The organism is Bacillota bacterium (genome assembly GCA_012518215.1).
Classification (GTDB): Bacteria; Bacillota; Dethiobacteria; order DTU022; family PWGO01; genus JAAYSV01.
Window position 1 is genome coordinate 1 of record JAAYSV010000008.1, and the last position, 115,343, is coordinate 115,343.

A 115,343-nucleotide genomic window follows, 5' to 3' on the forward strand; every position below is an offset into this window, starting at 1 on the left:
GTAGCTACGTTCCAAACAAAGAACAGCGGGAATTGAGAGAAGTGGTGCGTTACCGCAAAAACATGATTGATGAACGTTCCAGAGAAATCAACCGTTTAGAAAAGACCCTGGAGGGCGCCAATATAAAGTTGAGCTCATTTGTTTCTGATCTGAACGGTGTAAGCAGCCGCAAGATGCTTGAGCAGGCACTGATTGGTGAAGTCGACGAATCAAATATTGATTCTTTGATTCACCATTCCATGAAAGAAAAAAGGGAAGCGCTTCTTCTTGCTATGGAAGGTGTTTTTTCCCCGACACTCAAGTTTTTAGCAAGAAATATTTTAGAATATATCGATGATTTAACCAGAAGCATCAAAAATCTGGATGATGTCATCGATGAGCAGATTGAAAGCAACGAAAATGCCATCAGAAAAAATGCGGGGATTCAAGATATCACCTAGGAATCAGATTTATCCAAATGGTGGGCACATCACGCTGCTCTGTTCCGGCAGCTGGGGAGAGAGGATCGACCAGGGGATTCTCCGGTCGCAGCAAACACCACCGCTCCCCTGAATGGCAGCATATTGCAAACGGTTCCCCCCTGAATGACAGGTTGTACATCTTATTTCTCTGGTAATAGGGTGGAGGGGATCGAATGGGGGATTCTTCGGCCGCCTGCGGCTCCCTCCCCCCCTGTCATTCCGAGCAAGCGGTGCTTAACAAGAACACCAACATAAAGCTGCAGAGAAAAATGATGCGGAAACGGTAACAACAGGGTGAAAGAATAGCGCCGCGAGGAATCTCGGGCAGGGGCAAGCGGTCGTCTGTTACACCAACATATGGCGGCGGGGAAAAGAAAAAAGCCAGGAACCAGTTTATGCCGATAGCAAGGTGTATTTGAGAAGGGGATTCTTCGGTTGCGGCAGAAAACGCCGCTCCCTCAGAATGACAGTATAGTATAGACGGCTCCCTCCCCCCTGTCATTCCGAGCCAGCGGTGTTTAACAAGAACACCAACATAAAGCTGCAGAGAAAAATGATATGGAAATGGTAACAACAGGGTGAAAGAATAGCGCCGCGAGGAATCTCGGGCAGAGGCAAGCGGTCGCCTGTTACACCAACATATGGCAGAGGGAAAAGATAAAAGCCAGGAACCAGTTTATGCCGATAGCAAGGTGTATTTGAGGAGGGGATTCTTCGGTCACGGCATAAAACGCCGCTCCCTCAGAATGACAGTTCAGTGCAAACAGTTCCCCCCGAGTGACAGTATAGTATAAAAGGTTCCCTCTGAATTTCCACGCGTTACCCGCACCACGATAAATGGAAATCGTTTCTTCCGGGTGCATATTTATGCTGGAGTTCGTTTACTTCCATAGCAAGACAGGTACTATACCCGTGATAGAAGAAAAAGGGCATGCTCCAAACTATTTTTCTACTGGTCAATGATGAAGATACGGTTGGAGGGTAGCTGCAGGCAACAGGTTTCGCCGGCAGGTATGAAGGGGGCCATCATCTTGCAAACTTCGGCCTCAAGGTGGTAATCCTTTTCCGAACCTTCGGCAACTCGAAAGCAGTAGCTATAGGAAGAAACGCCATCCACCGCCTCCACCACCGTCACCCGGAGTGGATTGCCCAGGGATGGCTCCTCGATCTGTATATACTCGGGCCTGATCCCGATCGTGACTTTCTGGTTCCGGCAATATCTATGTGTGGGAGGCAGGCCCACCTCGAACCTTTCATTCCATTCCCCAACCATCACGGTAGCCTGGCCATCTTCAATGTTTTCTATCACGCCCTCGGCCAGGTTCCTGGCACCGGTCAATCGAGCCACGGTCCTGTTTACCGGTGCATTGATCAGGTCATTTTTGGGGGCCAGTTGCAGGATCCGGCCGGCATCGTACACGGCGATCTGCGAACTCAGCCGGTAAGCCTCATCGAGATTGTGAGAAACAAAGATGATGCTGCCCTTGTAGAATTCGTGTATGCTCAACAGTTCCCGTTCCAGTTCTCCCCTGACCTGGGTGTCCAGCGCCGAAAAAGGCTCGTCCAGCAACAATATTTCTGGCTCGGGAGCCAGTGCCCGCGCCAGCGCTACCCGCTGCTGCTGACCTCCGGAAAGTTGGCGCGGATAGCGATGTTTGAAATCACTCAGGTGCATCTTGCCCAGCAGGTAACAGACCCGGTCGTCCATGCGGGCACGGTCCTGCCGGGAGATGCCGAAAGCAACGTTGTCGTAAACGGTCAGATGGGGAAAGAGGGCATAATTCTGGAATACATAGCCGATCTTCCGCTCCTGCGAGGGGATGTCGAGGCCATTTTCGGAATCGTAGAGGACCCTCCCGTTGATATTGATATATCCCTCGTCGGGTTTCATCAGTCCGGAGATACATTGCAGGGTCATGCTCTTGCCGCTGCCGGAAGGCCCCACAATGGAAAGTATCTCCCGATTGATAAAAAAGGAAACCTTCAGGCTGAACCCGGGCAGCGTCTTTTTTATTTTGACCTCGAACAATTGCCTTCCCCCCGGAAAATCATTGTTTTATATATGTATGAACATTGCGCTTCCAGTAATTGAGCAAAAATATGGATGTCATCGAAATGACCAGGATCACGGCTACCCATAGCAGTGCCTTCTCGTTGTTCCCCGCCGCCACCGCAAAATATATCGCCAGGGGAATGGTCTGTGTTTTGCCGGGTATGTTGCCGGCAAGCATCAGGGTTGCCCCGAATTCACCCAGAGATCGGGCAAAGGAGAGTATTATTCCGGCCATTATCCCCGGCCAGGCCATGGGTACGGTCACCCGCCAGAATACACTCCATTCCGAGGCTCCGAGTGTACGGGCTGCATTTTCGATGTTGGGTTCGATCTGTTCGAACGCCCCGCGAGTTGTCTGGTACATCAGCGGGAAAGCCACCACGGTGGAAGCAATGACCGTGGCCCACCAGGAAAAAATGACCGTGGTCCCCATCTTGAGAAAAAGTTTCCCCAGGGGGCCATGCTTTCCAAACAGTAACAGGAGCCCAAAACCGAGCACCGTGGGAGGCAAGACCAGGGGAAGGGTGAACAACCCATCAAGAACATCCCTGAACACTTTGTTTTTCCCCTGGTAGGAAGCCATCCAGCGGGCAGAGGCGATCCCCAGGAAAAAAGCAATAAATGTGGATACGGAAGCGGTTTTTAATGAAATCCATACTGGAACAAAATCAAGCTCGGGCATAAATATCTTCACTTGTCCTGTCAGTAATTTTTCTCTGTCCTTGTTTTGTACCATGCCGGGACGGATCCGGCCACTCCGCCCACCCTGCCCCTCTCCGTGGTGGAGAGGAGCAGTGTTGGCGGTATTTTTTCTACTTGCTCTTCATAACTACTGCAACGTTTTGAAGCCGTACTTTTCAAACACTTTGCCGGCTTCATTTCCAGCCAGATAATCGAGCAGCGCTTTTGCCTCTTCCTCATTCGGGCTATCCTTGATCAGCGCAACCGGGTAAGTCACCGGATCATGAGAATCTTCGGGGGCAACTGCTGCCACATCCACTTTGTCGGAGATCTGGGCATCGGTGCGGTAAACCGCTCCGGCCTGAACCGCTTCGGTTTCCACGTAACCCAGTACCTGGCGGACGTCCTTGCCCAACATGAGTTTTCCGCCACTTTCCAGCTCATCCCAGATACCCAGCGTGGTGAACGCTTCCTGGGCATATTTGCCCGCCGGGACCGATTCGGGGTCACCGATGGCGACGAGTTCGATCTCTTCCTTGGTCAGATCCGTGAATTCGCTGATTGCGGTAAAACCCTTGGGAACCACCAGAACCAGTTCATTCTGCAGCAGGTCAATCCTGGTGTCGTCCAGCAGTAAACCCCCCTCCTGGAGTTCATTCATCTGCTTGGAAGCTGCCGACATGAAAATATCCGCCGGGGCCCCCTGTTCGATCTGCTGCTGCAGAGCACCTGAAGAACCGAAATTGAACTCGATGTTTACATGGGGATTTTCTTCCTTGTAAAGTTCCCCGATTTCTTCCATGGCATCGGTAAGACTGGCGGCCACCGAAAGATTCAATGTGACCGGTTCCATTTCTTCGGCTTCTTCCGGCGCACAGCCGATCGGGGCCATGATCATGGCCAGAATCAGAGCCAGGGCACTGATGGAATACAATATATGACTTTTTTTCATTTGACTGATCCCTCCAATTTATTTTTGATCCCCAATATCGTGTTTTTTCGATCAAGTTTGGTAAAGTCATGACGTTACGTTTTCGCCAGGATATATCTATCCTGAAAATAACCGGGTCGTTTTTTTGACAATCAGCTCCTTTCAATGAAGACGAGGGTGATGACTGCTGATGCAGCACATTCCGGCGATAAACAATATATGTAGGGCAAAAAATGACAGCCCGGGCCCGGATCACACCGATCGGCTCCCTATACTAAAAATAACCGGAGCACTTGTTCAAGTTTTTCCGGTTATTTCAACTCGCATCTTTACACTCCTTTCCAAGAATGGGAGGCGCCGCAGTTTCCTGCCACACCCTACCGGCCAGTACACCTTTGCTACTGAGAGTTTAGGTGTAGGGGCTCAGAGTGATTTACAATACTGTCGACCTTCGTCTTCATTTTTCCAATCGGTTCTGTATTCGACATATGCGCATGAATATCCTGCATGCATCATGCTTCGGAAACATTTTTCCCTTTTCCCGGGGGCTTTGAAATCCGTCTTCAGCAGCCGATATCACCGGATTAGCGCCCTCAATCGTTTTCTCTTTTCATGCTACCGGCAACTCCTGCCGCCTGCTCTACATGCTTTTGGCGCAAAACCTTCTCAATCCCATCAGCGCGGCAGCCCCGGAAATCGTCGTTCCATAAAAAATCACCGGTTTCTCACCGATAAAATTGGTGATGCTCTTGTTGGCAATGGTGCTCCCCGTGGCCACGATCAGATCACACCATTCCAGTACTTCCTCCGTATCCTTTCTACCATCTTCGATTTCTACGCCGTATTTGACTGATCCGATATTATCCTCATCCAGATCCACCACCCTGATGGTGAATTTGCCGGCAAGCGCCTGGATCATACTCGGCTGATAGCCGACAAAGGCAATCCGCGGGGAGCCGAATTCTTCCTCTATCTGCGCAGCCATGCTTGCGGCGCACTCTTCCGGTTCTTCATCCTTGCAGTGAACATTGTTCCTGGAAATGCCCAGGTAGTTGCAAACCGCATTGATACTGGATATCAGAACGGCCCGGTCATAGTTCGTATCCAAAGGCCTGTTAACAATTTCCTGAAGGGTGCCGGAAAAATTTTCCGGCATATCCGTGAAAGCCTGACCCTTGGCACCTTTGAATTCGGCTTCCATCAGCTTTTCCTTTCCTTTCAGCAGGGGGAAATCCTCTCTCGTGGGGGTTCCGATCGCTTCATCGGGTTTCAGGACCCTGCCGCTGACTTCAATGGTCTCATTCTGCAGATCATGTTTGTGGATCAACTCCGTGAATCGAGCGATCAATTCCTCATAAAAATCCTTTTCTTTCATCTTCCTGTTCAACTCCTGATTTAGTCAATATGTTCCTGTTCAGATCTTTAACAATGGCATGACAATTCTACCGCCGGGACCCTTACGGGGCTTCTGGCTTCCTGAAATCTGAAATCAGCCCTGTCAGTATGGGACTGGTGGGATACGAAAATAAAAAGGCCTTGATTTGCCGTTCTGAAGGGAAATTATAGCATCTTGATTCAATGGGTGTCAATGTTGCGCCACATATCATGTAACATCAAATGTTGGCCAGGCCGCAATTGCTTCCCCCTGCCCGAGATTCCTCGCGGCACTATTCTTTCACCCTGTTGTTACCGTTTCTGCATCATTTTTCTCTGCAGCTTCATGTTGGTGTTCTTGTTAAACACCGCTTGCTCGGAATGACAGGGGGGAGGGAGCCGTCTATACTATACTGTCATTCTGAGGGAGCGGCGTTTTCTGCCGCAACCGAAGAATCCCCTTCTCAAGCCCCCCTTACTATCGGCATAAACTGGTTCCTGGTTTTAATCTTTTCCCCGCCCCCATATGTTGGTGTAACAGACGACCAGTTCCCCCTGCCCGAGATTCCTCGCGGCACTATTCTTTCACCCTGTTGTTACCGTTTCTGCATCATTTTTCTCTGCAGCTTCATGTTGGCGTTCTTGTTAAACACCGCTTGCTCGGAATGACAGGGGGGAGGGAGCCGTCTATACTATACTGTCATTCTGAGGGAGCGGCGTTTTCTGCCGCGACCGAAGAATCCCCCCATCAAAACCCCTTTCCCCTTGCTGCCGCGGAAATCCAGTGCCATTACACCGCCATCACTACACATAGCAACATCGCATCGGATTCAGTTGACATCCAGGACAGAGTATTGCTATACTTGCTCCAGAATTTTAACACCTTTGGCTGCCGTGAAAGCACCAAATACAATTTGACCGGGGATAGGCATGGCCACCACGAATCGGTCCGGCAACTGTTCCTTTTCTCGATTACCTGTCCTGCAAGGAGGGAATTATTTGACCGAATCTGCGTTGATACCGCTGGAAACGGCCCGGCAACTGTTCCTTGATTCACTGGCAGTGCTACCTTCAGAACCGATCCCTCTCGAGCAGGCCGGGGGCAGGGTGCTGGCCGAAGATGTTCATGCCCGGAACGATATTCCCCATTTCGATCGTTCTCTCATGGATGGGTATGCTTTCCGGGCAGAAGATACTGTTGAAGCCACCCCGGAACACCCTTGTTGGTTCAGGGTGCTCGAGGAAGTGCGAGCAGGCCACCTCCCCGGGTATCCCCTCTCCCCGGGAACTGCTACCAAAATATTGACCGGGGCCCCCATTCCTGAAGGAGCCGATGCTGTTGTCCGTTTCGAAGATGTTGTGCTGCAAGATAATAATCGGGTAGGGGTAAAACAACCTTGCCTGCCCGGTTTGAATATTGGCCTGGCCGGAGAAGATATTGCAAAGGGTAAGGTGGGCTTGCACAGGGGAAAAGTGATCACCCCCGGGGCAGCAGGCATACTGGCCGCCATGAGCCATGCCAATCCCCGGGTGTTCCGCCAACCCCGGGTGTCCATTGTCAGTACGGGGGATGAATTGGTCGATATCCGCCAACCCCTGAACCCTGCAAAAATCCGCAACAGCAATCTTTATTATCTCGTAGCTGCTGTCGGGGAAACAGGGGGTATTCCGCACAATCCGGTCACGCTGGCCGACAATCCGGCACAGCTGGAAGAAAAGTTGGCAATGGCCCTCGAAGAATCGGATATGATAATCACCACGGGCGGTGCCTCCACGGGTGATTATGATTTCATCAATGATGCCTTCAAAAAAATGGGGGCAGAAATCCTGTTCCGCAAAATTGACATCCGCCCCGGCACGGCGACGGTGGGGGCCATCCGGAAGGGAAAGGGGCTGTTGGGTCTTCCGGGAAATCCTGGTGCAGCATCGATATCTTTCGCGCTCCTGGGGCAACCGCTGATCCGTTATATCGGCGGATGGGGACAGTTCTGTCCACTGGAAATGGAAGGGGTACTTGCCGATCCCTTTCCCAAAACAAATTCCCGGAGACGCTTTTTGAGAGGTATTGCCACCTGGAAGGACGGCAACTGGCATGTTGAACCGTTGACCGGGCAAAATGCGGGCATCTTATGTTCCATGGCTGCCGGCAATGTGCTGATCGAGATACCTGCCGGAACGGGACCTTTGAAATCAGGAAGCAAGGTGAAAATAATCATGCAGGAAGGATGGGATAAAACAAAATGATACCGATTATCTCCGTGGTAGGCAAATCGAATGTGGGAAAAACAACGCTGCTGGTAAAACTGCTACCCGAATTGAAGAAAAGAGGATACAGGATAGCCACTGTCAAACACGATGTGCACGGCTTCAGCATCGACCAGCCCGGAAAAGATACCTGGAAACATGCCCAGGCAGGTGCTGATATCGTGGTCATCTCCTCGCCCCGGAAAATAGCCATCATGGAAAATGTTGAAGAGGAAAAAACGCTGGATGAAATCGCCGCAAAACTGGACCATATCGATCTGATCATCACCGAAGGCTACAAAAGGCAAGATAAACCCAAAATAGAGGTTTTCCGCTCGGTTATATCCGATACGCTTCTCTGCGAAAAGGAAGAGCTGTTTGCTGTCGTTACCGATCAGCCATTGGGCATCGGGGTGCCGGAATTTGATGCGGACGACAGCGTGGGCATCGTCGATCTGATCGAGAAATTGTTCCTGAAAAAAGGGTAGCAGGATTCACGCCGGAAAGACCCCGCCCGATTTGGCATATCCCGCACCGGGCAAGAAGGGCCGTTGCCGCTATCTTTCAAACGAGGAAGCAGCAACGGGGTGCCCTTCAAACATGTTTCATTCCGATGACGCATCACATGGGCCTCTCAACCGCATCTACTTGCTTGATGGAGACAGGTACATGCCGTTCCTTCTTGAACTGCCTGGTTGCCCATCTGGCCAGAAGTGGCCTTTCTATCTTGGAGTTATGGCGGGGATCAAGGGGCAGGCGAGATTTGAACAACAGGTAACGTATGCAAGAGGTTACATCGTTTCTGGCAGCCATGGCAAGAAGTTCCTTGCGGAGGGCATCGAGATTGGCTGATCGATACTCGGGTTTCAATTCAATACAGATCACGGGTATCTGTCCACCCTTCCCCGGTACGCCCACCAGCCCGCTACGCTTCACCTTGGGATGCGTGTCAAAAACCGCCTCGCAGGTCAAGGGGAAAACGGGTCCATCCGCGGTTTTGACCCGATGGCCTACACGGCCACAAACCCACAGGCGGCCTTTTTCATCGATGTAGCCGGTATCGCCAAGGCGATGCCAGAATCCGCCGTCTTTGTCCTGTACCTTGTTTTTCAAGGTGCTCTCGTCCTCGTTGTAGTAGGAAGGGCTGATATGTTTACCCCGAACCAGTATCTCACCGATTTTTCCCACATCCAGCACCTCGGCTTGATCCATGGTTTCTATCACTCCGTCGACGATGGAAACGATACGCAATTCGACCCCGGGAAGTGGGCGCCCCACACAGACACCGCTCCCCTGGTCTGTTTTACTCCAGGTTTCCGCCAGGGTTTCCCTGGCACCCATTTCTGTTGAAGGCATTGCTTCGGTTGCACCGTAATTGGAAAACACCTCTCCCGCGGGATCCATCATTTCAAGTAGCAATTTTTCCACATGGCCCTTGATGATATCCCCGGCGCCGACCACATGTTTCAGTGATGGCGTTTTGATACCGTTTTTTAGTGCATAGCGTCCCATATTTTCAAGAAGGACCGGGGAACCGAACATTGACTTGACACCACAATCATTGATCACCTCGACAAGAGCCCGGGGGTCGACATCTGCCGGCCCCTGGCGCACGAAGTTGATCGGGGGAACGACCATGGTACCGCCGGCACTGATGGGAATGAACAGAAATGCCGGGAAAACAGCAAAATCCACGGGGATTTCCTTCTCCAGGTCAAAACGCCAGCTGTAGTGAGCACCCCGGAATAGATCACAGAAGGTTCTCTGCAGGTAAAGCGTCGGTTTGGCCGGCCCCGTGCTGCCGGTAGTATAGAGAATGGCTACGGGGTCGTCGGGACTCACCGCCGGAGGCGCGGGATTTACCGGGGCTTTCCGACGCAACGATTCGACCGTATGCGCTCCCGGAAAACCTGGCTTGCCGGTAACAACCAGCTTGCGCAGTGAACGTGGTCCCCAGCCGAAGACAATCCGGCCCAGATGTGCTATGGGGAGGCCGAAAAAGGCCTCTATGCCAACCCTTCCCAGGCGCTCCGCGATGTTAAAATACCCCACACCGGTATCGATCCATACCGTCATGGCTCCCACACGGGTCAGGGCCACCCCCATCACACAGGCCTCATAGCTTGGAGGGGCCATGAACACGATACGTGTCCTCTCGGCAATACCCATTTCCCGAAGACCCGGGGCCACAGCTTCAGCATCGGCAGAGAGTTCCCTGTATGTGTAACGTTTGTAACGGCGCTTTCCCCGGGAATCACGACCATCCAGATCGATGACGGCAATGCGTTCCGGATCTTTTCGAGCTACATCAAGTACGATTTCAGCAAGATTGAAGATGTCGTCCGGAAATACCTTCATGACAATACCTCCCCATCGTTTGATGTTCTTTGTGTACCGGGATCAGCACAGCTGACCAAAAAATCCTTGATTATACCGGCAACCTGCTCGGGCTTTTCCAACATGGGCAGATGCCCGCATCCTTTGAGCCATTCTTCCCGTTGCGGTAGAAGTGTTTTATTCAATTTCCGACCGGCTCTTGGTGACAGCACTTTGTTCTGCAACCCCCAGACCGTACATACTGGTGGAAAATCGCGGCCTGGCTCAAGATGATCGAGGAACGAGAAGTTCATCAAATCATCAAAAACCCCTATGAGTGAATCCATCTGGCCATCGCTGGTAAAGCAAGCGCATAGCTCCGGTGTTTTATGTATTTTCCGGGATTTCCCGCAGGTTCCTGTCTGAAAATTAACGACCTGTGCCGCCAGCCAGTTATTCAACCTGACTTTTCTTAGAATGCTGTAAATCATCCTGGCAAACGAAGGCACTATTTTCCGCATGCGCAGCAATGGCCCCATATAGCCGGCCAGGAACGTGGCCTCGGTAAGGGGGTTTATCAATACGATACCCCGCACTTTTTCCGGGTAACGCAAGGCAAATCCAAGAGACATGGAGCTGCCCATGCAGTTTCCAACGAGATTGACCGGTGCCAGTTCATGCTCATCGATGAATGCGGCAAGAAAATCGATATAATTATTCAGGGTATAGCCTGTACCCGGTTTGGCTGATGCCCCATACCCCAGCAAATCGAATGCAAACATTTCATAGTCCCCGGAGAGCCAGGGCATGACCTCGCTCCATATGAAATGAGAAGAACCACCATTGTGAAGCAAGATCAGTGGCTCCCCCCCGCCCATATGCTCATAACTGATCGGCCATCCATTGTAATAAAAGGTATCCAATAGCTATACACCTGCCTCCGTGCCCCTGTTCCCAATATTAGTACTATTCTATAAATTTTGATATTATCCTTTATATTTTTCATTTTTTTCCTTTGGGCAGATCGGGGAATAAACAGTTTTTTTGAAATCGGCACGATCGGTTTCCGAAACGAAACAGTTTTGAGGCGAAATTTCAGCACCGGCAAGCAGTATGGCATCCGGTATCACACGGAAAGATACCCGGGTAGCGGGAACAGTCATGATATCACTTTTTTTAATTTGAAAATCGCCGCAAGCGGCCACCGGCAACCGCGTACGGCGATTTTTTCAACTGCATTGTTATTTCAAGAATTGCCGAACCTATACAATCCCCCTTATCTTCATCGCTTCATAGATGCGTTTGATGGCGATCATGTACGCGGCTTCTTTCATCGTCGTTTTGCAACCTTCCCCCAACTTGTAAACATTCTCGAAAGCTTTGGCCATGATGCATTCCAACTTTGTATTGACCTCTTCTTCATCCCAGTAGAAATTGCTCAGGTTCTGTACCCATTCAAAATAAGAAACGATTACACCCCCGGAATTGGCCAGAATATCGGGTATCACGGTTATATTTCTTCCGGATAATATTTCATCGGCTTCGGGGACAGTCGGCCCGTTGGCGGCCTCGACAATTACCCTGGCATTGGTAATTTCAGCGACCTTCTCGTTGATGCTACCTTGCATGGCAGCGGGTATCAATATATCGATGTCTTTCAAAGCCCAGAATTGCTCCATGCTGATCATTTCTGCATCGGGAAAATTGGCAATGGTACCCTCGCGTTCCCTGTATAGATACAGTTCGGAAATGTCGATACCGTTGCTGTTGTGTAAAGCGAAAGTGCCGATTTCTTTATCCCATTCGGCAACAGCGGTTACGGAAACACCACATTCATGACAGTTCAGGGCCGCATGGCTTCCGACATTTCCAAATCCCTGAACGGCAACCCTCGCTTTTTGAATATCCTTTCCAAGGATTTCGCATACTTTTCTGGTGATTATGGATACTCCAAAGCCTGTCGCCTGGTTTCTGCCGAGGGAACCTCCCATATAGACCGGTTTGCCGGTAACAATACCGGGGACATTGTAACCCTTGATCTTGCTGAATTCGTCCATGATCCAGGCCATGACCTGGGGATTGGTGGCCACATCCGGAGCCGGGATGTCCCTATGAGGCCCGATGAAATCACCGATTTTCCTCACGTAACTGCGGGTGAGCCTCTCCAGTTCCCCGGAAGACAATTCAGTCGGATCACAGCTTATTCCACCTTTTCCCCCGCCGTAAGGAATACAGGCCACGGCACATTTGAAGGTCATCCAGGTGGCCAACGCCTTGATCTCGTCCAAAGAGACATCGGGGTGGTACCTGATACCGCCTTTTGCCGGCCCCATGACCGTATTATGCTGTGCGCGGTAGCCGATAAATGTTCTGGTCTTTCCGTCGTCCATTCGTACGGGGACAGAAACGGTCAAAATCCTTTCCGGCTCTTTGAGCAATTCGTACACCGATTCCCCCAACCCGAGTTTATCGCAGATTTCCTTGATTTTATTTTGTACTGACAAAAAAGGGTTTTCATCACACTGCATTCCGCCACTCCTCCAATCCTTTTCCGGAACATCAAATTTATTGAATTTATTATACATTAGATAATTATATCATGAAATAAGTATATGCAATGTTTTTTTATCAAGTAAAGTAAAGATTTTAACCGATGCGCGCCCATGAAAATTCCCCCCACGGCCTGAAAGCATGGAAATGAATCGCTTGTTTATCGCGATGCGAAAAAGATGTGCAACGTGTCATTCTCCATGCCGGGAGAAAAAGCAGTACCTGTCATCCAGTGGGGGTGGTTTTATTGTACCTGTCATTTTTCTCTGCAGCTTCATGTTGGCGTTCTTGTTAAACACCGCTTGCCCGGAATGACAGGGGGGGAGGGAGCCGTCTATACTATACTGTCATTCTGAGGGAGCGGCGTTTTATACCGCGACCGAAGAATACGCGTCTTGCAGGAAAAAACACCTCTGCTCCCGAATTGTATCAACTGAAAGGCAAATTACAGGATAGCTTCGAAGTTAAAGGGTAATTAACCTGAACAAAATTTACTGCACAATATTTTACCTCGATACAGCGTGAACCCTGGCCCGAAATGGAGGCATCTGCATACCTATGAAGATGAAAAACTCGGAGCGTTTTCTCATTGCCTACACGAAGATTGAAAACGAAATAAAAAAGATGCTCGATCTGAAAGAACACCGACGTTTTTATGATCTGGTTCATATGGCAAGCAAGATTGACCCGGTCATCAGACGCTACAAATTCGATCTGAGGGAATACAGCGATCTGCGCAACGTTCTTGTACATGATCGCGCCGATGGGCGGGTTCTGGCCGAGCCCACAGATGAGGTCGTGGCTGCCCTGGAGGAAATCGCTTCCATGTTGCTGGATCCACCGCGAGTTATGCCCCTTTTCAAAAGAAAGGTGCTGGCCCTCGATATATTTCATTCCGCCTCACGTACCATCAGGGAAATGAGCAGGACCACTTATTCCCAGGTAGCCGTAATCGAAAACCATGTTGTGGTTACGATGCTTACTTCCCATATGATCATCAGCTGGTTGGGAAAAAATTTGGCGGACAGAACGCTCGACCTGGACAATGCCTCCATCCATGATATTCTTGCTTTCACCGGGATGGAGGATAACTTCGTCGTCATCCCGGAAAATGCATCTCTTTTTGAAGCGCTTGATCATTTCTACCACTATCAGGTGGAGAAAAAAAAGCTTGAGGCCGCCTTGATAACCAAAAACGGCCTGGCCGGTGAAACGCTTCTGGGCATCATCACCAACCGCAATCTTCCCCTGCTGCAAAGGAAACTGGAGCAGGCCCGCCGGGGAACCGTTGACAACGGGAAATGACCCCGCACCCGGGAATTCCGGTGTAATCAAGAAAAACGGTAATTGTACATGTTCTTCTGATTGCATGACTGCAAAACAAGTTCAAAATAAAAAATGGGAAGGACCGCTATCAGCCCTTCCCATCACAACAAACAGGCAGCACTAATTCAGTGATATTTGTTTGAACCCGACAAAGACCTCGTCCTTCTCGAGCATCTCCTGATACATTTCCTTGCCAAGCATTGCCTTGTAGATCTCATCTGCTTTTTTGACGGGGTCGATGTCCTCGAACTTGTCGGGATAGATCACCTTTCCGGCATAATAGGCATCGGCTACAGCCGTGTCAATATTGGTCCAGTACCAGTTGTAGGTAACCAGGCTGTAAATCCTTCCACTCTTGACGGCGGAAAGCGACTCGTAATAATCCGGATTCTTCTGGTAGTCGTCTCTTACCAATTGCAGGCCGCCAGCATCGATGAACAGTATTTCCGGGTCCCAGACCACCAACTGTTCCCGATCAATGCTGACAGATCCTTCCTTGCCAACTTCATCAACAACGTTACGAGCATTGACCGCTCTCAGAGGGGGATATTGGACATAGCTGCTTTCTATCCCATGGGCACCCTTCATGCTCAGCCCCCCCACATAAACCGTGGGTTTCTCGTTATCGGGAATATCCTTGGTGCGATCATCCAGATCCTTGTAACACCCCTTCAGAAAATCAACAACTTCCTGTGCCTTCTTCTCCTCGCCGGTCACCTTGCCGATCAATTGCAGGGAATCCATTATCTCCTGGCTGAAGGTGGAATCCGTCCCGTAATCCAGTGCCAGCACGGGTACTCCGGTCTGGTTCTGAAGATCATCAGCCTTGGCCTTGTCCAGAAAAAAACAGGAGAAGATTACATCCGGCTGAATGCTTACAAGCTTCTCTGCGTCGGGAATAGAGTCAGGCCCACCCGGCCCGATGGTGGGAAGATCCTTCAGGGAAGGATTGGCCATGAAATATCCCCTTCCCGTGAGACTGTTCTTTTCCAGTTCTTCAATCCCCACAATTTTTTCCGCTCCATTGACATAACATACCAACCTGAGCGCCCCCGGTCCAATAGCAACCACTTTCTTTGCCGGGGCAACAATTTCCACTTCCCTTCCGGCCAGATCCACTACTGTAATTGTGTCCCCACCCGTAACTTCTTCCTCCTCGGGATTACATCCAACCATCAAGCCGGATATCAACAATACCAGGGACATTGCCAGTACCAAAACCAAAAATTTACTACGCACCATTTTCCCTCCATCTTTTTGATATTGTTTGGTCTTGAACCATTCTCTGAACCTTTTGTTTATCAACCACCTCCAGCATTGCTTTTTCCTGCAATCAGTTTGCCAGAATTTTTGCTGTCTTCCCCGTCCCGTCCTACAATGGAACAACCACGGGGATGGAGTGATACTCTTCCACCGCAACAGGAACAGCATAGACCTCTTCAATATTTTCCGGAGTGATTATCTCGAACCCGCCAGCGGCAAAGATGGTCCCTTTTTTCAAGAAGATGAATTTGTTCGCAAAACGGATCGCCAGGTTCAGGTCATGCATGGTAACGAGAGCCACGATTTGCTGTTCTTTGACTACCGTTCTGATTATCCTGAGCACGTCCAGCTGGTTCTTCAAATCAAGGTTGCTGGTCGGTTCATCCAGCAGCATCACTCTGGGTTCCTGGGCCAACGCTCGCGCGATCACCACTTTCTGCAGCTCCCCCCCGCTCAATTCATCGATATAGCGAAGGGAAAAAGGCTCCAGACCCATCATCTTTATGATCCTGTTCACTATTTCAAGGTCCTGCGAGGTAACATCCCAGGTGATATGTGGTTTTCTACCAAGGATAACCGCATCAAAAACAGTGAATCGGCCACCCTCATGCCGCTGGGGCACATAGCCTATCCTTTTAGCCACTTCCCGCCGGGTCAGCTTGAACACATCATCTCTTTCGATGGTAACCATACCCCGCTGCGGAACCAGAATTTTATTGATGCACTTGATCAGGGTAGATTTCCCGACACCATTTGTACCCATTATGGCCAGGCAATCCCCTCTTTTAACCTCGAATTTGATATTTTTTAGAACCTGGTTACTCGGATAACGGAATTCAATATTGTCAACTGTTAGCATCATTTTCTTTTCATCCCCTTTGCAAGAAGATAGAGAAACAGGGGTGCCCCCATGAACGAGGTGATGGCTCCGACAGGAAGTACAATCGGTTTGATTATCGTTCGCGCAAAGGTATCTGAAACCAGAAGCAGCAGACACCCCATCAGCATGGCCCCCGGAATCAAATAACGGTGGTCGCCGCCGACGATTCTTCTCATCATGTGCGGTGCAACCAGACCAATAAATCCGATGATACCCATGAAAGCAACGGCTACCGAGGTAATCAACGAGGACAACAACATCCCTGCCAATCGGAGCCTATCTACAGCTACACCAAGTCCCTTGGCCGTCTCCTCCCCACCGTCCAGAGCGTTGTAATCCCAGCGGTGCAACATGAAGTAAATAAAAACGACGATCGAGACCAAAAATAAAATTTTTACTTCCCGCCATGATGCCCTGCCCAGATCACCGAAAGTCCAGAACACTATAGCCGCAACTTTGACATCGGTGGCAAAATACTGTATCAATGTGGTCGCCGCCGCAAAAAGTGAGCCCAGTGCCACACCGGCCAGAACCATGGCCTCCGGGCTTATCCCCACAAATCTGGTTAGCAACAGGATGACCAGCGTTGCCCCCATGGAACTGACGAAAGCAGCGATGGTAACCATGTAAGGATTGTTGATAACCACCGCATCGCTGGCCGAACTCTGTATGCTCCCCGCCCCCAGAACGACAATGGCCAACGCCGCCCCGAAAGCCGCTCCCTGGGAAATCCCCAATGTATACGGTGAAGCCAGGGGGTTCCTGAGGATATTCTGCATCACACAACCGGAAACCGCCAACCCGGCCCCGGCGATGATCGCCGCCAGAATACGGGGTAGACGGATGTTCCAGATAACGATCTGCGATGTGCCGCTACCCTTGCCCAGCAAGCTCCTGACCACCTCGCCCACGGTAAGATCGGCGGATCCGGCATTTATGGCGTATATGGCCATAACGATGGTCAGCAAGACCAGGGCAATGATAATTGCCATTTTCCGCCCCGTATATTCCACATATTGACTCGGCAGATTATCTTCCTGAACATTCCTCTGAATCGTCGATATTTCTCTCGGTCCCTTCTTCGGGTAATTTACTTGATCCTGATTCAATATCTGACCGTTGTTTTTGTTGCAAATATTTCCCCGTTTATTCATATCTACAATTGGACGATCCAACCATAGCCTACTTGCCCACGCTCCGGTCAGCCCAACCTGTCGTGGCTTCGGGAATGCTGTCCAGTTTGCCGGAATATGGCTTGACATCTATCAAAGGGGTACCATCTATGGCTTCTACCCCCCGGACATGCAGGACATTGCCTTCCCGTTGCAATAAATCGGCCACGCAAAAAGCGATGGGGTTGGGGCGGGATGGTGAACGGCAGGCAAAAACACCCCTTGGCTCCTCGCCGAAGGGTGTCCTGGTCTGCAGCACGTCTCTCGAGGCCAGGTGAAACCAGTAGAGAACAATCAAGTGTGAAGATCTTTCAACATCTTTGAGCCCCTCGGCATATTCCGGAAAAATCTCCAGTTTGACCTGGAGATCGGAAAGCCGCCCTTGACGGGGAGCATCCGCAGGTACACGATAGGGGCTATGAATGGTTCCGATAGGTAACAAATTCAACGTCCGCCACCTCGCTTTCCCGTATTATTAAATTTATTTTCGTGTTACCACAAAACCTTAAAAAACACCGGGGAGGGTTTCCCAGGTCTTTGTTGCAAAAAGCCATTGTCCTTGACTGTTTCACGTACCGTCTATGCCATCCAGCCACGAGAATATTTATCAGAGCAGGGGATACATGCCGGTTTGCCATCTTTTATACGCGCTCTGGGCTCCATGACTTTCTCCCCACACTGGGAACAGATCACCGAAGAAAAAATACGCGCCTTTTCCGGTGGATTGAAATCTTTCAATTCCTCCACCCGGCAGACCTCTGAAACGGGGCATGACAGGATACGTTCCTGTTTTTCTTTTGTTTTATCACGAAATAATTTTTTTTCTTTCTCATTTGCTTCCCCGCCGAATACTTTCTTGCGGAGAAGATCCATTTCCTCATCCTCTTCTTCTTGCTGATCATCGAAAATGATGCGAATCGCCTTGCCGCTCTTGCGCAATACAAATGTATATACCGGCTTGCCGAAATCATGAAAGATAAGGTTGCCTTTTCCCAGGGTGCATCCGGTGATAAACTGTATGGCATCCACCGCGCAGCTGTCATTCTCAACGATAGCCAGTATTTCCTCGTCAATGTCGCGGTCAGCCTCCAGGTTTTTCAGGGCAGCCTCCGCAACCTTGAAACCCCACGCCAGCCCTATACATTCATGCCCATGGAAAGCAACCGCTTTTTCCCACAGAGCCCGATCATATGCCATTTGATTACCCTCCTCCCGTGTTACCAAGTTTAATTTCGTGTTACTTTCATTATACAATATTCTTTGTTATTGTTGAATATCCTGCCAGAATAAAAATTATTTTTTTAATTGACGGAATTTGTCGATTTCAATTCTTGAAAAACTGCATGGCTACAACTGTTTATTTTTTTTCCGTGGATTCTTGTTGTGGAGGATCAACCGGGTTTGCAGTATTGGTGCCGCCATTTTCTGCTTCAGCGAGGATTTTCCGTACCACGGTTCGGTTTATTCTCTCTCTATTCAAACCCATCGGCGTCTCTGTCAGGCCAGAGAAGCCTTGCCTCGAGGCTTTTTTCCTATCTTCGTGCAGGATCGCCCGCAGAACGTTCCTGCAAATCCGGCGCGATAGCTTCCGGGGGTCTTTCCCCTGCCTGACTTCTCCCTCAAAATATATTCTCAATCGGGGATCTGCGATCAGTATTTCAATCTCGTCTTCATCCAGCAAGTATTTAACATGGAATCTTTCACGGCAAGTTTCCGGCAATTCGGGGATCATCTTTTTCATTTTTTTGATCCACTCTTTTTCAAGGTGGATAGGCGGGAGATCGGGGTCGGGAATAGAAAAATAGTTGGGATGGGCAGCTGCCCTTTCCAGGAGGCGGGTTTTGCCTGCCGCCTCATCCCAAGAATATGTTTCCACAATTCCTTCCCCTTCCGTTCCGCCCCTGTCGCAAGCCCGGTGCTGCAATTCATATGCAAGCGCTTTCCCCACGTGGTCGATAGAGGTGATGTTTTTGATTTTCAGCACTTCACCCTGCCGACCGCCGATATCGGGTTTTGAAAAGATGTCTATATCATAAAATAAAGATCCTTTTTCACCGATGCTGCCCGATACGCCGATATAGGTCAGCAATAACCGTATTTCTTCCAGGTAAAGCTGTGCTTCCCCGGGCGTGAAGAGGTCGGGATCGGATACAATCTTGATCATGGCAACTCCCGCCCGGTTGAAATCGATTCCTCCCGCACAGCCGCTCCCGGGCATCCGTTCATGGACTGTTTCTGCCGGGGCTTCTTCGAGTTCAACCCGTGCTATCCTTGCCATCCCCTTCCCCCGGAAAGATTTCATTTTCAAATAGCCGTTCGAACCCAGGGGAGAAAAATGCTGGCAGATCAGGTACCCCCTGGGCAAAAGGGGGTTGGCGTAGTGTTTGCGGTCAAAACAGAGGTGTCCGGCCGGTGAGCAGTTCAGGGTTAAAGCGGTGACAACAGCGAGTTCCAGGGCCCGCCCATTCAGCACGGGCAAGCTACCGGGCAACCCAAGACAAACCGGGCAGCAACGACTATTTGGCGGAGCAGCTTCGGAAGATGCACTGCAGGAACAGAAAAGTTTGGTGCGGGTTTTTATCCGGGCATGAACCGTGAGCCTGGTCATAGTTTCATGTTCTTTCAAGGTCTTTTTTCTCCTCCCGCCGAAGTTATTTTGGTTCAGGCGGCGTCAACGGTGGATACAATTTTTCCACGGCCGTGGCAACCTGGAAAAGAAGCTCCTCTTTCATGGGCGGAGCCGTGAACTGCATGCCCACCGGCAGATTGCCTTCGGAGAGGCCGGCAAATACCGATACAGCCGGAAACCCGGCCAGGGACGCCATGATCGTGCATATGTCCGAAGCATACATCTGCAAGGGGTCATGAACCTTCTCTCCTATTTTGAATGCCGTGGTTGGTGCCGTGGGCTCCAGTAACAGATCGCAGTGCCTGAAAGCACACCGCATTTCATCCCTTATCAATGCCCGAACTTTGAGTGCTGCCGAGTAGAAGTTCTCTTTCTGTTCGTTCCGGAGAAGGTATGTTCCGAGAATGATCCGGCGCTTGACTTCCATTCCCGGGCCTTTGTAGCCTGAAGAGGGTACCCCTTTGCTGAAATGGCTGCCGTTCCCGGAATCAATTCCGTAACGCAAAACATGATGTCCCAGGTTTGAAGATGCTTCCACCGTGTTGATCAGATAGTATACTGCCAGGGCATAATCAGCATGGGAAAATGATACCTCCGTTATCTCTGCCCCCAGGTCCTGCAGATATGTTGCTGTCTGGTCAAGCCTGCCTGCAACCTCTTCGTCGAAATAAGCATCCTTCTGGCCCCTGATTACCCCCACGGTCATATCGGAGATTTTTTTCTCGATTGTTCCCGGTCGACAGCCCCCCGCCGTGTGGTAAACAAGAGTGGTGGAATCGTGGGGATCATATCCGGCCAGGAGATGAAAAAGAGCCGCCCCGTCTGCAACATTCGCACCGAGAATGCCAACCTGATCCATGGATGAAGATAGGGGTAGAAGGCCATAACGCGAGATGCACCCGTACGTGGGACGTAGCCCGAAAAGACCACAGAAGGCGGCCGGCTGGCGCACGGAACCTCCCGTGTCCGATCCCAGGGCCAACGGTGCTTCATGAGCAGCCACCGCAGCGGCCGATCCGCCGCTGGAACCGCCGGGGGCCTTCTCCACGTCCCATGGATTGTGTGTGGGAAAGAAAGCCGAGTTCTCGGTGGATGAACCCATCGCGAATTCATCCATATTGGTCTTGCCGAGAATCGGCAATCCCGCTTCACGGAGTTTTTTTACTACCGTGGCATCATAGGGAGGGATATATTTTTTCAGTACATTGGAAGCACAGGTCGTGCTGATTCCCCGGGTGCAGATATTGTCTTTAACAGCCACGGGCACACCGGCCAGCGGGTGCAGTTCCTCCCCCGCCACTCGTCTGGAATCCACCTGACGGGCCGTTTCCAGGGCATCATCCGGGGAGAGGGAGATGAATGCCTTGATTTTCTTCTCCATTCTCTCGATGCGTACCAGGAAACTGTTGACCACATCGACAGCGGAAATTTCTTTTCTCTTCATCAGGCGGGATAGTTCCAGGGCATTGTACTCGCATAATTTCATGTTTGTCCGTTCTCCTCGATTCTTCCGCAAACAAATTGAAGCTCTCGTATCCTGCCAGGGAAAGGGCATGCAATTTCTTGAAAAATTTATTTTGGCGGATTGCATGCAGCAAATATCCACAATATTATGGCAAGTTATTTTTATTTTTTTCCGGGAGCAGAAGAACGCTTTCCAGTATTTCCTCGCAAGCAAGAGAAGGGCCGACCCTGTCATCCCTCAGCACGTCAGGGCCAATGGAAAGATGCAGGGCAGATCCGGTTGTTGCGACATCGAGCTGGCGCAATTTGACCATGATGTCGAGCATCAAATTCAACTGCCCCAGAAGATATTTTTCTTCTTTGTGACTCAGTTCAAGACGCACGCATGCTGCCAGTTCCTTGATCGTGGCAAGTGTACCTTTCATGCAAAACGCCCCTTCCCTTCCGGCCCATCTTCCCTGATCCGGCTTGAAGCAAACCTGATCCCGGCAATCATGAGGATATTTCAGCTATTGCAAACTCCTTCATCACCGGCAAGTTCCTTCAGTGACCCGGCAATACCCGGGCCACCATTGCCCGGATGGTACTTCCATCATGAAATGTAGAATACTCTTTGTTAAGAAATGCGGTCCTTCTGCCACCCATGATCGGGCAAAGATACACCCGCACTTCTGCCAATCTGTGCAGATTGAAATTACCATCCGTTTTTTGGCGATAGGAAAATAGGTCGATGTAATTCTATTTTTCTGTTTCCAGCAAAAGTTTTTCCAGTTCCAGGGGCTCGATACAGGTGCCGTCCTTGCGATAGGCCCTCATGCATCCCCCCGATATTTCATCGATCAAGGTGATCTGCCTGTCTTTACCCACCCTGCCGAACTCAAGCTTGATGTCATACAATTCGGCATCTTTCCGGGCAAGTTCTTCCTTGATGATGCCGGCAATTTCCCTGGTCATCTCTTTCAATGTTCGGTATTCATCCGGGGAGAGTATTCCCAACATCTCCAGAGCATCGGCGCTGATCGGCGGATCGCCGCGTTTGTCATCCTTGAGGGTGATTTCCACAAAAGCATCGAGGGGCTCTCCTTCCTCGACATACAGACCGTAGCGGCGCAAAAAACTGCCCACGGCCCTGTAACGGCAAATCACCTCGATCCCTTTGCCGAAAATTTCCGCGGGTTTGACGATCATCGATGCCTTTTCTATATCGGCATCGATATAATGAGTCGGTATTCCCCTCTCTTCCAGAATCTCAAAAAACAACTTGCTAATTCCCAGGCCGGCCCTGCCGGCTCCCTCCACCGATAAACCGATGGTGTTTGCACCCGGATCAAACTTGCCGTCTGTTCCGGTCAGGTCATCTTTGAATTTAAGCAGATAATTTCCGTCTTTCAGAACATAGATATCCTTGGTCTTGCCCGTCAATAGTAGTTTCATCGTTTTTCCCCCATACAGTCATGTCAAAAAGATTATATATTATAAGATTTGTAGAAACAACAAGCCCGGCACAGGTTCAAACCGATTATCAAAAAATGACTGCGAAGTTCCCCTTGCCGTGAATCGCAGACAAATTCAATCCATTCTTTCTACCTGTTCATTGCCGGTCAGGGCCATGTCTTGTCAAAGACAATATTCAGGGATTTTGGCATGGATCAGCATTATCCCCCTGCGCCATTTCCCCGTGAATAATTGAACAGGAATGGAAATATAAATCTAGTAAGGAACCGAGCCATCTTTCCATATATTTTTGGATACTTATTACATTTGACAGACATTGCAGAATTGTGCTATTATTTTCACGATTCTATGATTATACATATTTCCGGCCTTTCAAAATTGTCTTGAAAAACAAAAGCTTGGATCAGGGAGGGGATATCATGACTCAGTTCAAGGAAAACAACATCGCTGCCGTCTTTCAAAACAAAGCAGCCAGGTACAGGGAAAAGGCTTACGCCATGTACAGAAAAGGAGGGGAAGGAGGGCCTTACACCGACATTTCATGGAGCGAAATGAATGAAATGGTCAAAGGGCTTTCTTACTACCTTCTTTCCCGGGGTGTAGAAAAGGGCGACCGGATCGCGATATTTTCCGATAATCGTTACGAATGGCACGTAGCCGCTCTGGCCATAAATTCAATTGGGGCAGTCGATGTGCCTATCTATGCCACCAATTCAACCGAAGAAGCAGAATTTATACTGGCCGATTCCAGTGCAACAATTTGCCTCTGCGGTAGCGTAGACCAGCTGGAACGTGTTCTGAAAGTCAGGGACAATCTGACCGATTTGAAGGAATACATCGTCTTCGATGATTATAGCGGCGGCGCAGAAGGGGTCAAAACCTTTACCCAGTCCCTGGCCGAGGGAAAAGCCAATCCAGCAGAGGATGAGTTTGTGAATCGATTGAATTCCATCCAATCCGATGATCTTTCAACCCTGCTTTACACTTCCGGAACAACAGGAGATCCCAAAGGTGTCATGCTGACTCACAATAACCTGTATTCCAATGTCGAAAACACCCTCCATGACATGGTCGACAAAAAGACGGGGAAACCCCTGCTCACGGAAGATGATCTTTTTCTTTCGTTCCTGCCTCTGTCCCATTCACTGGAAAGGACAGCGGGATTCCATGGCGCCCTTACCAGGGGAGCCAAAACAGCCTTTGCCGTCAACATCAACACATTGCTGGATGATTTTGTTGAAGTCAGGCCTACCATCATCATCAGCGTGCCGCGCATATACGAGAAGGTACATGCCGGAATCCTGGCCAATATAGCCGGGTCCTCGGCCCTGAAAAAAGTTTTCTTCAACTTTGCCACCAAACAGGCCCGGCTCAATATTGACAAGGTCTGCAAAGACCAGGAAATCAACAGTTTCAAGTACAAACTTGCTGATAAACTTGTTTTTTCCACCCTGAAAGAAACTTTGGGAATGGACCGTCTCAGGTTTGCAATATCTGGCGGGGCGCCTCTCTCCCAGGATGATTGTGAATTCTTTGTCGGCATGGGCTTCAAAATCCTGGAAGGTTTCGGGTTGACGGAAACATCCCCCATCACCCATTTCAATCGTCCGTGGCATATGAAACCTGGCACCGTGGGCTTGCCTATCAAAAATACCGAAGCCAGAATATCGGCCGACGGTGAGCTTCTGATCAAAGGGCCCCAGGTTATGGCCGGATATTACAAAAATAAGGAAGCAACAGAAGAAGTCATGACCCCGGATGGTTTTTTCAAAACGGGGGACATGGGGGAAATCGATGAAGAAGGTTTCTTGAAGATTACCGGGCGGATCAAAGACATCATCGTCACTGCCGGTGGGAAAAATATCTCCCCACAGAACATCGAGAATAGCGTCAAGGGTTCCCGTTTCGTCGAGCAGATAGCAATTATCGGTGATAGGCGCCGTTTCCTCTCGGCCCTCATCGTTCCGGCATTTCCGGAACTGGAAGCCTGGGCCAAACAACAAGGGATTTCTTTTACAGATTCCTCCGCCTTGCTTACCAATCCGCAGGTACTGGATCTGTATCGGAAAGAAATCGATGAGCACACGACTCAATTTGCCAGGGTGGAACAGATCAGGCAGTTTACACTGATCAAGGCGGAATGGTCCCAGGAAACGGGCGAACTTACCCCCACCCAGAAGATAAAGAGGAAAGTGGTCAGTGAAAAATATGCTCCCCAGATCGATGCCATGTACGATGTGGAGAATACCGGATGAGATGGTGAAAAAATGTGGGCTCCGAAGCCCATCTATAACGATTTGAATGGTGCAGCAAGGCGGCAGGTTCGGTTGAACCTGCCGCCGAAATTTTGAAATAAATATCAGCCAGGACGTTTCAACCAACAAGTTCTTTCAGTTTCATCAATTCGCAAGGCCTGTGTTTGTCCGCACATATCAGCAACCAATCCCCACCCATGCTCCGGATATCTTTTTCTATGGAGGGGGCAACCTCGATACCGTATCGATCCGTAATTATAACACCGAGATCCTGTAAACCGGGATGAAAATCTCCATACTGACCATGCTCCGGAAACAATTGCTCGATGATGCCGGAATATAATTCATTTTCATCGGCATATTTTTCATAGTAATTCCTGACAGTCGCAAGAATATCGTTCTCCTTGACCATGGAATTGGGGTGAATGATCTCGTTGTTGGAATTGTTGAGAAAAAACGTGGCATAGTTCTTTTTCCTGGTTCCAATCCGGCCGACGATGTCCCTTATTATTTCCGCTGTCAAATCAAGATCCACCAGATTGGAAAGTTTGAAATAAAAAATACCACTGCGGAAACTCCGACATTCCCCACCTTCTCCCCCCGACAACGCAATATTTTCCGCGGAATCTTCATCCTTCCCTTTCAGGGATAAAATTAACCGCTCCAGATTCTCCTTCCAGGATGATAATCTTGACTCTTGCATTTTACATGCCAGTCCTTTCTTTATTTGATTTGAAATATTAAAATATCGGTGATAATTCAAAGCTGTAGAGTTTCGGTAAACCTGGGTGACAGAAATTGTGATAATTTGATTTTACCTGAAAAAGTCGTAAATTGGAAGACTTCCAGGAATGATCACTGACAACATGTTTTCATGAAAGAATTGAATTGGAAGGTATTTTGAGTGTAAATTTGTGAAATATCCTGTTTTTGCCTATTTATCAGAATCCATATTCCGGTCGGGCTTTACAAAATCATCTGGCAGACATTCGGCCAGATTTTTCCTGCAAATGGGACAACTGATACTTCTCCTGTGGAAATCATCAAGGCTGATGAATAAACGTCCGTCATAAAACAAGTAATGCCCGCAATAACATCTAACATAATACTCATACAAGATAATCAATTCCTTCCGACTGTCAATTTGCATATACAGATCTTCACCAAACAACAGCAATGCCAGACGACCCGATGTTAGCCGGAATAATTTGATGTTTGCCGAGTCTCTATCCAAGAGGATGATTTTCAATTATGTCGATGCCCGATCATTATCCCTTTTCTAGTTGTTGCGGTACAATTGAAACTTGTAAAATTACTTTCAGGTTTCATTATTATACTATTAAAAGTTTATTTTTGTCCAGACCTTCCAAATTTTTTTTGTCAAAGTAAAGCAGTACCCCGGAATAATTTCCTCCCGAGCTACCCTTGCATGCCAAACAATGATATAAATAACATAGAGGGAGTATCGGTTTTTTGTGAGGCAGTAGCATCACCTGTTGCTTTTCACTGCGCGGATAATTTCAGGTTGACTCTTTTTTGAAATGTAACATATATTTTCATGAGATGATTTTGAGGGGGGATTGAAATGCCGGGCACAGACATGATTTTGGCCATACTCGTTACGGCAGCCGTCGTAATTGCATTGTTTGTAGCCAGGGATTTGTTTTCAAAAAAGAGAATGATCGGAAGGGGTTCGGCCGATGATCTGCTTGGTATATCTGAACGTATTTCTTTTGATGCCCAGCAGTTGATCTGGCTTATCAACGCTTACAATCTCCAGATCGCAACCCTGGTAAATATCGTGGACAACGTGGCTGTGTCTTCTGAAGGAAATGCCGCCAAAATAGAGGAAATTTCCGCGGGTATTCAACAGCTATCTTCACTTTCCCGTGACATATCCAAACGGACCGGGCGTATCAAGACAGTATTTGAAGATATTCTGGCCGGATCTCTGGAAAACCGAGGATGGATAGATAAATCTGGAAAAACACTCCTGGACATCTCGGAAACGATAAAAGAATCGGCCAAGGCCATGGATGATCTGGAAAATGTAGTGGGAAAAGTCAATGATTTGCTAGGAAACATTCAGAACGTCACCGAAGAAATCAATCTTCTGGCTCTCAATGCGTCAATCGAAGCTGCAAGGGCCGGTGAATACGGATTGGGATTTACCGTCGTGGCCGATGAAGTCAAAAAGCTATCCGAAAAAACTGACAGGATGACACAGGAAGTACAGTATACAATCGGTGAAGTCAACGATCAACTGCGCATAACCGGCGATACCATCGACACCGGTGTGGAAAAGATATCCGTGGTAGAAAACATTTCCCGCAAGTCGGTCCAATCATTTGACAAGACCGTCCAACAATTGCAAGAAGTCAAAGATTTTATCTGTGAACTGGCCACCAATACAGAAGACCAGGTTGAAGTTACCCAGAACAGTGCCGGGGCTATACAGTCCATATCGGATGAATCCACGGAGGTCTCCAATAACATCTATGATATGAGCAAAATATTCGGCGAACAACGCAAGGATAGCGAAAAAATACTCGATTACTCCAAAAATTTGAACAAGGTCGGTTATGATTTGCATACAACTTCTGTCCTCCACAAGAAACGAAATGTACTGATCTTCGGGGTAAACCCATTCACCGTACCCGAGAATATCAGGGAACAGTATCTGCCGATTATCGATGAGATCGGCAGACTGGTGGGGCGAAAAACGAGGACGGTGATTGTTCCGGATTACGAGGCTCTGACCAACTACATCAAGGACGGATTGATCGATCTGGGCTGGTTTTCCCCCAAAGCTTACGTGAATGCCAAAAAAGAAATCAATCTACAGCCCCTTATAACACCGATCAAAAACGGGAGTGCATTCTACAAAGGCCAGATTATTACCAGTAGAGATACAAACTATTACAAGCTTTCCGATTTGAAAGGGAGCAGTTTCTGTTTTGTGGATCCTCTCTCCACGTCCGGTTACATTTATCCCTTGCAACTGTTAAAAAATGCAGGATTGAACATCGACAAAGATTTCAAAAGCATCGCCTTCCTGGGCAATCATGACAATGTTATCAATGCGGTTATAGACAGAAGAATTGATGCCGGCGCTACCTTCACTGAAGCGATCAACATGGCCGGTAAAGTCGGTGTGAAGGTAGATCAACTGAGGGTTATAGCTGAAACGGAACCCATCCCCAACGATGCCATATCGGCCAGCCCCAACCTTTCCCTGCTACTTTCCCAAAAGATCAAAAAAGAATTCCTGTCCATCGATAAAAATGAAAACGTCAAGAAGGTTATGAAAGAGGCAGGGATAGATGGTTTCCAGGAGGCGCTGGACTCGTCCTACGATGTGGTCCGGAAACAGCAGTAGCCCGGTAAAATCATGATCCAACCGGAGGGATAAAAAAGAGGAGATTGAAAAATCTATCTCCTCTTTACATTTGCCCTGTACGGCCTTGAAATAAAAACTGCTTCTAGGCAACTTCCTCGTCTTTCATTTTCAGGTAATTCAGGCAGATATGCAATACTTGCTGCAACACTTTGGGGTCCACCTTGTCAGGTGTATCACGAACAGTATGATAGTGGTTGAAATACCCCTTTCCCTCGATGACCTTGCCCAGATCCAGGCCAATAATACATGATGTCTCGATCCCCGCGCGGGCAAAAGCAGCCGAATCACTTGATCCGCCGCCCAGGGGCATGCCCATCGTTTTTACTTTGTAGCCCAATTTATGGGCAACTTTTTTCAGATCATCAACCACCCTTTTTGACAACTTCACCGTCCCGTTGAGGTCCGAGGTCATGAAAAACAGATCATCTTCCTCCACGAGGGTTTCCACGTTGATGAGAATGGTATTCTCGGCTTTCAATCTGTCGTGGTGGGCTTTGACGTAAGCCATCGCTCCCCGCAGGAAAGCTTCTTCTGCGCCAAAAGCCATCGTTACAACCCGGGTATGTTTGGGGAAAAATCCTCCTTTTTCTTTCAAGTTGTTGAGAGCGCGCCCCACCCCGAGGGCCACGGAAACACCAGAAAGATTATCCGCGCAGCCGGGAGTTTCTATCCAGGTCGTGAAGAAAAAAAACAGAATGGCAAGGGGGACCAGGCAGATGATTACTATCCAGATTATATGAAAAACTTCGTTGACTATCCCCGGCACCTCGAACAAAATACTGTAATTGTTCATTACAACCAGGATACCATTGGCGATACTTGTAAGCCCAAAAACCAGAAAGGTAACCAGTACCAGAAATACCAGAACGGTGTAGGCTCTACCCCCCCACCACTTGATCAGGTTGAATTGAAATGCCGAATCTATATGCCCGGCAAAAATGATCGTTTGTTTGGCTTCACCGGAAGGGTTTATGACCCCATATGTATTGCAAGATGTTTTTTGTGGGTAGAAAGGATCGATAATCTGTTTGTAAAAAACAAACTGGCCGATAACGATAAAAAAGTTGAAGATCATGATCAGGGCGCTGATTATCGGTTCGATTTTGAAAAGTGCCAGGGCTACCAGGAAAAGGGGTATGACAAATTTGATCCATCCCAGTGCCGCCTTGGGAGCCAGTTGAAAATCCTCGATCTTTACCTCATGTGCAAATTCTTTCATGGCGTCTGCGGCCATCTCTGCACCCTTCCGTTCTCCCGGTGAACCCGGAGAACGGGTAAAGGAACCTACCCTGCTCACAAAATCATGCATGTATTTCCCATCTTCATCTGTAACTTTTATCGACATGAAGACCACACCTCCCGGGAATATTTTCTATTATTCGTTACAATATTTATTCCACATCGATGAATTAATTCCTCCAAATGCATGTTTGGAAAGCCGGTCTCTCCTGACTTTCGTGAAGGGGGTTTTACGTTGTCATTCGAAGCTGGCATGCTTTCAAAAATACACAAACGTTCCGCTTCCTCGCCTTCATCGGCCATGGCAGCCATTCGCTCCGTGTCGCTTACGCCAACATGTCCGTACGGGGAAAAGCCAGGAACCAGTTTATGGCGATGGCAAGGTCTGATCGAGGAGGGGATTCTTCGGTCGCGGCAAAAAACGCCGCTCCCTCAAAATGACAGGTAGTGCGCTTTTACTCGGTAAGCTTGGGAATGCTTTTTCGTTATCATTGCTATGGAAGTAAATGAACTCCGGCAGAAATATGCACCCGGAAGAAATAATTTCCGTTTATCGTGGTGCGGGTAACGCATGGAAATTCAGAGCAAGCGGTGTTTCGTTGGAAAGCTATCATTTTTCAAGGGAAAATTGACAGTGCATTGTTTTTCCTTGCAAGAAACAATCGGGAAGAAGGATATCAAATGCATAAAATCGAATATTAGATCAATTGAAAAATATAATGAGGAAATTGGATCAAATGCCACCTACCAACAAACAGAAGCAACCTTACCCTGCCAACCCCGGAAATGATGAGGCCGGCCCCGGCAAGTTCAAACCCGATCTGGACAGTGGAATCAGAATTGGCAAAAAGGTATTTGTCTCCTCGATGGTCATACTGTTAACATTGATGCTTGTGGCCGGGATCCTCACATACGTGATCCCGAGCGGGTCATATGACAGAACTATCCAGGATGGCCGTGAAATCATCGTGGCCGATTCTTTCAAATTCATGGAGAGGCCGGATTATTCTCCCTGGAGATGGCTGATCGCCCCCATCGAAGTTATCGGCAGTGAGGATTCATTGATGATCCTGGGTATCATCCTCTTCATAATTATCATCGGTGGCGCCTTTTCGGTCATGGATCGTGCCGGGGTGATGAAGGCCGTGATCAACAGAACCGTGGGCAGATTCGGCCAGCGCAGGTATCTACTCATGGCCTTGATTGTATTTTTCCTTATGTCTCTCGGTGCATTTTTGGGTATTTTCGAGGAAGTTATACCGCTGGTCCCCATCATCGTGGCCCTCTCTTACAGGCTTGGCTGGGACTCCCTGACCGGGCTGGGGATGAGTCTGATGGCCTCGGCGTTCGGCTTTTCAGCGGCGGTCTCCAACCCCTTCACGGTAGGTATTGCGCAACGATTGGCCGGATTGCCCGCTTTCTCGGGTTTTGCTTTCCGCATCATTGTCTTTCTTGTTATCTATGTTATCCTGGTTACTTTCCTGTACAGACACATACGCAAGATTGAAAAGGACCCCCGTTCTTCTCCGGTATATCGGGAGGATCTGGCCGAAAAAGAAAAATACAGCGGTGTTGAGGAGGCTCTGTCCCCGGAAGAACAGATCAGGATGAGCAAGGCTATCAGGTTTTTCGCATTCATGATTTTGCTGTTGCTGGCCATGCTCGTGGTTTCTTCATTTGTTCCCCTGGTAGCGGATCTTTCCTTTCCCCTTATCGCCCTGTTGTTCCTGATCGGGGGATTGGGAGCATCGGTCATTGCAGGAATAAAATTTAAAGAGATATTGCTTACCTTCGGATGGGGTATCGCCAAGATCTCACCGGGAATCATCCTCATTCTCATGGCTGTAAGCGTAAAATTCATCATTACCCAGGGCGGGATCATGGATTCCATCCTTTACTACGCCTCGGAAGGAATTTCAAGAAGCACCCCTTATCAGGCGGTGATCATGATCTACGGGCTGGTTCTGGCCCTGAATTTCTTCATTGCTTCGGGATCGGCCAAAGCTTTCCTGGTCATGCCCATCATCGCCCCCCTGGCCGACCTGATGAACGTAACCCGGCAGACCTCCGTCCTGGCTTTTGTCTTCGGCGACGGTTTCAGCAACGTCATCTATCCCAGCAACCCCGGCCTGCTCATTGTCCTGGGTTTGACGGTGGTGAGCTACGTGAGGTGGTTCAAATGGTCTGTCGGCCTGCAACTTCTGATCCTTGCCGTAACCTCTTCCCTGCTTCTTCTTGCCGTGAAGATCGGGCTGGGACCTTTCTAGAACCAGTGCGGCTTTCCTCAACAACTGCATTCTTTACCCCGGGGACGACTTTTCTGGCAAAGCCCATCCACAACCGGGGGGATTTGCAAGACAAGGGGCCTTTTTTCAAGCCGTAGCCGTCTTCTTCTTTCGCCGATGCCGACGAATGAGCAATATCGCCGTTACCAACAATACAATGGCAAGGAGGGGCCATAACAGCAAGGGAATTGTCCATACCGTATTGATTCTTTCTGCGGTGTCCTCGTAATAAGAAGATATACCGGGTATCCCATCCTCGCCGATCGGTTGTATGGCAGCATATTCCACCAATGCTTGCCAGGCTTTCAGTTCATTTCCCTGATCGTCATGGATGATGGCTTCCTTGGAAATGTCACCATCCGGAGTCATGTATGACAAGGGATTCCCATCCTCGTCTCTGGGAACGATTCTGGCCTTCGGCAACAGGTGGACAACTTTATCCACGGTGGGCAGATGATACAGGATGTAGGATTCTGTAACCACCCTGTAAAGTTTTTCGTCTCCCCATTCAATCGGCAAGTAATCCACGTCATCCATACTCTGCCGCCCGTTCCCGGTGAATCTATCGGCTCCTGTCACCGCCCTGAAAGTGGGTACAGGCGTGCGATCCCCCAGAAAATCCACCACTTTGAACGGCAAGTCGAGAAGGACAACACGGCGGGGATCATAATCAAGCCTTAAACCTGATATCTGGGGATATTCATCCTTTCCCCTGAGCTCGGGAAGGAAAAAGAATATTTCCAGAATACGACGTACTTCTTCTCCAGTGAGAAAAAAAGAAACCAGCGGATGGCCGGGTTTCAGATCCTGTCCCGTGCCCATGAGGGGTATATCGGCAATATCCCTGAAAGTTATAGCCCCGGGACCCAGTTCTCCCCAGCACATCCCGGATGGAACCAGGGCGAAGTCCACCTTCTCTCCAATCTTCTGACCGGCAATGATCCTGTAAGCATCGGCAGCAAAGTTACCCAAGGGCATCTCCTGCATCTTCATGCTTTTCAATGGGAATTGTGCATGAGCGACAACATCATCTGCCCCTCTGTATTTCCCACCGGTAAGTTGCCTTACACCGCGGTCCAGTTTGTCTTCAAAATCAACCACCAGGGCTGCGATGGTAGTATCTTCCTCTGCAGAATCATCCAATGGAATTTGATAGGGTAGCCCGGACTCCTCGTTCCTGAGCCGCAACTTGCCGCTATCAGGATCATATGCCAATTCAATCATGCAGAGGTGTTCCAGAAATGAAGATGTCTGCATGATGATGGTCCCGTTTTCCATCAGCGGTTTTTCTTCGGCCCGATGCTCATGTGCCGCCAGAATGATATCGATACCGGAAACATCACGCGCCAGATCCCTGTTGCTTCCCGTATTGGCATGGGACAGAGCAATGATGATGTCCGCGCCTTCCTTCTGCAAAATGTTTATCGCTTCGCGGGCAGCCTCATGGGGATCGGAAAAAGTAACCGGCCCATTCTTGAATATGTACGGAGGAAGTGTATCCCTGCCGATAATGCCAAAAAAACCAACGGACAACCCGTTATCCAGTTTCTTCAAATATGTACGCTCAAAGAGCCCGGGTTCGTTCAAGGGGTGATTGTCCGGCGGAACGATGTTTGTTCCCAGCAACGTGGTTACGGCATTCTTCTCCGGGTATCCGGCATTTTTCAACAACTTCGCCAGCCCGAGGTGGCCGGGGTCAAATTCATGGTTGCCAAATGTAACCACATCGTAGCCGATTTCCTGCATGATCGTCAGCTCGGGGGCGAAACCCATGAAATTAAGCCAGGTATTCATGATCGGGCTGACAAAGTCCCCCCCATCGGTCAACAAAACCGGTTCCCCCAGAGCCTCCTTGCGGGCTCTGATCTCATTGGCCACCCCGGCCATACGGGGGAAACCTTGTATGCGGGCGTGGATATCGCCAGTATGCAGTATAGTCAGATATTTTTCTGTCCCCTCCGGATTCTTGTCCCCGTCGGCCGATCCCCCCTCGTCGGTCAGCGTGACCGCCAAAACTGTTCCCGTCACCGGGAATATCATCAAGGAAGACAACAACAATGCAACAACGGCAACAATCAAATTTTTGCCCATTTCCAATCCCCTTCTCCCCTTGAAATTGATCGTATATTGATTTTGATTTTGGGGTCTCTTTGATTATTACATTCTGTCAATATTATGAATATCCTCCATATTCCATTTTGATGCCATACCCGGGCTTTGATGATGCATTATTCACGGGAAAAAGGCAATCGCTGCTGTTGGAGAAAATAGCGTCGCGGAGCTCCCTTGCCCCATGGCAGCGCTCAAGTTTCCCTGGCCGCCCGCGGCTCCCTTTTTCAAGTGGTATCCGGGGAGGGTATTCTTCGGTAGCCCTGAAACGCAGGGCGACCTTTGAATGACAGGTAGGCCACTTTTTTACTCCCGTTGGTAGGAGGGCTTTTACGTTGTCATTCGGAGCAAGCGGTGTTCAGCACTACGCAGGCGTTCTGTTCCCGGGTAAAATTGATTGCAAGAACGCTGGCCCGGGTTCAAAAAATGATTGTAATGTCATGGTAAATAGAGGATAATAGGAATAAAATGAGGGGGTGCTGATATGCATTCTAAAATCAAACAGGATCCTTATCGGTCCGAAAGAAAGAAGGAAGCAAAATCAGGATACAAGCTTCTCATTGTTTTGATATTGATCGCAGTTGTAATATTGGGCCATGTCAGGCTCGATATTCCCGTGGAAACTTTGGCACAGGAATACGCCAACGAACAGTCCCGCTTTCTGGAAGTTGATGGGCTCGATGTTCATTATCGAGACGAAGGCGAAGGCGAACCGCTGGTATTGCTTCATGGCTGGTCGGCCTCGCTCCATACATGGGATGCCTGGGCTGAAATACTGAAAGAGGATTTCAGGGTTATAAGGTTGGATCTTCCCGCCTTCGGCCTTACGGGACCGGCCACCGATGCCGATTATTCCATTGATTACTACGTCGATTTCCTGGATCACTTCCTTGCAGCCCTGGATGTGAAGGAAAGCTACATAGCCGGTAACTCGCTGGGGGGCGGAATCACCTGGTTGTACGCCGCCAAACATCCTGAAAAAGTAAAAAAAATAATTTTGCTGGACGCTGCCGGGTACAAGATGGAGATGCCTTCAATAACCAGGCTGGCCGCACCGGAATTTGTCCGCTCTGCTATCAAGTATATAACTCCCCGCTATGCCATCCGTTTTCTGGTCGGACAGGTTTACGGGGAAAAAGAAAAAATAACCAACGAGACGGTCAAGCGCTATCACCGCTTGTTGTTGAGGGAAGGAAATCGGGAAGTTCTTTTCGGGGTTCTGGACAGGATCCAGGATCGTTCAAACGAGGAAGTGGCACAATTGCTGGGCAGCGTCGAGATTCCTGCCCTGATCATGTGGGGCGAGAAAGATGCCTGGATTGCTCCGGAACTGGCAGATAGATTTGAACAAGATCTTCCCGATGCCCGCCTGATAACTTACGAAAACGCCGGGCATATACCCATGGAGGAGGTTCCCGAAGACACAGCACATGATGCCAGGAGTTTCCTGCTGGAGTAGTGAACGCGAATCGCCCGAGAGGTATCGGGACAAGTGGGCACGGATTCCCGGTGTTTTATCGGGGCAGAACTCTGCGCCCACTTTTCATTCTTTTTGCTTTTTCAACATTTCTTCCATACCATACTTTTCCGTGCCACCTCTGGTAATTCCAGGCGACGGCAGGAATCGGGCCACGGGCATGAAGCCAATATTTTCGAGGAATATCCCTCAACGGTTTCGTTCGCCCAATTCCAATATCTCCGACAAGGATGCCTTGCCCCGCATGGCGGCTGCACACAGCAACCGTACCTCCCTGACTATCCACGATCATGGAACCGCCTTCGTAATGCCCTCTGTATCTCATCGGCAACCATGGAAGCGAGCATTCAACCTGGCCCACGTGAGCAGCATGAATGATAGGGGCACCTACATAAGTGGCAAATGAGCGTACAGATTCAAGCGCAGTTTCCTCATTTTTTTCTTCCCAGCGGCCTGTCACCAGTCCTGGTGCCCATGACGGAACGCTCCACCAGCAACTGCCACCGACAACGGCATCAACTTTTCCACGCAGTCTTCTTGCCGTTCGTGAACGCATGAATTCCCAGCAAAGCGCTACCCCGATATATTTTTCTTCCACCTTCATGATGCCATCATCTGTTCCACCCACGTAAAAGCAATTCTCCCACATCGTGGGGATGTCTTTGTTGTGCCTGCCGACAATCCCTTCCGGTGAAACAAGAAAGAAAGCATTGCGTACAATGCTGTCTTCATCACGCATGATGAATGATCCCCCGACGTACGCCCGATGCCGCCTGGCCACGTTGAGCAACATTTTCAGCGCCGGACTGTCCGGCCCCTGGATCGCATCAGCAATGCTTGGATTGAAGGCCATACCCGTGGTGAAAAATTCCGGAAGGAGTATCCACTTTGCACCTTTTTCACCGGCTTCATTGGCCATATTTTCGCATGCAGTCAGATTTGCCTGAAGGTCACCGATTTCGGCTTCCAATTGAATCGCGGCAACCCTTGTTTTGCCAGTCATGATCGTTGCCACCCTGATTTTATGAGTTCTCATACCCCTGCAGCATGGCAGATAAAACCGGTATGCCAGTACATCTTTCAATCTCATGCAGGTTGAAAGACGGGGGCAGCGCCCCCGTCCTGTACCAACTCCTGCCGGGAAATCGGACTCTGATCAGGAGCCGCCCTTCGGGAGGAGAAGCCCCGAATCGCAGGGGTAGGGATACTATTTATATTTCCTGGGCATCGCCCATGAGAAATTCGGCAACTACATGCTTGACTGCACCGGATTTGTACGGCTTTTTGAGCCCTTTTCCGGCAGCCGCAAACGGACTGCTGTCCTGCGGGGCGGAATCCAGGACCCGGCGGTAGATTTCCATGGCCTGGCTTCTCTGCCCAAGAATATCATGGCAACGTCCTTGCCAGAGCCAGACAAGGGCGCGGCGATAACTGCTGTTGAACGGTTTGTCAGCTTTGTAAAATAATTCCAAAGCAGCCTCGGTTCTGCCTCTTTTGAGATAAAACAGGCCCAGCATGAAAGCATATATGGGTTCCTCCGGGTGAAGCTGACAGGCCTTCTCGAGGTGATCCACAACTTTATCTTCATTCAGATCATCAAAGGCCTGGTAAGCAAGTGTATACTGGCGCAGAGCCGGGTATTCGGAACTATGGAAAAAAGCATTTCCGGGAATGGTTCCCAGATCTCCATCCTCGCCCCTCCGCAGGGCATCGATGTCAAAGCCGACGTAGGCAGAAGTGGTGTTGGCCGGGGCCGGGCCCTCGGCCACCCAGACCCTCTGTTTGTCAGGCTCTATCACGGCACTCGTGACATTGTGAACTGCCGAAACGATATTTCCCATCGGGCGTTCCATCCGGGAGATAGGATCGTAGTGGTCTCCCAACATGGCTGCCATGGTTTCAGGTGTAATTTCGCCGGCGCTGTCCTCCAACAGGTGGTTCATCCTGTGCAAGCGGGCATGGTTGTGTTCCAGCAGGCCATGCCCCGGAATATATTCCTTCTCTATCATCCGGGGATGAAGATAATTGTTGGCATAGCAGAGCCAGGGCTTGTCGGGTTCGGAGGAAATAACCTCGTAACCTTCGGCATTGGTTTCGATTATTACAGCATTGCCTTCGGCGGCACTTCCAATCACGATGGTCCAGCCAGACGTTGCCTGGCTACTGCTTATTATCTTGATGGCATCGGAAATACTTCGTGCGCAGACGGCGATCTCGTTGGTAAGAGAAATGATACTGCGTCCCCTGGTGTTGATGGATTTGCTGAAATTCTGATGGGTGGATACGGTCAGCCCCTCGGCATTGAAAGCCGTAATACCTTCAATGGGGATGCCGGCACTGGTGATCGAGGTAAAGGGTATCTCCCCCGGCCCGGGTTCGGCAACAAGGACAACGGCCTGATCTATCCATTTGTCGCCTGTAAAAAAGTCCAGATTGCGACCAAAGATCATACCCCCATCTGCCGTGGCTTTCCCCCAGGCGACAAGGCTTGAACAACCGAGCCCGTTCCCCGGTATGGGCGGCGGTGCCGGTAATCTGGCACCGAGGGTTCTGAAAAGCCAGCCCAGGCAGTAGTTGTAGGCATCGGGAGCCGCAGCGGCGCGTTTCAAATCCTCGTAGCTTACGGCGTGATCGATGCCTTCGGAATAACCTTTGAGCAACTCCCGATCACGTAGCGGAAGCCGCCGATCAATAGTACCGGGCCTTACAACCAGTTTATTGATCAAGGAAACCAGGGTGCGCTGTATTATTTTGGGCATTCCGGGAACCATGTGTGCAATCTGGATATCCCAGAAATTACGGTAGAAGTCCATGCTTCCCGCAAGAGCCTCGCGCCCCAGTTCCTGAGCATGCTGGAAAGAACGTTGATAGGGGGTACCGGACACCTTGACTACTCGAATTTTCCGCGGATTTGACATTGTCTTCAACAACCTCCCTTGCAGAATGTACAGGTAGATACTTTATCCTATATTTATATTCTGAATCACGGAAGGAATACCTTTTATTGTTGACAGATTTTTGTTACGCGCCTCACAGTTTTTGCATCAAGGTCTCGACAGCCTGCAAAGCGGGTGTGGTCGGCAGATCCAGAAAGGATTTTCCGTTGATATCGTAGTCCCTGACCATGCCATCTTCAGGAAGCCAGCCGATGACGGGAAGACTGGTGGATCTTTGAGCATTCATGACTTCTTCCTCGTTTTTGGCCCGGTTGATCAGCAGCCCTGCCTTGTGCTCACCGATAGCCCGTGCCGCAACTTTTTCAATAGTTTCGGCCACGTTCAATCCCTTGGCAGACAGGTCGGAAACCAGAAGTAAAAAATTCACATCTTCCATCACACGGCGATTTACCTGTTCAACACCGGCCTCCGCATCAATGATGGTGAAATCAAATTGTGAGGCCAGCATCTGAATGGATTCGCGCAGGAATGAATTGATCTGGCAGTAGCACCCCTCTTCCTCGGGCCTTCCTACTGCCAGGAAGGCAAGGTTTTTGTATTCCGAAAGGGACTCCAGAAGTTGAAAGTCGATGGAAGCGGCCAGATTCAATTTGTCGGCACTGTGTTCCCGGGCAGCGGCAATTATGGATTCACGCAAATCGTTTACCGTTTTCTTGACAGGCAGGGAGAGAGCCATTGATAACCCTGCACTGGGATCGGCATCGATCACCAACCCGCGTTGCTTTTCCTGCTCCACGATCAACCTGGATAGAAGTGCAGCGACGGTTGTCTTTCCCACGCCACCTTTTCCACAGATAGAAATAACCTTTTTCAACTCAGTCCCCTCTCTTTCCGCAGGCGGTCCCGTATCTCTCTCAAACCTGCCACTTCGCTGCAAACATCAATGTATTCGCAGCTATCGCAATCAAAATTCATTTCTTCGTACATCCTGATAAGCGCCTCCAGGGTATCCCGAACACGCTCGGAAGTGGATGAAAGTCCCTTGAGAGCCCCGGTCGATTCCGTTATAAAGATGACCTCGCAACCCTTGATGTTTTTGTTGCGAACTATTTTTTTTATAAGGGTGGAACCGTAGCGGACCAGGCTGAAACCTTTTTTCAAGGCATCACTGCTGACCCGGCACCAGATTTTCTGCCTGTCGGGCCTGATCCTGATCGAAATCCCTTCCGGTTTAACATCGAACACTACATCCCTGATATCCTTGTAGGTGTCGTAGTCATCTGAAAAATGTCCGTGAACCAGAACGATCTGGGCAAAAGGAAGTCTATCTGGCGCCTCCGTTTCCGTCAGATCTTGACCGACGAGAGATATCCGATTGGGCTTGACCATTTCGGCACGGGTGGTCCACATGATCAGAAATAGCGAATGATTTGCACTGCCAAGTTCCACGGCCATGTCTTCTTGCAGAACGAGAGACCTTTTCTCGGGCCAGGCCGAAAAAATGTTAAACTCATTTTCAGTGAGGACACCCCGCAAACGGGCATCGGCGAGGTAATCGGTCAGATTTTTGAACGGCTCGTCAAACAGCATCTTCTCCCTCACTCTGCCCTATAAGCGCAGCTCCATAAGCAACGGCCAGTTGTGGATCGATCGGAAAGGATTGATATTTCCCTTTGAGGCGTTCCTCCAGAACACGGATTATACTGTTTACCCGGGCCACCCCCCCCGTGACGGTAAAACTATCTACAGGGCCGACACGCATTGCCTGGGAAACTATTATTCTGGCCATGGCATCGCATACGCCAGCCAGTATGTTGGGTACGGCCTCTCCCTGGTTAACATAAGAGATGATTTCGCTTTCGGCAAAAACTGCACACTGTGTACTGACCGATATCCTCTTCGTTGCCTCGCCGATGGTGCTGTCAAGGTCATCCATATTTACCCTCAACGCAGAGCTTATCACCTCTACAAAACGCCCCGATCCCGAAGCACATTTGTCGTTGCGCATGAAGTTCAAGATATCACCATCGGGATCGGTAAGAATGGTGCTTATGTTCTGCCCCCCGATATCTATGGTCAGTTCCGTTTCGGGAAGCAGGTGCCTGCTTGCCACGGCAATACAGGCCACATCGTCTTCCATAAAATCCGCATCTTTTACCAGATCTTCCCCTTGCCCGGAACTGACGCATATATTTATATCCTTACGTGTTATATTTGCTTTCCCGGCCACCTCATCAATAATTGAATCAATTTCTCCGGCGATGTTGCCGGTCGTCTCCCTGATTGTGCTGGCGATTATTTCGCCATCTTTCATCAGAACTGCCTTGGTAAAAAGACTGCCGACGTCCATACCCAGTGTAATCATCCGGCTTTCTCCTCCCTGATTTTCCTTGCATGCAAAGCGGCCCCCAGAGCTCCCACAATTTGTGAGTCAATATTGTACGGTAACAATCGCACATTCATCATTTTTTCCAATTCCTTGCAGACAGCCGGGTTTTTGGCTACCCCGCCGGTTATGGTAATGTCCTTTTCCACTCCCACTCTGCGTACCAGGGCCATCACCCTTCCGGCCATGGTCTTGTTGATACCGGCAGCAACATCTGCCATGTCAGCCCCCCGCTGCAGATAATGATGAACTTCGGTTTCACAAAAAATACTGCACCTGTTGCTCATCTCTATGACCTCTTTTGCCTTGAATGACAATGGCCCGAGTTCCTCGATGCCGATACCCAGGGTTTTGCTCATGACTTCGAGAAAGCGTCCCGTTCCGGCGGCACACTTGTCGTTCATGACAAAATTGACCAGCTCACCTTTATCGTCCACCTTGATCACCTTGGCATCCTGGCCCCCTATATCAATGATTGTCCTCACTGAAGGCAGAATCCACTGGGCTCCTTTCCCATGGCAAGATATTTCACTGATGTTATCCCCGGCAAGGCCCTCCTTCTGGATCTGTTCCCGTCCGTACCCGGTACTCACGCACATGGCCAGGTCCTTGTAGGTCAACCCTTTTTTCTTGAGAGCTTCTTCCATTGCCGAGGAAGCGGAATCTACCGGGTTCGGTTTTACCTTTATACTATGGTAACTGTAGATAGAATTGTTGGTGATAACAACGGCCTGTGCCGTCAATGAACCGACATCTATTCCTCCAAACAACATTTTCTCACCCTCCGTATCTTTTTCGATGCTTTGATTTACCACCCCTCCACCCTACCCTCTCATCCAATCAACGTGCGACCCTCCGGCGACGGCGCTTGGACAGAACCACGTTGTTGATGAACTGCTCGATTTCCTCCTGGATGGCACCGATAGGAGTCATCGTCCTGATCCATGAGTCACCATGCAATCCGAGGGTGGGAACACCCGTTCTCTTGAGCACCTCGTTACGGGTCAAGGAAAAAACACTCCAGGTCTGCTTGCAGGAATGATGCCCGCAGTAGATACATCCATCCAATCCCCATTCGTTGACCACGTACACGATATCATCGGCCCATTTTGCGGACATGGATACTCCACCCATCTGCCTGGTCATGACATTGTTCCAGGCACTTTCTATCATACCCTCCAACATGGTTTCCTTTGATGTAAGGTCAAGCGTTTCCGGGAAAGCTAACTGAAGGGCGTCCCCCATGTTGCTTATCCTCATCTCTTCCATCCAGTCATAAAAGTTCAGAAAATCATAGTAATAGCTCAGATAGACCCACACCACCCGCGCTATTTCACCACGGGCCCTGTACTCTTCGTCAGCCAGGTTGCGCCGTGCCACCTCCACACATTTTTCGAGCACCCGGATTCCTTCGTCACGCCCCCACATGGCAAACCTTGTGGCACAAACAAACAATGAAAAAACACCCGGAACAGGGCAAGGGACCTCTTTTTTCAGTTCCCAGATGTCATCATAGAGTTCCGTGCAGCGGTTAACCTTTTCCGCCACCCGACGCACTTTTTCTTCCGTCAGTTCCTCCCCCGCCAGTTCTTCCAGATGTCTGATCATCTTGTAATAATTGTTCTTGAAAAACTCGAAACCCCTCTTGGTGTTGTCCGGTGCCTTTTCCAGCGGGATCTGGGGCAATCCCACCAGCAAGGAAACAAACTCATGCGTCTTGGCGTTAACATCACAAGTTCCCACACAGCCGGAAATAATGGCATCGGGTTTAAAATCCAAGCCGGTAAGCGTTGATCCCAGGTCGATGGTGTTGGCTGAACAGAGATGGTCGGGAAGCCCCAGCCCCATGGCATAATCCCAGTACCTTTCTCCCTGGCCTTCCAGAGTAACCACCCCCATGGTGGTCAGAACTTCCGTAGTAATGGGAACCAGGTTATCAAATGCATGGATGATCTCCGGAGGGAAATTGAAAGGGGCCAGAACAACTTTTTTCCCCTCCTCTCTGGCCCTTTTTGTTTCTTCAAGGGCCGTTCCCAGCATGCGTACGAATTCGTATGTTGCATCCTGGATGGATGGTTTGAAAAGACTTTTCAACGAATTGGCGCTATCATCCGGAATAACCCCGGCCAGCCCTTCGAGTTCCTCGGCACTTATTTTCGGTGGCAGTCTCTGCAACAGACTGAACAGAGAATAGACCCGATCATACAATCCCTTCTTTACCGCGCCCGTTTTGTTTTCCATGAAATCACCTCTCTATCCTTTCCAGGAAAGCCTGGACCCTGGTTTTTAGCCGCCCGATATCGGCGGTGGCACCATATTCCTTCTCCAGAATCAACACCGGAATGCCCTTTTTTTCCAGATCAAGGCGCAGCTTGACATTTTCTATACCGTGCAGATCACAGAATTTATTGTGAAACAGGATAGCCCCCTCGGATCGAGATTTTTCGATCATCTCCATGATGTAATTCTCACGTGCATAAAAATCGAGAAACATGCGGGGACAGAGCAGATTCAGAAGATATGTTTCAGCCAACCTTCTCAGGGGAACATCGGAAACAGCCTCCCGGCGAAAGAGACGGGTCCCGAAACAGAACGAATCGGCAACCATGATCCCCCCCAGATCCTCAAGTTCAGAAATAAGACCAATTTCATCGGTAGCAGCACCCCCCATAAAAAGGCGGGCACGGCATTCAAGCGGTTTGCGATGAGGTAGTTTTTCCATGAAATCATCGATCAACTGTTCAAATTCATCTGCCGGCAGTGATCCTTCCGCCACCGACAAAGACATCACCTCACTGCCCGGAATCTTCACCTCGCTGTTCCAGCGGCTCATGTAGATTTTGCGCATTTTGTCCGCGATTCTGTCTTGCTGTTCGATGGCTGACATGATCTCTTGCTCACCGATGGCAACGTTGAAATGATCTTGCAGCGCAACAACAAGAAGTTCCAACTCGCCGGTAAGCCACTCCAGCGAATCTTCATCTTTCTGATGCGGGACGCGCAAGTAATAAAAAAATTCCCGTGGCGATACATGCTGCCAGTTTTCGAACATGCCACGCAAATGATCGCAACCGTTGGTTTCGATGATTCCATCCAGGAATTCGTATGTGCCATCCATTCCAAGCTGCAGGCAAGCACGGCAGAAGCCACAGTTGAACCGTGAAAGATATGCATCGGCCATATCCGTCTCGCCACTTGCCAGGGCCTTGATGCGATAGGGGATGATTCCGGCTGCATCCAGAATTTCACGGGGGGTGGCCAGGCAGGTATAACCGACAATTTTCCGGCCTTCTTCCCGCGCTTTTTTTATCCGGCTATTCTCGATTACCGTTACCAACTCATGTAGAATGTCCACCAGACACTGTACCTCCTTTCACTTTTTTGCCGCTGTTTTTGCGCAACGTTCCTTTGATCAACCCGCGTACCAGTGCATACAGGGATTTCATGATTGATTTGGACAACGGCGGGTTTGCAGAAAGAGCAACGGATATCTGGTTGGAGGTGTTCAATATGGCATCCGATACCTCTTGCTGGTCGATCTGTGCCGCGAATATCGCCAGCGCTTCTTGTGAATTTTCCGTGTACATTCTGGGATTTCGGTTGTAAGCCCTCAGTATAGAATTGACCATCTTGCCCGCTTCTTCGGGCGACAATAGATCCCAGATGCTTTCTTTCTCCAGAAAGGCAACAGATTGGGCTACCATTGTCTGGGCAAGGGTTCCAAGTTCCTTCTTGTCCACCGTCCGGTAAACAGATGATAAAGTTTTTTCGATAATGTCAGGATGTGGTACAAGCACCTGATTTACAAGGCGTATAACAGCGGTAACCAGCAGTCCCGTTTCCTTGAAATCCAGGTTTTTCGTCCATTCCAGATAGATCTGTTGGTAAAAATCTTCGGGTAATTGCCCCAGCTTGGCGACCAGATAACCGGATCCCTGCATCAGCGCATTGAAAGCGGAAATCAGAACCGGAGCACCTTTCTGCAGCAGTTCCGGCCTTTCCAGTATTGCATCGGTAATAACCGGGATCATGATTTCCAGATCCTCGGACAGGGCTGTAAATGCATCCATGATCTGCGTCTCATCAATTTCTCTGACAATTTCCTGTACAAGGTTTTGAAAGACTGCCCGGAAACGTGGTTCATCCCCGCCCAGTACCGAGCTACCTTCATGCAAGCCGTTGATAAAACGTGAAAGACCATTCACCAGTTTCCCGATTTCCTTGACCTCAAGATTGTCGATCAAATTGAAAATGGCACTGGCGAGGATCTCCGGGGGGAAATCGATCTCCGCAATACCGTGAGCGATCCCTTTCAGGAGGTTATTGATGACGGGTGGCAAGGCGGTTAAAACATTGGCAAAGATGACAGGATCGGTAACGATGGTTCCTATGGCGCTTTCAATAACCGGATAATTTGTCTTTGCCCGCCGGGTCAAGGTGTCACGGATGACCCCGAAATCCATCGTCTGCATGGTTTCCTGCAATACATCGGTCGTTTTTTCCTGCCAGGCGGAGATACTTGCCTCATCCTTGCCCGCCGCCGCCCCCATCCATCTGAACAGAGACGTGATACCCGCAGCAAGGGCCTGCGGGTCTGGATGAAAACCTTCCGGAGACAATTCTTGCATTTCTTCCCGTCTCATGGAGGCAGCGTTCAAAAAATCGGCCAGCATGTACATCAAGGCATTCAGTGCCTCGAAACCACCCGTTTTTATATTTTGCCTTCTTTCCGCATCCTCCCAGATCAAAGTTTTCAACAGCGGCGCATAGGTCTCGGGAAGGGCCTTCAGCGCCTCCCTGTCAATTTTCGCCGCCATCTCGGTAACAAATTGTTGCAGCAACTCGGGCGGAACATGGTGCAATTGAATCCCTATTTCATCCAGAAAAGCAAGTAAAATATTTATGTCCTGGGGCAGTCCTCCCAGCATGCCGAATGAAAAGGCAGCGTCTTCCCAGAGAAGGGTTCTGGCCAATTCCCGTGCCGATTCCGGATCCTTTGCATCAACAGACAATGCAGCCAGATCCTTGAACATGGGCGTCCGGAGCAATTGTCTCATTATCCGGGGGCCAGCACTTATTTCACCGGTTTTTCCCGGTTTGAACCTTTTTTCTTCCATAAACATGTCTCCTCCTTTCCCTTACATCAATTTATTGTCAATTGTCCACCGCATGGCGGAAAGCTTCTACCAATGGCTTGCATACATGTTCCACAAAATCCGGGTTTTTCTTCAAGGATGCTTCGATCATCGACGAGAGCCCATCCACAAGTTTGCGAGTTTCGGAATCCTTTTTTTTGGCTTCTTTGCCCAGAAAATGTATCTGCTCGTATAGAAAAGGTTCGACCAGGTTGAATAAAAAAAATATGGCACTTTCGCCTTTTCGCCCCATCTCTCCACCTACCCGGGAAAAAAGAGCCGAAACTGATCTTTTCAGCAACCCATCAGGAAGGCTGCAAACATTGCGTACCAACTCGAAAGTTGAATCCATGGCCAGACCCAAAGTCTGGCCATCAATACGTTCCAGCAGCCCGGACAAAAACCTGTCCAGCAGCAATGGCGGATATTTCCCCAGCTGCTCCATTATCTCCTTGCTGCCCAGAATGGCGATGTTGACCAGATCCGGAACTGTCCCCAGAACTGACATGGATAACTCCGTATCTTCCCACATCAAGGTTCGCACCAGCCGGGGGACTGAACCCGTGTCGATGGAATTGATGATGATTTTCAACGCCGCCTTGAAGCGCGGTGTTTTTAACAACTCCTCCAATACCCTGTTCAAAGCTTCGATCAAGCCTGATTGTAATTTTTTTTCATCAGCATCTTTCATCCAGATTACCAACCTTTGTCTTCAAAGTGTTTTACTGTTGAAAAACAGCCGCGCCGTTTCCATCTGGCAGAGCTGTTTCCCCCCCATCCATAGCTGGACAATCTTCAGGTCCCTCCAGTGCTTTTCGATATCCCAGTTACGATCACTTCCATACGATTCCATCAGATTCATGGCCTTGCCTACACTCTCCATGGCACGATCACAGGCAAAATATTTGTAGGCACGCCCCTTGGCTACTACTTCATCATCCCAGCGTGCCCCGTACAGATCGGGACGATCAAGCATGCGGGCATATTGATATCCAATGATCCTGATAATTTCTATATCCCTGGCTATGTCCGCCAGAACACCGGCGATAGCATCATGCTCTTTCAGGGGCAGCCCTTTGAAATAATGCGAATTGGAGAATTCATACAGTCTTTCGTAAACATTCATCATGGCACCACTGACAAATGAAATGCTGCCCATGTTTCCGAAAGAGATAACTTCTTTAAAATAAAGGTAATCATCTCCCGGCCCACAAGCCCGGTAATAAGCCGGAACACGGACATCCTCGAACCAGATGTCCCCGTTCATATCGGCGGCCATACCTGCCTTCTGGTAAGGCCCCCCCTGGGTAACCCCCGGGGTGTCAGCCGGCACGAAGATAAAAGCAAAATCCTTCAGGTCGGTTGATCCGGTATTGGTACTGCAGACCACCCCGAACAGATTTGCTATACCCCCGCTGTTGGTTGGCCATAACTTGTGCCCGTTGATAACCCATTCATCACCTTCCAGCACGGCTGAAGTCTCGATGGTGCTGCCCTTGATTATGTCCATGTTTTCTATATCAGCGCCCCCTTGCGGTTCAGTCATGGCATTGGCAGCAAAAACAGCTTTGTCGGTTTCACAGAACAGAGGTGCAAATTCCTCGCAAAGCCGACGGTTTACATGGGGTTCATTGCAGATCATGGTCAACGGCCAGTACACTACACCAAGGGCCACCGCCATGGCAGAATCTGCACGGGCCACCTCTTCAAACAAGCGGTAAGAGGCAGTTGCAGTATACTGGGAATGTCCCAAACCCCATCCCCCCAGATCTTCCGGGAACAATACCCGTTGTACACCCAGCACACCCATCAGCCGATCAAATGCGGGTCCTATTATTTTATGCTCCTCCCAATCCTCATCGAATTTACGCCGATAGGGGATCACTTCATTTTCCGCCCAATCCCTGACAACCTTCCCCAGCAGCTCATCAAGGGGGGAAAGGTACTCGAGCGGCCTGGTAAAAATGTCAGTGAGATTCATCTTTGATCTCTCCCTCTTATAAAGTTTTGCAGTTGTAAAAGTAGCGGGCCAGATCCATCTTCAGTAATTCCCAGTTGCCAAGATACACCTGCATGGTCTTTACATCCCGCCAGTAACGTTCAAGGTTCCACTCGGTAGCATATCCTGCAGAGCCCATCAATTCCATGATGTTGTTGATGGATTTCTCTGCAGAGCTGCTGACATGGGCAAAAATACCAAGCGCGGTTGCAAACAAGCTTTCGTCCGTGGTGTAACGAGTATCATCCGGTTGGGCAAGCAAATTTGCCAGTTGATGAACCAGGAGGCGGCTTAACAATATCTGGTGACCTATTTCAGCCATGAGGGAAGCTGTCAAGGGGTTTTCCTTGAATATGCAGCCCCGCCCTTTGATCACCCGTGTGTCCCCCCATTCTCTTATAATCTCGAAAGCAGACAGTAGAGATCCCACCGTAACCGCCCCCGCCCCCATATAAAGCCAGGAAAGCATCTTTAAATAGGGGGCTTCACCACGAAAAACGAGGTTATCCGTTTCCACCTCAACATCTTCAAAATCTATATCAGCATTCACGCTTGCCGCCAGGCCAGTCTTCAAAAATGGTTGGCCCCTTTTGATCCCCTTGCAATCAGCCGGGACAATAAAAAATGCCGGTTTCTCCCCTCCCTCTCCCTCCACCGCACACAGTATTCCAAAAATATGGGCATCCGCTCCCGAGTTGAGAGGCCTCATTCCATTGCCAGAAATTATCCATCGGTCCCCCTCCTTTCGGGCGGAAGCCTGCAAGCACCTGCCCCGGAAATTGAAAGGTGTTTGCTCTTTTTCTTCCCTCCCGTAAGCCGGAAGTATCAGGGATCCCAAAACTACCCGATCGCCCTGACAACATGAAGACGCAAGTTTCTTGCAGAGTGGATCATTCAATGTTGATTGAAAAGCAAAAGTACTGTAAATGGCAAAAGTAGAAGCGGTAACGAACCCTATACCGGTGTCCGCACTGCCTATTTTTTCCAACGACAGGGCAAGCGTAGGGGCGATTTGCGAACTGTTATGTCCAGCGCCACCGTATTTTTCTTCCCATACCATTTTCTGCATTTCTATATCCAGATACAGTTTTTTCATCGCCGGCCTCAACAGCTTTTCTACGTTTTCTTTCAGTTCCAACCTCTTGCCCATAACCTCCGCATTTGCCCACTTCTCAAGGCTTCTGGCCAGAGAAAGGTCAGCGTCTTCGGCCTTTTCTATTGGAAACAACATCGTTTCTTGGGCACTCATCTGGTCCCTCCCCCATTGATAAATATGTTATGAATGAATCTCGATAGTGCAAAACATACGGTTCAATTTTTCCTGTCTCCTGGACAGGAAATGTAAAAGACAACCCTCCCTGTTTCCGAATATTATATATTTTCTGACAATTGTGTATATTCGATAATTCTACATATTGCCATAATTTCCTTCTTTTTAATAAAATATATTATTATTTAATAACCTATTTGTGATTTCAGCAGGTTATGACTGATTTTAGGTTTTAATTCTTTCTTTTACCGCTGTCTGTAAGGGTTTTATGAAGACTTTGTGCGTATTGTTTCTGGAGTTACTTGCAGAGGTCCGAAACAGATTTTATGTTGCAAAGGGATGTTGCAGAACGTACCGCTCGTAAAATTGATATTTCCACGGCACGAACCGCCAGCAAGCCCACGGTATCGGGATTCGCATCGATCTTACAGGTAGACAGGGCAAAGATGGTATCGCCATCGTACAGTGTATGCGCCGGGCGGACCACGCGCCCAATACCATTTTGCGCCACCATCGCCAACCTGTTGGCCCCCGATTTGGAAAGGTTGGCATTGGTGATTACCGCACCGATAATGGTGTTTCCATTCGCCATTCGAGGTCCACGATCACACAATTCAACAAACATCCGCTCGGTGTCAGCAAAAGTTAACCCGTCATCATCAAGGGCACCGGCTACAATCTTGCCCGTGGCAGGATCAACAACATCCCCCAGGCAATTGACAGCCATGATCGCTCCCACATCGAGTTCACCCGCCCTGAAACAACAGGTTCCGATCCCACCCTTCATGGCCTGTTTCATTCCCAAAAATTTGCCGACCGTGGCACCTGTCCCCGCCCCAACATTGCCTTCCCGGCATTCATTGTCCGATGCATTCTTGCATGCCTGGTACCCCATTTCTTTCCCCGGCCTGATACGGAAGTCGCCGATATGCAGATCAAAAAGCACGGCACCAACCACGATGGGAACCGTGGTCACACCCACATTATATCCACAATTTCGTTCCTCAAGATAGCTCATCACCCCCGCGGAAGCATCAAGGCCAAAGGCACTGCCGCCAGCAAGCAGAATGCCATGTGTCTCGCCAACCAGATTCATGGGATTCAGAAGATCGGTCTCCCTCGTACCCGGGGATCCCCCCCGGACATCGACCCCACCACACCCACCCTTTTCGCAGAGAATAACAGTGCAACCTGTAGCTGCTTCCACATCCTGGGCATGTCCAATTTTTATACCCTCTATATCCACCAGTTTTATTATTTCCATCACATATCTCCCGAAACCTTGTTTGTTTTTTACGAAACAGCTGCTTTTTTTATAATAATGTACCATGCAGCTGCATCGCAAGCCCGAAATTGAATTTTAATTTTTGCTGTTTCAAAGCTTTACAAATTATGTTATTATATTATCAGCCAGTTTATCAGGCATAGTTGATCATGTACATAACTGTGGTGAGGTGAAAGATAGTGTCGATAATCATGTTTCCCAGGGAGTTCATATGGATGGTCGATCTGAAGATGGACCCAAGACAGGGCTTGATCACAAGAACCAGAGAAAACATCGAAGCTTCCAACACCATGCTTGAAAGAAACACCGCTGCGCGTCGTAGCCGTTACAAGATTGATGCCAGGGCTTGAAATTTCCATTTCCAGATCTCTTTGAAAATTGGGGGTTTGCTTCAACATGCAAATCAGGGTTGAAGGGAAATGATGCCCTCATCGTGGAACCGCAATTCCTTCCCCCGACACGCTCATTCATGTCCAAAGCGGAGCAAAATTTGCCGCCCGGCAGAAAGAGACTGGCTGACCGCAGTTTTTTCGTTGCAGGAATCAAAATTTACCCTATTTCTTTTTTTGAGTCAAATATTTCCCATCTGTATATTCAAGAACCTTGCCGGGATCGAATGCCCCGGCTGCGGCATTTTACCCTCTGACGAACCGAGGATTATTTCCCGGGCAAGCGCATATTGCGACATCTTGATACAAGATGCTGATCAAACCCCGTAACGAAAGGCTTTCAAGGTCTGGTTCTCGTCATGTTGATGCATGAACCCGGTTGCCTGCCTGAATTTCTTGTCGTCGATGATGACCGAATATTTGATATGATTGATTGAATTGGCAAATATCCTGGAATATCCAAAGCGTTCCAGGAACGAGGGATACCACCTCTGGGGAATGGGTATTGCTATTTTTCCGGCCCTGTCAATCAGGGCCGAAAGGGGTAGCGGTTGTGGCCCCGCTATGTTGTAAACCCCGTGCAGTTCTGCCTCCATGGCTGTCATGATAGCGCGGGTGTGGTCATCCTCATGCATGAACTGGAACAGCGGATCGAAACCCAGTACGGTCGGCACACCCGGCCCCTTCAAAAATCGCGATAATACCCCCCTTCGTGAGGGGCCAAGCGTATATACCATACGCAGCAGAATGATATCGAGGTCCGGATAACGCCACAAAGCTTGCGAAGCATAAAGATCGGCCATAAAAAGATCATTCAATCTGGGAAAGGTAAGTCCACCGAAGGGAGGGTCATCCTCGCTACAGTACATGGATGTATCGGGTGCAGCACCATAAACCATATGATTGCTGACAAAAACAACCTGCTTCGCATTGTAATTGTTGCTGTATTCAAAAACAGCCCGGGTGCTTTCCAGATTGACCCTGTATCTCCGGTCATAATCCTGGGAGGATCTGGCTGCCGAGGCAATGTATATTACAGTATCCGGACGACCGGTACGGAATACTTCTTCCGCCGACCTTCTGCGTATATCGGCACGGGTGATTTCTATCCCTTCCGGAACGTCTGGCCAGGACCGGACATCCAGGCCAAGAACATCATAACCCTGGTTCAACATTTTTTCCGCAAGCCTGCGGCCCACGGCCGTGGAAATCCCGACAATCAGCGCTTTCATGGTTGTTCCATCTCCTCCACCCTGTTCTTTAGCCCCGTTGCAATCAAATCCTCGACCCTTTCTTTTACCGATTCCACTTTTTTTTCAATGTCTTCATTGTCCCCTACCCCCTCGAAATACATGGGCTCCCCGAAATATATCTGGCAAGGCACGGGTAAGGGAAGAGGGAGTATATAAGGCGTGATGGGAAAATAGGGTGCTCCCAGCAAATTCCCCAGTTTCCTGGCATGCATTATGGTGGGAATCGCTTCTTCCCCGCCGATAAAGGCAAAGGGTACCACCGGGGCTCCGGTTTTCAGGGCAAGGCGCATGAAGCCGCTGGTGAAATTCACCAGATTGTAACGGTCTTTGTACAATTTGCCTATGCCGCGGATACCTTCGGGGAAAATCAACAATACCCGGCCTTCGTTCAACAGGCGTTCTGCCTGCTCACGAACTCCTGTAACCTGGCCCAAACGTATGAGCAGCGGTGAAACAATGGGCATCTTCTGGGCAAACCTATCGACCATACCTACGGGATAACGCGGCGGATCATGGTCAACGATCATGGACATCACGGTCATCGCCCCATCCACGGGGATACCCCCCGAATGATTCCCCACCAGCATCACGGGCCCCTCGTCGGGAACATTTTCTATGCCAATGGCCTTGACCCTGAAATAGTGCCTGTACAGCCATTTCATGGCGGGGTACAGCATTTTAAGGTAATTGCGCGACACACCGTAGGGATCGATGCCATCCTTGTTCAGGGAAAGATCAACCTTCTCGAGCAAATCATTGCATTCCTGAATATCATCATAGACGCCGGCCACTATCCCTCTGATCAGATTTAGCAATTCACCCAGCGTGTCTTCCATCGTTGTTCTCTCTCCTGTTGATGAAATTTGTACCATGCTTGTACGGGTATGTTCTTCTTTTTTTCGCAGCCGTTTCACTGTATTGATCCAATTTGTTTGCCCCGTCATCATACATGGAAAGTGTCATGCTGTCTGCCAGGCTTGATTCATGTATGATTTATTTCGGGCGGGCTGCAGTTCAAAGAATGTCAAGATGTTTTTCCGTCTGTCAACCTTTATTATATCTCAATACATGCCAGTTACCAATAGGCGAAAATGAACATGATGGCGTGAACCAATCATGAGCAAAAATGGGAGAACCTCGCAAGTTTCAATTCACTTTTTTGTCTATCCAATCGTTGGTAGTTTCTCTGGTGAAAACCGAAGCCTCCCTGTAGTAACGGCATATTCCCCCTGCATTCATCGCCGTATCACCGGGTGTAACTTCTGTGCCATCTCCGGATAAAAATAAGCGGCAGACAGTGAACGTGCACTGCCTGCCGTTTGTAGTTCGGAATCAGCTTTCAAGGTATACATCGATCCTTGTCATGCTGCCTGCCAATGGCATTGTCAATTGTCTCACACCGGAAAAACAGCCAATGCCAATCCGGCATTCGCTGGAAAGAGCACCCCCGGCACCGTCCGGCTCTTCACCGGAAAGCGCAAATCCTTCCGCCTGTTTGTTCCCGTTCCAGGCCGGCATCCCCAACCCTTATTTCATGGGCTGCAGGTCAGCATCAAGCCAGTTGGCCTCGTCATCAATGGGCCGCAGGAACAGCGCATCAGATTCATCCACGTTCTTGCTCTGATGACGCCTGAATACAAATTGTGTGTCGGTTTTGCCCACCACCTCGATCTTGCCTTCCACATGGGCCATCGCGTAACGGAAACCTTTGGCGATACCATTCAGTCTTTTACGAGCCCGTGTCAATATTTCAATTCCTCTGGCCAGGGGCACCTGGAAGTGTTTGCAATGTTTGACGGGTCGGCATTGAAAAATGTAATAGGGATGCACACCGCAAGCCACCAGGCCATCCAGAAGTTCCACCAGTGTATCCGGATCGTCATTGACACCTTGCAGCAATACCCCTTGATTTCTGAGGGTACTGCCACTTTGTTTCAGTGCAGAAATAGCCCTTTTCGCTTCTTCCGTCAATTCCCGGGGGTGATTGAACTGGGTGACAACTACTATTTCCCTGGTCTGGCCGTAATTCTTGAGAATGGTCAGAAATTCTTGATCGAGGTATATGCGCTGGGGAAAAACCACGGGAACCCTGGAACCAAATCGGATGAATTTCAAATGTTCAATAGCACCCAGACGACGCAGATAATCTTCAATAACCTCGTTACTCAAGGTAAAGGGATCGCCGCCGGAAATGAGTACGTTTTTTATTTCTTCATGTTCGCGGATATACTCAACCGCATCTTCCATTCTTCTGTTAATCTCATCTTCCGAATATCCCACCATTCTTTTGCGGAAACAATGGCGGCAATAGGCGTAACAAATATTTGTGGACAATACCAACGCCGTGGGCCCGTACTTGTGTTGCAACCCGGGTATTTTGGTGTTGTAACTTTCTCCGCTGGTGTCGTATTCCCCCGCTTCATTCAGTTCCTGTTCATCGGGAATACATAGTTTTCTAACAGGATCGCCCTCGTCCGACCAATCGATCAGGTCCAGGTAATATCTTGTCACCCGCATGGGATGCCGTGCACAGACCAACATCAACCTTTCTTTCTGTTCAGGCGGAAGATGAAATTCCTTTTCCAATTCTTCCACACTGGCCACACTTTCTTTCAGCAATTCACTCCAAACAGCCATACCGATCACTCCACATATTTTAAGGACCCTGCGCCTTGATGTGATCAAGTAAAAGCATTATACCGGTTGGCTCTTCCGACAGAGAAAAAATAGAAGTACGATGATCCTTGCCTTTGATAGTCAGATCTACTGAAAAACAGCCCTCGCCTTTCAACGGGGGGTTTGAAAATGACAACGTGCCCGGGATGTCACTCGAATTGGTTCCTGCGGTATCAACCGGTATACGCTTCTATTGTTCTTTATTCAAAAATAAATTTGCGACGCAAAACAATCCCTTTTTTCCCCGCTACATGATATAGTTCAACAAAACTGACCCAAACCCTGCAAAAATACGACCATTTTCTGTTGGGCAAATTCTGGCATGCCATCCATAAATCGCTTCATGTCCCCGAAAAGCTTGAAGAAACCGATGAGAAGATTGCAGTTTATGCTTGTGAATTTACCCCGGCCGGGACCGCGGGCGTACCGGTAAAACCTGTAGCTTCACCGGAAACAGGCCTGTTTTTTCAGGCACTCCGGGAGTATGTACAGGAATTTATACAGCCCCCGGCATCGGCAAGGGCGAAATTGTTATTCCCGGTCCTGGATACGACGCCAGGGCTGTGCCGCCTCGAGCTCGAAGGCAAGTTCAAGCAAAGTACGTTCGTCGCCCTCCCTGGCCGCCAGCTGGATACCGATAGGCAGATCGCCTGCCGAATGCCCCAGGGGCAGCGAGATGGCCGGCGAACCCGAAGCATTGTTGGGCGGAGTGAAATTCATGAAATTGATGACGCGCACGATCAGTTCCTCGTAAGGGACACCGGGATTCAACCACCCCAGGGGCGGTGGCACAGTGCCGACGGTAGGTGATATCACCACGTCATGATCATCAAAAAAGTGGGCATAGCTCTCACGGGAGCGCCGCAGACGAAGCGCAGCGCCGGGTAATTTACCCAAGCGAGCAAGCCCCATTTTCGCAAGGCTCTTCGACATATCATTCAGACGGTTGGCATCGAATCCCCGCCCGAAGAGTACAGGCCCCAGCTTTGCGATACCGAGAGCCAACCCCCCGTAATAGGTCAGGAAATCGGAAATGAATTCCTCATCCAGGGGGATGGTAGCATGCTCCACGCGGTGGCCGAGACTCTCCAGCAGTTCTGCTGCCTTTTCCACGGCAGCGCGGGTTTCCCTGTCCGTGGGCTCTTCGGTGATGGAATCAACGATCATACCGATACGCAGGCGCCGCTTGCCCGGGCCTTCCACTTTCCCCACAGGCTTCAGCTTGGTGTTGCGGTAGTAACGCTCCGCCTCCGCGAGGAAGAAAGCCGTGTCGCGCACGCTGCGCGTGAGCACCCCTTCGTATACGATATTCACGGGCAGGAAGCGCCCGACCTCGGCATTCACCAGGCGATTGCGAGTTACTTTCAAGCCCACCACACCACAGCAGGCGGCAGGAATGCGTATGGAACCACCGCCGTCCTCGCCGTGAGCCAGGGGTAAAGCCCCCGTGGCCACCAGTACGGCAGAGCCGGCCGAGGAGCCTCCGGAAGAAAAACCGGGATTCCAGGGATTGTGCACCGCCGGTTCGTTCTGGAATTCTCCTGAAGGTATGAGCCCGAACTCGGGCAGGCGGCTCTTGCCCAGGATGATAGGGCCCTGAGCCAGCAACTGGCGGGTGAAAGCACTGTGTTTCCTGGCAGGTGCCACGTTTTGCAGCGCCTCGGAGCCGTTCCGGGTAGGCAATCCAGCCACATCGATATCGTCCTTTATCATGGTGGGCACACCGCCGAAAGGCCCCTTCGGCGGCCGCTGAGCCTCTTTCCGTGCCCGCTCGTAATCCCTTGTAGCCACTACATTCAGCAGTGGATCGATACTTTCAATGCGGGCGATTGCCGCATCCACTGCTTCTGCAGCACTGATTTCACCTTTCGCAATGCATTCTGCCACTCCCGTGGCATCCATCTCGCCCAGAGCATCATCGCGGAAAGCATGCACCCTGGCATTGTCTTTAACTACCCCAGACATAACCTTCACCCCCAAGGCAAATGTTCTTCATTCTACGGGATAATTATAGCAATACCTGGTAATGAACGTCAAACCCCCAACCCGGGGAGACGGTTTCAACCTACTTCAGGAAAAAAGAAAGAACCCCGCAATTTTCAACACACTTTTTTATCTATTGTATTTTGATAGCTTCCCTGATGGGGGTACACGGGAGGTATGAATTGAAACCTCGAATCGATGCCAGTCGCTTCCGAAAACCATCCCGGTATAATTGATTTCAACCGGGAAAATAATAATAAGGTATATGATGAACATCAGAAACAAATTCAGATATGAAACAAATTCAATCCAGCCTGGCCAGCTGGCTGACATCGTCCCCGGCCTGGACAAAGTGCAGAACCTGCTTGGCACTACCCTGTGCTCCAGGGTTCCATCACTGCAAAAGGCCCTCTCCCATAGCCGGCAAGTTCCGGGCAAGATGATCCGCCCGGCTCTGGTGATTCTTTCTTCCCTGCTTTTTTCCGGAAATGAAACCAGGCCCGTTTTCAATGAGTCCGATGTGGTGATCGAGGTGGCAACCGCCGCGGAACTTATCCATTCCGCCTCCCTTATCCATGACGATATCATTGACAATGCGTCTCTCCGCAGGGGAATCCCCGCCGTTCATGTGGTCTTCGGTAAAACACCGGCAGTACAGGTCGGCAATTTCTACCTGGCCAAAGCATTTCATCTCTTGCAAAAAAACAAAAAAGCCAATATCCTGACGTTGATGAATAAAGCCGTTTCCCTGATGTGCCAGGGTGAATCCGAACAGCTTGAAAAATGCTTTGACTGCAACCTGAGCGAGAAGGAATACCGGGCCCGGAATTTTAAAAAGACTTCCATCCTGCTGGCCGCTTGCTGCGAGGCGGGCGCACTTGCTGTGGGTATCAAGGATGAAAAACAACTTGGGCATCTCCGTTCCTTTGGTAAATGTCTGGGCCATGCCTTTCAGATCGTTGATGATATATTGGACTTCATAGCTCACCCCCGTGATCTGGGAAAACCGGTAACCAACGACTTCAAACAAGGGAATGTGACCCTGCCCCTTATTTACATGCTCAGGAAAAAACATTACCGAAAAATTATTGCTACGATGATAGATTCGGGCGATGTGTCTTCAAAAAGAAATATTCTCAGAAAAATGGTTATCGGAAGCGGTGCTTTGAAATACTCTCTTGATGAAGCAGACAGGGCAATTGCTGCCGCATACTTGAATTTGAACAGTTTTGCTCCTTCAATTTACAAAGATTGTTTGCAGTTGATAATGGAAAAAATCCCTGAAAAGATAAAAACCTTTATGTTGTCAAACCAGGGAAGATAGAAAGGTTTCAAAGATGATCGATATGGGAATATTTCCAATATTCCATATTGACAAAATTTTGTAATTAAATTATAATCGCCTTTGGGAAATATTTTAATTGCTTAAGTAATCAATTATCCGTGATTGATTGCTTGAGTAAATATTCTAAAAGGAGGTTTGCCTATATGACTTATGAAGAAATCCTTGTTGACATCAAGAAACAAGTGGGGGAAGCCGACCCGGCAAAGATCAAGGGTGTTGATGCGGTATTCCAATTTGAACTTACCGGTGACAACGGCGGAACTTTCCATGCCGTGGTGGCGGAAGGCAAAGCGGATATCGTAGATGCTGTTCATGACAGCCCCAACGTCACCATCATCCTGTCAACGGACGTCCTGGCAGATTTGATGGATGGAAAACTTAACCCCACATCCGCTTTCATGGCCGGAAAACTGAAAGTAAAAGGTGATATGGCCCTGGCCATGAAACTGCAGGCCCTCATCGGCTCTGCCAGATAGCTGTTTTTGAATATGATTTGTGTGCAAAAAGGAAACCCTGTCACAGGGTTTCCTTTTTTATCTTCCACCCCCATGTTTATCATTTATCCTTCCATCATGGAAAAAATGTCATTTCCCGCTTTCAGGTTTGTATCTGTTTTGGGAAAAACCGGGTAGAGGGGAAGGTATTACCCGGTGGCATTTTTTCTTCAGGCCCAACTCTTTATGTACAATTATTTGAATGTCTTCAGTTTCTAGGATATAATTTCCCCTGTGAAAGGATCCTACGAACGTGGAAAAACTACTTCATCTCGACCGGGACAAAATATACCAGGATCTGTGGCGTCTGTCATGGCCGGTTATGACTTTTATGGTGTTCCAGACCACCCTGGAACTGGTAGATCTGTACTGGGTTGGTTACCTGGGCACGGATGCCGTAGCGGCACTTTCCCTTTCCAACGGCCTTTTCTGGATGTTGTTTACCTTCTCGGATATAATAACTATCTCGACCCTCGCTCTGGTCGCACGCTACCGCGGCGCCGATGATGCTGGCAACGTGGCTGTGGTAGCGCGTCACAGTTTCTGGCTGGCCACCTTCATCTCGGTAGCAGTAACCGTACTGATTCTTGCTCTGGGCAATACCTTCATTTCCCTTTACAGGGTCGATATGGAAGTACACGGAATGGCTGTAACTTACCTCGATGTTATCGGCATCAGCATGCTCTTTGCTTATCCCGGCATGGCCATGGGTGCTACCTTGCAAGGAGTCGGCGATACCCGCACCCCCATGGTTATCCTGGTGATAACCAATATCGTCAATATCATCCTCGATCCCATCCTGATCTTCGGATTGGCCGGAGCGCCCGAAATGGGCATTCTGGGTGCCGCTCTTGCTACATTGCTGGCCCGGGTTGTCGGCTTCCTGTTGATGTTCTATATCTTGCTTAGCGGCAAGATCTCTTCCAGCAGGCTCAGGGTAGCAGGGCTTTTGAAATGGAAATTTCAGCTTTCCTATTTCAAGAGAATCATCGAGATCGGACTGCCGGCCTTCACCCAAACCCTCACCCGTCCCCTCACCGGCCTGATCCTGATGTGGCTGGTCGCTTTTTTCGGAACTTCGGCTATAGCCGCCTACGGCATCGGGCTGCGGCTGCTGGGTTTTGCCTTTATTCTTCTTTCGGGCCTGACGGTGGGTACCTCCACCATGATCGGTCAGAGCCTCGGCGCAAATTTGCACTCCCTCACCAGGGAAATCATCCGCAAGGCCATGCTGCTTAGCCTGATCGTTCAGGCGGTCATAACCTGCCTTTTCTTCTTTGCCGCCCCGGCCGTGGTGGGGCTCTTTACCAAAGATCCCGAAGCCTTTCAGCTTGGAGTCAGTTATCTGAGAATAATCTCCGCATGCATGATACCGATGGGCCCCTTTCATATTATTGACGCCGTATTCAAGGGTTCCGGTTATACGGTGCCCCCGATGGTCAGCGCCCTGGTATCCAATTTTGTGATCAAACTGCCCGCCGCATATATCATGGCCTTGCCGCTCAACCTGGGTATCGATGGTATCTGGTGGGCGATCAGCATATCAGTGGTCACCGAACTTTTTATCCTGTGGCCCTGGTATCGCCAAGGCGGTTGGTCCCGTCGCGAAATACGGGTCGGCACCCTCGGTACAGCGGAATAAAGCCCACTTCCTGCATCCCTGTCGATGACCCGTTCAGACCTTGGCTTCCTCGATGGATTCAACCATGTAATTGAACTATCTGCAGATATTATCGATTTTTGTTGTTGACAAAAAATTATGAATCTATTATAATTTCGATTGGAACTAATTAAACAGGTTAAGTAATTGATGAATTATATTGATTGCTTGGCCAAAAAATTTTAAAGGAGGTTTTGTTTAATGGCTTTTGCAGATATCCTGAGCGCCATCAAGCAAAAAGTAGGAGAAGCGGATCCGGCAAAAATCAAGGGCGTTGACGCTGTATTCCAATTTGATCTTTCCGGTGACAACGGCGGTGTTTTTCATGCCGTGGTGGCAGAAGGGGAAGCTGAAATCGTGGACGCTCCCCATGACAGCCCCAACGTGACCATTATTTTGTCCGCAGAAGATTTTGAAAAAATGATGGAAGGGCAACTCAATGCCACTTCCGCCTTCATGGCTGGCAAACTGAAAGTCAAAGGCGACATGTCTCTGGCCATGAAGCTGCAAGCACTCATTGGCTAGGTTGTAGTTACATAATGTGCCAAACCTGATAATACCCCCTTCTACACAAAAACCGTGGGCGTTTGTCAGGATGTGGAAAGAGAAATGATACGAAACGGCAGATAGTGGGAATCCATTGTCTGCCGTTTGTTGTTCATCGTTCTGCGCAAAAAATATTCCAGACAGAAAAGTCGCAAAGGATCGGAAAGAAAACCGGCAGCGGGAAATGTAAAGTCCTGCCGCCATTTTTTGTATGTACCGGTTTTGCTGCGCTCTCCACGGGGACAAGCCATATAACCCTGAAATGTTATGGAGTGGAGGAAAACGAAAAGAAATTGTGTATCCACCGATCAAAAGCAAAAAGCCCGCTCTTGCGAGTGGGCTTCCGCTGCTTGCCAGATAATTTGTTTGTACGAAATGTTGCCCAAGGCAATGGTGTCGGGAGGGGGACTTGAACCCCCACGGTATAAACCACACGCCCCTCAAACGTGCGCGTCTGCCGATTCCGCCACCCCGACATGTAATATAACGCCTGCACGCTTATAATAACAAATATGGCCGCTTTTTTCAAGGACAATTCATGTACAACTTGCTTCATCGTTTGTCAAAGGAGGCCCGCCCGCAGGAGGCAGGCCCATCCTTCTCGTTCATTGCTTCAACATGATCACTGCTATTTCCATATCATGACAGTGTCATCATTTTCAGTGCTTGCTCGACGATATTGTCAACGGTGAAGCCCATCGTCTCGAGCAGCAACCCGCCCGGAGCGGATTGACCGAAATCGTTCATGCCGATAACACGCCCCTCGTCGCCGACAAAAGGTTCCCATCCAAGGGGCAGAGCTGCCTCGATGGCCAGGCGTTTTTTTGCCTCTTCCGGAAGTACAAATTCCCGGTATTCCTCGGTTTGCATGGCAAACAATTCAAAGCTCATCATGCTTACCACCCGTGCATCAATATTCTTTCCTGCCAGTATCTCTCGGGCCTCGAGGGCCAGGTGCAGCTCCGAACCGCTGGCAATCAGTACAAGATCCGGGGTTTCCCCTTTCTCCTTTTTCAATATATAGGCACCTTTCAAGGCTTCTTCTCCTGTACCGGAAAGCTGTGGCAGTCCCTGACGTGAGAGTATCAATGCGCAGGGGCCATCCTTTTTTTCTACCGCCAGGAGCCAGGCCATGGCCGTCTCCCGGCCATCAGCCGGCCTCAAAACGGTGAGATTGGGTATGGAACGTAAATTCGAGAGTTGCTCGATCGGCTGATGGGTAGGGCCATCTTCACCCACGGCGATACTATCATGCGAAAAGACATAGGTTAGCGGAATGCCCATCAGGGCCGCCAGCCTGATCGAGGGTTTCATGTAGTCACAAAAAACCATGAACGTAGAACCGAAGGCCCGCAGGCCGCCATGAAGTACCAGACCGGACAGTATTCCCGCCATGGCATGCTCTCTGATACCAAAATAAATGTTATTTCCTTCCGGGCTTTCAGGTTGAAATACGCCCCGGTCATGGAGAAATGTCTGAACCGAAGCATTGAGATCGGCGGAGCCGCCCATCAAATTGGGAAGATGACCGGCCAGAACTTGCATGATCCGGCCCGAAGCGGCGCGGGTGGCCGCCGGTTCGTCAAAATTCATCTGCTTCAATTCTACTTCCATTTCGGCAGGAAACTCTCCCGAAAACCAGTCGTCGAGTTGCGCGGCGAGTTCCGGAAAATCGTGACGATACGCTTTTTCAAGTTTGTCCCAATCTGCTTTTTCCGCGGAGAGCTTGCGGGCCAGCCCCCTGAAATGTTCCCGCACTTCATCGGGAACAAGGAAAGAAGGCTCCGCCGGCCAGCCCAGATTTTCCTTGGTCAAACGGACTTCTTCTTCGCCCAGGGGAGCACCGTGAGCAGCGGATTTTCCCTGTTTGTTTGGACTTCCAAAACCGATTTCCGTGCGTATTTTAATCAACGAGGGGCGATCCCGGTCCTTTTTACATTCATCGATAGCCGCTGCCACCGCATCGATATCGTTTCCGTCCTTGACGTTGACCACCTGCCAACCGCATGCTTTGAAACGGCCTTCAATGTCTTCCGTGAAAGACAGGTCGGTGGAACCATCGATGGTGATTTTGTTGTCATCATACAGGCAGATCAATTTGCCCAACTTCAGGTGCCCGGCCAGTGAAGCGGCTTCATAGGCGATTCCTTCCATCAGGCAACCATCACCAACATAGCAGTATGTGTAATGGTCCATGATCGGGAATCCGGGACGATTGAATTCCGCCGCCAGCCTTTTCTCCGCCATGGCCATGCCCACAGCGTTGGCAAACCCCTGGCCCAGCGGGCCGGTGGTCGTCTCTACACCGACGGTGTGACCATATTCCGGGTGGCCGGGGGTCTTGCTGCCCAGCTGCCTGAAATCCTTGATGTCTTCCAGTGAAAGATCATATTCAAAAAGATGCAGCAAGGCATAGAGCAGGGCCGAACCATGGCCGGCGGATAAAACAAAACGGTCTCGATTTATCCAGCGGTCGTCCTGTGGACTGTGTTTCAAAAAACGGGACCAGAGCGTGTAGGCCATGGGTGCACCACCCATGGGCAACCCGGGATGCCCCGAGCGGGCCTTTTCAATGGCATCGACAGCCAGAAAACGAATTGTGTTGACAGCAAGTTCCTCGATATTTTTTGTCATATCTACACCCCTTATTGTTATGTTATCGGTAGTTTTATCTGTTTTATTCTATCATACTGTTTTGCATTGCGCCCGGGCATGTCCTTCCGTGATGGCCCGGGGAACCCGCGGGGAACCGATTGAAAAACTTTTGTGGCCTGGTCAGCTTCTCACTGCAGTTCCAAAGCATCCTTGAAACAGGATATCACCCTGTCCTGCTGCTCGTCGGTCAAGCCCGATCCCGATGGCAGGCAGAGCCCCCTGGCAAAAAGTTGGTCGGCAACGTAATTTCCGGATTCGTGGGGATAGGATCGACATTCTTTGAATATCGGTTGCCGATGCATGGGTTTCCAAACGGGGCGTATTTCAATGTTATGCCGATCCATATGATCGATAATTTGTGAACGCCTGGATGCCGATGTTCCGGGTTCTAGCAGGAGGGCAGTCAGCCATCTTGTGGAACGTCCCGATGAAGCTTCGGGCATGAATTCTATGCCTTTCATGCCCGAGAGGGCCCGGCAATATCGCTCGAAAATGGCACGCCTCCTGTCCACTCTTTCTTCCAGAACTCCAAGTTGGCCTCTTCCCACCCCGGCAAGGATATTGCTCAGTCGATAATTGTACCCCATCTCCCGATGCTGGTAATGCTCGGCCGGTTCCCGGGCCTGGCTGGCAAGGAAACGCGCTTTTTCCAACGCCTCGAGATCATCGGAGATGAGCATCCCCCCACCCGAGGTTGTAATTATTTTGTTTCCATTGAATGAAAACACACCGAACTTGCCGTATGTTCCGCTAGCTTTACCTCGATAGGTGGCGCCCAATGATTCGGCCGCATCCTCGATAACCGGGATCCCGTACCGATCGCATATCTCCATGATCGACTTCATGTCCGCGCTCTGCCCGTACAGATGAACGACAATCACTGCACGGGGCAAGACCCCCGTTTTTTTGGCTTCGTCAAAAGCTTTTTCCAGCGCCCGGGGGGACATGTTCCATGTCTGTTTCTCGGAATCTATGAATACCGGTTCAGCGTTCATGTAAAGAATGGGGTTCGTGCTACCGATGAAGGTCAAGGACGAACAAAAAACTGTATCACCGGGCTCGACCCCGGCCAGAATCAAGGCCAGGTGCAAGGCTGCGGTCCCCGATACGAGGGCCACAGCCCCCTCAACACCGACAGCCGCAGCAACTTCCCGTTCGAATGCATCCACGTTGGGCCCCAGTGGGGCAATCCAGTTCGATGCGAACGCTTCGTCGATAAATTTCTGCTCTTCCCCGCTCATATGGGGCGGCGAAAGAAAAATGCGGCTCTCCGTCAATTGACAATTCCTCGTTATTATCCTGATTGTTATTCTGCTCCAACCGGGGCAATTATCCGGTTGCTGCACCGTGTACTGTTTGAAATCCGATCGGTTGATCAGTCTTCCGTCCTCAACAAAGAGGTGACCCGGGGAACGGTTTCCATCGCGTTACCCCAGAGGGTGATAACATTCTTTTCTTTGTACAGGGTGTTGTCCACTCCCGAATAACCGGGCTTCTCATCGAGGTTGCAGACAATAATATTTTTGGCCTGATGGACATCCAGCACGGGCATGCCATAGATAGGGGTCCCCTCCGCCGTATTGGCAGCCGGGTTTACCACATCACAGGCACCCACGATAACGACCAGATCTGCTCCCTTGAATTCGGGATTGATCGCTTCCATGTCATAGAGTTGCTCGTAAGGTACTCCCACCTCGGCCAGAAGAACATGCATGTGCCCCGGCATCCTTCCCGCGACGGGGTGGATACCGATCTTGATTTCCTTGCCCTGCCTTTCAAGAGTTTGGATCAATTCCGCAACCTGATGCTGGGCCTGCGCAAGGGCCATCCCGTAGCCGGGAACAATGATAACTTTTCCCAGGTCTTTGGCCATGGCCGAGATCTTCTCTTCCGGGGTTAGTTTTGTTTCCTCCGGTTCTTCTTCCTCCTGTACATCCGCACCTGCATCGGAAATCGGTTCATCGGTTGTGATTGAAACACTGCTCTTGAATCCTCCCAGCACAGAAGCCAGACTCCTGTTCATGGCCCGGCACATTATCTGCGTCAATATCAGACCCGCCATGCCGACCAGTGAACCAACCCCCACCAGAACCAGGTCTCCAACCGTCATCCCGCAGATGGCCGCAGCCACACCGGACAAAGAATTGAAAAAAGATATTATGATGGGCATGTCGGCTCCCCCGACACGTACAGCCATCATGACCCCATATACTATGAATATTGCCATCAGCAACAGGAGCAAGTAGATAAAAGCATCCTGGGGAATATAAAGGCCGGCGAAGATAAGCAATGCCCCCGCAACAAGAAGAAATATCAGATAGAAGCGCTGGCCCGAAAACAGAACCGGTTTCTGATTTATCCATCCCTGAAGCTTCAGCGCTGCGATCATGCTGCCTACAAAAGTCAATGTTCCCAGGGAGAGAGCCAGCAGGCCTGTAAAGCGGGAAACATAGAATTCCACTCCCGCGATTCCTTCCGTATGTATCATGATGGTGCTTGCCGCAATGATAGCCGACGCCCCCCCGCCAAACCCGTTTAGGAGCGCAACCATCTGGGGCATCTGGATCATCTTGACCAGTTGCCCCATGATAACTCCCAGAATACCCCCTGTCAGAATGACCAACCATATGGAATAATCTGCAAGCGTTCCTTCACTGTAAAGAACCAGAATGATTATCGAAAACATGCATAATGCCCCGAGGCGGTTGCCCCAGAGAGCAGTTTCCGGGCGTTGCATCAGGCGTATTCCGACAATGAAACCGATAATGATAATCGCCGCAATTATTATTTTCAATTCTACCATAGCAATTTCTCCTTAATCAGTTACTTTTTCCTCTTTACCTTTGAACATCTGCAACATTCGTTCCGTGACCCAGTAACCTCCGGCTACATTTATCATTGCCAGTACCAATGCTATCGATGCCCAGATCTTCAATCCGGCAGGCGCAGCAACAAAGACAATAATCGCACCAAGAACCGTTATCCCCGAAAGGGCATTCATACCGGACATCAAGGGTGTGTGCAAAAGAGGCGGTACCCCGGAAATAACCTTGTAACCAACCAGGGATGCTACGACCAGAACCGCAATCATTGCCAGGATCATTTCTTTCCCTCCCGTTTAATTTGTATCCTTGTTCATGGCCAGCAATGCCCCTTTGTGCACTATCTGGCCAGCTTTTGTAACCAGGGTTCCCGAAATAATCTCATCATCGGGGTCATCCCTGGTCTTGCCCTCTTCGACAATATATTTCATGTAATTCAGGATATTTCTGGCAAACATGTGGGTAGAGTCGATCGGCAGGGTAGCTGGAACATTCTTGAGAGCACTGATGAAGACACCTTCAAAATTGTATTCCTCGCCGCTCCGGCTCATTTCACAGTTCCCACCCTGGTCTATGGCTATATCGATAACGACAGAACCTTTTTTCATCCCCTTGATCATCGGTTCATCGATCAGAACCGGGGCTATTTCCCCGGGGATAAGCGCGGTCAGAATAACTGCATCGCTTTCCTGCACATGTGGGGAAAGTACCTCCTTCTCCCTGGCATGCCATTCCGCGCTGAGCCTCCTGGCATAACCCCCTTCTCCTACAGCCAATTCCGGAGGCAGATCAAAAGAAATGATTTCGGCACCAAGGCTCTGGGCCTGTTCGTTGGCATCGGGCCTGATGTCCAGCACCTTGACTTTGGCCCCGAGCCGTTTTGCCGTGGCGATTGCCTGCAGCCCCGCCACACCGGCACCGATGATCAGAAACTGGGCCGGATGAATGATGCCCGATGATGTGGGCATCATCGGTATAAAAGAACCCAGGTGGTAGGCGGCAAAGATAGCAGCCTTGTATCCTGCCACGGTACTCATGGCCGTCAGGGTATCCATCTGCTGGGCCCTGGAGATCCTGGGTATACCATCGAGTGTGAAAGCAGTTATATTCCTCCTGGCAAGCATCCTGACCATCTCATGATTCGCCTTGTTTGCCGGATGCAAGAAGGTTACCAGAATGCTGTTTTCCGGAAATAACTCCACTTCATGCCGCTGCAGTTCTTCATTGAACTGTGGTTCTTTAACTTTCAATACGATGTCGGCTTCACTGTAAAGTTTCCTTACGTCCTGAACTACCTCGGCACCGGCTTCCTGATAAAGAATGTCACCAAGAAAAGAGCCTTCCCCTGCACCCTTCTCGAAGAGCATCCGAGCACCCAGTTCCGTGAATTGTTTCACGGTTTCCGGTGTTACGGCCACTCTTTTTTCGCCGGGCATGATTTCTTTGGGCACGCTTATTGTCAACCCTTTGAAGTTCATCATGGATCCTCCTTTGACTGATCTTGGACTTGTAACATAATGGACATTTCTTCTCCATAATGATTTATTATGGACACTTTTTCATATTTTATATTTTACATCATAAAATCAAAAAGGACAAATTGAACATTGCGGCAACACGATGGATAAAATTGTGATATAATAGTAGAGGAAATGAATACCCCGATGTCGAATGTTTACATGATCGACATATTGATTGATTCTGTGGTTCAAATATGCCAAGAGGGAGTGATGTTAGTGGAAGCAGCGCAAGAAATGGTTCTAGCTCGCCTGCATTTGAGGGCGGTTCTTCCCCTTCTGGAAGAAATCGCCACCTTCGACAAGGATCTTCAGCAGATGATTCAAGGTTGGAACGCCGTCATCCAGTTTCAACTGCCCGGCGGCAACCCGGGAACAGCATTGATCTTTGAACAGGGTAAACTCAGGGTAGAAACTGATAATTATGCCGGTCCAAAAGCTACACTTACTTTCAAGAATGCCCGCGAATTGAACGAGGTATTCCAGGGCAAGAGCAACAAAAATCCACGGCCCAACGCGGTGGCTCTCCTTCATCTGAAAAAGTTATCAATAATAGACAAGGTACTGGGGCGTCTTGAGTATTATCTTCAGCCCAGCGATGAATTGTTGAAAGACCCTGACGCCTTTGCCTTCTGCGTAAAAATGTCTCTCTATGTGATGACGTATGGTATCCGCGAAATTGGGGAATATGACCCTGTCCTCAAGGTGATTTCGCCCAGCATTCCCAATGGGGTGCTGGCCATCAGGGTTATTGACGGGCCTTCTTCCAACCTGACGGTTAAAGATGGAAGATTTTATCCGGCCAAAGGGTCGGTGGAAAACCCCACGGCTGTACTTCAGATCGCGGATCTCAAAACTGCCTGGAGCATGATTCAGGGAGATCTTGATCTTTTTGCAGCCATCGGTCTGCAACAGATCAAGATCAGAGGATTTATACCTCTGATTGATGGTATCAACCCCCTGTTGGATCGCCTTACCTACTATCTGTAGCCATGTAAAGTAAGGCTTATCATAGATCATCAATAAAATAAGGAGGACAATATTATGTGTGCAAAGATATTGGGTAAAGAGTTGGTAGGTGAAAAGACAGACACCAAAGAAAAAACCTACACCTACGAGAAATCTGCCAAGTTATTTTCACGAGCCACGGAAATAATCCCGGGTGGCATTTACGGCCATTTTTCCCCTACCTTGACCGTTCCCGGAGCTTTTCCTTTCTACACCACCAAAGCCAAGGGGTGCCGCTACACAGATCTGGATGGCAATGAGTTTATCGACTACATGTGCAGTTTCGGGCCCATGATACTCGGCCACAACCACCCCGTTGTGGACAAAGCCGCCGATGAACAGAGAAAGATGGCCAACTGCACCAACCACCCCGGGCCAATCATGGTGGAGCTTGCTGAATATATGGTGGATCTGATCACATTTGCGGATTGGGTCCTTTTCGGAAAGAATGGTGGTGATATGACCACTTTCGCCATCCTCGCTGCCCGGGCACATACAAACCTGAAAAAAATCATCACGGTGCGCGATCATTATCACGGGGTAGGAGCATGGTGCACATCCCTCGGCCATGGAGGCATAATACCCGAGGACCACGAAAATATTTTGAAAGTCGAATGGAATGATATCGACAGTTTCCGCAAGGTGGTCCGGGAACATCGCGGGGAAATCGCCGGTTTCATAGCCACTCCCTACCATCATCCTACTTTTACGGAACAGATCATGCCCTTGCCCGGATACTGGCAAGAGATTGAAAAAATCTGCCGTGAAGAAGGAATCGTCATCATACTTGATGATGTTAGAGCAGGTTTCCGGCTCAACATACATGGTTCCAACGAGTATTTCGATTTTACTCCGGATCTCAGTTGTTATTGCAAGGCAATGGGCAATGGCTATCCCATCTCGGCATGCATGGGTAGAAAAGAGCTGATGAACGCAGCAGCCAAGGTTTTCGTCACCGGATCCTACTGGACATCCAGTGAACCCATGGCGGCATCCCTGGCCACACTCAAGGAACTGAAAGAAACCAATGCCATCGACAAGATGTTCAAAACGGGCACCATGCTCATGGAAGGTTTGAAGGAGATAGCCGAGCGTCATGGCCTGGAACTGATCACCTCGGGACCGCCTACCATTCCGTTCATCAATTTTACCGGAAAAGACGGACCTTACCTCAACCAGATCTTCTGTTCAGAAGCTACCAAAAGGGGTTCTTATTTGAACCCGCAACACAACTGGTTCATTTCCGCGGCGCATGAAGAGAAGGATATCAATGAAACACTGAACCATGCCGAGGCGGCCATGAAAATAACCAAGGATAGGGTCGACAGGAAGGCGCTTGTCTACTAAAACACGGCCGGGCCCCGGTTCCCGGGATGGATACCGGTCCGATCAGAAAAATCAAGGCTCTCCATTCCATGTGGAGAGCCTTCTTTTCACAAATATCACCTGCCCGGCGGTGGTTTCAATTTGCCGCCGGCCTGATCACACCGGACAGAAAAGCCTACCATCTTTTTTTCCTTTTAACCGGTGGGGTCGGCCCTCTGTCCCTGTGTTCCAGCATGTTTTCGCGATTGTTCCAGAAAAAAGTAATGGCATAGCCCCCGAATATGATGGCTACAAGGTTGATAAATGATTCTATGCCCATCGCCAGGCCCAATCTGGCATAAACCCCTTGCATGAAGTTGAAATGAACCTGGATCAGCCCCATGACCACAAGTGATCCTCCCGCCAGAATACCATATACAAGAGCATCCTCTTTACGCAACAGCAACTGTATGCCTGCAGCCAGGGAAATGATTATCAACCAGATGCTTCCCAGAAGAAAAGGATTTTTGAAGTCCCCGAACGTCTCCACATCCTTTACCAGAAGAACGGACGTCGTGTGAAATATTATCCAGTATATTATTGCAAATGCGGCCATGATGATCAGCAGCCAGGACATGATGTTCAATGCTCTGGCAGGCCCTTCATCGAAGGTAACCGCGCGGCGGGCCTTTTTTCTTGAATTCTTTGCTTGGTTTCTCCTGTCCATGAAACACCTCTCCTTTGCAATATTGACGATACCATCATTATATATCACCAATTGAACAATTGAAAATATTTATATGATGAACGGGTGGGTCAAAGACAGGGAAGATTTCCGGAATGGGGCCTGAAGGTTCCCGGGGTTGGTTGTGATTCCCTTCTCGATTTCATCCGGTAGCATGGTCTTTCAATAACCCTGTCCTCCTCTGCTCCCCGACAACCATTCGATGGCTCACAAAAAATTGTTTTTTTGGCCATGGAGAAAGGATGCGGGAACATGGAATACTCACAGTTCACGGGAAAAAGCCATTTCAAAAAAAGAGCTATCCTGCAATACGCATGCGATAGCTCTCTTTCGTTCAAGAAGGTTGCCCGTTCATCCTTCGACTATTCATGCCCGACTCCAACATCTTTCCGGGCAAAAAGATGATAAGCATTGTAGGCTGCGATTATCAATCCCAGAAGGAAATTGTTCCAGGCCAGGGTTGTGGGAGAAAGAACATCCGTGAAGTTGACCAGAGCGATCCAGAGACCAATGACGATATGAATGATGTGAAACGTGGTGAGCATCTTTTCTTCCCTCCTTTCTGTCAGGTTTGCCATCTTCCTGTTCCTGTCCTAGAATAGCCCCTGTATAAAAGGAAAAACGTGTCGGGAAATAAAATACAGGACGATGATCAAACCTATCAACCATGCACCATATTTGACCACGGAATGGGTCAGTGTCAATACCGTTGCGTTTTCACTTTCTCTTTCTTCCATATGCTTGCTTCCTTTCCACTTTCGGTTTGAAATCACTACCTTTATATTTTCCAGATTCCGATTAATTATAATCAAAAATTCAACCGGCCCCTGTCAATGGATAAGAAACAAATAAGAGTAAACACTAAATAAAGAAACACCGGAACTTCATGTAGAAGGGAGGTTGAAACAATTGGCCAAAAAATTTAACAAGGGTAGAAAACAGAAGAGGAATATCGATATCAACAAACTTGAAAAATACCGCGAAGAGATTTCAAGGGAACTGGGAATAAACTTGCCCCCCCTTGACAGTTTCAAAAAGAGCAAGAAGAATGAGGCATTCCTTCCGGATACCGATGATGATAGCTACCATTTGCCCTAGTACATCCTTGAAAAAAGACCGGGAAATCTATTCCCGGTCTTTCATTTTTCTGATGATCGCATCAGCCATCTCCGAAGTCCTCGCCGTCCCACCGAGATCATAGGTGACTTCCTTGCCCTCGGCGATGACCGCCGCCAGTGAACTTTCTACCAGATCGGCCGCCTTGCTTTCCCCCAGATGTCTCAGCATGAGCACAGCAGAAAGCAACATGGCACTGGGATTTACCTTGTCCATACCCGCATATTTGGGAGCGCTTCCATGGACCGGTTCAAAAACTGCCATCTCTTTTCCGATATTTGCCCCCGGTGCCAATCCCACCCCTCCGGCCAGGCCGGCACAGAGGTCGGAAATGAAGTCACCGTAAAAGTTGGGCATCACCATAACGTCATAGAGATGGGGTTTTTGGACCAGTTGCATGCACATATTGTCCACGATCCGATCTTCAAATTCAATAGTCGGATATTCCCTGGCCACATACCGGGCCACTTCAAGGAAAAGACCATCACTCAGCTTGAGGATATTGGCCTTGTGCACTGCCGTAACTTTTTTCCTTTTGTTTTTGACGGCATGATCAAATGCAAAACGCACTATATTTTCCGAAGCTTTGCGAGTGATTATTTTTATACTCTCCGCTGCATCTTCACCGACCCTGTGTTCCACCCCGGAATAAAGGCCTTCTGTATTTTCCCTGACAACGACCAGGTCGATGTCCCGGTAATGTGATTTTACACCGGGATAACTCCTGGATGGCCTCAGGTTGGCGTAAAGGTCAAGTTTCTGCCGCAGGGCTACATTCACGCTGCGAAAGCCGACTCCCACCGGAGTTGTAAGCGGCCCCTTCAGGGCAACCTTGTTTCTCCTGATCGAGGAAATTACTTCGTCGGGCAAAGGGGTCCCGCATTTCTTCAAAGCCTCCTCCCCGGCAACAACCTCTTCCCACTCTATCTTGACCCCGGTTCCGTCCAGTACCTTTAAAACCGCTGCGGCAATGTCGGGCCCTGAACCGTCGCCGCGTATCAAAGTGATTTTGTACATATACCATGCTCCCTCCGTTTCCACAAGCGCTGCTTCCGCTATATTTTATATCAAGAATGTTCATTGATCAAAATACTATTCGTAGATATTCCGGTATTGATTGTAGGTATTCAATACTTTCTGTACATATTCACGCGTTTCCAGCAGGGGAATATCGGCGATATTTTCAGCCCGTCCATCCCAGATTCCTTCGGAGAGCCATCGCCTGACCCGGTTCCTTCCCCCGTTGTAAGCTGCCAGAGCTACAGCCAGATCGTCATCACAGAATTGTACCATCAAACCTGATAGATACCATGAGCCGATCTTGACATTGCAATCCGGTTCAAACAACAAGTCTTGATTGTATGCCTCAAAACCCATTATACCGGCCGCCCATTCCGCCGTTTCGGGCATGATCTGCATCAGTCCCGCCGCCCCTTTGGCAGATACCGCTGCCGGATCAAACCCGCTTTCTACATGGATAATCGCTGCCAGCAGATTGGGATCGAGATCATGTTCCAGGGCAGAGTGGTGTATTTCTTCCCTGTAAGGAAAGGGGTAGAGAAATCTTCCCCAGAAAGGTGCGTAGAGAAAATGCAAGACCAGCAACACCAGGAGAAATATCAATATATAATATATATTGCTTTTTTTCAATCTTCCCAGCCACTCTTTCAGGAACCGTTGTTTTTTGTTTCCATACCGCGTCCTCTTTTTTTGTCCAGGAGAACAGGTACTATATCCCAGAATTCCTCTACCTGCGCGCGGGTTTTGTCAAGGCCACCGCTATTGTTGATGGTAAAATCGACATACTGTTTTTTCTTTTCTGCGCTCATCTGGGATGAAAAGCGGTCTTCCATCTCCCTGTCTGTCAAACCGTCGCGATTTTCAAGCCTTTTTTTCTGAATATCAACAGGTAGATCAACCAGAACCACAACATCGACGAAGCCATGCATACCACTTTCGATCAGGAGCGGCACGTCCAGTACAATCACCTCGGGCCCGGCAGAATTACTCTTTCTCAGGGCATCGATACCTTCAACCATTTTTTCCACTACCCGGGGGTGAACGATGGCATTCAGTCTGTTCCTGGCCGCATCATCGCTGAAGACAATATGACCCAGTTTCTCCCGATCTATATCCCCGCTTTTCAAAAGTATACCCGTACCGAAGTGATCAACGATCTCTTCCCAGGCAGGCTCCCCGACCCCCACAACATCCCTGGCCATCACGTCAGCATCAAACACCACGGCACCCTTTTTTTCAAACATTCTGGCCACTGTACTCTTGCCGGAAGCTATCCCGCCCGTCAATCCCACGATCAACATTGTTCATGTCTCCCTGCCCCGCAGCTTTTTTCCCATTCTCAGATAAAATAAATCACACTGATGACAATCAAGGTGAGTCCCGCCAGTATCGATGCATATCTGGAAAAATGGCCGACGGAGGCAATTTTTTTTCCTATCAGCATGCCAGCCGACACCATCAAAAAATTTGTAAGGCCAACGGCACCAACCGTAGCCACCGGGTTCAAGCCGATCATGACCGCTCCAAAGCCTGCGCCGAAGGCATCGGTGCCAAGAGCGATCCCCAGAATAATCGATTCTCCGGCACTGAGGGTCCCGGAGTGATCCACATCCGCTTTTTCTGGCCGGTAGGTTATGTCCAGTATCCCTCTGAATCCATTCAGACTTCCCGGCGTATCATGTGCGCCCTCGCTTCCAGGCTCTGCCTTTTCTCTATAAATTGTATATATGTTTTGTATTATAAAGTATACCCCCAATAACAGCAATATCAACCCACCAGCTATCGATGCGGTTTTTACCGGTATGTACCGCGTCAGGGTCTGCCCCATCAGCATGGAAACGGCTACGGCTACGGAGGAAAATATGCATATAACAAGAAGCGATGAAGGCAAAATTGCAAGTCTGCGGACACCGCAGGCCATCCCGACACCAAAACCATCAAAACTGACCGCTATAGCCAGCAAAATGGTGGCCAACTTCAAGAACAATCCCCATCCTCTCCATGAATCTTCACTTAATATAATATGGAAGCGGTTGGGGAATGTGAAAGGAAGGAGATAGAGAGAAAGGGGCTAGCCGGGCTCGACCTGGCACCCCGGGCAAAAATAGGTGCCCCGTCCCCCGACAACTATTCTCTGAATGACGTTATTGCATTCGGGGCATCGTTCATCTTTTCGCCGGTAAACCATGAGCATATTCTGGAATGTACCAGGTTCACCACCGGTACGCCGATAATCGCTGATACTGGTTCCTCCGCTCTTGATGGCCATGGACAGAACCTGCCTTACCGTTTTGAACAGCCGGCTGACTTCGGTTTCATGCAAACACCCGACCCTGGTCAACGGATGGATACCTGCCAGGAAAAGGCTTTCGTCAGTATATATATTTCCCAGTCCGGAGAAAAATTTCTGGTCCAGGAGAAGGCCCTTGATCCGTGATCTGCACCGGGTAGCCAGGCGTTCCTTGAACTGTTGCTCGGATGCCTCTGCCCACCAGTCAGGCCCCAGCCTGTCCAGGCCGGCAATATGGTCTTCCCCTTTTTCCAGTAGCCATGCACGGCCAAATTTACGCGGATCGGAAAAATAAAACCCGCCGCCACTCTTCAGGCCAAAGATCATGCGTACATGTTCTGCACGAACAGAAGCGGCATCTTCAACAAAATAAATAAGGCGGCCCGTCATCCGTAGATGAAAAACCAGCCTTGAAGAACCGTGCAGTTTCATGATCAGAAACTTGCCTTTCCGGAACAAACCTTCAACGGTGAGACCCCCGAGAAGCCGTGAAAATTCTTCTTCTTCCGGGTATCCTACCGTTCCGGGAAAGATTACTCTGACGGACTCTATCGTCTCACCCCTTACCAACGCATCCAGATCCTTGCGGATTGTTTCTACTTCGGGCAACTCCGGCATGATTCTCCTCCATCAACGATGTTTGCTTTCTATTGCCCCCGGATAAAGAGATGCAAATTCATAGCCCCGCGCCAGTAGCTGATTGATTATCTCGGGCAGTACCTCGACCGTGGCCTCGCAATCTTTTCGATCATGAAATAAAACCACTATATCTTCCTGCAGTTCATCGACAATGCCCAGTACGTTGTTCAGTATATCCTCGGGAGCAAGTGAAGCAATCCCATCACCGGAATCCACGTTCCAATCGAAATAATCATAGCCTTCTTCTATCACTACACCTGTCAGTTCTGCAATGATGTCATACCCTGCTATCCTGCGGGCTCTGCTGATCGATGAACCGCCGGGAAACCGCATTATTTCCGTTTTAATCCCTGCCTTTTCCAGGATCAGATCTTCCATCCTCCGCAAATCATTCATGAACGAATCCCTGGAACGATAGATGTGGTTGTAATCATGCGAATATGTATGGTTTCCAAGAACATGGCCCTCGTCAACAATACGCCGATAGATACCCTCTTCGACCTGGTTGTCTTTACCGATAACAAAAAAAGTGGCCGGCACCTCGTAAGTACCCAGAACATCGAGAATGGTCCCCGTGTTGATGCTGGGTCCATCATCAAAGGTGAGGTAAGCCAGCGGTCCGCTACCGCCGACCGCATACAGGTCGTTTTCTTCCTGTCGTGACCCGGTTCCTGTTTGATCTCCACCCTGGTTCGGGCCGGCAGCTTCCTCGTCCGGAATGGAGTCATTGAAAGAATCGCCTTCAAGGTTACTTTCATCCAGCAAGGTCAGGGCGTGAGCGATTATTGCTTCTCTATGTATGGAATAGATTATAAAAATACCGCCAATTGTCAATAAAATCAACACAAGAGTCAGCAATTTCAGAAAATCATGTTTTTCCATGGACATCATCCCCGGCCATTTTATTTTATACGAATTTTTGCAATTACAGGCTACTTACAGTCTATTCTGTTTATCGGATGAAATAGCCCGGTTGAAAAATTTTATCCCATATCATACCAGGTCTTGCCCGAGGCCAGATCCACTTTCAACGGAACGGCCAGGTCGGCAGCATTCTCCATCTCCTTTTTTATTACCCGGGATACTTCTTCCTTTTCGTCTTCCGGTAACTCGAAAATCAGTTCATCATGAACCTGGAGAAGCAATCTGGCTGCATAATCACGTTCGCGCAGGCTCCCGTCCACCCTCAGCATGGCCACCTTGATTATGTCGGCAGCCGATCCCTGAATGGGCGTGTTGCGTGCTGTTCGTTCCGCAAAACCCCGCCTGCTGAAATTGCGGTCATTAATTCCGGGCAGATAGCGCCGACGATTGAAATAGGTGGTCACATAACCCTCACTTCGGGCCTGACGGACGATATCATCCATGTAGCGTTTTACGCCGTGGTAACGTTCAAAATACCGGTCTATATATTCCTGCGCCTCCCGACGCGAAACTTTCAGATCCTGGGCCAGGCCGTAATCGCTCATGCCGTAAACAATACCGAAATTCACCGTCTTGGCCCGATGACGCATCTCCGGCGTTACCTCCTCCAGTGCCACCCCGAATATTTCCGCGGCAGTGCGGCGGTGAATGTCCTCGTCTTTGCGGAAGGCATCGATCAGCGTGGGATCCCGGGAAAGGTGTGCCAGTACCCTCAGTTCGATCTGGGAATAATCGGCAGCCAGGAGTATGCAATCTCTCCCTGAAGGTATGAAAGCAATACGGATACGCCGCCCCTCGGGCATCCGCACGGGAATGTTCTGAAGGTTGGGCTCGCTGCTACTCAGGCGGCCGGTGGCCGTAACCGTCTGATTGAAGGTAGTATAGATCTTTCCCGATGATTCCTCTATATACGGGATCAGGCCCGTCAGATATGTTCCTTCAAGCTTGACCAGATGCCGATAGTACAGTATCTTGGTGGCGATTTCATGTTCCTGCGCCAATTCTTCCAGAACACCGGCGTCAGTTGAATAGCCGGTTTTGGTTCTTTTGATTACCGGCATTTTCAATTTCTCGAACAATATGCAAGACAGTTGACGTGGTGAATTGAGGTTGAATTTTTCTCCGGCAAGCACAAATATTTCTTCCTGCAGGTTTTCTATCTGCGCCTTTATTTCTTTTGATATAGCGTCTATTTTCTCCCGGTTCACGCTGATGCCTTGCAATTCCATCCGCGACAAAACCGGCAGAAGGGGCAGTTCCACATCCCGGTAAAGCTCCGCAAGCATATACCCGGCCAGTTTGTCTTCCAGTACCCCCCTGAGTTTGAACAAATGGGGCACCTCTTCGGCCAGAAGACGGGCTTGCAGCTCGTCATCATTGACCGCCTCCTTGCCCGACGGGGGTTCGCCCAGGTTGACATCGAGATACTCATTTATAATGGCCCTGGTGCTTAAATCTGCCCGGCCCGGATCAAGGAGGTATGCTGCCAGCATGGAGTCGAATTCAGGACGGGTAATGGTCACACCGAGGGCTGACAAGATATTCAGCAACGGTTTGGTATGATGCCCCAGCAACTTGACTGGACGGCCATCGCCCAGAAGTTCCTTCAGAAAAACCCCCCACGATCCCGAAGAAAACAGCGAGGGTTCAAAATAATATCCGCGTGACTCATCCATGGCAAAGGCAATGGCCCGGGGGGTGCCTTTCCAGCAGGGGTAATGTTCGCCGGTCTTTACAAGCAAGGCAACGGATGAATTTTCTGATGATGCGATGATCTCGCGCAGTTGTTTGATCGTTGTTACCGGGACCTGGCCGGAAATAGTTGTCTGTTTTTGTTCTGATGTTGCCTCGACGGCCGGCAGCCTGTTCAGGAGGCTTTTGAATTCCAGATCATTGAAAACATTTCTCAATCGTTCATAATCCGGTATGCCCAGTAAACATTGATCCCAGTTGAAATCCAATTCTTCGATCCGGCATCTGATCGTAGCCAGATCCCGGCTAAGCAATGCCTGATCACGATACAACTCCAGGTTCTTCCTCAATTTGCCTTTCATCTCCGAGGTGGAAGCCAGCACACGATTCAGGTTTCCGTACTCATGCAATAACTTCAATGCGGTCTTCTCCCCGACACCGGGAACACCTGGAATGTTGTCGGATGGATCTCCCTTGAGCGCCATAAAATCGACCATCTGCTCCGGTTTCAAGGTATACCGCTCCCATAACCTGGCAGAATCATACTCATGAAGGATGGAGATTCCCTTGCGCACGATGATCACTTTGGTGTAATCGGAGATAAGCTGAAAAAGGTCGGTATCGCCGGTGAAAATCAATGATTCGATTTTTCTTTTTTCCGCTTTTTTTACCAGAGTGCCGATGATGTCATCGGCCTCGTATTCATCCAGTTCATATATGGGAAAACGATAGGCCTCGACAATTTCTTTGATACGGTTGATCTGTTCATTGAGTTCTTCCGGTGCACTTTCACGATGCACCTTGTAATCTGCAAAGAGAGCGTGGCGAAAAGTTGGCCCGGGCCTGTCAAACACAACCGCCCCGAAGTCAGGACTGGTTTTTTCAAAGATACCGGTCAACATGCTGGTAAAGCCATAGACAGCATTGGTCTGCTCTCCCCTTTTGTTTTGTAGCAAAGGCAGTGCATAAAAAGCACGATAAACGATGCTACTGCCGTCTATTATGAGAAATTTTGCCGTGGACAAAATTGATCAACCCCTGACCTGAATTCAAGTCAATCATACCACAATTGTAGCTGCGGTGTAAGCAGAGCCATAAAAAAACAACCGGCCAGGGAAAATCAACATGATGCCGGTCAGAAGGCAGAATGGTGTTAATTTGTTCGTAGTGGGGAAAAATATTTTTGTAAATTGCATATCACTGTGCCGTCAAGGAGGCCACATGTTTGAAAACACGCATACAGCACCTGCTTGATTCAAGATTTGAATCAGGGAAAAATTTTCTCATTTCGCGGCCGGCGCTTCTGGATGAGCTGGTCTGCACTTTTCAAAAAGAGTTGCATGAACAGATCAGGTCCCAATCATTTTTCCAGCGGGGGAACAAACTGGCTATCCCGGCCGACCCCGATTTGAGTCAAGCTATCGGCCGTCAGGTCATCCTGACCTGGGGCCTCGCTTTCGCCATCGGCATGACCAGCCATGTTCCTTCCCCAAAAATGAATGAACATGATTGACCTTTTCCCATTTCCATCGACGCTGTACCTGCTTTTTTTACCCGCACCCGTGTACAAACAAAAACCCCGGGCATGGCTCTTCCCGGGGCTGGAAGTGACCGGTTGAATCAGGCTCGGCTGGATTTATCCAGTTGACGGTTAAGATCGGCCATCTCGATAGCATTGATAGCCGCCTCCGCCCCCTTGTTTCCGGCCTTGCTGCCGGCTCTCTCGATGGCCTGTTCCAGGGTATCACTGGTGATGATCCCGAATATGACCGGCAGTCCGGTATCCAGTGCCACCTTGGCAACGCCTTTGGCTGCCTCGGCAGCGACATATTCAAAATGGGGAGTTGCACCGCGGATCACAGCACCAAGACAGACAACCGCATCGTATTTGCCCCCAAGCGCCATCTTCTGCGCTACCAGAGGGATTTCCAGGGCACCCGGCACCCAGGCAATCTCTATGTTTTTTTTCTGCACATCATGGCGATGGAAGGCGTCAAGAGCTCCCGAAAGCAATTTCCCCGAAATAAACTCGTTGAAACGACTGATGACGATCCCGAAACGGTAATCATGGGCAATGATCTTTCCTTCGTACTGGTTATACACTTTACTCCTCCTCTTTTCAGATTATTTGAGATGCAGATAATGGCCCAATTTATCCCTCTTCGTGGCCAGGTAGTTGCAATTGTATGGTGTAGGGGCACTCTCCAGGGCTACCCTCTCCTCGATTGAAAGCCCGTAGCCCTCCAGGCCTTTTATTTTGCGAGGGTTGTTGGTAAGAAGGCGGATTTTCTTGATGTTCAGATCAACAAGAATCTGCGCTCCTATCCCGTAGTCCCGCAAATCCGGGGCAAAACCCAGAACCTCGTTGGCTTCGACGGTATCCTTGCCCTGATCCTGCAGATGATAAGCCTTTATCTTGTTCAGAAGGCCGATACCTCTCCCTTCCTGGCGCATATAAACCAGAACCCCCCGCCCCTCTTCTGCAATCTGTTTCATGGCCTGTTTCAGCTGTTTGCCACAATCACATCGCAATGAACCAAGGACATCGCCGGTGAAACATTCGGAGTGAACCCTTACCAGCGTTGGTTTCTCCGGATCCATCTCGCCCATGACCAGGGCAACATGGTCGTGTTCATCCAGTGAGTTTTTGTATATGATCAGTTTGAAATTTCCAAATTGGGTGGGAATTTCAGTTTCTGCGGCTCTTTTGACCAGCTTTTCTTCTTTCATGCGATGATTGATAAGATCGGCAATGGTAATTATCTTCAACCGGTGTTGCCGGGCGAACTCCGTCAACTGCGGAACCCTGGCCATGCTCCCGTCATCATTCATTATCTCGCAGATCACACCCCCCGGGTAAAGGCCGGCCATCCGGCAGAGATCCACCGTGGCCTCGGTATGGCCCGCGCGCCTCAATACGCCCCCCTCTTTTGCCTGCAAGGGGAAGACATGCCCTGGGCGCACCAGCTCTTCAGGACGGGTGGTTGGTTCTATCAACGTTCTAACTGTCAAAGCCCGCTCCGATGCGGATATTCCCGTCGTCACCTTTCTGGAATCAACCGATACAGTGAATGCCGTCTCGTGTTTGTCGGTATTCCTTTCCACCATCAAGGGAATTTCCAGTTCTTCTATCCTGGAAGCAGTCAAGGGAACGCAGACCAGACCCCTGGCATGGCGGATCATGAAATTTATTGATTCCGTCGATGCTTTTTCCGCAGCAATTACCAGATCTCCTTCATTTTCCCTATCTTCATCGTCGACAACAATGATCATACGCCCCGCCCTGAGTTCATCCAGAGCTTCTTCGATTGTGCTGAATTTCACTCTTTGTACCTCCTCTATCAAAAACCCTGCTCCATCAAATAATCCAGCGTCAACCCTTTTCCGGTGGCCAGGGTTTTATTTTCTATCAGGCGATGGAGATGTTTTTCCACATATTTACCGACAACATCCACTTCCAGATTGAACCTGTCACCAATCTGTTTGAGTCCCAGCGTTGTGGCTGCAAGGGTGTGGGGAACCAGGGAAACACTGAAATCTTTTTCGGTAACATCGGCTACCGTGAGGCTTGTTCCATCTACAGCCACGGATCCCTTTTTTATGATATAAGCGGTCAGATCCGGGGGAACTGCAAAACACATCACCACGGCGTTGCCTTCATGTTTGCGCGATAAAAGGGTGGCTGTACCATCCACATGTCCACTAACCAGATGCCCGCCCAATCTTCCATCTGCAGGCATGGCACGTTCCAGATTGACAGGGCTTCCGGAAGAAAGTTCCGCAAGGTTTGTATTCCTCATCGTTTCGGGCATCACATCGGCCTCGAATACGGTTCTACCCTTGAGGCCTGCAACGGTAAGGCAAACACCGTTGACAGCGATGCTATCCCCGATAGCCACCCCGTCAAGAATTTTTGAAGCTCGGATAGAAATCCTGTTTCCGTCCGGAGCGGTACGACTCGATTCCACCATCCCGACCTCTTCAACAATTCCCGTGAACATCTGCCCTCGCCTCTTCTTCCAGATGGCGATGAGGATAGCCGATCAAAAGCAAATCCTCATCGTACTGTTTCAACTCCAGGCCGGATACCATCCAGGCTTTTTTGAGCACATCGATCCCTTCTCCGGCAAAAGGTGTCGGTGCGGATTGGCCACCGAAGATGATAGGAGCCAGAAACAGGTATATTTTATCGATAAGGTTTTCTTCCAGAAAACTGTAGTTGACCGTACCGCCGCCTTCGACAAGCAATGAACTATACTTGCGTTTCCCAAGTTCTATCATCAATGCCTCCAGGGAAACCCTGCCCCTCTCCGATGGCAGGAGAAGGATTTCAACACCCCTTTCCCTGAGTTTCTCGCAGCGTTCCGGCGGAGCCGCCTCCGTGGCCGCCACCATTGTCGTTGCTCTGGAGGAGGGGTTGATCACCTTGGCGTCCAACGGCAACCGGGCCCTGCTGTCCAGTATTACACGATCAGCATCCCGGCCCTCCCGGTCAGTCAGGCGCGTGGTCAGCACGGGGTCATCCCTCAGAATCGTGTTGATCCCCACGATGATGGCGTCGGCACGATTGCGCAACTGGTGTGCCATCTGGCGTGATTTCTTTCCCGTTATCCAACGTGAATCACCTTCCCTGGTAGCTATCTTGCCATCAAAGCTCATCGCTGCCTTGACAATCACAAAAGGACGGCGAGTAGTAATATATTTGATAAAAACCTCATTGAGGCGCCGTGCTTTGTCTTCCAGCACCCCCACCTTGACCTCGATTCCTTTTTCCCGCAACCAATCGATACCCTTGCCGTTGACGATGGGGTTGGGATCTTTCATGGCCACGACCACCTTGGATATTCCCGCGGCATGGATACTCTCCACACAGGGGGGGGTTTTACCCCGGTGACAGCAAGGCTCAAGGTTGGCATACAATGTGGCACCCCTGGCCTTTTCTCCCGCTTTCTGCAAAGCAATATATTCGGCATGGGGCCCACCGGCATATCCATGATATCCCGTACTGACAACTTCCCCGTTCTTGACCACTACCGCCCCAACCATCGGGTTCGGATTGGTAAGCCCCCTGCCTTTACGAGCCAGATCGAGGACCGTCCACATGATACGTTCATCAGCATCCAAATAGTTCTCACCTCTCTGTTAACCGCATATGATCTTGATCAAAAAAAACCCCTGAAAGCTTCGGGGTCAGATAACAGTGGCATACGACAGGCATGCGCATTTTTGTTTTCCTTCTCCCTTCCAGACTATACTGTCGGCCCCGGATTTTCACCGGATCAGCTTCAGGCTCGCGGGCTTTCCACAGGTGGATCACCGCCGGTTCGGAATTGGAAGTCCATCGATAGAACCCCTCACCGTACCCCGAAGGAACTTCAATACTGCATTGTAAATTGAATTCTGGCTACCAATATTGAAAAGACTTTCCGTTGCCACCGCCTTCTTCAACAATGTGATCGGTAAGTCATTATATCATATTATTTTTTATTTTTAAACACCGCGTTTTTCCCCGGGCAACATTTTGATAGCCTGAATAATGCGGCCATCCCTTTCCCCGCCGAAGACAGCCGACCCCATGACCAGGACCGATGCCCCGGCTTCGACAACAGATGCGGCAGTCTCCCTGTTCACCCCTCCGTCAACCTGCAATTCTATGTCTTTTCCAAGACTTTTTATCTTCCGGGCAATGGTTCTTATCTTGGGCAGTACTGCGGGAATAAATTTCTGTCCCCCGAATCCGGGATTGACACTCATCACCAGAACCAGGTCAAGCAGATCCCACAGGTAATCCAGGACATGCTCCGTCGTTGCAGGATTCAGGGCAAGCCCGGCCCGAAGGCCGCATTCCTTGATCGAATACAGAAGCCGATGAAGATGATCGGATGATTCCGCATGGACGGTGATCAGGTCGGCTCCCGCCCGGCTGAATTCCGCGATGTGCTTTTCCGGTTCCACGATCATGAGGTGGACATCCATCAGTAGCCCGGTCCTTGACCGGAGTGATTCGACCATCTGGCTCCCGATGGTAATATTGGGCACGAATCTTCCATCCATCACATCTATATGGAGCCAATCTGCTCCATTCCGTTCTGCCCAGACAACATCCCGCTCCAGATTTGCAAAGTCTGCCGATAGTATTGATGGTGCAATTTTAATCACTTGATCATTCCTCTTTCCGGTTATTGATCGGTTTCTTTCAGGAAAACAAGATAATGATTGTAGCGCAACTCGCTGATTGCACCGTCTTTCACCGCCGCTTTCACCGCGCAGCCCGGTTCATCCCTGTGCAGGCAGTCTCTGAATTGACATCGTTCGCGGTATCCTTCCATCTCCGGAAAATAACTATCCATGGGTTTGTCGGCGCCAACCGAGAGGTCAGCTTTGGTGAATCCCGGTGTATCAACAACCATGCTTCCATCGTCAAGAAAAAATATTTCTACATGGCGCGTGGTATGCCTGCCACGTAGCCCTTTCATGCTGACCTCGGCGGTTTTCAAATTTATCCCCGGCTGGACAGCATTTATCAAGGATGTTTTCCCCACGCCCGATGGGCCCGTAAAAACGGAAATATTGCCCTTCAAATATCGGGCCAGGGTTTCGATGCCTTTTTTCTGCAAAGCATCGGTGTGAATATGTTCATAGGGAAATAGACTCAATTTCCGATCTATCTCCTGCCGTTCCTTTTCATCCACCAGATCAACCTTGTTCATGCAGATCAGCGATCCTATCTCTCTGCTTTCCGCCGCCACAAGCTGGCGGCTGAGCAGGTTCCAATCGGGGCTGGGCCTGCGAGAAGACAGAACCATGACCATCCGACTTACATTTGCAACCAGCGGACGCCTGAAATAGTTTTTCCGTGGCAACACTTTTTCAATAACGCAGCCATCCCTATCATGGGCCGAAAATTCAACAAGGTCTCCGGCCATGATGTATCTTGCCCGGCCCTTGTATCTGCCCCGCAAATAACAGCGGTGAGAGACTCCTGACTTCGTGATAACATCATAAAAACCACCGGCAGCCCGCAGCACACGCCCTTTTTTGAAATCCATTAATGGGGTTCACCAACCTCGATATGTTCACCTTCCTCGGACGGCCACTCCACATCTGCCATGCCGGGGTCCTGCCCCTTGCTCCAGACGATATCGACAAGATCACCCGGTTTCACGTCTGTGCCCGCCGGCGGATATTGTTCGACAACCGTGCCGGGCGGTAGATCTGAAAACTCATCTTTCTCTTTGTTGATGATCAGTCCCTCCCGGCTAAGATACATCTTGACATCAACTTCCCTTTCCCCCACCAGGTTGCGGATGGGAAAGGAACGTTCCCCCTTGCTGATATACAGAATCACCTCGTCCCCCTGGTACAACTGCACCCCCGGGCGAGGATCCTGTCTGATGACATAACCTGCTTCCACCTTGGAATTGAATTCCTCTTCGATCTGGAATTCCAGTTTGCTCTGCCCCAGGAGAAGGGAGGCCTCTCTTTGGGGCATATTTGTTACTTCCGGTACTTTTATCAGTTCCCTGCCCTTGCTAACCTCCAGCACGACCTCCCTGCTTTTCTTGACCTTGCTCCCACCGGCCGGGTCCTGTGAAATGACATGGTCCTCCTCGACTATTTCATGGTACTTGAAAACTTTGCTGAAATTGAGGCCGGCTTCATCAAGTTCCTTCTCCGCTTCTTCCAGTACAAGGCCTTCCACCTCCGGCACCTCGACATCGGGCACGGCAAGCAGATTTTTTAGCAGATAGTAACCGCCAAACAACAGGATCGGAAGCAGGATAACACCCATTACCACCAGGGCCACCCTGTTCTTCCAGAAAGATTTCCCGGGTTTTTCTTCCCTGTTTTCATCCTCGCTCAGTTGTTTTTCCTGAAGGGGGGGCAGAATCCGGGTGTTCTCCACCTCTTGTTCCTCGCTGTTCTGCACGGCAGCATTTGTTTTTCGTTCCCGCTGCCACAAACGGATATCCCCCAGAAGTTCATGGGTACTGGCATATCTCCGGGAAGGGCTTTTCTGGACCGCTTTCAGAATCATCCTCTCCAGGGGTTCCGGAATATCGCTGAATAAAGTACGCGGTGGTGTTATCTCTTCGTTCAGATGTTTCAACGCCACGGAGATGGGGCTATCGCCCATGTAGGGAACCTGGCCCGTTAACATCTCGTAGAGAACTATGCCCAGAGAATAGATGTCGGATTGTTCACCTGTAAAATTGCCCTTGGCCTGTTCCGGGGAAAAATAATGGACGGATCCCATGACCTGTTCGTTGTAGGTCACCGTGGCTGCATTGACGGCCAGGGCGATACCAAAATCAGTTACCTTTACCTGCCCGTTCCGTGAGATCAAAATGTTCTGCGGTTTTATATCCCGGTGGATAACTTTGTTGAAATGGGCATGCAGGATCGCTTCTGTAATCTGGCGGAATATCTCCATGGCCTCATCGGCCGCAAGCCTTTGTTTTTCACGGATAAGATCTTTCAGCGTCTTGCCCTGAACATATTCCATGACGATATAATGGATATCGCCTTCCTCGCCAACATCATGGATGTTGATGATATGGGGGTGGGAAAGGACGGCGGCAGCCTGCGCTTCCCTGCGAAAGCGGCGTACAAAATCCTGGTCGCTGACCAGATAGTCTTTCAATATTTTCACGGTAACCGTTCTGTTGAGAAGATTGTCACGGGCGGAGTATACATTGGCCATGCCACCCTCACCGATTTTTACCAACAATTCATAGCGCCCTTTAAGCTGCTTTCCGATCATCCGGCATTCTGCCCCCCCGGTTCAACCACAAGAACCAAAGTAATATTGTCGTGGCCACCCCGCTCATTGGCCAATGAAATGAGATCATCGATTGCCCTGTCAGGCTGATCCCGATGTTTCAAGATAACTTCCCCTATTTCCCCTTCCTCGATCAGGGAGGTCAACCCGTCAGTACAAAAAAGAAGAACGTCTCCTTCATGCACATCAACGCCGAGGATGTCGACCTCAACCTTCAAAGACGTTCCCAGGGCCCTGGTCAGAACATGCCGACGAGGATGGCTGCCTGCTTCTTCCCTGGTGATGCGCCCGTCCTTGATCATCGCCTCGACAACGGTATGGTCCTCCGTCATCCTTCTCATGACCTTGCCTGAAAGATGATAGGCACGGCTATCACCAACATGCCCGATGGTCAAACATTTGCCGGAAATAAACCCCATGGTAAAGGTGGTTCCCATTCCCTTTTTGCCGGGGTCATCCCGGGCCTGGTTGAATATTTCATCATTGATTGTGTTGATCAAGTCCCTGATATATTCAGGGGTATCCTTTTTGAAGCTCCCGGGCGCTTCTTCCGCAAGGGCAAAACGCGACAGAACGTCAACGGCGATAAAACTCGCCACCTCTCCCGCCGCATGCCCTCCCATTCCATCGGCCACGGCCAGGATGGCCGTTTCATCGTCATAAACCTTGAAATAATAGTTGTCTTCGTTGCTCTGACGTTCTTTACCGGGATCGGAACGCCCAAATACCTTCAACTTGTGATCCCCTCCGGGATTTTTATCTTCATGAAATTGATGTCCGATTTTTCGCCCTGTTGTATGCTTATTCGTCAAAAAGTATAGCAAAAATAAATATAAAAGGCAATGTATCAGGGTCTATACTCCGCTTCCAAAATTTTGTTTTTATCCATCCCATTCTGGATTTGTTTCGGTTATTATAATATTAATTATTTATCTTGAAAAACCTTTTATTGATATATTATAATCTCATAATCTCTGTAAAAGAGCGATAAAAAAACCGTCTCTGCCGTGTATATGGGGGTAAAATTCCACCACCCCCCGTTCGGTTTCCTCCGGTGACACCCCATCAAGTCTGGCAGTAACAACGGCAGGTTTCAATGAAGGATTCTCCTTCATCAGGAAGTCGACAACCTCGCCTGTTTCTTCCGGTTCATTGCTACAGACACTGTAGAGCAGTTTCCCCCCCCTTCTTACTACCCGTGAAGCCGCCAGTAGCAATTCTTTTTGAAGCCGGCTCAGGGCAGAAATCATCTCCTCGCTCTTCTGCCATTTCAGATCCGGCCTGCGATCGAGTACACCGAGCCCCGAGCAGGGCGCGTCACAGAGGACATAGTCGGCTTCCCTTTCGAATTCATGCACATCGCGGGCATCCCACACCCTGGTCCGGATAATCTCTATGCCCAGCCTTCTTGCCGCCTCCTCGACCAATCTCAAACGGGACCGATGTTGATCCCCGGCCACGATTATTCCTTCATTACCCATCAGTTCTGCCAGATGAGTCGTCTTCCCGCCGGGGGCGCTGCAAAGATCGATCAATGATTTTCCACTTGCGGGATGCAGGACGCGAGCTGCCAGCATTGACGATTCGCCCTGGATCGTATACAACCCTTCCGTGAAAGAATCCCGCCGGTTCATGGGCAATCCCGGCCGCGGCTCTATCCGCAAAGCTTCGGGGATATCGTTCACCTCGTGGCATGTAACTCCTTCACCAAGAAAAATTTCCTTCAATTCTCCACGGGTAATTTTCAAAAAGTTGGTTCTGACAGATAACGATGGTATACGATTATATGCTGCAACCAACTTCGTGGCCTCTTCCATTCCAAGGCGGTTTAGCCAGCGCCTGACCATCCATGGCGGAAAACTATGGGTCAGCGCCAGATACCGGACAGGATCCTCCCTGACATCCGGCCAGGGCAGATCCTCAAGGCTGGAGGAGAGGCGCCGCAATGCCGCATTGACAAGCCGTGCCACTCCCTTGTGCCCGTAGCGATAACTCAGTTTAACAGCTTCATCGACGGCAACCGGCCGTGGAACGTTGTCCAGATACATGATCTGGTACGCTGCCTGACGCAGCAGATTGCGTATATGAGGTGTAAGTGTTTCCAGGGCTCTGTTCAAAATCAGGCCCAGGGCCCAGTCGATGGTATTGAGGCGCTGGATCGTGCCATAGGCCATGGTTGTAGCCAGGGGTTTTTCATGATCGGGAAGCTTTTTGAGAAATGCGGGTAGGGCAAGGTTGATGTAAGATTTCCGGGTTTCAGTTTTCACCAGAGCCATCAGAGCTGCTTCCCTGGCTGTTGAAATCCCCGTTGTTCTCTCCCTGGAGACCTGTTTCCGTCGCGTAAAATCTTTGTCATCGTGGCTTTTTCTGCCCATCGCTTTAACCAAGTATCATTCCCTTTTTCAATCGATAACCCCGCCAAAAATCGGACGAGTGCACACGCTTCTTGCCCTCCGCCTGGATCTCCCGGATATTGATAAGGCCATCCCCGGTCTTTACCTTGATTCCATCATTGGTAAGGGAGATCACCGTCCCCGGTTTCACATACGGGATACTGTTTTCCTCCCGGGCGATGATTTCCGTCTTCCAGATCTTGAGCCTGTTTCCGCCCTGCAACGTATATGCTCCCGGGGAAGGAGCAAGGCCTCTTACCTGGTTGTGTATCTTCAACGCGGAGTCTTTCCAGCATATCAACTCTTCCCCGGGAGTTATCGGTGGCGCATAGGATATTTTACCGGGATCCTGAGGAAAACTCTGCACACCGCCGGCTGCAATCAGCCCGATGGCCTCCAACAGCAAGCGTGCCCCTTTGCGGGCAAGCCTTTCCAGCAATTGACCCGCGTTCAACGAAAGAGGAATGGGTTCTTCTTCCTGCAAGATGATGTCTCCTGCATCCAGCTCCTCTTCCATGTACAGTACCGTGACACCGGTATGTTTCTCACCATTGAATATGGCATGCTGTACAGGAGCAGCCCCCCGGTAAGCAGGCAGCAGGGAGGGGTGAAGATTGATGCTGCCGTGGGTAGGCAATTCAAGCATTTTTTGCGGTACGATTCTCCCGAAAGCGACGTTGACGATGAGATCGGGAGCCAGTACCTGCATCTGTGTCAGGAAATCGGTATCGGTGAGACGAATGGGCTGATAGACGTAATATCCCCGCGATGCGGCCCATTCCTTGACCGGAGTAGGAGCCATACGGTAACCGCGCCCCTGCGGACGGTCCGGGCGAGTAACGATCCCCAGCACCGTGTGCTCACTCCCGGCCAGCATCTCGATCGAAGGCAAGGCAAATTCGGGGGAACCCATGAAGATAATTTTCAACCGCCTCAAAGATCTTCCCCTTTCTCGCCCAATTCATCCGGATCAACAATGCGCCGGGCTCTTTCCACAAAGAGAATCCCGTGCAGATGGTCTATCTCGTGCTGCAAGATTCTGGCCAGAAGACCCGAGGCTTTCAACCTGACCGGAACATCCTTCTCGTTCAGTGCCTCCACTACCACATGTTCTGCCCGTTTCACTTCGCCGTAGACCCCCGGCACACTCAGGCACCCTTCTATTCCGACCTCACCGCCTTCCGCTTCCACGATGACGGGATTGATCAATTTGTAAAGTTCTCCGTCACCGGCATCCACAACGATGATCTGTTTGGAAATCCCGACCTGGGGAGCAGCCAGGCCCACCCCCTTGTGATGATACATGGTTTCTATCATATCGCGGATGAGGTTGCCAATCGGAGCCGTGACTTTTTTTATGGGAAAAGCTTTTTCTCTCAATGCTTCATGGTTGATTTTAACCAATTTCCTGATACCCATCAGGCCACCCCCATGCAATTATAACATTGACTGTGGGTTGAAATCCACCACCAGCCTTACATCCTGTGCCCTCCATTTATTTCTGAACGCGGAGATAAGGGGCTTTATGGCCGCTGACATTTGAACCATATTTTTCCCCTTTAAAATCAACTGATACCTGAAATGCTTCTTGATACGAAAAAGAGGTGCGGGGGCGGGTCCCAGCATCTCCATTTCTTCACCAGCCTTCACTCTATCCAGATTTCCCAGAAGGCTGGCCATGTACAGCGACGCGTCGTCACCTTTTTTCTCCGAGACAGATACAAAGAGAAAGCGGAGCAATTCCGTGAACGGTGGGTAAGACAGTTCCCGCCGCCGCTCTATCTCTTCACGGAAAAAAGACCTGTAATCATGTTCGCGAGCATAGACGATGCTGTGGTGTCCCGGATGATAGGTCTGCACCACCACTTCCCCTTTCCGATCTCCCCGTCCAGCCCTTCCCGAAACCTGCGTGACCAGCTGGAAGGTTCTCTCTGCCGCCCGGAAATCAGGTAGATGCATACCGGTATCAGCGGCAACCACCCCCACCAGCGTAACCCCCGGAAAATCCAGGCCTTTGGCCACCATCTGGGTGCCAACCATTATCTGGGCCTTCCCGGCGCGAAAATCTTTCCATATTCTTTGATAAGCCCCTTTTCGGGACGTGCTGTCTCGGTCCATGCGCAACACCTCCGGGCCGGGAAACAACTTTCTGATCTCCTCTTCCACTCGCTGGGTCCCTGCACCGAAGAATCGGATATTGTTCCCCCTGCAATCCGGACAGACCGTCGGGGGAGCGGCAATATATGAACAATAATGGCAGACCATCATTTTTTTGGCATGGTGGTAGGTCAACGAAACCGAACAGTGCGGACAACGCATGACATAACCGCATTCCCGGCAGAGAACAAAATTGGAAAAACCGCGGCGATTGATAAAAAGCAGCGCCTGCTCCCCGCCAAACAATACCCTTTCCAGCTTCTTCATCATGGATCGGCTGAAAATACTTCGATTGCCCGCACGCAGTTCCTGCCGCATATCCACTACTTCGATCTCCGGAAGTTCGAAAGGGGTAGCCCTCTCTTTCATCTCCAGAAGTCCGATGCGCTTGTTGTCCGCCTCCCAGTAAGATTCTATGGATGGCGTGGCGCTGCCCAGAAGCAGCAATGCATCATGGTAATCCGCTCTCCACCGGGCAACCTCGCGCGCATGGTAACGTGGTGAATCTTCCTGTTTGTAGCTGTTTTCCTGTTCCTCATCGATGATGATCAACCCTATGTTTTTGAGGGGAGCAAATACTGCAGAACGGGTGCCCAGAACAACCCTGAGGGAGCCTTCCCGTATCTTGAACCACTGGTCGTATCTTTCCCTCAGCGGAAGCCTGCTGTGCAGGAGTGCAATTTCCCGGGGCAGTTTGTTTTTAAAATAGGACACCATCTGGGGCGTGAGCGCTATCTCCGGAACGAGGAGGAGAGCATTTTTGTCCCGTTTCAAGCACTCCTTGATCGCCCGAAGGTATACCTCGGTCTTCCCGCTGCCCGTCACCCCGTGGACAAGCAGTTCCATGTCCCTTCTGGCATCCCAGGCCTTCATGATCTGATGCAGCACCGCTTGCTGTTCATCGGTGAGAACGATCAGCTCCTCATCGATCACGAAATGTCCCCGTGCTCCGGTTTGCCTGAATCGCAGGTGTTTTTCTTCAATCTTCACCAGGCCCTTTTCAACGAGTCTCTGGATAACCGGGGAACTGACCCCTGTTTTCCGTAACAACTCTTGCCGTTGCAGCGGCCTTTTTTCGGAGAGCAACAGCCGCAAGACGCTCTCCTGTTTGGGAGCCCTCCGATGTAGCTTCTGCAAGAATTCCTCGTCAATGAAGTTGGCATTCCCGGGCATCAACCGAACGTATGATTCCTTGATGGCACCGATTCGTTCGTACCCCGGGGGTAGCAGGAGGTTGATCACCTCTATCATGCGGCAGTAATTCCTCTGGCAGAACCAGGGGATCATTTTCATGAACTCATCGCTCAGGGTTACTTCCCCGTCTTCCACCGCCATTATGTCCCTGGTTTTTTCCACGTTCGGTTTATCTATCAATGCCCACACATAGCCGGCGATCCTCCGGTTACCGAAAGGCACCCTTACCCTGCGGCCCGGGTATATTTCCCCCCGGAGTTTCTCCGGAATGCGATAATCAAAAAATCGGTCCGTGGAATCGGTGGCAATGTCCACGATGATTTCCGCATATTTCATGATTCCAGGCCCCTGCCTTTCGATGACTGTTTTGCATAACGATGAAAGATGTTTATAATATATCTGTATATCTGTGATATGATTCAACATGAACAAGACAAATCAGGAGTATTGAATGCGCCATCTGCCTGTTGCCCGCGTGTTGAAAGACAATAAAAAATGGATTGTACTGTCTGCCATCATCTTTGCCATCGGTTTTTTCACCATCTTTGTTGGCCAGGAAATTTCCGGAACTGACCCGCTGGAGGACACGAACCGGGAGTTGCTCGGCCAGTTGGAAGAGCTGGTCGAAATCATCAGCAACAGTTCCCCCATCGTCGGTGTATGGCTGATCTTCATCAACAATGCTATTTCCTCGTTACAGATGTTGGCCCTCGGTATTTTTTTGGGGTTATCTCCGCTCCTGACCCTCCTGGTCAATGGCGCCCTGCTGGGCGCATTGAGTGCCCAGGTTATCCAGGAAGGATCCTCCGTCTGGTTTCTGGTGGCCGGCATCCTGCCACATGGGCTGCCCGAGCTCGCCGCGGTCTTCCTGTGTGCGGCACTGGGTCTGAAGATCGGCATCCATGCCACCATATCCCCCTTGCCCGGCATGACCAGGTTGGAAAGTATAAAGTATATCTGGAAGGAAATAATGGCCATAATACCTCTGGTCATAATACTGCTGTTGCTGGCTGCACTGATAGAGATCTTCGTGACCCAGACCCTGATCTTCAAACTGCTGAATTAAAGCCATGTTTCCGCGATGATATCCAGCAGGCGATGTGCCACTTCATACTTGCTCATCAACGGAATTTCACGGATTTTCCCGTCGTGAGTGATCACCGTCACCTTGTTGGTGTCCGTGGCAAAGCCCGCGCCTTCGATGGTCAGGTCATTGGCAACAATCATATCCAGATTTTTGGCCCGCAGTTTCTGCATGGCATGCTTTATCAGTTTCTCCGTCTCGGCTGCAAAACCGACCAGAACCTGTTTTTCCTTCCTGGCCCCCAGCATGGCCAGAATGTCGGGATTGGGAACAAGCTCCAGGGTGATCCTGTCGCCCTTCTTTATCTTCCGGTCCTGACATTCCGCCGGACGGTAATCAGCCACCGCCGCCGCTTTGACGACGATGTCTGTCCGGTCGAAACGTTTTTCCACCTCTCCCAGCATCTCCATGGCTGTGTTTACCCTGATGGCCTCGACCCCGGCAGGCGGTAAAATTGCCGTGTCGCCATGGACCAGGCATACTTCAGCACCCCTCTCCCTGAAAGCCCTGGCCAGGGCAAACCCCATTTTTCCCGTCGAATAATTGCCCAGGTAGCGAGCCGGATCAAGGGGTTCCCTGGTCGGCCCGGCAGTGACCAGTACTTTTTTGCTAACATAATCTTTTTTTATTTTCAGGATATCCAGCACAAATCTGGCAATCTTTTCGGGTTCAGGCATGCGGCCCCGTCCTTCCACCCCGCAGGCCAGCTCCCCTTCATCCGGTTCCATGATCAGATACCCGCAATCTTTCAAACGCCCAAGATTGTCCTGCACCCGGGGATGATTGTACATATCCACATTCATGGAAGGCACCAGCAAAACGGGAACGGAAGCTGCAAGAACGACGGTGGTCAGAAGGTTGTCGGCAATACCCGAAGCAATCTTGCCCAGAGTATTTGCCGTGGCCGGTGCAATGACAATCATGGAGGGGCGCCGGGCCAGTTCTATATGCCTGATTTTCCCCGCACCCTGTTTGAAAAGATCAACATGTACAGGGTTACCGCTCAACGATTCAAAGGTCAGAGGAGCGACCAGATTCGTGGCTGCAGCGGTCATGATCACGCTGGTATCAAATCCATCCTTGACAAATAGACGAACGAGTTCAGCGGCCTTGTAGGCCGCGATCCCCCCGGTTACTCCCAATAAAATCTTTTTTCTTTCCAAAAGAGTGTCTCCTTGATTGATCTGTAAATTTTGTATCATCCTATTTGATCCCGTCGCGCACCCGTTCATACATGATCTTGTCATCGGCGATCTCCGCCAGAGCGATGGAGACCTCTTTCAAGGAACTGGTTTTTACCTGCGGCCTGCTTCCTTCCCTGATCTGGCGGGCACGTTTGGCCGCAGTGATGGCCAACGTGTATTTTGAATCAACTTTTTCAACCAAAGAATCCACTGAAGGGTAAATCATCTTTCATTCCTCCTGTTTCAACCAGATTCCGGCATGCCTGCCAACTTTACATTTTTCAGCCATGATAACGGCCTTTATATTGAGCACTGCCTCTTCCAGATTGTTGTTGATAACCAGATAATCATAATCCCTGTACATTTTTAATTCTTTCAGGGCAATTTCCATTCTTTTTCTGATATGTTCCGGTTTTTCGGTACCCCTTCCGGTTATCCTTCTTTGCAATTCTTTCATGGAGGGTGGTGCAATGAAAATGAAAACCGCGCCGGGAATATTTTTTTTTACCTGCATGGCTCCCTGAACATCAAGTTCCAGGAGTATGTCCTTTCCCTGGTCAACGATGTCCTTGACAGGGGCTGCAGGCGTTCCATAGTAATCATCGTACAGTCTGGCCCACTCGAGAAAAAAATCCTCGTTTATCTTCTGTTTGAATTCACGTTCGGTCAAGAAAAAATAACTCTTGCCTTCTTCCTCGCCCCGCCTCGGGGCCCTGGTAGTTGCCGAGATCGATACTTCCAGTTCAGGCAGGTGCTCGGATATTTTGTGGCACAGGGTCCCCTTGCCTACCCCGGATGGGCCAGATATGACCACGATCAAGCCGGATTCCATGGACAGTTCCCTTTCTCGTTTCAATTATCTTCATCGGAAGACGAATCTTTGGCTTGCAAGCGATGTTTCACCGTCTCCGGCTGGACAGCGGAAAGAATAACATGCCCGCTGTCAGCAATGATAACAGCCCTGGTTCGGCGGCCATAGGTGGCATCTATAAGTACGCCCCTGTCCCGGGCTTCGTTTATTACTCTTTTTATCGGGGCAGATTCCGGACTGACAATGGCAATTATCCTCGCTGCTGAAACAATATTTCCAAATCCGATGTTGATCAGTTTGATTGAACCCAAAAATAATCCCCCCTTGTTCTTTTCCTTTTCAAGTATCTGCTATGGTAAATCCAATATGTATGCTATTCGATATTTTGCGCCTGTTCCCGCATTTTTTCCAGTTCGGTTTTGACTTCAACAACAATTTCGGCCATCCCGATATCGCTGCTTTTCGAGCCTATTGTATTTATTTCACGGAACATTTCCTGCAAGATAAAATCAAGTTTGCGCCCGATGGGGCCATGCACTTTCAACGTTTCCACGAATGCCTGCAGGTGGCTTTCCAGACGAACAATCTCCTCGTTAACGTCACTGCGTTCGGCGAAAATTGCACATTCGGTGAGCAGGCGGCCCTCTTCAAAGTAACCTCCTTCCAGATTTTTAAGTTTCTGCTGCAGATTTTTGCGGTATTGTTCCATGACCGCTGGTGCCCTCTCCCGGGCGGTCTGAAAAAGTTTCTCCAGGTTCGAGCACCTTTCAAGCAAGTCTTCCTTCAGGTTTTTCCCCTCTTTTTTCCTCCGGGCAATCAGTTTTTCAAGCGCTCCCTCCAGAACACTTTCAGCCAGCAAGGAAATTTTTTCATCTTCCCCCAGGCGATTCTGAACAACCAGAAGATCGGGCAACTGGATGAAATGTTCCAGCCGGGCCTCCCCTTTCAGGGAAAGATAGGCTCGTATATCCCCAAAGGCTTCGTGATAAGCAATGAGCAGTGGTTCATTCACCTTTATATCATACACATCGTCGGGGACGCCATCAACCACGATGTTGACTTCAACCCGTCCGCGGCTGATCTTCTTTTTTATCTGTGTACGGAACCTGTCTTCCCAGGCCATCATTTCCCTGGGCAGGCGGAAAAATATATCGAGATATCGATGATTGAGGGTTCGTAACTCCACACTCAACCCCAGGCCAGACTTTGACCCGGAATCATACCCGTAACCGGTCATGCTACATACCAATCATTTTCTCTCCCCGGCATAGTACATTGCAGTACAGAATTTCAGGTGCCAAACAACCTTCAGGCTTAATATTACCATTATTTATAGCAGTTAACAAGGGATTGGTTTTCTTGGATATGCAGGAAAAATATGCTTTCAATTTCTCCCGGACCTCAATTTGCTTCCCAGCCACATCACCGGATAGGGAAGGAGCGAAACCAGAGCTATCAATGCCCATGACTCCGGCGCGAGGGGAAGGGTCTGGAAAATGTTCCGTATTGCCGGAATATGGATCACCGGGTACAGAAGAGCAAGAGAGCAGAGAACCGCTGCATACAGATAGTAATTCGGCTTCGTCCCGGCCGTCCAGAAGGGCACTTTTTCTGTGCGGCATTCAAAGACGATGATAAGTTGCGTCAGGATAAGTGTAACCAGGGTCGCTGTCTGCGCCTGCAGCAGGTTGTTGCTTCTGTTCAGAACAATCACGAATACAGTCACCGCGGAGATAGCAATGACGATCCCCCTGAGCACAATCCATCCCCACAGTGCACCGCTGAAAATCCCCCTTTCACTTCTTTGCGGAGGAGATTGCATTATTTCTTCATCGGGCGGTTCCACGCCCAGAGCCAGAGCGGGAAAACCATCCGTGATCAGGTTGATCCACAGAATCTGAAGTGGACGAAGGGGCAACGGCAAACCAATGAGGATAGCGATGAACATGGTCAGTATTTCGCCGGTATTGCAACCCAGAAGGAAACGGATGAACTTCCTGACATTGGCATGGATGTTGCGGCCTTCTTCCACCGCGGCCACGATTGATGCAAAATTGTCATCCTCGAGAACCAGCGAGGCTGCCTCCCTGGTGACCTCCGTACCGGTGATGCCCATGGCCACGCCTATATCAGCTTCTTTCACCGCCGGGGCATCGTTGACCCCATCCCCGGTCATGGCCACGACATGCCCCCTTTTTTTCAAGGCCCGGACCACACGTAATTTGTGGGCAGGATTCACCCTGGTAAATATCTCAACCTGTTCTATTATCCTGTAAAGAGCTTGCTCGCTGAGTTGATCCAGTTCCTCGCCGCTTAGAACCAGCCCATCTTTCAAAATGTTCAGCCGTCGGCCTATCGCTTCCGCCGTGGAGCGGTGATCCCCCGTGACCATGACCACCTTTATCCCCGCCTTGTGGCAAGTTCTTATGGCCGAGAATACCTCAGCACGGGGAGGATCTTCCAGCCCCAACAATCCTACCCACACCAGATTCTTCTCGATCCTTTCCCTGTCGTTCAGTTCCGGTTCGGTCAAGTCCCGGCAAGCAACCGCCAGGGTCCTCAGTGCGGTACTGGCCATCTTTTCCACCCTGACCAGTATTCTCTCCTTTTCCCCGGCGGCAAACGATCTGATTTTTTTGCCATCCATGATGAAGGCACAGCGCTGCAGGATGACCTCCGGCGCCCCTTTGACCATGGCCTTCAAGCCCCGATCCTTCACGACCACCGTCATCATCTTGCGTTCGGCAGTAAAAGGAATCTCCAGCAAGCGCCTGGATACCGACCTTATTCCTGCAAAACCTGCCGCCTCCACCAGAGCCATTTCGGTGGGATCCCCCCCCCATCCACCGACCTCCCCTTCTTTCTGCAGAAACACATTGCTACATAACAGACCTATCTTCAAGGCCATGGCCAGGGGTGCTTCCCCCGCCGCAATTACAGGTTCGCCCCCCTTCTTCCAGGGCCCCCCTTCCTCCCTGATGTATCCTGTTCCCCGGGTGTAGATTTCCCTGAGGACCATACAATTTTGTGTCAGCGTACCGGTTTTGTCGGAACAGATCACCGTGGCCGAGCCGAGTGTTTCAACCGCCGGCAATCGCCTCACTATCGCTTTCCGGCGAGCCATACGCTGAACCCCCAGAGCTAGGGAAACGGTCACAATTGCCGGCAATCCTTCCGGGATGGCAGCCACCGCCAGGCTGACACCGGCCATGAACATGCCATAGATCGGTTCCCCTCTCAGGACACCCAGAAGAACCACCACGCTGCAGATGCACAGGCAGATCATTACCAGGATACGCCCCAGGCTGCCCAATCGTTTTTGCAGGGGGGTCAATTCTTTCCCGGCATGTTCAATCAGATGAGCGATCTCCCCCAGTTGGGTGTTCATGCCCGTGGCCACAACCACACCCCGGCCACGGCCACCCGCTACCAGGGTTCCACTGAAAATCATGTTGTTGACATCCCCGAGTGAGGGAGGTATGCTCCCGAGTGGCCGCACAGATTTGTTTACAGGCACCGATTCACCCGTCAGCGAAGCCTCGTTCATGACCAGCGATTGAGTGTTCAGAAGGCGGATGTCGGCACAGACCCGGTCACCTGCTTCAAAGGCCAGGATATCCCCGGGTACGATCTCCTCGGCACTGATCACCTGCATTGATCCATCCCGCAGAACACTGGCATGTGGGGCAGCAAGGTCACGCAAAGCTTTCAGGGAACGTTCCGCCCTGTACTCCTGCACCGTCCCCAGAATGGCATTCAGAAGCACGATGATGATGATCGCCAGGGCATCGGCGTACTCCCCCAGCAATCCTGAAATCAACGTTGCAGCCAGAAGAACAAGCACCAGGAAGTCACCACACTGGGATATGAACAAACCCAGCAGGGAAGGGGAACGGCCTTTTATCAACAAGTTTCTGCCCCATTCGTTTCTTCTGGCAGAGATCTCGTGCCCGTGGAGCCCCTTTTCCGGATTGACCCGGAGTTGCTCGCATACCTGCGTGGCGCTCATAAGCGGCCACTGTTGCATGCTCTCGTCCCCCCCTGCTTCAGGAATTATCATTCTTCACTTTCAAATATTCGCGTTCGAACAATCTATCAAAAAGGGAAAAACGGTTGCAGGGCTCCTCCTCTTCAAGCAATTCATCAAAGTTCCTGACTTCTCCCTTTTGCGGAGACATGATCAAGCAGAGTCCAAAATCCATCTCTGGAGGGTAATGCTCGTACTTGTTTTCCAGTTCCGGATCGGCAAGGATTGATTCGTAAATCAGGTGAAACCTGGTTATCTCTCCCCTTTTTTCGTCCAGGGACTCCCCGGCAAATGCAAACAACCGCTGCCGGCATGTTGCATCTTCGCCTCCGTTTTTCCCTTCACCCTCCCCGGCCCGCCTTTTCTCGTTGATCAGGGATACCGCTTTGACATAGAATCCTTCTTCCTGCAAAGATTTCACCGTTTCTATATCAGCTATGATTCCGTCAACAGCTCCTGATTTCAGGAAATTGTCGCGGCCGGCCTCATCTTCGAAATGAACGATATGCATATCGATACCTTCATTGGCAAAAATTCTTTCATCAATGCCGACGAGAACGGGTACAGATGCCGGCTCGGGCAATGAAGCAATTCTGAGGACTGACTTTCCCGTTTCAGGTCCATTTTTTTTTAAAGCCGGGGCAAGAAAATAACCGCCGATCAGGGCTACCACTACCACCGTTGATAGAATGAGATAATGGAGTCTTTTCATGTTTTATCCGGGCTCTCTTCCTCTTTGGATGATTGTCCTAGATATTTCTATGATTCCTTGCATGTCAATATGAAAGTATCCGGCCGGGTATATTTGATTTGCTTCTCCGGTCTTTCATCCCGATATGTTTTCTCTTGTCTTGCCAGTGTCATCCGGGCTATACTTTACGGGGAGGCCTCGAAATGATTGATGCTATCTTCTTCTCTGCCGTGGCAAGTGAGTTACGGGATATACTCGTCGGTGAAATCGTGAGAAAGATTTACCAGCCTTTTCCGTACGAAATAATGCTATCTTTCAACCGTTCTTCGAGTTACGGTTTTCTGTTGCTGTCATGTACCCCCTCGTCCCCACGTTTCCATCTTACGGTTCAAAAATACACCTCGCCTCCCGTTCCCCCACCGTTTTGCATGCTTCTGCGCAAGTACCTGGAAGGGGCAAAACTGGCAAGGATCAAACAACAGGCATGGGAAAGGGTGGCGGAGATATATTTTGAAAGAAGGTCGGATCGTTACCGGTTGATCGTGGAGATCATGGGGCGCCGTAGCAACATCATCCTTGTCGGTGATGATCATAAAATCAAGGGAGCGCTGAGAATCATGCCCCCGAAAATCGGTAACCGCCGCATCATCATGCCGGGAGCGGATTACCTGCCCCCTCCCGTCCCCGAAAAAATCTTGTTGACAGATCTGGACCGGGAGGCCTTCATGGAAAAAGCCTCCTCCATTATGGGGGAAGGCCTGCCCTGGAAGCAAGCCCTCCTCGACTCTTTCCATGGAATAAGCCCCCTCTGGGCCGAAGAAATTGAATATGCTGCCCGGGCAGAAATTGAAGCAGGCGATACAGCCGGAACATTGAACAGGATGTGGGAAGCTTTGCAGGTGATCATGGAAAGGTACAACCGTAAAGATTTCCAGCCGGTTGTCATCAAACCGGATGGGGGACGGACTTTCTTTGCCGCTTTCAAACCAGATATTTACCAATCATGCCCCCACAGGCAGTATGACAATGCCAACCAACTCCTGGCCGATCATTATGCCCGGAGGCAGGTTGCCGAACAGAGAGACCAATTGTACAAACAGTTGCGGCAGGTCACGGAGAGGGAACTGAAAAAAACCAGGCAGAAGGAAAAAAGGCAGAGGGAAGATCTTTTACGGGCCAGGAAAGCGGAACAATACCGACTTTATGGCGAATTGATCCTGGCCCATCTCCACAGGATTGAAAAAAGATGTTCTGCGGTAGAATTGCCGAATATCTACGACACCGGCCCGGAACCGGAACGGATCCACATAGCGCTTGATCCCCGCTATTCGGCCGTGGAGAACGCTCAGCAATTCTTCAAAAATTACCGCAAGCTATCGAAAAGCAAATCGATCATCAGGGAGCGCCTGTCCAGAACGGATGCCGAGAAAAAATACCTGGAAAATGTGCTCTTCTCTCTTGAAAAAGCCGACATTCCACTTTTGAAAGAAATCAAGGAGGAGTTGATTCAAAACCGCTATATCGGGAAACAATCCCCTTCCCCTGCAAAAGAACGGCCCGTGAAAACTGGCCCGCTTTCTTTTTTATCATCATCCGGCTTGCAAATTTTTGTGGGGCAGAGCAACTTTCAGAATGAGAAACTTGCTTTCGAAAATTCTTCCCGTGATGACGTCTGGCTCCATGTCCGGGATCTCCCTGGCGCCCATGTGGTGATAAAGGATTCCCCTTTTCCACCCGGCAAACAAACCCTGCTGGAGGCAGCGGCACTGGCTGCTTTTTTCAGCAAAGGGAGCAGGCTTCCAGCTGTTACCGTTGATTATACCAGAATAAAAAATTTGAAACGCGCCCCGGGAAAAAGACCGGGGATGGCCATATACAACAATTTCAAGAGCATTTCCGTCTCGCCGGACCATCCGGCCTTGCAGCGCTTCAAGATCTGGAAAGAAGAGGAATGATTTCAAGGTTCACAGATGAGAACTTCATCAACACCGTCGATCTCCCGGATTTTGACTTCTATAACTTCCCGACGGTTGGTAGGAACATTTTTGCCCACGTAATCGGCCCTGATCGGAAGTTCCCGATGCCCCCTGTCAATGAGCACGGCCAGCTGAATCTGCAGGGGGCGCCCCCCGGAATAGATCACTGCATCCATGGCCGCCCTTACCGACCGGCCGGTATAAAGAACATCATCGACAAGAACCACCCGCCTGTTTTTCACCTTGAAGGTCAATATCTTTTCTTCTCCCGGGCTCCAGATCAATGTTTCCCGGTCGTCCCTGTACGACGAGATGTCCAGTTCGGCCGCGGGCAGTTCGATGCCTTCGATCCCGGCAATGATCTGTGAAATACGTTCGGCCAACGGGCCGCCACGTCTCTGAATTCCCAGCAGGACCAGGTCGCTCCCACCGGTATTTTTCTCGATAATTTCATAGGCGATCCGCGTAAGGGCACGTCGGATACCTTCTTCGTCCAGTATTTTCCGTTTTATTCTCATTTTTTCCGCTCCTTTTAAAGCTGGCTCTCGTCGCGCAAAAAACTCAACAATCTTTTGAATTCAGGCGGCAAGGGGGCAACAAATTTTATCTTCTCCCCCGTGCGGGGATGAACCAGCTCCAGCAATCTTGCATGCAGGGCCTGCCCTTTCCACCCGATAAGATCCAGTTTTTTGTTTTTCCCCCCGTAAAGGGGATCTCCAACGAGGGGGTATCCCAGATGTGACATATGGGCTCTTATCTGATGTGTCCTTCCCGTTTTCAATTCGACCCTGATCAGCGAGGAATCATGGAAATTGCATAGTGGGTATACATGGCTGATCGCCTCCCGCCCCCCTTCCTGCACGGCAATCTTTTTCCGATTGCGAGGATCACGTCCCAGCGGGGCTGAAATTATCATCTGCCCGGGGGCAACTTTGCCCCAGACTGCAGCCAGATATACCCTTCTGACCGTTCTTGCCTTGAATTGCCTTGCCAGATTCCGATGCACCTCGTCATTTTTGGCAATCATCAGAAGACCTGATGTATCCTTGTCCAGACGGTGTACGATCCCGGGGCGGAATGCCCCCCCCACGCTCGAGAGCCTGTCATACCTGTAGAGCAGGGCATTGACCAGTGTACCGCCGGCATGGCCGGGCGCAGGATGAACAACCATTCCTTTGGGTTTGTTCACCACGGCCAGGTTCTCATCTTCGTACAGCAGTTCAATCCGCAAGGGCTCGGGGTATACCCCCGGATCCTTGACCGCCCCCATCTTCACCTTGATCCGTTCTCCGGCCTGGACAGGGTAGCTCTTCCTGGGCTTGGCATCTTCAATGGTGACCATGCCATCTCTTATCAACTTCTGTACTTCGGCCCTCGTAACACCCTCCATGCTCCGGGTCAGGAAATGGTCAAGGCGCTCCCCGGAGTTGGCAACATCCAGTATGATAATTCTTTTCATTTTGTTTCGATTCAACTTTTCCCAGCTTTCCGTCTCTTTTTGAACCACAGGAGCAGTGCCATTGCAACGACCAGCCCCATGCTGAAGATCTGGGCAAAGGATAGTCCCAACCATGATATTACATCTTCCCTGAAGAAGCCCGTCGTGAATCTCAGCAGCCCGTAAGTCAGGATCACGAGTGTAAAATTGTAACCTTCAAAGAACTTGTATTTCCTCAGGTAGAGGACCAGAAAGAATAGCGCCAGGGCCCCCAGACTGGCGTAAAGTTGAACCGGATGGCGGGGAAATATCTCCGCAAGTTGGGAGCCCTTGAATAAATCCGTTATTTTTCCGTAACAACAACCATTGAGGAAACACCCCACCCTGCCGAAGGCATACCCCAGCAACATGTATGGGGCCAGGAAATCGGCCAGTTTCAAAAAATGCAGCTTGCGCCAGCGGCTCCATAGCAGCAGCCCTATGATGGCCAGAATGATTGCACCGTAAAAAGAAAGGCCACCCGATCGAAAATGCAGGATACGTATGGGATCGTCCCGGTAATAACTCCAGTTAAGAATGACAAAGAGGATCCTTGAGCCAACAAGGCCGGAGATGCCCACGATTATGATTGCTTCCAGGATATGATCGGGATGGTACCCCTGCCTGGGGGCTTCCCGCAAAACAAGTATCGAGGAAATCAGTATTCCCAGAGAAATCATGAGGCCATATGCATAGATGGAAAAATACGGCGTTTCCCACAAAACAGGGTACATGCAACCACCTCTTCATCAAGTTTTCCAACCGCTAATTTATGGATATAGTAACATACCGCCCCGGAAGTAACAAGAAAATCGGTTCCCCGCTGAAGGCCTACCCTGGAGTCAGGCCGGGAGCAGGCTTGGCGGAAAGGGGCGGATTTACAGCCATTTTTTCCGGAGAATGGAATGCAACGAACAGATCATGGGTTGGTAAGCCGTGTTCTTCTGCTCTCTTTCCACAGGGAGAAGATAAAAATGATTCCCCCGATCACGATGGCTGCATCTGCAAGATTGAAAATGGGCGGATAAAAAGAAATTTTCAGGAAATCGATCACATGGCCAACCCTGATCCGGTCAACCAGGTTACCGATAGCCCCGCCAAGTTGAAAGGCGAGGCCGATTCTTGTAAATTTGTAGCAAGCGGGCAGGCAGTGATTGTAATACAGGATGACCAGGGCAACAATCAGGGTGATAACCACAAAAAAGGTGGTCCTGTGGGCAAGAATACCCCAGGCCGCACCCGGGTTCAAAACATAGGTTATCGATACAGTTTCGCCCAGCACGGGTACCGATTGCCCCAGCTCCAAAAAAGATACAACGAGGTGCTTGGCCAGCTGATCCAGAAAGAGAACCAGCAAGACAATTGTAAAAAAAAGCATCCGACCCCTTTCCCGTTTCTCCCCGACTACCAAATATATCCTCCCACTGCAATCGTGGCAAACCCGGCCACCTGTTTCTCACCTTTTTCTTTCATCTTCCCCGTCTTCGAAACCATCCTCGAAAATCCCGGAGCGCTCGTTGTAACGCCCCACTTCCTGCCAGACATCTTCCGCATCCCGGCCGGAAGATCGGGGCACGGTTTCATTTTTGCAAGGGGGCTCGAGCACCTCTTCCTCGACAGGGCGCCCACTTTCGAGTTGTTTTTCTTCTTCCCCCTGGCAGCGGATACACAGTTTCGCGTGGGGCAGGGCCTCGAGCCTTTCCGCCGTGATTTCCCGCCCACATCTCTCGCAGATACCATAACGGCCTGTCTCAAGTTTGGCAAGGGCCAGTTCAATATCATTCAGAAGGTTTGTCTGTGTTTCTTTCACGGACAGTTCCTTGCTCCTTTCAAACAATTCCGAGCCAAGGTCCGCGGGATGGTTGTCGGCCAGCGACAGTTCATCCACGCTATCACGCAGAGAGGTATTCGCGGCATGCAGTTGATCCAGGAGCCTTTCTTTCTCTTCGATGAGATATTTTTTTATGTTTTTTCTGTCCATCATCTCTCGTCGTTTCTTTCTATACATGCATGGTTACAAATGTTCCTGGACAATTTTTACCAGTTCAGCGATAAAATCCCCGATCAGGGGCAGGTTCAGCACCATGATATGTTGCAAGATGTATATGAGCAGGGCAGCAAAAAAGGTAGCCCCGAGGGCAAACCCCAATCCCCTGGCCAGACCGGCTGCAAAGTTGATCTTCATGAACCTTCGAGGATCATTTATCATGTTGATATATTCAGCCATGTTCAGTCTTTCCATATCATGGGAAAGTTTCTGCATACGCTCGATCAATGTATGCTGTACCGATAACTCTACATTTTCTTTTTCTTCCATGCCTGACCGCGTCTCGTTCATAATACGCCGATCTCCTTAATATTTTGTACAAAACATCGAAAACAATACTATTTTTCTTCCACCAATTTCGCCACCACCGCTTCGCAGCGGGAACAGATTCCTTTTTCCCCGATATGGTCACGGAAAGCCCAGCAACGCGTACACTTCCTGTTGCTGCTCCTTGCTACCTGCACAGCCAGGGGCAACCTGTCACTGCGCCAGGCTTCTTCCGGGATTGCTTCCAAACCCTCCCTCAAATCGAGTTCCGATATGATCAGAAGATTGGCCAGGTCATCCCGGAAGGGTTGGAGACTGGCGTATATCTCTTCTCCCCCCCACAATATTACCTCCGCTTCGAGGGTGTCTCCGATCTCCTTCCGGTTGCGGGCCAGTTCCAGCGCACGCAGAACCTCATCCCTTGTTTCAAGCAGATGCTCCCATTTTTCGAGAAGCTCCTCGTCGCAGTACCGATCCACCACGGAAGGCCATTCTGCCAGCTGGATACTTTTCTCTGCCTGCTCCGGCATACACTGCCACAGTTCCTCGGCCGTGAATGTAAGGATGGGAGATATCATCAAACTCAACTGTTTCAGGATGTAGAACATCACCGCCTGTGTAGCCCTCCTGGAAACGGAACGGGGATGGGAACAGTACAGTTTGTCTTTATTTATATTCAGGTAAAAATTGCTCATATCAACCACGCAGAAATTATGGATGGCGTGAAATACCTGGTGGTACTCGTGATCATCATAAGCTCGGGTCACCTTCTGGATCAGAATCTGCATCCTGGCCAGCACCCAACGGTCAAGTTCATCAATCCGGTCATAGGGAATACCCTCCGCGGTCGGCTCGTAGTCGAACAGATTCCCCAGCAGGAACCGGGAAGTATTTCGGATCTTGCGATACACTTCCACCAACTGTTTGAGTATATTTTCTGATAGGTGAATATCCCTGGTGAAATCGGCCGAGGAGACCCACAACCTCAGGATATCGGCACCATAATCCTTGATGATCTCATCGGGTGAAATCACGTTGCCCAGCGACTTGGACATCTTTTTCCCCTCGCCGTCAACAACCCACCCATGGCTGATAACTGACCGGTAAGGCGGCTCCCCTTTTACAGCCACCGATGTGAGCAATGAGGATTGAAACCAGCCGCGGTACTGGTCGCTTCCTTCCAGGTAAAGGTCGGCCGGCCAACGCAGGTCCTCGTGGTTTTCACAGACAGCTATATGGCTGGAACCGGAATCAAACCATACATCCATGATATCTTCTTCCTTGCGGAATTCGTTTTTTCCACATTTCTCACATACGGTGCCCGGAGGCAGGATCTGCCCGGCATCATACTTGAACCAGGCATCCGAGCCCTCCCTGGCAAACAATGATTGCACCGCGTCGATGGTCCGGTCGTTGATGATCGGTTCGTCGCACGACCGGCAATAAAAAATGGGTATGGGAACTCCCCAGATTCGCTGGCGGGAGATACACCAATCCTGGCGATCATTGACCATGTTGTAAATCCGTTCCCCACCCCATCGTGGATACCAGTTGACTTCACGTATGGCCTGGAGAGCTTCCTCCCGGAAACCTTTGATGGAAGCAAACCACTGTTCGGTAGCCCGGAAGATGACCGGTTTCTTGCATCGCCAGCAATGGGGGTACTGGTGTTGTATCGCATCCGATTTCAACAGGGAACCCTCCCGCGCCAGGGCATGCAAGACCTCCTCGTTCCCCCGGTCATAACGGAGCCCTGCCAGTTCTCCCGCTTCCTCGGTAAAGTAACCACGCCCGTCGATGGGGCTGAGGATCCCCAGTCCGTAGCTTGTACCTACCTCGTAGTCTTCCAACCCGTGCCCGGGGGCAATATGAACCAGGCCGGTACCCTGTTCAAGGGTGACAAATTCGGCCGACATCACCACGGGGGATTCCCGCTGGTAAAGGGGGTGAGCACATTTTATCCCTTCAAGTTCCGATCCCTTGAACCTTTTTGATACAGTCCATTCCTGTTCCACAACCTGCATCACGTTCATCCACAGCCCCTCGGCCAGGATATAAAGTTCGTCACCGGCATCGACGAGCACATAATCAAACTCGGGATTGAGTGCAATGGCCAGGTTGGCCGGGATTGTCCATGGGGTCGTGGTCCAGATCATACAAAATACCGGCCGGGTATCGTCAGTTATTCTGCCCGCGGATGCAACTGTAACCGGGAATTTTACATATATGGAATGGGATTCGATATCTTCATACTCTATCTCCGCCTCGGCCAGGGCTGTCTCGCAATCCGGACACCAGTAGACGGGTTTCAGCCCCTTGTAAATGAAACCTTTTCTGGCCATGGTACCGAATACCTCGATCTGTTTGGCTTCAAAGGAAGGATCAAGAGTGATGTAGGGGTTTTCCCAATCTCCCCTGACTCCCAGACGGTAAAATTGTTCCCGTTGAATATCCAGGTATTTCAGAGCATAATCCCGGCAAAGTTTTCTGAACTCGAGGGGGGGGAAGTCATCCCTCTTTACCTTTTTATGCCTGATAACCTGAAGTTCGATCGGCAATCCATGGGTATCCCATCCGGGAACATAGGGAGCATCCATCCCTTTCATCGTCGAATATTTTATGACGATGTCTTTCAAAACCTTGTTGAGCGCGGTCCCCATGTGTATCTTCCCGTTGGCATATGGGGGGCCATCGTGTAAAATAAATAGCGGTGCCCCCTTCCTGTGTTCACGTACCAGCCTGTAAATATCTATATCTTCCCAAAACTTCAGAATGCCGGGTTCTTTGCGCGGCAGATCGGCGCGCATGGCAAAATCCGTCCGTGGCAAGTTCAGGGTTTTATTGTAGTTCATCGTTCAATCTCCTTTATATTTCATGATTATCAATTATACCATAAAAAAATCTCGTCCCTTTGAATCAGGGACGAGATTGTATCCCGCGGTACCACCCTCGTAGACGTTAACAAACGACCTCTCTGGATAACCTTTAACGGGATCAACCGCCAGGCACTACTTTCTCTCCGCAGAAAAGTTTCGCACCTGGAGCTCCCGGGAGATTTTCAAGAAGCAGGGTTTCAACGGTTTTCACCCGTCCCGTTTCTCTGTACAAACCGATGCCTTCTACTGACCCGTTCATCGCCATTCAAATCATATCTATTATTGACCATGCCCCCGCACGTTTATTCGTCGCCCTGCCGGGCAGGTAAAGAATCGGACCAATCTTCCATTTCCAGTGAAGATAGCTGCGCTTCGATAAAAGAGCGAAAACGCATCTTGAAGACCTGGACCTGTTTATGCAAATCTTCATGTTCGGCCAATATACGGCTGGCCTGATAACGGGAATCCTCGATAATTCGTTGCGCCTCCCTCTCCGCCTCCTTGCGGATCAGTTCCGATTCCCTCTTGGCGTTCTGCTTGACATCATCCGCCGCTTCCTGCGCCACCAGAATGGCATTATGAACTGTTTGTTCCAGCTTCTCGTAATTTTTTATTTTGTCGGATAGCTGCACGATTTCATCCTGCAACTGGCTGTTTTCCTGCAGCAATACTTCATATTCGTCGTTTATCCGTTGCGCCTCCATTTCTGTTCTCTGTTTGATTTCTTCCGCTTCCCGCCTGTTTTTCTCTGCACCAAGCCGGATCGATTCTGCCTCCTGCCTTGCCTCTGTCAGGATCCTTTCTGCAGCTTCCTGTGACCGCGACACGGCAATCTGGATCATCTCCTCGACTTTGTCGAACCCCTCGCTCTCCCTGGTAAGGTTGTTGACCTGCGTGCGCAATTCCTCGTTTTTGCGTTGCAATGCCGCATTTTCCTGGTTGAGGCGTTCGGACTTTCTTTCTCCCTCTTCGCGGATCGAGCGGATTTCTTCCCTGGAGCTCAATTTGTATTTTTCTGCGTTTTTCCTGGCTTCAGCCATATCTTTTTTGGCGTTCTCTTCCGCCCGCTTGCAGCGTTCGCATTCCTCGCTCAATTTATTGGCCTTCTCGCGAAGAGCATTGTTTTCTTTCAGAAGGCCGCCATATTCCAGGGCTATGGTTTCCAGGAACTCATCAACTTCATCCACGCTGTACCCTCTGAATGTTCTTTCGAATTCCCGGTTGTGGATATCGTTCACATTTAGAACCATTTCATACCCCGTCCTTTCCCCTTTCCTGAATTGATTAGAAAGTTCGACATGCCGGAATTCTAATCCTTCCATCATTTATAAAATTTCTTGATAATAATATAACTTCTCCCTTTCCGGCTTTTCCCCGGTAAAGATTCGATGATAAACGTCCCTTTCGATGTAGCAATCACATCCTTCTCTTTCAATCGGCAGGAAGGACTCGTTGCAGCTTTCCGGTTGACCTGAACCAGATTCTCTTTGATGATGCTTGCCGCCCGCGATCTGGAGATCCTCAGGGCCAGACTGATCACCGCATCCAGCCTTGCTGAAGCTACGGTGCCCTTTATCATCTTGAAATCGGTACGGTCATCGGTGTGTGCAGGAAGGGATCGGGAGATTTTCTCCACCCGGGCTTCTGCCGGATCGATCCTGTTCAGTTGATCCCTCAGCATCGATGAAATATTGTCAGCAACAAACACTCTGATTCCCCGTTTTTCCCCATCCCGTATCAAGTCACCGATCATATCCTCTTCCGCCCCTGCATCATAAAGATATTGCAGGAGTTCGTACTCGAATTCGGTATCCGGAAAGGAAGCCCCATTCAGGAAAATCAGATCAACCGGGGGCAACCCGGCATCCTTTTCACCGGCCACCCATGCCTTTATACGTACCCTCCGAGCTTCGGCATGGCCGCCATATGCGCTGTAACGTATGTCCGGATATTTCCCGAAAACTTCCTCCGTTATCTGCCTCCGGTAAGGAGACAGGAAGCCGGAAACCCACTCTTTCTTGCCCTCGTGAAGCTGCCCGATTTCTTCCATCAGGTACTTGATCCATCTCCGGTCACTTTCCTCGCTGTAGCGCAGAAAAAGTTGATCAGGTGACAAAATCCATCGCTCCTTGTTTCCGTTAACTTTTTCCCGGGGCAGCTGTTATACCGCAGTACAATTTGCAATCCTGAAGCTGTGTCACGCCACATCGCTATATGCGAACCCAGGTTTCAATGATATAGCGCAGCAAATGAAGTAACAGGAATGCTATTACCGGAGAGAAGTCCAGTTGAATTCCACCGCCTGACCGCATGGAAGGGATCAATCCCCTGAGGGGTTTCAATAGCGGCTCGGTGATTTGCCACAAAAACCGGTACAAATTTCCGATGAACGCGTTATCTCCCGGATCCTGGCCAGTCATCATAAAGGAAAGGATTATCCGCCCCAGAATAATGTAAGCATACGTATTGACCAGCAGAACAAGAATGTTTCTAACCGGAATCGCAAAAACCTCCTCCAGGTATGTTCAACGGGCCCCGAACAGGGCCGTGCCGACCCGCACCATGTTGGCTCCTTCCTCGACGGCGATATGATAATCATTGGTCATTCCCATGGAAAGATACTCCAACTCAACCCCCGGAATTTTGATCCTTTCTTTCAGCTCCCGCACCTGCCGGAAGATCGGCCGGGCTTCCTCGGCATTATCGAAATAGGGAGCCATGGTCATCAGGCCCCTGATCTTTATTCTTCCTCCCCTGATCTCCATGATGAAATCTTCGACTTCCCCGGGATGAAAACCGTACTTGCTCTCCTCACCGGAAGCGTTGACCTGGATCAATACCGGTACATCCACATCCATTTGCATGGCTCTCTTTTCCATGGCCCGGGCCAGGCGCAAGCTGTCAAGGGAATGTATCAGGGAAAACAGATTGATTACCGATTTCACCTTGTTGGTCTGAAGGTGGCCAAGAAAATGCCACCTGATTTCACCGGGAAGCTGTTTTATTTTTGGCTCGGCCTCCTGAAGGCGATTTTCCCCGCAACTGGTGATACCCAGTTCCAGGGCTTCTGCTATCCTTTCCACCGCTACATTTTTGGTCACAGCGACAATTTTCACTCCATCCGGATCGTAACCACCTTTCAAGGCTGACGACCTGATTCTGGATCTTACCTCTTCCAACCTTCTGTTCAACATGTAAAACCTCCTTGATCTACTCCCACAACAAGAATATGAACCCCGGACAGGACATACCGATGATATTACTCCATCCTTTGACCCTCCTTGACCAGTTCAGGACGGATAATGACGATGCTGTTCGGAGGAATGCCGTCCACGATAACATCATAATCAGCCTCATGGACAATATCTACCGGATAATAGGCCACGATTCCTTTATCGTTGAGATAAACCCCGGTCACCCCCTCCTCATCGATTATGGCACTGCGGGGAATCTTGACTCCTTCATGAGTATAATAATTGATTTCCGCTTCGGCCCGGCGGTAGCGGGTAAATCCGGGAATCTGCCGGGAAATCCTGTAGGTAAAATAAATATTCCGGGTTTCGGGATCTTCCATCCTGTCCACCAGTACAGCCTGGATGGGCTCGTTGGGAAAAAATGAAAAAGTAATATTTACATTTTTCCTCCTGGCCATGAGTTCCCCTTCCTTGCCTCCCAGAACTACACTGAAAAACCATTCCCAGTTATTGACCAGCTTGAAAAGGGGTTCCCCCTCGGCCACGAACTCCTTTTTTGGGGGAATATCCTGCCCCGTCCATTCATTTTCTCCTCCCAGCAAATCATAGGGATAACCGGACAGATACTCTTCCTCCAGGCCATCGATGCTATAAGAAACAACCCCGGCCATGGGGGATCTGACAGAATGGCTTTCATGTCCCCCGGAACCGGAAAGAGTTTCAATGTCCTCGCCTTCTTCTTTTTTTGACCGTTCCCTGGATGTGAACGGGCTCATCAACCATGTTTTCAATTTCTGGAAATAGAATTTGAAACCGCGCCGGTCGTTCCCCGCCTCGTCCCCGTTGTCCGGTTCGTAAAGATCGGGTATAACCGTTACCACCTCTCCCCCTACAGGGACACGCTCGCCTTCGGGAATCTTCCCCAGAATGAAACCCGTTACCGGTGAAGGAACAACGGTCTCATCCCGGGTGATGATGCCGGTAACACTGACGCAGGAATCCATGGCCCCTTCCTCGGCAACCGCGATCTGAACACGCCGGAAGTAGAGCCATGAATCCATCCACTGATAACCGACGAGAGCGAAGAGAAGGAGCAACAAACCCAGAATAACAAAATATGCTATCTTGCCCCGGAGCGGTTTTTTGCTTTTTCCTTCACCTTCAATAACACTGAAATTACGGGCTTGTTTTCGGGCCATTTCATCTGATCCTTCTCTTCCATGGCAAAATATTTTCCTCAAAAAGTATACTTTCACGCCCCGGCCGGTGCAACTGCAATCACGGTGGCGGAGCGGTCACCGGGGGCCAACCCGCCTCTGGTATACACCCCTCATTCCATCAAAGAAACAAAACCCATCATCCTGCCTGTTTTTTTTCCCTCGCGCCGGTAGGAGTAGAACAGATCGGGACGGCATGATGTACAGATTTCTGCCATCTCGATATTCCCTGTCGGCAGCCCGCTCGTGACAAGCTGCTTCCGCACGATTTCCCTCAGATCCAGAAAATATTTTCCGGCAGTTTCGTCCCCATCACAAAATAAAGGATCATCCCAGCCCCGATCCAGAAACAGGACGGCAACCTCCTGTGATACTTCGAAACAACGTCGGCAGATACATGGACTGCCCCAGGCCATCAATTCCCGGGGGTGTCCCCCGTATTCGCTCACCAGGGCATCGACCACTTTCCCGACCACACCGTTCAACACCCCGCGCCAACCGGCATGGGCCAGGGCAGCTACCCTTCTTTGCGGATTGACCAGGTAGACGATCATGCAGTCGGCGGAGAAAGCAGCCAGAACAACGCCAGCTACCCCGGTGACAAGCGCATCGCACCGGGGTATGGCCGTCCCCTTGCGGTCTCCCCTGCCGCGGTCACCCTCTTCAACCCGATGTATACCTGTCCCGTGAACCTGTTCCCCCGTTACAAGGTGTTGGGGGGAAAGGCCCCATATGGAAAGGAAACGACGGCGATTTTCCCGGACAGCCAGAACCCTATCCCCGGTATGATAGGCCAGGTTGAGGGAAGCATAGGATCCGCGGCTTGCACCCCCACATCGAGTTGAATAACCGACCTCGACCGTATTCATTCCCGATCTCCAGGAAGGTTGAAGAAAACAGAGTTCACCATGACGATTCAGGATATAGCTGCCGATATATGATCACACCCCCGGGAGGAGAAAAGAGGGAGAAAAAGAAAGATAACGGGCTACAATTCCGACATGACCACCGCTTTTTTCAACTTCATCGAGGGTTTGACATCGATGATCCTCTGGTTTTTTGATCCCCGGAAAGCCAGTTCAAGATCTTTCTGTTCCTCGATATAGGGGCCATCTATCAGTATGTCCGTAACCTCCAACAATTTTTGACAATCACGTTTCTGCGGTGAATTTTCCAGCAACTGTTCCAGGGTAAAACCGGTATAGGTAATTATTTTCAATCCCAGATGGTGGATCTTCTTACCCAGCAAGGAGAGAGCCACCGGTTGCAAGAAGGGCTCCCCCCCGCTGAACACCACGGCGTCCGTTCCCTTGAGAGAAGCAATTTCCTCGAAAATAGCACCGATCTCCAT

At 50.0% G+C, this 115,343-nt stretch carries 104 protein-coding genes, 1 tRNA gene, 2 riboswitches and 1 other annotated feature (1 of these 108 running past the window's edge); of the genes, 19 read left to right on the forward strand and 86 right to left on the reverse strand.

The window, feature by feature from the left end:
• Nucleotides 1-32 precede the first annotated feature (32 nt).
• Nucleotides 33-440: an IS110 family transposase gene (locus GX364_01270; protein NLI69483.1), complete on the forward strand. Its 408-nt coding sequence runs from the start codon at nt 33-35 to the stop codon at nt 438-440.
• A 970-nt stretch (nt 441-1,410) separates the two neighbouring features.
• Here the strand turns inward: GX364_01270 and GX364_01275 are convergent.
• From GX364_01275 to GX364_01290, 4 genes are all read right to left on the reverse strand, one after another.
• Nucleotides 1,411-2,490, reverse strand: a complete 1,080-nt coding sequence (locus tag GX364_01275) for a sulfate/molybdate ABC transporter ATP-binding protein (protein ID NLI69484.1) — start codon at nt 2,488-2,490, stop codon at nt 1,411-1,413.
• A gap of 19 nt (nt 2,491-2,509) precedes the next feature.
• Nucleotides 2,510-3,196, reverse strand: a complete 687-nt coding sequence (modB, locus tag GX364_01280; protein NLI69485.1) for a molybdate ABC transporter permease subunit — start codon at nt 3,194-3,196, stop codon at nt 2,510-2,512.
• A gap of 147 nt (nt 3,197-3,343) precedes the next feature.
• Nucleotides 3,344-4,147, reverse strand: a complete 804-nt coding sequence (gene modA / locus GX364_01285) for a molybdate ABC transporter substrate-binding protein (protein NLI69486.1) — start codon at nt 4,145-4,147, stop codon at nt 3,344-3,346.
• A 297-nt stretch (nt 4,148-4,444) separates the two neighbouring features.
• Nucleotides 4,445-4,567: riboswitch (molybdenum cofactor riboswitch) on the reverse strand.
• 199 nt (nt 4,568-4,766) lie between these two features.
• Entirely contained in the window at nt 4,767-5,501 is a 735-nt protein-coding gene (locus tag GX364_01290; GenBank protein NLI69487.1) for a hypothetical protein, read from the reverse strand.
• A gap of 998 nt (nt 5,502-6,499) precedes the next feature.
• Here GX364_01290 and GX364_01295 point away from each other — a divergent pair.
• Nucleotides 6,500-7,744 (forward strand): molybdopterin molybdotransferase MoeA, encoded by a 1,245-nt coding sequence (locus tag GX364_01295; protein ID NLI69488.1) that lies wholly within the window; start codon nt 6,500-6,502, stop codon nt 7,742-7,744.
• Nucleotides 7,741-8,232, forward strand: coding sequence for a molybdopterin-guanine dinucleotide biosynthesis protein B (gene mobB / locus GX364_01300; protein NLI69489.1), 492 nt, complete (start codon nt 7,741-7,743; stop codon nt 8,230-8,232). The genes GX364_01295 and mobB overlap by 4 nt, the downstream gene beginning before the upstream one ends.
• Before the next feature lie 133 nt (nt 8,233-8,365).
• On the opposite strand, the gene GX364_01305 is transcribed toward mobB, so the two are convergent.
• The 3 genes from GX364_01305 to GX364_01315 all read right to left on the reverse strand — a co-directional run bounded on the left by GX364_01305 (nt 8,366) and on the right by GX364_01315 (nt 12,588).
• The gene (locus GX364_01305; GenBank protein ID NLI69490.1) at nt 8,366-10,102 is read right to left on the reverse strand and encodes an AMP-binding protein; all 1,737 of its coding nucleotides are present in this window, start codon (nt 10,100-10,102) and stop codon (nt 8,366-8,368) included.
• Nucleotides 10,099-10,983 (reverse strand): alpha/beta hydrolase, encoded by an 885-nt coding sequence (locus tag GX364_01310; protein ID NLI69491.1) that lies wholly within the window; start codon nt 10,981-10,983, stop codon nt 10,099-10,101. Before GX364_01310 ends, GX364_01305 begins: the two co-directional genes overlap by 4 nt.
• Nucleotides 10,984-11,322: 339 nt before the next feature.
• The gene (locus GX364_01315; protein NLI69492.1) at nt 11,323-12,588 is read right to left on the reverse strand and encodes a Glu/Leu/Phe/Val dehydrogenase; all 1,266 of its coding nucleotides are present in this window, start codon (nt 12,586-12,588) and stop codon (nt 11,323-11,325) included.
• A 580-nt stretch (nt 12,589-13,168) separates the two neighbouring features.
• Between GX364_01315 and GX364_01320 the strand changes: the two genes are divergently transcribed.
• The gene (locus tag GX364_01320) at nt 13,169-13,915 is read left to right on the forward strand and encodes a CBS domain-containing protein (protein ID NLI69493.1); all 747 of its coding nucleotides are present in this window, start codon (nt 13,169-13,171) and stop codon (nt 13,913-13,915) included.
• Nucleotides 13,916-14,056: 141 nt separating this feature from the next.
• On the opposite strand, the gene GX364_01325 is transcribed toward GX364_01320, so the two are convergent.
• The 9 genes from GX364_01325 to GX364_01365 all read right to left on the reverse strand — a co-directional run bounded on the left by GX364_01325 (nt 14,057) and on the right by GX364_01365 (nt 22,778).
• Nucleotides 14,057-15,178, reverse strand: a complete 1,122-nt coding sequence (locus tag GX364_01325) for an iron ABC transporter substrate-binding protein (GenBank protein ID NLI69494.1) — start codon at nt 15,176-15,178, stop codon at nt 14,057-14,059.
• A gap of 130 nt (nt 15,179-15,308) precedes the next feature.
• On the reverse strand, nt 15,309-16,061 hold the full coding sequence (locus GX364_01330) for an ABC transporter ATP-binding protein (GenBank protein ID NLI69495.1): 753 nt from the start codon (nt 16,059-16,061) through the stop codon (nt 15,309-15,311).
• Nucleotides 16,058-17,233: an iron ABC transporter permease gene (locus GX364_01335; GenBank protein NLI69496.1), complete on the reverse strand. Its 1,176-nt coding sequence runs from the start codon at nt 17,231-17,233 to the stop codon at nt 16,058-16,060. Before GX364_01335 ends, GX364_01330 begins: the two co-directional genes overlap by 4 nt.
• 28 nt (nt 17,234-17,261) lie before the next feature.
• Nucleotides 17,262-17,699 carry a tRNA (N6-threonylcarbamoyladenosine(37)-N6)-methyltransferase TrmO gene (gene tsaA / locus GX364_01340; protein NLI69497.1) on the reverse strand — a complete coding sequence of 146 codons (438 nt, stop codon included), beginning with the start codon at nt 17,697-17,699 and terminating at the stop codon, nt 17,262-17,264.
• A 131-nt stretch (nt 17,700-17,830) separates the two neighbouring features.
• The gene (locus GX364_01345; protein ID NLI69498.1) at nt 17,831-18,448 is read right to left on the reverse strand and encodes a formylmethanofuran dehydrogenase; all 618 of its coding nucleotides are present in this window, start codon (nt 18,446-18,448) and stop codon (nt 17,831-17,833) included.
• A gap of 160 nt (nt 18,449-18,608) precedes the next feature.
• Nucleotides 18,609-19,877 carry a hypothetical protein gene (locus tag GX364_01350; protein ID NLI69499.1) on the reverse strand — a complete coding sequence of 423 codons (1,269 nt, stop codon included), beginning with the start codon at nt 19,875-19,877 and terminating at the stop codon, nt 18,609-18,611.
• Between the two features lie 25 nt (nt 19,878-19,902).
• Nucleotides 19,903-21,366, reverse strand: a complete 1,464-nt coding sequence (gatA, locus tag GX364_01355) for an Asp-tRNA(Asn)/Glu-tRNA(Gln) amidotransferase subunit GatA (protein NLI69500.1) — start codon at nt 21,364-21,366, stop codon at nt 19,903-19,905.
• A gap of 124 nt (nt 21,367-21,490) precedes the next feature.
• Nucleotides 21,491-21,769: an Asp-tRNA(Asn)/Glu-tRNA(Gln) amidotransferase GatCAB subunit C gene (locus GX364_01360; GenBank protein NLI69501.1), complete on the reverse strand. Its 279-nt coding sequence runs from the start codon at nt 21,767-21,769 to the stop codon at nt 21,491-21,493.
• 313 nt (nt 21,770-22,082) lie between these two features.
• Nucleotides 22,083-22,778 carry a phosphoribosylaminoimidazolesuccinocarboxamide synthase gene (locus GX364_01365; GenBank protein ID NLI69502.1) on the reverse strand — a complete coding sequence of 232 codons (696 nt, stop codon included), beginning with the start codon at nt 22,776-22,778 and terminating at the stop codon, nt 22,083-22,085.
• Between the two features lie 440 nt (nt 22,779-23,218).
• On the opposite strand from GX364_01365, the gene GX364_01370 reads away from it, so the two are divergent.
• Nucleotides 23,219-25,054 carry a long-chain fatty acid--CoA ligase gene (locus GX364_01370; protein NLI69503.1) on the forward strand — a complete coding sequence of 612 codons (1,836 nt, stop codon included), beginning with the start codon at nt 23,219-23,221 and terminating at the stop codon, nt 25,052-25,054.
• Nucleotides 25,055-25,172: 118 nt separating this feature from the next.
• Here the strand turns inward: GX364_01370 and GX364_01375 are convergent, their stop codons facing one another.
• Nucleotides 25,173-25,757, reverse strand: a complete 585-nt coding sequence (locus GX364_01375; GenBank protein ID NLI69504.1) for a hypothetical protein — start codon at nt 25,755-25,757, stop codon at nt 25,173-25,175.
• Between the two features lie 882 nt (nt 25,758-26,639).
• Here GX364_01375 and phnD point away from each other — a divergent pair.
• Complete coding sequence (gene phnD, locus GX364_01380) at nt 26,640-28,433, forward strand: phosphate/phosphite/phosphonate ABC transporter substrate-binding protein (protein ID NLI69505.1); 1,794 nt, start codon at nt 26,640-26,642, stop codon at nt 28,431-28,433.
• Between the two features lie 103 nt (nt 28,434-28,536).
• Here phnD and GX364_01385 read toward each other — a convergent pair whose 3' ends face one another.
• Nucleotides 28,537-29,799: a Zn-dependent exopeptidase M28 gene (locus GX364_01385; GenBank protein NLI69506.1), complete on the reverse strand. Its 1,263-nt coding sequence runs from the start codon at nt 29,797-29,799 to the stop codon at nt 28,537-28,539.
• A gap of 631 nt (nt 29,800-30,430) precedes the next feature.
• Between GX364_01385 and GX364_01390 the strand changes: the two genes are divergently transcribed.
• Nucleotides 30,431-31,960, forward strand: a complete 1,530-nt coding sequence (locus GX364_01390) for a YfcC family protein (protein NLI69507.1) — start codon at nt 30,431-30,433, stop codon at nt 31,958-31,960.
• 105 nt (nt 31,961-32,065) lie between these two features.
• Here the strand turns inward: GX364_01390 and GX364_01395 are convergent, their stop codons facing one another.
• The gene (locus GX364_01395) at nt 32,066-34,069 is read right to left on the reverse strand and encodes a bifunctional metallophosphatase/5'-nucleotidase (GenBank protein ID NLI69508.1); all 2,004 of its coding nucleotides are present in this window, start codon (nt 34,067-34,069) and stop codon (nt 32,066-32,068) included.
• Nucleotides 34,070-34,571: 502 nt separating this feature from the next.
• On the opposite strand from GX364_01395, the gene GX364_01400 reads away from it, so the two are divergent.
• On the forward strand, nt 34,572-35,546 hold the full coding sequence (locus GX364_01400; protein ID NLI69509.1) for an alpha/beta hydrolase: 975 nt from the start codon (nt 34,572-34,574) through the stop codon (nt 35,544-35,546).
• A 55-nt stretch (nt 35,547-35,601) separates the two neighbouring features.
• Here GX364_01400 and GX364_01405 read toward each other — a convergent pair whose 3' ends face one another.
• The 13 genes from GX364_01405 to GX364_01465 all read right to left on the reverse strand — a co-directional run bounded on the left by GX364_01405 (nt 35,602) and on the right by GX364_01465 (nt 50,515).
• Nucleotides 35,602-36,567 (reverse strand): carbon-nitrogen hydrolase family protein, encoded by a 966-nt coding sequence (locus tag GX364_01405; GenBank protein ID NLI69510.1) that lies wholly within the window; start codon nt 36,565-36,567, stop codon nt 35,602-35,604.
• A 208-nt stretch (nt 36,568-36,775) separates the two neighbouring features.
• On the reverse strand, nt 36,776-38,482 hold the full coding sequence (locus tag GX364_01410; GenBank protein ID NLI69511.1) for a hypothetical protein: 1,707 nt from the start codon (nt 38,480-38,482) through the stop codon (nt 36,776-36,778).
• A 112-nt stretch (nt 38,483-38,594) separates the two neighbouring features.
• A complete protein-coding gene (locus tag GX364_01415; GenBank protein NLI69512.1) occupies nt 38,595-39,335 on the reverse strand; it encodes an AAA family ATPase in 741 nt (246 codons plus the stop codon).
• Nucleotides 39,332-40,051, reverse strand: coding sequence for a hypothetical protein (locus tag GX364_01420; protein ID NLI69513.1), 720 nt, complete (start codon nt 40,049-40,051; stop codon nt 39,332-39,334). Before GX364_01420 ends, GX364_01415 begins: the two co-directional genes overlap by 4 nt.
• Nucleotides 40,041-40,826, reverse strand: coding sequence for a hypothetical protein (locus GX364_01425; GenBank protein NLI69514.1), 786 nt, complete (start codon nt 40,824-40,826; stop codon nt 40,041-40,043). The genes GX364_01420 and GX364_01425 overlap by 11 nt, the downstream gene beginning before the upstream one ends.
• Nucleotides 40,823-41,620 (reverse strand): 2-hydroxyglutaryl-CoA dehydratase, encoded by a 798-nt coding sequence (locus GX364_01430; GenBank protein NLI69515.1) that lies wholly within the window; start codon nt 41,618-41,620, stop codon nt 40,823-40,825. Before GX364_01430 ends, GX364_01425 begins: the two co-directional genes overlap by 4 nt.
• A gap of 67 nt (nt 41,621-41,687) precedes the next feature.
• A complete protein-coding gene (locus GX364_01435; protein NLI69516.1) occupies nt 41,688-43,088 on the reverse strand; it encodes a 2-hydroxyacyl-CoA dehydratase in 1,401 nt (466 codons plus the stop codon).
• A gap of 4 nt (nt 43,089-43,092) precedes the next feature.
• Complete coding sequence (locus GX364_01440; GenBank protein NLI69517.1) at nt 43,093-44,202, reverse strand: 2-hydroxyacyl-CoA dehydratase; 1,110 nt, start codon at nt 44,200-44,202, stop codon at nt 43,093-43,095.
• Complete coding sequence (locus tag GX364_01445; GenBank protein ID NLI69518.1) at nt 44,186-45,964, reverse strand: hypothetical protein; 1,779 nt, start codon at nt 45,962-45,964, stop codon at nt 44,186-44,188. The genes GX364_01440 and GX364_01445 overlap by 17 nt, the downstream gene beginning before the upstream one ends.
• A 37-nt stretch (nt 45,965-46,001) precedes the next feature.
• Entirely contained in the window at nt 46,002-46,673 is a 672-nt protein-coding gene (locus tag GX364_01450) for a hypothetical protein (GenBank protein ID NLI69519.1), read from the reverse strand.
• Between the two features lie 21 nt (nt 46,674-46,694).
• Nucleotides 46,695-47,963, reverse strand: a complete 1,269-nt coding sequence (locus GX364_01455; GenBank protein ID NLI69520.1) for an acyl-CoA/acyl-ACP dehydrogenase — start codon at nt 47,961-47,963, stop codon at nt 46,695-46,697.
• Nucleotides 47,964-47,979: 16 nt separating this feature from the next.
• Nucleotides 47,980-49,230, reverse strand: coding sequence for an acyl-CoA dehydrogenase (locus GX364_01460; GenBank protein ID NLI69521.1), 1,251 nt, complete (start codon nt 49,228-49,230; stop codon nt 47,980-47,982).
• A 319-nt stretch (nt 49,231-49,549) separates the two neighbouring features.
• Nucleotides 49,550-50,515 (reverse strand): P1 family peptidase, encoded by a 966-nt coding sequence (locus tag GX364_01465; GenBank protein ID NLI69522.1) that lies wholly within the window; start codon nt 50,513-50,515, stop codon nt 49,550-49,552.
• Between the two features lie 554 nt (nt 50,516-51,069).
• Here GX364_01465 and GX364_01470 point away from each other — a divergent pair.
• Nucleotides 51,070-51,255 carry a DUF2752 domain-containing protein gene (locus GX364_01470; protein ID NLI69523.1) on the forward strand — a complete coding sequence of 62 codons (186 nt, stop codon included), beginning with the start codon at nt 51,070-51,072 and terminating at the stop codon, nt 51,253-51,255.
• Here the strand turns inward: GX364_01470 and GX364_01475 are convergent.
• From GX364_01475 to GX364_01490, 4 genes are all read right to left on the reverse strand, one after another.
• Nucleotides 51,243-52,157: an NAD-dependent epimerase/dehydratase family protein gene (locus GX364_01475; protein ID NLI69524.1), complete on the reverse strand. Its 915-nt coding sequence runs from the start codon at nt 52,155-52,157 to the stop codon at nt 51,243-51,245. The two genes, GX364_01470 and GX364_01475, sit on opposite strands and share 13 nt — an antisense overlap.
• Complete coding sequence (locus GX364_01480) at nt 52,154-53,014, reverse strand: acyltransferase family protein (protein ID NLI69525.1); 861 nt, start codon at nt 53,012-53,014, stop codon at nt 52,154-52,156. The genes GX364_01475 and GX364_01480 overlap by 4 nt, the downstream gene beginning before the upstream one ends.
• A gap of 691 nt (nt 53,015-53,705) precedes the next feature.
• Nucleotides 53,706-54,815, reverse strand: coding sequence for a KamA family radical SAM protein (locus GX364_01485; GenBank protein NLI69526.1), 1,110 nt, complete (start codon nt 54,813-54,815; stop codon nt 53,706-53,708).
• Nucleotides 54,816-55,385: 570 nt separating this feature from the next.
• The gene (locus GX364_01490; GenBank protein ID NLI69527.1) at nt 55,386-56,819 is read right to left on the reverse strand and encodes an amidase; all 1,434 of its coding nucleotides are present in this window, start codon (nt 56,817-56,819) and stop codon (nt 55,386-55,388) included.
• A 283-nt stretch (nt 56,820-57,102) separates the two neighbouring features.
• Between GX364_01490 and GX364_01495 the strand changes: the two genes are divergently transcribed.
• The 4 genes from GX364_01495 to GX364_01510 all read left to right on the forward strand — a co-directional run bounded on the left by GX364_01495 (nt 57,103) and on the right by GX364_01510 (nt 60,861).
• Nucleotides 57,103-58,161 (forward strand): polyprenyl synthetase family protein, encoded by a 1,059-nt coding sequence (locus GX364_01495; protein ID NLI69528.1) that lies wholly within the window; start codon nt 57,103-57,105, stop codon nt 58,159-58,161.
• Between the two features lie 164 nt (nt 58,162-58,325).
• Nucleotides 58,326-58,658 carry an SCP2 sterol-binding domain-containing protein gene (locus GX364_01500; protein ID NLI69529.1) on the forward strand — a complete coding sequence of 111 codons (333 nt, stop codon included), beginning with the start codon at nt 58,326-58,328 and terminating at the stop codon, nt 58,656-58,658.
• Between the two features lie 271 nt (nt 58,659-58,929).
• A complete protein-coding gene (locus GX364_01505) occupies nt 58,930-60,318 on the forward strand; it encodes an MATE family efflux transporter (protein ID NLI69530.1) in 1,389 nt (462 codons plus the stop codon).
• Nucleotides 60,319-60,537: 219 nt separating this feature from the next.
• Nucleotides 60,538-60,861, forward strand: a complete 324-nt coding sequence (locus tag GX364_01510; protein ID NLI69531.1) for an SCP2 sterol-binding domain-containing protein — start codon at nt 60,538-60,540, stop codon at nt 60,859-60,861.
• A 65-nt stretch (nt 60,862-60,926) separates the two neighbouring features.
• On the opposite strand, the gene GX364_01515 is transcribed toward GX364_01510, so the two are convergent.
• The 7 genes from GX364_01515 to GX364_01545 all read right to left on the reverse strand — a co-directional run bounded on the left by GX364_01515 (nt 60,927) and on the right by GX364_01545 (nt 67,837).
• On the reverse strand, nt 60,927-61,133 hold the full coding sequence (locus GX364_01515; GenBank protein ID NLI69532.1) for a hypothetical protein: 207 nt from the start codon (nt 61,131-61,133) through the stop codon (nt 60,927-60,929).
• Nucleotides 61,134-61,273: 140 nt separating this feature from the next.
• Nucleotides 61,274-61,358, reverse strand: a tRNA-Leu gene (locus tag GX364_01520).
• 163 nt (nt 61,359-61,521) lie between these two features.
• Complete coding sequence (tkt, locus tag GX364_01525; GenBank protein NLI69533.1) at nt 61,522-63,516, reverse strand: transketolase; 1,995 nt, start codon at nt 63,514-63,516, stop codon at nt 61,522-61,524.
• A gap of 149 nt (nt 63,517-63,665) precedes the next feature.
• Complete coding sequence (locus GX364_01530; protein NLI69534.1) at nt 63,666-64,778, reverse strand: aminotransferase class I/II-fold pyridoxal phosphate-dependent enzyme; 1,113 nt, start codon at nt 64,776-64,778, stop codon at nt 63,666-63,668.
• 134 nt (nt 64,779-64,912) lie between these two features.
• On the reverse strand, nt 64,913-66,340 hold the full coding sequence (locus GX364_01535; protein NLI69535.1) for an NAD(P)(+) transhydrogenase (Re/Si-specific) subunit beta: 1,428 nt from the start codon (nt 66,338-66,340) through the stop codon (nt 64,913-64,915).
• Between the two features lie 12 nt (nt 66,341-66,352).
• The gene (locus GX364_01540; GenBank protein NLI69536.1) at nt 66,353-66,640 is read right to left on the reverse strand and encodes an NAD(P) transhydrogenase subunit alpha; all 288 of its coding nucleotides are present in this window, start codon (nt 66,638-66,640) and stop codon (nt 66,353-66,355) included.
• A gap of 15 nt (nt 66,641-66,655) precedes the next feature.
• Nucleotides 66,656-67,837, reverse strand: a complete 1,182-nt coding sequence (locus tag GX364_01545) for an NAD(P) transhydrogenase subunit alpha (protein ID NLI69537.1) — start codon at nt 67,835-67,837, stop codon at nt 66,656-66,658.
• A gap of 252 nt (nt 67,838-68,089) precedes the next feature.
• Here GX364_01545 and GX364_01550 point away from each other — a divergent pair, with 252 nt between their 5' ends.
• Together GX364_01550 and GX364_01555 are read left to right on the forward strand one after the other, a co-directional pair.
• Nucleotides 68,090-68,866 (forward strand): hypothetical protein, encoded by a 777-nt coding sequence (locus tag GX364_01550; protein NLI69538.1) that lies wholly within the window; start codon nt 68,090-68,092, stop codon nt 68,864-68,866.
• 54 nt (nt 68,867-68,920) lie between these two features.
• On the forward strand, nt 68,921-70,231 hold the full coding sequence (locus GX364_01555; protein NLI69539.1) for an aminotransferase class III-fold pyridoxal phosphate-dependent enzyme: 1,311 nt from the start codon (nt 68,921-68,923) through the stop codon (nt 70,229-70,231).
• A gap of 154 nt (nt 70,232-70,385) precedes the next feature.
• Here GX364_01555 and GX364_01560 read toward each other — a convergent pair whose 3' ends face one another.
• The 3 genes from GX364_01560 to GX364_01570 form a co-directional block, all read right to left on the reverse strand.
• Nucleotides 70,386-70,916 carry a hypothetical protein gene (locus tag GX364_01560; GenBank protein ID NLI69540.1) on the reverse strand — a complete coding sequence of 177 codons (531 nt, stop codon included), beginning with the start codon at nt 70,914-70,916 and terminating at the stop codon, nt 70,386-70,388.
• Between the two features lie 380 nt (nt 70,917-71,296).
• Nucleotides 71,297-71,512, reverse strand: coding sequence for a hypothetical protein (locus GX364_01565; protein NLI69541.1), 216 nt, complete (start codon nt 71,510-71,512; stop codon nt 71,297-71,299).
• A 15-nt stretch (nt 71,513-71,527) separates the two neighbouring features.
• Nucleotides 71,528-71,671, reverse strand: a complete 144-nt coding sequence (locus GX364_01570) for a hypothetical protein (protein NLI69542.1) — start codon at nt 71,669-71,671, stop codon at nt 71,528-71,530.
• Nucleotides 71,672-71,843: 172 nt separating this feature from the next.
• Between GX364_01570 and GX364_01575 the strand changes: the two genes are divergently transcribed.
• A complete protein-coding gene (locus GX364_01575; protein NLI69543.1) occupies nt 71,844-72,032 on the forward strand; it encodes a hypothetical protein in 189 nt (62 codons plus the stop codon).
• A gap of 27 nt (nt 72,033-72,059) precedes the next feature.
• Here the strand turns inward: GX364_01575 and GX364_01580 are convergent, their stop codons facing one another.
• From GX364_01580 to polA, 7 genes are all read right to left on the reverse strand, one after another.
• On the reverse strand, nt 72,060-73,067 hold the full coding sequence (locus tag GX364_01580) for an isocitrate/isopropylmalate dehydrogenase family protein (GenBank protein NLI69544.1): 1,008 nt from the start codon (nt 73,065-73,067) through the stop codon (nt 72,060-72,062).
• 75 nt (nt 73,068-73,142) lie between these two features.
• Nucleotides 73,143-73,685 carry a lytic transglycosylase domain-containing protein gene (locus GX364_01585; GenBank protein NLI69545.1) on the reverse strand — a complete coding sequence of 181 codons (543 nt, stop codon included), beginning with the start codon at nt 73,683-73,685 and terminating at the stop codon, nt 73,143-73,145.
• Nucleotides 73,686-73,717: 32 nt separating this feature from the next.
• A complete protein-coding gene (locus tag GX364_01590; protein ID NLI69546.1) occupies nt 73,718-74,371 on the reverse strand; it encodes a dephospho-CoA kinase in 654 nt (217 codons plus the stop codon).
• A 38-nt stretch (nt 74,372-74,409) separates the two neighbouring features.
• Nucleotides 74,410-75,057 carry a sporulation membrane protein YtaF gene (gene ytaF, locus GX364_01595; protein ID NLI69547.1) on the reverse strand — a complete coding sequence of 216 codons (648 nt, stop codon included), beginning with the start codon at nt 75,055-75,057 and terminating at the stop codon, nt 74,410-74,412.
• A gap of 84 nt (nt 75,058-75,141) precedes the next feature.
• Nucleotides 75,142-75,978 carry a DNA-formamidopyrimidine glycosylase gene (gene mutM, locus GX364_01600; protein ID NLI69548.1) on the reverse strand — a complete coding sequence of 279 codons (837 nt, stop codon included), beginning with the start codon at nt 75,976-75,978 and terminating at the stop codon, nt 75,142-75,144.
• A 12-nt stretch (nt 75,979-75,990) separates the two neighbouring features.
• Nucleotides 75,991-76,881 (reverse strand): polysaccharide deacetylase, encoded by an 891-nt coding sequence (locus GX364_01605; protein ID NLI69549.1) that lies wholly within the window; start codon nt 76,879-76,881, stop codon nt 75,991-75,993.
• 101 nt (nt 76,882-76,982) lie between these two features.
• Entirely contained in the window at nt 76,983-79,640 is a 2,658-nt protein-coding gene (polA, locus tag GX364_01610; GenBank protein ID NLI69550.1) for a DNA polymerase I, read from the reverse strand.
• Nucleotides 79,641-79,840: 200 nt separating this feature from the next.
• On the opposite strand from polA, the gene GX364_01615 reads away from it, so the two are divergent.
• The gene (locus tag GX364_01615) at nt 79,841-80,128 is read left to right on the forward strand and encodes a hypothetical protein (protein NLI69551.1); all 288 of its coding nucleotides are present in this window, start codon (nt 79,841-79,843) and stop codon (nt 80,126-80,128) included.
• 107 nt (nt 80,129-80,235) lie between these two features.
• Here GX364_01615 and GX364_01620 read toward each other — a convergent pair whose 3' ends face one another.
• The 12 genes from GX364_01620 to priA form a co-directional block, all read right to left on the reverse strand.
• The gene (locus tag GX364_01620) at nt 80,236-80,718 is read right to left on the reverse strand and encodes a 6,7-dimethyl-8-ribityllumazine synthase (GenBank protein NLI69552.1); all 483 of its coding nucleotides are present in this window, start codon (nt 80,716-80,718) and stop codon (nt 80,236-80,238) included.
• A gap of 21 nt (nt 80,719-80,739) precedes the next feature.
• On the reverse strand, nt 80,740-81,939 hold the full coding sequence (locus tag GX364_01625) for a bifunctional 3,4-dihydroxy-2-butanone-4-phosphate synthase/GTP cyclohydrolase II (GenBank protein NLI69553.1): 1,200 nt from the start codon (nt 81,937-81,939) through the stop codon (nt 80,740-80,742).
• Nucleotides 81,940-81,956: 17 nt separating this feature from the next.
• Complete coding sequence (gene ribE / locus GX364_01630; protein NLI69554.1) at nt 81,957-82,616, reverse strand: riboflavin synthase; 660 nt, start codon at nt 82,614-82,616, stop codon at nt 81,957-81,959.
• Nucleotides 82,597-83,718: a bifunctional diaminohydroxyphosphoribosylaminopyrimidine deaminase/5-amino-6-(5-phosphoribosylamino)uracil reductase RibD gene (ribD, locus tag GX364_01635; GenBank protein ID NLI69555.1), complete on the reverse strand. Its 1,122-nt coding sequence runs from the start codon at nt 83,716-83,718 to the stop codon at nt 82,597-82,599. Before ribD ends, ribE begins: the two co-directional genes overlap by 20 nt.
• 125 nt (nt 83,719-83,843) lie before the next feature.
• Nucleotides 83,844-83,991, reverse strand: a riboswitch (FMN riboswitch).
• A gap of 114 nt (nt 83,992-84,105) precedes the next feature.
• On the reverse strand, nt 84,106-84,774 hold the full coding sequence (locus GX364_01640; protein NLI69556.1) for a ribulose-phosphate 3-epimerase: 669 nt from the start codon (nt 84,772-84,774) through the stop codon (nt 84,106-84,108).
• Between the two features lie 20 nt (nt 84,775-84,794).
• Complete coding sequence (rsgA, locus tag GX364_01645) at nt 84,795-85,664, reverse strand: ribosome small subunit-dependent GTPase A (GenBank protein ID NLI69557.1); 870 nt, start codon at nt 85,662-85,664, stop codon at nt 84,795-84,797.
• On the reverse strand, nt 85,664-87,379 hold the full coding sequence (gene pknB / locus GX364_01650; GenBank protein NLI69558.1) for a Stk1 family PASTA domain-containing Ser/Thr kinase: 1,716 nt from the start codon (nt 87,377-87,379) through the stop codon (nt 85,664-85,666). Before pknB ends, rsgA begins: the two co-directional genes overlap by 1 nt.
• Nucleotides 87,376-88,131, reverse strand: a complete 756-nt coding sequence (locus GX364_01655) for a Stp1/IreP family PP2C-type Ser/Thr phosphatase (GenBank protein ID NLI69559.1) — start codon at nt 88,129-88,131, stop codon at nt 87,376-87,378. Before GX364_01655 ends, pknB begins: the two co-directional genes overlap by 4 nt.
• A gap of 231 nt (nt 88,132-88,362) precedes the next feature.
• Complete coding sequence (rsmB, locus tag GX364_01660; GenBank protein ID NLI69560.1) at nt 88,363-89,784, reverse strand: 16S rRNA (cytosine(967)-C(5))-methyltransferase RsmB; 1,422 nt, start codon at nt 89,782-89,784, stop codon at nt 88,363-88,365.
• Nucleotides 89,777-90,727 carry a methionyl-tRNA formyltransferase gene (locus tag GX364_01665; GenBank protein ID NLI69561.1) on the reverse strand — a complete coding sequence of 317 codons (951 nt, stop codon included), beginning with the start codon at nt 90,725-90,727 and terminating at the stop codon, nt 89,777-89,779. The genes rsmB and GX364_01665 overlap by 8 nt, the downstream gene beginning before the upstream one ends.
• Nucleotides 90,724-91,209 carry a peptide deformylase gene (gene def / locus GX364_01670; protein ID NLI69562.1) on the reverse strand — a complete coding sequence of 162 codons (486 nt, stop codon included), beginning with the start codon at nt 91,207-91,209 and terminating at the stop codon, nt 90,724-90,726. The genes GX364_01665 and def overlap by 4 nt, the downstream gene beginning before the upstream one ends.
• Nucleotides 91,210-91,227: 18 nt before the next feature.
• Nucleotides 91,228-93,477, reverse strand: coding sequence for a primosomal protein N' (priA, locus tag GX364_01675; GenBank protein NLI69563.1), 2,250 nt, complete (start codon nt 93,475-93,477; stop codon nt 91,228-91,230).
• A gap of 115 nt (nt 93,478-93,592) precedes the next feature.
• On the opposite strand from priA, the gene GX364_01680 reads away from it, so the two are divergent.
• The gene (locus GX364_01680) at nt 93,593-94,207 is read left to right on the forward strand and encodes a stage II sporulation protein M (protein ID NLI69564.1); all 615 of its coding nucleotides are present in this window, start codon (nt 93,593-93,595) and stop codon (nt 94,205-94,207) included.
• Here the strand turns inward: GX364_01680 and coaBC are convergent.
• The 7 genes from coaBC to GX364_01715 all read right to left on the reverse strand — a co-directional run bounded on the left by coaBC (nt 94,204) and on the right by GX364_01715 (nt 100,959).
• Nucleotides 94,204-95,427, reverse strand: a complete 1,224-nt coding sequence (gene coaBC, locus GX364_01685; GenBank protein NLI69565.1) for a bifunctional phosphopantothenoylcysteine decarboxylase/phosphopantothenate--cysteine ligase CoaBC — start codon at nt 95,425-95,427, stop codon at nt 94,204-94,206. The genes GX364_01680 and coaBC overlap by 4 nt on opposite strands.
• 1 nt (nt 95,428) lies before the next feature.
• Nucleotides 95,429-95,635 carry a DNA-directed RNA polymerase subunit omega gene (locus GX364_01690; GenBank protein NLI69566.1) on the reverse strand — a complete coding sequence of 69 codons (207 nt, stop codon included), beginning with the start codon at nt 95,633-95,635 and terminating at the stop codon, nt 95,429-95,431.
• A 3-nt stretch (nt 95,636-95,638) separates the two neighbouring features.
• Nucleotides 95,639-96,241 (reverse strand): guanylate kinase, encoded by a 603-nt coding sequence (gene gmk / locus GX364_01695; protein NLI69567.1) that lies wholly within the window; start codon nt 96,239-96,241, stop codon nt 95,639-95,641.
• Nucleotides 96,242-96,261: 20 nt separating this feature from the next.
• Nucleotides 96,262-96,531: a DUF370 domain-containing protein gene (locus GX364_01700; GenBank protein NLI69568.1), complete on the reverse strand. Its 270-nt coding sequence runs from the start codon at nt 96,529-96,531 to the stop codon at nt 96,262-96,264.
• Nucleotides 96,532-96,593: 62 nt separating this feature from the next.
• Nucleotides 96,594-97,469 (reverse strand): YicC family protein, encoded by an 876-nt coding sequence (locus tag GX364_01705; GenBank protein NLI69569.1) that lies wholly within the window; start codon nt 97,467-97,469, stop codon nt 96,594-96,596.
• A gap of 135 nt (nt 97,470-97,604) precedes the next feature.
• Nucleotides 97,605-100,280 (reverse strand): cation-translocating P-type ATPase, encoded by a 2,676-nt coding sequence (locus GX364_01710; protein ID NLI69570.1) that lies wholly within the window; start codon nt 100,278-100,280, stop codon nt 97,605-97,607.
• Complete coding sequence (locus tag GX364_01715; GenBank protein NLI69571.1) at nt 100,267-100,959, reverse strand: hypothetical protein; 693 nt, start codon at nt 100,957-100,959, stop codon at nt 100,267-100,269. Before GX364_01715 ends, GX364_01710 begins: the two co-directional genes overlap by 14 nt.
• A gap of 182 nt (nt 100,960-101,141) precedes the next feature.
• Between GX364_01715 and GX364_01720 the strand changes: the two genes are divergently transcribed.
• Entirely contained in the window at nt 101,142-102,893 is a 1,752-nt protein-coding gene (locus GX364_01720) for a fibronectin/fibrinogen-binding protein (GenBank protein ID NLI69572.1), read from the forward strand.
• 2 nt (nt 102,894-102,895) lie between these two features.
• Here GX364_01720 and pyrR read toward each other — a convergent pair whose 3' ends face one another.
• The 14 genes from pyrR to nrdG form a co-directional block, all read right to left on the reverse strand.
• Nucleotides 102,896-103,432: a bifunctional pyr operon transcriptional regulator/uracil phosphoribosyltransferase PyrR gene (gene pyrR / locus GX364_01725; GenBank protein NLI69573.1), complete on the reverse strand. Its 537-nt coding sequence runs from the start codon at nt 103,430-103,432 to the stop codon at nt 102,896-102,898.
• A gap of 14 nt (nt 103,433-103,446) precedes the next feature.
• Complete coding sequence (locus GX364_01730) at nt 103,447-104,373, reverse strand: RluA family pseudouridine synthase (GenBank protein ID NLI69574.1); 927 nt, start codon at nt 104,371-104,373, stop codon at nt 103,447-103,449.
• Between the two features lie 11 nt (nt 104,374-104,384).
• Nucleotides 104,385-105,125, reverse strand: a complete 741-nt coding sequence (lgt, locus tag GX364_01735) for a prolipoprotein diacylglyceryl transferase (protein ID NLI69575.1) — start codon at nt 105,123-105,125, stop codon at nt 104,385-104,387.
• A 185-nt stretch (nt 105,126-105,310) separates the two neighbouring features.
• Entirely contained in the window at nt 105,311-105,769 is a 459-nt protein-coding gene (lspA, locus tag GX364_01740; GenBank protein ID NLI69576.1) for a signal peptidase II, read from the reverse strand.
• Between the two features lie 78 nt (nt 105,770-105,847).
• A complete protein-coding gene (locus GX364_01745) occupies nt 105,848-106,375 on the reverse strand; it encodes a hypothetical protein (GenBank protein NLI69577.1) in 528 nt (175 codons plus the stop codon).
• A 30-nt stretch (nt 106,376-106,405) separates the two neighbouring features.
• Nucleotides 106,406-106,708: a hypothetical protein gene (locus tag GX364_01750; GenBank protein NLI69578.1), complete on the reverse strand. Its 303-nt coding sequence runs from the start codon at nt 106,706-106,708 to the stop codon at nt 106,406-106,408.
• A gap of 68 nt (nt 106,709-106,776) precedes the next feature.
• Entirely contained in the window at nt 106,777-109,557 is a 2,781-nt protein-coding gene (gene ileS, locus GX364_01755) for an isoleucine--tRNA ligase (GenBank protein NLI69579.1), read from the reverse strand.
• Nucleotides 109,558-109,620: 63 nt separating this feature from the next.
• Nucleotides 109,621-109,849: a binding site (T-box leader), on the reverse strand.
• Between the two features lie 34 nt (nt 109,850-109,883).
• Entirely contained in the window at nt 109,884-110,831 is a 948-nt protein-coding gene (locus GX364_01760) for a DivIVA domain-containing protein (GenBank protein ID NLI69580.1), read from the reverse strand.
• 71 nt (nt 110,832-110,902) lie between these two features.
• A complete protein-coding gene (locus GX364_01765; protein NLI69581.1) occupies nt 110,903-111,697 on the reverse strand; it encodes a hypothetical protein in 795 nt (264 codons plus the stop codon).
• 94 nt (nt 111,698-111,791) lie between these two features.
• Nucleotides 111,792-112,100, reverse strand: coding sequence for a YggT family protein (locus GX364_01770; protein ID NLI69582.1), 309 nt, complete (start codon nt 112,098-112,100; stop codon nt 111,792-111,794).
• 6 nt (nt 112,101-112,106) lie between these two features.
• Nucleotides 112,107-112,775 (reverse strand): YggS family pyridoxal phosphate-dependent enzyme, encoded by a 669-nt coding sequence (locus GX364_01775; protein ID NLI69583.1) that lies wholly within the window; start codon nt 112,773-112,775, stop codon nt 112,107-112,109.
• A 65-nt stretch (nt 112,776-112,840) separates the two neighbouring features.
• Complete coding sequence (locus GX364_01780; GenBank protein NLI69584.1) at nt 112,841-113,974, reverse strand: hypothetical protein; 1,134 nt, start codon at nt 113,972-113,974, stop codon at nt 112,841-112,843.
• A 131-nt stretch (nt 113,975-114,105) separates the two neighbouring features.
• Complete coding sequence (gene pgeF / locus GX364_01785) at nt 114,106-114,861, reverse strand: peptidoglycan editing factor PgeF (GenBank protein ID NLI69585.1); 756 nt, start codon at nt 114,859-114,861, stop codon at nt 114,106-114,108.
• 119 nt (nt 114,862-114,980) lie between these two features.
• Nucleotides 114,981-115,343 carry the 3' portion of an anaerobic ribonucleoside-triphosphate reductase activating protein gene (gene nrdG, locus GX364_01790; GenBank protein NLI69586.1) on the reverse strand. Its footprint extends 144 nt past the window's final position, so 363 of the gene's 507 nt are visible here — the last part of the coding sequence; its start codon lies beyond the right edge, outside the window; its stop codon occupies nt 114,981-114,983.

Bases quoted from the DNA above. Each gene is read 5' to 3' on its own strand.
- priA (NLI69563.1), bottom strand. From the start codon at position 93,477: ATGAAATATGCGGAAATCATCGTGGACATTGCCACCGATTCCACGGAC.
- gatA (NLI69500.1), bottom strand. From the start codon at position 21,366: ATGAAATTATGCGAGTACAATGCCCTGGAACTATCCCGCCTGATGAAG.
- GX364_01720 (NLI69572.1), top strand. From the start codon at position 101,142: ATGATTGATGCTATCTTCTTCTCTGCCGTGGCAAGTGAGTTACGGGAT.
- GX364_01750 (NLI69578.1), bottom strand. From the start codon at position 106,708: ATGGAAGAAAAAGAAAATGTAGAGTTATCGGTACAGCATACATTGATC.
- GX364_01370 (NLI69503.1), top strand. From the start codon at position 23,219: ATGACTCAGTTCAAGGAAAACAACATCGCTGCCGTCTTTCAAAACAAA.
- GX364_01480 (NLI69525.1), bottom strand. From the start codon at position 53,014: ATGGAAGACACGCTGGGTGAATTGCTAAATCTGATCAGAGGGATAGTG.
- GX364_01780 (NLI69584.1), bottom strand. From the start codon at position 113,974: ATGGCCCGAAAACAAGCCCGTAATTTCAGTGTTATTGAAGGTGAAGGA.
- GX364_01555 (NLI69539.1), top strand. From the start codon at position 68,921: ATGTGTGCAAAGATATTGGGTAAAGAGTTGGTAGGTGAAAAGACAGAC.
- modA (NLI69486.1), bottom strand. From the start codon at position 4,147: ATGAAAAAAAGTCATATATTGTATTCCATCAGTGCCCTGGCTCTGATT.
- GX364_01460 (NLI69521.1), bottom strand. From the start codon at position 49,230: ATGAGTGCCCAAGAAACGATGTTGTTTCCAATAGAAAAGGCCGAAGAC.
- GX364_01360 (NLI69501.1), bottom strand. From the start codon at position 21,769: ATGAAAGGTACACTTGCCACGATCAAGGAACTGGCAGCATGCGTGCGT.
- GX364_01565 (NLI69541.1), bottom strand. From the start codon at position 71,512: ATGGCAAACCTGACAGAAAGGAGGGAAGAAAAGATGCTCACCACGTTT.
- ribD (NLI69555.1), bottom strand. From the start codon at position 83,718: ATGTGGACGGTCCTCGATCTGGCTCGTAAAGGCAGGGGGCTTACCAAT.
- GX364_01475 (NLI69524.1), bottom strand. From the start codon at position 52,157: ATGAAAGCGCTGATTGTCGGGATTTCCACGGCCGTGGGCCGCAGGCTT.
- GX364_01375 (NLI69504.1), bottom strand. From the start codon at position 25,757: ATGCAAGAGTCAAGATTATCATCCTGGAAGGAGAATCTGGAGCGGTTA.
- GX364_01580 (NLI69544.1), bottom strand. From the start codon at position 73,067: ATGTACAAAATCACTTTGATACGCGGCGACGGTTCAGGGCCCGACATT.
- GX364_01325 (NLI69494.1), bottom strand. From the start codon at position 15,178: ATGGTGCGTAGTAAATTTTTGGTTTTGGTACTGGCAATGTCCCTGGTA.
- GX364_01400 (NLI69509.1), top strand. From the start codon at position 34,572: ATGCATTCTAAAATCAAACAGGATCCTTATCGGTCCGAAAGAAAGAAG.
- GX364_01490 (NLI69527.1), bottom strand. From the start codon at position 56,819: ATGTCTGGGGTAGTTAAAGACAATGCCAGGGTGCATGCTTTCCGCGAT.
- GX364_01495 (NLI69528.1), top strand. From the start codon at position 57,103: ATGATGAACATCAGAAACAAATTCAGATATGAAACAAATTCAATCCAG.
- GX364_01390 (NLI69507.1), top strand. From the start codon at position 30,431: ATGCCACCTACCAACAAACAGAAGCAACCTTACCCTGCCAACCCCGGA.
- GX364_01745 (NLI69577.1), bottom strand. From the start codon at position 106,375: ATGATGGACAGAAAAAACATAAAAAAATATCTCATCGAAGAGAAAGAA.
- mutM (NLI69548.1), bottom strand. From the start codon at position 75,978: ATGCCGGAGTTGCCCGAAGTAGAAACAATCCGCAAGGATCTGGATGCG.
- pknB (NLI69558.1), bottom strand. From the start codon at position 87,379: ATGATCGGAAAGCAGCTTAAAGGGCGCTATGAATTGTTGGTAAAAATC.
- GX364_01530 (NLI69534.1), bottom strand. From the start codon at position 64,778: ATGAGCGGGGAAGAGCAGAAATTTATCGACGAAGCGTTCGCATCGAAC.
- GX364_01420 (NLI69513.1), bottom strand. From the start codon at position 40,051: ATGCTGTTTGACGAGCCGTTCAAAAATCTGACCGATTACCTCGCCGAT.
- GX364_01410 (NLI69511.1), bottom strand. From the start codon at position 38,482: ATGTCAAATCCGCGGAAAATTCGAGTAGTCAAGGTGTCCGGTACCCCC.
- GX364_01320 (NLI69493.1), top strand. From the start codon at position 13,169: ATGAAGATGAAAAACTCGGAGCGTTTTCTCATTGCCTACACGAAGATT.
- GX364_01395 (NLI69508.1), bottom strand. From the start codon at position 34,069: ATGGGCAAAAATTTGATTGTTGCCGTTGTTGCATTGTTGTTGTCTTCC.
- GX364_01515 (NLI69532.1), bottom strand. From the start codon at position 61,133: ATGGCTTGTCCCCGTGGAGAGCGCAGCAAAACCGGTACATACAAAAAA.
- GX364_01330 (NLI69495.1), bottom strand. From the start codon at position 16,061: ATGATGCTAACAGTTGACAATATTGAATTCCGTTATCCGAGTAACCAG.
- GX364_01710 (NLI69570.1), bottom strand. From the start codon at position 100,280: ATGATAATTCCTGAAGCAGGGGGGGACGAGAGCATGCAACAGTGGCCG.
- GX364_01605 (NLI69549.1), bottom strand. From the start codon at position 76,881: ATGGAAAAACATGATTTTCTGAAATTGCTGACTCTTGTGTTGATTTTA.
- GX364_01385 (NLI69506.1), bottom strand. From the start codon at position 29,799: ATGTCGATAAAAGTTACAGATGAAGATGGGAAATACATGCATGATTTT.
- GX364_01590 (NLI69546.1), bottom strand. From the start codon at position 74,371: ATGTTGATCGTGGGATTGACGGGCGGGATAGCTTCCGGCAAGAGTACA.
- gmk (NLI69567.1), bottom strand. From the start codon at position 96,241: ATGGAATCCGGCTTGATCGTGGTCATATCTGGCCCATCCGGGGTAGGC.
- ileS (NLI69579.1), bottom strand. From the start codon at position 109,557: ATGAACTACAATAAAACCCTGAACTTGCCACGGACGGATTTTGCCATG.
- pgeF (NLI69585.1), bottom strand. From the start codon at position 114,861: ATGAATACGGTCGAGGTCGGTTATTCAACTCGATGTGGGGGTGCAAGC.
- GX364_01455 (NLI69520.1), bottom strand. From the start codon at position 47,963: ATGAATCTCACTGACATTTTTACCAGGCCGCTCGAGTACCTTTCCCCC.
- GX364_01345 (NLI69498.1), bottom strand. From the start codon at position 18,448: ATGGCATATGATCGGGCTCTGTGGGAAAAAGCGGTTGCTTTCCATGGG.
- GX364_01485 (NLI69526.1), bottom strand. From the start codon at position 54,815: ATGGCTGTTTGGAGTGAATTGCTGAAAGAAAGTGTGGCCAGTGTGGAA.
- tkt (NLI69533.1), bottom strand. From the start codon at position 63,516: ATGACAAAAAATATCGAGGAACTTGCTGTCAACACAATTCGTTTTCTG.
- GX364_01405 (NLI69510.1), bottom strand. From the start codon at position 36,567: ATGACTGGCAAAACAAGGGTTGCCGCGATTCAATTGGAAGCCGAAATC.
- GX364_01465 (NLI69522.1), bottom strand. From the start codon at position 50,515: ATGGAAATAATAAAACTGGTGGATATAGAGGGTATAAAAATTGGACAT.
- rsgA (NLI69557.1), bottom strand. From the start codon at position 85,664: ATGGATTTCAAAAAAGGGCGTGTGCTGCGGGCTGCCGGTGGTTTTTAT.
- coaBC (NLI69565.1), bottom strand. From the start codon at position 95,427: ATGATACAAAATTTACAGATCAATCAAGGAGACACTCTTTTGGAAAGA.
- GX364_01540 (NLI69536.1), bottom strand. From the start codon at position 66,640: ATGATCCTGGCAATGATTGCGGTTCTGGTCGTAGCATCCCTGGTTGGT.
- GX364_01730 (NLI69574.1), bottom strand. From the start codon at position 104,373: ATGAAAAGAATTATCATACTGGATGTTGCCAACTCCGGGGAGCGCCTT.
- mobB (NLI69489.1), top strand. From the start codon at position 7,741: ATGATACCGATTATCTCCGTGGTAGGCAAATCGAATGTGGGAAAAACA.
- GX364_01315 (NLI69492.1), bottom strand. From the start codon at position 12,588: ATGCAGTGTGATGAAAACCCTTTTTTGTCAGTACAAAATAAAATCAAG.
- GX364_01450 (NLI69519.1), bottom strand. From the start codon at position 46,673: ATGAAAGATGCTGATGAAAAAAAATTACAATCAGGCTTGATCGAAGCT.
- lspA (NLI69576.1), bottom strand. From the start codon at position 105,769: ATGCTTTTTTTTACAATTGTCTTGCTGGTTCTCTTTCTGGATCAGCTG.
- GX364_01435 (NLI69516.1), bottom strand. From the start codon at position 43,088: ATGGAAAACAAAACGGGCGCGGTAAAGAAGGGATTGTATGATCGGGTC.
- GX364_01570 (NLI69542.1), bottom strand. From the start codon at position 71,671: ATGGAAGAAAGAGAAAGTGAAAACGCAACGGTATTGACACTGACCCAT.
- GX364_01775 (NLI69583.1), bottom strand. From the start codon at position 112,775: ATGTTGAACAGAAGGTTGGAAGAGGTAAGATCCAGAATCAGGTCGTCA.
- GX364_01690 (NLI69566.1), bottom strand. From the start codon at position 95,635: ATGATTTACCCTTCAGTGGATTCTTTGGTTGAAAAAGTTGATTCAAAA.
- GX364_01335 (NLI69496.1), bottom strand. From the start codon at position 17,233: ATGAATAAACGGGGAAATATTTGCAACAAAAACAACGGTCAGATATTG.
- ribE (NLI69554.1), bottom strand. From the start codon at position 82,616: ATGTTCACGGGAATTGTTGAAGAGGTCGGGATGGTGGAATCGAGTCGT.
- GX364_01550 (NLI69538.1), top strand. From the start codon at position 68,090: ATGTTAGTGGAAGCAGCGCAAGAAATGGTTCTAGCTCGCCTGCATTTG.
- GX364_01445 (NLI69518.1), bottom strand. From the start codon at position 45,964: ATGGAAGAAAAAAGGTTCAAACCGGGAAAAACCGGTGAAATAAGTGCT.
- GX364_01430 (NLI69515.1), bottom strand. From the start codon at position 41,620: ATGTTGTTTGGAGGAATAGATGTCGGTTCATTGACGGCACAGGCCGTT.
- GX364_01510 (NLI69531.1), top strand. From the start codon at position 60,538: ATGGCTTTTGCAGATATCCTGAGCGCCATCAAGCAAAAAGTAGGAGAA.
- modB (NLI69485.1), bottom strand. From the start codon at position 3,196: ATGCCCGAGCTTGATTTTGTTCCAGTATGGATTTCATTAAAAACCGCT.
- GX364_01365 (NLI69502.1), bottom strand. From the start codon at position 22,778: ATGAAACTACTATTGACGGGCAAGACCAAGGATATCTATGTTCTGAAA.
- GX364_01760 (NLI69580.1), bottom strand. From the start codon at position 110,831: ATGGTTCTAAATGTGAACGATATCCACAACCGGGAATTCGAAAGAACA.
- GX364_01425 (NLI69514.1), bottom strand. From the start codon at position 40,826: ATGATTACACTGGGTATGGACGTCGGCAGTCTTTTTACCAAGGCAGTT.
- GX364_01715 (NLI69571.1), bottom strand. From the start codon at position 100,959: ATGAAAAGACTCCATTATCTCATTCTATCAACGGTGGTAGTGGTAGCC.
- GX364_01560 (NLI69540.1), bottom strand. From the start codon at position 70,916: ATGGACAGGAGAAACCAAGCAAAGAATTCAAGAAAAAAGGCCCGCCGC.
- GX364_01500 (NLI69529.1), top strand. From the start codon at position 58,326: ATGACTTATGAAGAAATCCTTGTTGACATCAAGAAACAAGTGGGGGAA.
- GX364_01680 (NLI69564.1), top strand. From the start codon at position 93,593: ATGCGCCATCTGCCTGTTGCCCGCGTGTTGAAAGACAATAAAAAATGG.
- phnD (NLI69505.1), top strand. From the start codon at position 26,640: ATGCCGGGCACAGACATGATTTTGGCCATACTCGTTACGGCAGCCGTC.
- GX364_01535 (NLI69535.1), bottom strand. From the start codon at position 66,340: ATGGTAGAATTGAAAATAATAATTGCGGCGATTATCATTATCGGTTTC.
- lgt (NLI69575.1), bottom strand. From the start codon at position 105,125: ATGTACCCTGTTTTGTGGGAAACGCCGTATTTTTCCATCTATGCATAT.
- GX364_01305 (NLI69490.1), bottom strand. From the start codon at position 10,102: ATGAAGGTATTTCCGGACGACATCTTCAATCTTGCTGAAATCGTACTT.
- pyrR (NLI69573.1), bottom strand. From the start codon at position 103,432: ATGAGAATAAAACGGAAAATACTGGACGAAGAAGGTATCCGACGTGCC.
- def (NLI69562.1), bottom strand. From the start codon at position 91,209: ATGGGTATCAGGAAATTGGTTAAAATCAACCATGAAGCATTGAGAGAA.
- GX364_01290 (NLI69487.1), bottom strand. From the start codon at position 5,501: ATGAAAGAAAAGGATTTTTATGAGGAATTGATCGCTCGATTCACGGAG.
- GX364_01545 (NLI69537.1), bottom strand. From the start codon at position 67,837: ATGAACTTCAAAGGGTTGACAATAAGCGTGCCCAAAGAAATCATGCCC.